91 protein-coding genes (2 of these 91 cut by a window edge) are annotated in these 115,343 nt (G+C 72.1%); 40 read left to right on the top strand and 51 right to left on the bottom strand.

The features are described from left to right. The 5 genes from ACWZEH_RS24460 to eccD form a co-directional block, all read right to left on the bottom strand. Window positions 1-230 carry the 5' portion of a type VII secretion system-associated protein gene (locus ACWZEH_RS24460; protein WP_456193254.1) on the bottom strand. The gene continues 214 nt to the left of window position 1, outside the view, so 230 of the gene's 444 nt are visible here — the first part of the coding sequence; its start codon is at window positions 228-230; its stop codon lies off the left edge, out of view. A gap of 28 nt (window positions 231-258) precedes the next feature. Next, entirely contained in the window at window positions 259-579 is a 321-nt protein-coding gene (locus ACWZEH_RS24455; protein ID WP_456193253.1) for a WXG100 family type VII secretion target, read from the bottom strand. Between the two features lie 223 nt (window positions 580-802). Continuing rightward, on the bottom strand, window positions 803-1,153 hold the full coding sequence (locus tag ACWZEH_RS24450) for a hypothetical protein (RefSeq protein WP_055690799.1): 351 nt from the start codon (window positions 1,151-1,153) through the stop codon (window positions 803-805). A gap of 349 nt (window positions 1,154-1,502) precedes the next feature. Beyond that, window positions 1,503-3,023, bottom strand: coding sequence for a type VII secretion protein EccB (gene eccB / locus ACWZEH_RS24445; protein WP_456193252.1), 1,521 nt, complete (start codon window positions 3,021-3,023; stop codon window positions 1,503-1,505). Between the two features lie 19 nt (window positions 3,024-3,042). Next, window positions 3,043-4,440, bottom strand: coding sequence for a type VII secretion integral membrane protein EccD (gene eccD, locus ACWZEH_RS24440; RefSeq protein ID WP_456193251.1), 1,398 nt, complete (start codon window positions 4,438-4,440; stop codon window positions 3,043-3,045). A gap of 403 nt (window positions 4,441-4,843) precedes the next feature. On the opposite strand from eccD, the gene eccCa reads away from it, so the two are divergent. Next, the gene (gene eccCa, locus ACWZEH_RS24435) at window positions 4,844-8,848 is read left to right on the top strand and encodes a type VII secretion protein EccCa (RefSeq protein WP_456193250.1); all 4,005 of its coding nucleotides are present in this window, start codon (window positions 4,844-4,846) and stop codon (window positions 8,846-8,848) included. A 296-nt stretch (window positions 8,849-9,144) separates the two neighbouring features. On the opposite strand, the gene ACWZEH_RS24430 is transcribed toward eccCa, so the two are convergent. Continuing rightward, a complete protein-coding gene (locus ACWZEH_RS24430; RefSeq protein WP_456193249.1) occupies window positions 9,145-10,416 on the bottom strand; it encodes a S8 family serine peptidase in 1,272 nt (423 codons plus the stop codon). A 119-nt stretch (window positions 10,417-10,535) separates the two neighbouring features. Here ACWZEH_RS24430 and ACWZEH_RS24425 point away from each other — a divergent pair, with 119 nt between their 5' ends. Further along, window positions 10,536-13,868: a right-handed parallel beta-helix repeat-containing protein gene (locus ACWZEH_RS24425; protein WP_456193248.1), complete on the top strand. Its 3,333-nt coding sequence runs from the start codon at window positions 10,536-10,538 to the stop codon at window positions 13,866-13,868. Between the two features lie 91 nt (window positions 13,869-13,959). On the opposite strand, the gene ACWZEH_RS24420 is transcribed toward ACWZEH_RS24425, so the two are convergent. From ACWZEH_RS24420 to glgX, 11 genes are all read right to left on the bottom strand, one after another. Then, the gene (locus ACWZEH_RS24420; protein ID WP_456193247.1) at window positions 13,960-15,297 is read right to left on the bottom strand and encodes a hypothetical protein; all 1,338 of its coding nucleotides are present in this window, start codon (window positions 15,295-15,297) and stop codon (window positions 13,960-13,962) included. A 109-nt stretch (window positions 15,298-15,406) separates the two neighbouring features. Further along, window positions 15,407-18,850: a hypothetical protein gene (locus ACWZEH_RS24415; protein ID WP_456193246.1), complete on the bottom strand. Its 3,444-nt coding sequence runs from the start codon at window positions 18,848-18,850 to the stop codon at window positions 15,407-15,409. Continuing rightward, complete coding sequence (locus ACWZEH_RS24410; RefSeq protein ID WP_456193245.1) at window positions 18,847-19,623, bottom strand: type VII secretion system-associated protein; 777 nt, start codon at window positions 19,621-19,623, stop codon at window positions 18,847-18,849. Before ACWZEH_RS24410 ends, ACWZEH_RS24415 begins: the two co-directional genes overlap by 4 nt. Before the next feature lie 8 nt (window positions 19,624-19,631). Beyond that, window positions 19,632-20,759 carry a sugar-binding transcriptional regulator gene (locus tag ACWZEH_RS24405; protein WP_456193244.1) on the bottom strand — a complete coding sequence of 376 codons (1,128 nt, stop codon included), beginning with the start codon at window positions 20,757-20,759 and terminating at the stop codon, window positions 19,632-19,634. Then, complete coding sequence (locus tag ACWZEH_RS24400) at window positions 20,756-21,310, bottom strand: YkgJ family cysteine cluster protein (protein ID WP_456193243.1); 555 nt, start codon at window positions 21,308-21,310, stop codon at window positions 20,756-20,758. The genes ACWZEH_RS24405 and ACWZEH_RS24400 overlap by 4 nt, the downstream gene beginning before the upstream one ends. Continuing rightward, entirely contained in the window at window positions 21,307-21,969 is a 663-nt protein-coding gene (locus ACWZEH_RS24395) for a hypothetical protein (RefSeq protein WP_456193242.1), read from the bottom strand. Before ACWZEH_RS24395 ends, ACWZEH_RS24400 begins: the two co-directional genes overlap by 4 nt. A gap of 871 nt (window positions 21,970-22,840) precedes the next feature. Then, window positions 22,841-23,344, bottom strand: coding sequence for an ATP-binding protein (locus tag ACWZEH_RS24390; protein WP_456193241.1), 504 nt, complete (start codon window positions 23,342-23,344; stop codon window positions 22,841-22,843). Window positions 23,345-23,616: 272 nt separating this feature from the next. Next, the gene (locus ACWZEH_RS24385; RefSeq protein WP_456193240.1) at window positions 23,617-24,384 is read right to left on the bottom strand and encodes an enoyl-CoA hydratase/isomerase family protein; all 768 of its coding nucleotides are present in this window, start codon (window positions 24,382-24,384) and stop codon (window positions 23,617-23,619) included. A gap of 151 nt (window positions 24,385-24,535) precedes the next feature. After that, complete coding sequence (locus ACWZEH_RS24380) at window positions 24,536-26,407, bottom strand: ABC transporter ATP-binding protein (protein WP_456193239.1); 1,872 nt, start codon at window positions 26,405-26,407, stop codon at window positions 24,536-24,538. Continuing rightward, window positions 26,404-28,221, bottom strand: a complete 1,818-nt coding sequence (locus ACWZEH_RS24375) for an ABC transporter ATP-binding protein (protein WP_456193238.1) — start codon at window positions 28,219-28,221, stop codon at window positions 26,404-26,406. Before ACWZEH_RS24375 ends, ACWZEH_RS24380 begins: the two co-directional genes overlap by 4 nt. 498 nt (window positions 28,222-28,719) lie before the next feature. Next, a complete protein-coding gene (gene glgX / locus ACWZEH_RS24370) occupies window positions 28,720-31,008 on the bottom strand; it encodes a glycogen debranching protein GlgX (RefSeq protein WP_456193237.1) in 2,289 nt (762 codons plus the stop codon). A 369-nt stretch (window positions 31,009-31,377) separates the two neighbouring features. On the opposite strand from glgX, the gene ACWZEH_RS24365 reads away from it, so the two are divergent. From ACWZEH_RS24365 to ACWZEH_RS24345, 5 genes are all read left to right on the top strand, one after another. Next, window positions 31,378-32,598, top strand: coding sequence for a L,D-transpeptidase (locus tag ACWZEH_RS24365; protein WP_456193236.1), 1,221 nt, complete (start codon window positions 31,378-31,380; stop codon window positions 32,596-32,598). A gap of 317 nt (window positions 32,599-32,915) precedes the next feature. Next, on the top strand, window positions 32,916-34,163 hold the full coding sequence (locus ACWZEH_RS24360; RefSeq protein WP_456193235.1) for a L,D-transpeptidase: 1,248 nt from the start codon (window positions 32,916-32,918) through the stop codon (window positions 34,161-34,163). A 191-nt stretch (window positions 34,164-34,354) separates the two neighbouring features. Next, window positions 34,355-35,230: a sulfotransferase family protein gene (locus ACWZEH_RS24355; RefSeq protein WP_456193234.1), complete on the top strand. Its 876-nt coding sequence runs from the start codon at window positions 34,355-34,357 to the stop codon at window positions 35,228-35,230. 359 nt (window positions 35,231-35,589) lie between these two features. After that, the gene (locus ACWZEH_RS24350) at window positions 35,590-37,641 is read left to right on the top strand and encodes a M4 family metallopeptidase (protein WP_456193233.1); all 2,052 of its coding nucleotides are present in this window, start codon (window positions 35,590-35,592) and stop codon (window positions 37,639-37,641) included. Window positions 37,642-37,746: 105 nt separating this feature from the next. Next, window positions 37,747-38,268, top strand: coding sequence for a DUF1990 domain-containing protein (locus ACWZEH_RS24345; protein WP_456193232.1), 522 nt, complete (start codon window positions 37,747-37,749; stop codon window positions 38,266-38,268). A gap of 45 nt (window positions 38,269-38,313) precedes the next feature. On the opposite strand, the gene ACWZEH_RS24340 is transcribed toward ACWZEH_RS24345, so the two are convergent. Continuing rightward, window positions 38,314-40,980, bottom strand: a complete 2,667-nt coding sequence (locus ACWZEH_RS24340) for a glycosyltransferase family 1 protein (protein WP_456193231.1) — start codon at window positions 40,978-40,980, stop codon at window positions 38,314-38,316. 290 nt (window positions 40,981-41,270) lie between these two features. Here ACWZEH_RS24340 and ACWZEH_RS24335 point away from each other — a divergent pair, with 290 nt between their 5' ends. From ACWZEH_RS24335 to glgB, 5 genes are all read left to right on the top strand, one after another. After that, the gene (locus tag ACWZEH_RS24335) at window positions 41,271-41,843 is read left to right on the top strand and encodes a S8 family serine peptidase (protein WP_456193230.1); all 573 of its coding nucleotides are present in this window, start codon (window positions 41,271-41,273) and stop codon (window positions 41,841-41,843) included. A 212-nt stretch (window positions 41,844-42,055) separates the two neighbouring features. Further along, window positions 42,056-44,350, top strand: coding sequence for an alpha-1,4-glucan--maltose-1-phosphate maltosyltransferase (locus ACWZEH_RS24330; RefSeq protein ID WP_456193229.1), 2,295 nt, complete (start codon window positions 42,056-42,058; stop codon window positions 44,348-44,350). Continuing rightward, window positions 44,347-46,047, top strand: coding sequence for a maltose alpha-D-glucosyltransferase (gene treS, locus ACWZEH_RS24325; RefSeq protein ID WP_456193228.1), 1,701 nt, complete (start codon window positions 44,347-44,349; stop codon window positions 46,045-46,047). The genes ACWZEH_RS24330 and treS overlap by 4 nt, the downstream gene beginning before the upstream one ends. A gap of 95 nt (window positions 46,048-46,142) precedes the next feature. Further along, window positions 46,143-47,600 carry a maltokinase N-terminal cap-like domain-containing protein gene (locus ACWZEH_RS24320; protein WP_456193227.1) on the top strand — a complete coding sequence of 486 codons (1,458 nt, stop codon included), beginning with the start codon at window positions 46,143-46,145 and terminating at the stop codon, window positions 47,598-47,600. A 32-nt stretch (window positions 47,601-47,632) separates the two neighbouring features. Next, complete coding sequence (glgB, locus tag ACWZEH_RS24315; protein ID WP_456193226.1) at window positions 47,633-50,110, top strand: 1,4-alpha-glucan branching enzyme; 2,478 nt, start codon at window positions 47,633-47,635, stop codon at window positions 50,108-50,110. 39 nt (window positions 50,111-50,149) lie between these two features. Here the strand turns inward: glgB and ACWZEH_RS24310 are convergent, their stop codons facing one another. From ACWZEH_RS24310 to ACWZEH_RS24295, 4 genes are all read right to left on the bottom strand, one after another. Continuing rightward, on the bottom strand, window positions 50,150-52,444 hold the full coding sequence (locus ACWZEH_RS24310) for a HelD family protein (RefSeq protein ID WP_456199800.1): 2,295 nt from the start codon (window positions 52,442-52,444) through the stop codon (window positions 50,150-50,152). A gap of 124 nt (window positions 52,445-52,568) precedes the next feature. Beyond that, window positions 52,569-52,901, bottom strand: coding sequence for a thioredoxin family protein (locus ACWZEH_RS24305; RefSeq protein ID WP_456193225.1), 333 nt, complete (start codon window positions 52,899-52,901; stop codon window positions 52,569-52,571). Then, window positions 52,898-53,323, bottom strand: coding sequence for a MerR family transcriptional regulator (locus ACWZEH_RS24300; RefSeq protein ID WP_456193224.1), 426 nt, complete (start codon window positions 53,321-53,323; stop codon window positions 52,898-52,900). Before ACWZEH_RS24300 ends, ACWZEH_RS24305 begins: the two co-directional genes overlap by 4 nt. 185 nt (window positions 53,324-53,508) lie before the next feature. Beyond that, on the bottom strand, window positions 53,509-54,918 hold the full coding sequence (locus ACWZEH_RS24295) for a cation:dicarboxylate symporter family transporter (RefSeq protein WP_456193223.1): 1,410 nt from the start codon (window positions 54,916-54,918) through the stop codon (window positions 53,509-53,511). Between the two features lie 172 nt (window positions 54,919-55,090). On the opposite strand from ACWZEH_RS24295, the gene ACWZEH_RS24290 reads away from it, so the two are divergent. Both ACWZEH_RS24290 and ACWZEH_RS24285 read left to right on the top strand, forming a co-directional pair. Beyond that, window positions 55,091-56,743 (top strand): sensor histidine kinase, encoded by a 1,653-nt coding sequence (locus ACWZEH_RS24290; protein WP_456193222.1) that lies wholly within the window; start codon window positions 55,091-55,093, stop codon window positions 56,741-56,743. Then, window positions 56,740-57,429, top strand: a complete 690-nt coding sequence (locus ACWZEH_RS24285; RefSeq protein ID WP_456193221.1) for a response regulator — start codon at window positions 56,740-56,742, stop codon at window positions 57,427-57,429. The genes ACWZEH_RS24290 and ACWZEH_RS24285 overlap by 4 nt, the downstream gene beginning before the upstream one ends. A gap of 244 nt (window positions 57,430-57,673) precedes the next feature. Here ACWZEH_RS24285 and ACWZEH_RS24280 read toward each other — a convergent pair whose 3' ends face one another. Continuing rightward, window positions 57,674-58,699, bottom strand: a complete 1,026-nt coding sequence (locus ACWZEH_RS24280) for an ATP-dependent 6-phosphofructokinase (protein ID WP_456193220.1) — start codon at window positions 58,697-58,699, stop codon at window positions 57,674-57,676. A gap of 750 nt (window positions 58,700-59,449) precedes the next feature. Here ACWZEH_RS24280 and pta point away from each other — a divergent pair. The 3 genes from pta to pyk all read left to right on the top strand — a co-directional run bounded on the left by pta (window position 59,450) and on the right by pyk (window position 64,270). After that, the gene (gene pta, locus ACWZEH_RS24275; RefSeq protein ID WP_456193219.1) at window positions 59,450-61,564 is read left to right on the top strand and encodes a phosphate acetyltransferase; all 2,115 of its coding nucleotides are present in this window, start codon (window positions 59,450-59,452) and stop codon (window positions 61,562-61,564) included. Continuing rightward, window positions 61,561-62,769 (top strand): acetate kinase, encoded by a 1,209-nt coding sequence (locus tag ACWZEH_RS24270; protein ID WP_456193218.1) that lies wholly within the window; start codon window positions 61,561-61,563, stop codon window positions 62,767-62,769. The genes pta and ACWZEH_RS24270 overlap by 4 nt, the downstream gene beginning before the upstream one ends. Window positions 62,770-62,842: 73 nt before the next feature. Further along, window positions 62,843-64,270 (top strand): pyruvate kinase, encoded by a 1,428-nt coding sequence (gene pyk / locus ACWZEH_RS24265; protein WP_456193217.1) that lies wholly within the window; start codon window positions 62,843-62,845, stop codon window positions 64,268-64,270. A gap of 113 nt (window positions 64,271-64,383) precedes the next feature. On the opposite strand, the gene ACWZEH_RS24260 is transcribed toward pyk, so the two are convergent. From ACWZEH_RS24260 to ACWZEH_RS24245, 4 genes are all read right to left on the bottom strand, one after another. Beyond that, a complete protein-coding gene (locus tag ACWZEH_RS24260) occupies window positions 64,384-65,664 on the bottom strand; it encodes a hypothetical protein (protein WP_456193216.1) in 1,281 nt (426 codons plus the stop codon). A 109-nt stretch (window positions 65,665-65,773) separates the two neighbouring features. Continuing rightward, the gene (locus ACWZEH_RS24255) at window positions 65,774-66,376 is read right to left on the bottom strand and encodes a DUF6114 domain-containing protein (RefSeq protein ID WP_456193215.1); all 603 of its coding nucleotides are present in this window, start codon (window positions 66,374-66,376) and stop codon (window positions 65,774-65,776) included. A gap of 191 nt (window positions 66,377-66,567) precedes the next feature. Then, the gene (locus ACWZEH_RS24250; protein ID WP_456193214.1) at window positions 66,568-67,212 is read right to left on the bottom strand and encodes a DUF6230 family protein; all 645 of its coding nucleotides are present in this window, start codon (window positions 67,210-67,212) and stop codon (window positions 66,568-66,570) included. A 646-nt stretch (window positions 67,213-67,858) separates the two neighbouring features. Further along, a complete protein-coding gene (locus ACWZEH_RS24245) occupies window positions 67,859-68,839 on the bottom strand; it encodes a tetratricopeptide repeat protein (protein ID WP_456193213.1) in 981 nt (326 codons plus the stop codon). Window positions 68,840-69,127: 288 nt separating this feature from the next. On the opposite strand from ACWZEH_RS24245, the gene ACWZEH_RS24240 reads away from it, so the two are divergent. After that, the gene (locus tag ACWZEH_RS24240) at window positions 69,128-69,754 is read left to right on the top strand and encodes a TetR/AcrR family transcriptional regulator (protein ID WP_456193212.1); all 627 of its coding nucleotides are present in this window, start codon (window positions 69,128-69,130) and stop codon (window positions 69,752-69,754) included. A 137-nt stretch (window positions 69,755-69,891) separates the two neighbouring features. On the opposite strand, the gene ACWZEH_RS24235 is transcribed toward ACWZEH_RS24240, so the two are convergent. From ACWZEH_RS24235 to ACWZEH_RS24225, 3 genes are all read right to left on the bottom strand, one after another. Further along, window positions 69,892-71,592, bottom strand: coding sequence for a coenzyme B12-dependent isobutyryl-CoA mutase large subunit (locus ACWZEH_RS24235; RefSeq protein WP_456193211.1), 1,701 nt, complete (start codon window positions 71,590-71,592; stop codon window positions 69,892-69,894). A gap of 132 nt (window positions 71,593-71,724) precedes the next feature. After that, entirely contained in the window at window positions 71,725-72,063 is a 339-nt protein-coding gene (locus tag ACWZEH_RS24230; RefSeq protein ID WP_456193210.1) for a DUF3817 domain-containing protein, read from the bottom strand. 59 nt (window positions 72,064-72,122) lie between these two features. After that, the gene (locus ACWZEH_RS24225) at window positions 72,123-72,632 is read right to left on the bottom strand and encodes a MarR family winged helix-turn-helix transcriptional regulator (RefSeq protein WP_456193209.1); all 510 of its coding nucleotides are present in this window, start codon (window positions 72,630-72,632) and stop codon (window positions 72,123-72,125) included. Window positions 72,633-72,794: 162 nt separating this feature from the next. Here ACWZEH_RS24225 and ACWZEH_RS24220 point away from each other — a divergent pair, with 162 nt between their 5' ends. The 3 genes from ACWZEH_RS24220 to ACWZEH_RS24210 are packed head-to-tail and all read left to right on the top strand — an operon-like array spanning window position 72,795 to window position 74,856. Then, entirely contained in the window at window positions 72,795-73,541 is a 747-nt protein-coding gene (locus ACWZEH_RS24220; RefSeq protein ID WP_456193208.1) for a hypothetical protein, read from the top strand. Beyond that, a complete protein-coding gene (locus ACWZEH_RS24215) occupies window positions 73,538-74,218 on the top strand; it encodes a DUF4166 domain-containing protein (RefSeq protein ID WP_456193207.1) in 681 nt (226 codons plus the stop codon). The genes ACWZEH_RS24220 and ACWZEH_RS24215 overlap by 4 nt, the downstream gene beginning before the upstream one ends. Next, the gene (locus tag ACWZEH_RS24210; RefSeq protein WP_456193206.1) at window positions 74,215-74,856 is read left to right on the top strand and encodes a TetR family transcriptional regulator; all 642 of its coding nucleotides are present in this window, start codon (window positions 74,215-74,217) and stop codon (window positions 74,854-74,856) included. Before ACWZEH_RS24215 ends, ACWZEH_RS24210 begins: the two co-directional genes overlap by 4 nt. Window positions 74,857-74,895: 39 nt before the next feature. Here ACWZEH_RS24210 and ACWZEH_RS24205 read toward each other — a convergent pair whose 3' ends face one another. Both ACWZEH_RS24205 and ACWZEH_RS24200 read right to left on the bottom strand, forming a co-directional pair. After that, window positions 74,896-75,207: an MTH1187 family thiamine-binding protein gene (locus ACWZEH_RS24205; protein ID WP_456193205.1), complete on the bottom strand. Its 312-nt coding sequence runs from the start codon at window positions 75,205-75,207 to the stop codon at window positions 74,896-74,898. Next, entirely contained in the window at window positions 75,204-75,557 is a 354-nt protein-coding gene (locus tag ACWZEH_RS24200; protein WP_456193204.1) for a DUF3817 domain-containing protein, read from the bottom strand. The genes ACWZEH_RS24205 and ACWZEH_RS24200 overlap by 4 nt, the downstream gene beginning before the upstream one ends. Window positions 75,558-75,815: 258 nt before the next feature. Here ACWZEH_RS24200 and ACWZEH_RS24195 point away from each other — a divergent pair, with 258 nt between their 5' ends. The 4 genes from ACWZEH_RS24195 (at window position 75,816) to ACWZEH_RS24180 (ending at window position 78,487) form a co-directional block, all read left to right on the top strand. Beyond that, complete coding sequence (locus tag ACWZEH_RS24195) at window positions 75,816-76,448, top strand: AIM24 family protein (protein WP_456193203.1); 633 nt, start codon at window positions 75,816-75,818, stop codon at window positions 76,446-76,448. Between the two features lies 1 nt (window position 76,449). Continuing rightward, a complete protein-coding gene (locus tag ACWZEH_RS24190; protein WP_456193202.1) occupies window positions 76,450-77,100 on the top strand; it encodes an AIM24 family protein in 651 nt (216 codons plus the stop codon). Then, entirely contained in the window at window positions 77,097-77,909 is an 813-nt protein-coding gene (locus ACWZEH_RS24185; protein ID WP_456193201.1) for an AIM24 family protein, read from the top strand. Before ACWZEH_RS24190 ends, ACWZEH_RS24185 begins: the two co-directional genes overlap by 4 nt. Before the next feature lie 101 nt (window positions 77,910-78,010). After that, window positions 78,011-78,487, top strand: coding sequence for a MarR family winged helix-turn-helix transcriptional regulator (locus ACWZEH_RS24180; RefSeq protein WP_456193200.1), 477 nt, complete (start codon window positions 78,011-78,013; stop codon window positions 78,485-78,487). Between the two features lie 91 nt (window positions 78,488-78,578). Here ACWZEH_RS24180 and ACWZEH_RS24175 read toward each other — a convergent pair whose 3' ends face one another. Both ACWZEH_RS24175 and ACWZEH_RS24170 read right to left on the bottom strand, forming a co-directional pair. Beyond that, window positions 78,579-80,126 (bottom strand): sensor histidine kinase, encoded by a 1,548-nt coding sequence (locus ACWZEH_RS24175; RefSeq protein ID WP_456193199.1) that lies wholly within the window; start codon window positions 80,124-80,126, stop codon window positions 78,579-78,581. Beyond that, the gene (locus ACWZEH_RS24170) at window positions 80,123-80,845 is read right to left on the bottom strand and encodes a response regulator transcription factor (protein ID WP_456193198.1); all 723 of its coding nucleotides are present in this window, start codon (window positions 80,843-80,845) and stop codon (window positions 80,123-80,125) included. Before ACWZEH_RS24170 ends, ACWZEH_RS24175 begins: the two co-directional genes overlap by 4 nt. A 116-nt stretch (window positions 80,846-80,961) precedes the next feature. Here ACWZEH_RS24170 and ACWZEH_RS24165 point away from each other — a divergent pair, with 116 nt between their 5' ends. Further along, on the top strand, window positions 80,962-81,687 hold the full coding sequence (locus ACWZEH_RS24165) for a PepSY domain-containing protein (protein ID WP_456193197.1): 726 nt from the start codon (window positions 80,962-80,964) through the stop codon (window positions 81,685-81,687). 115 nt (window positions 81,688-81,802) lie between these two features. Here the strand turns inward: ACWZEH_RS24165 and meaB are convergent, their stop codons facing one another. Both meaB and ACWZEH_RS24155 read right to left on the bottom strand, forming a co-directional pair. Continuing rightward, complete coding sequence (gene meaB / locus ACWZEH_RS24160) at window positions 81,803-82,759, bottom strand: methylmalonyl Co-A mutase-associated GTPase MeaB (protein ID WP_456193196.1); 957 nt, start codon at window positions 82,757-82,759, stop codon at window positions 81,803-81,805. 62 nt (window positions 82,760-82,821) lie between these two features. Further along, window positions 82,822-84,063, bottom strand: a complete 1,242-nt coding sequence (locus tag ACWZEH_RS24155) for an acetyl-CoA C-acetyltransferase (protein ID WP_456193195.1) — start codon at window positions 84,061-84,063, stop codon at window positions 82,822-82,824. Between the two features lie 147 nt (window positions 84,064-84,210). On the opposite strand from ACWZEH_RS24155, the gene mce reads away from it, so the two are divergent. The 7 genes from mce (at window position 84,211) to ACWZEH_RS24120 (ending at window position 94,115) form a co-directional block, all read left to right on the top strand. Beyond that, entirely contained in the window at window positions 84,211-84,651 is a 441-nt protein-coding gene (gene mce, locus ACWZEH_RS24150) for a methylmalonyl-CoA epimerase (RefSeq protein WP_384008828.1), read from the top strand. A gap of 273 nt (window positions 84,652-84,924) precedes the next feature. Beyond that, the gene (scy, locus tag ACWZEH_RS24145; protein ID WP_456193194.1) at window positions 84,925-88,773 is read left to right on the top strand and encodes a polarized growth protein Scy; all 3,849 of its coding nucleotides are present in this window, start codon (window positions 84,925-84,927) and stop codon (window positions 88,771-88,773) included. A gap of 235 nt (window positions 88,774-89,008) precedes the next feature. Then, on the top strand, window positions 89,009-89,944 hold the full coding sequence (locus ACWZEH_RS24140; protein ID WP_456193193.1) for a coiled-coil domain-containing protein: 936 nt from the start codon (window positions 89,009-89,011) through the stop codon (window positions 89,942-89,944). 101 nt (window positions 89,945-90,045) lie between these two features. Then, window positions 90,046-91,014, top strand: a complete 969-nt coding sequence (locus ACWZEH_RS24135) for an ABC transporter ATP-binding protein (RefSeq protein WP_456193192.1) — start codon at window positions 90,046-90,048, stop codon at window positions 91,012-91,014. 2 nt (window positions 91,015-91,016) lie between these two features. Then, a complete protein-coding gene (locus ACWZEH_RS24130; RefSeq protein WP_456193191.1) occupies window positions 91,017-91,787 on the top strand; it encodes an ABC transporter permease in 771 nt (256 codons plus the stop codon). A 157-nt stretch (window positions 91,788-91,944) separates the two neighbouring features. After that, the gene (locus tag ACWZEH_RS24125) at window positions 91,945-93,246 is read left to right on the top strand and encodes an ABC transporter ATP-binding protein (RefSeq protein WP_456193190.1); all 1,302 of its coding nucleotides are present in this window, start codon (window positions 91,945-91,947) and stop codon (window positions 93,244-93,246) included. Continuing rightward, window positions 93,243-94,115, top strand: a complete 873-nt coding sequence (locus tag ACWZEH_RS24120) for an ABC transporter permease (RefSeq protein WP_456193189.1) — start codon at window positions 93,243-93,245, stop codon at window positions 94,113-94,115. The genes ACWZEH_RS24125 and ACWZEH_RS24120 overlap by 4 nt, the downstream gene beginning before the upstream one ends. A 13-nt stretch (window positions 94,116-94,128) precedes the next feature. Here ACWZEH_RS24120 and ACWZEH_RS24115 read toward each other — a convergent pair whose 3' ends face one another. After that, window positions 94,129-94,461, bottom strand: coding sequence for an ATP/GTP-binding protein (locus ACWZEH_RS24115; protein ID WP_456193188.1), 333 nt, complete (start codon window positions 94,459-94,461; stop codon window positions 94,129-94,131). Between the two features lie 249 nt (window positions 94,462-94,710). Here ACWZEH_RS24115 and ACWZEH_RS24110 point away from each other — a divergent pair, with 249 nt between their 5' ends. Further along, entirely contained in the window at window positions 94,711-95,748 is a 1,038-nt protein-coding gene (locus ACWZEH_RS24110; RefSeq protein ID WP_456193187.1) for an LLM class flavin-dependent oxidoreductase, read from the top strand. A gap of 88 nt (window positions 95,749-95,836) precedes the next feature. Here the strand turns inward: ACWZEH_RS24110 and ACWZEH_RS24105 are convergent, their stop codons facing one another. Continuing rightward, window positions 95,837-96,229, bottom strand: a complete 393-nt coding sequence (locus ACWZEH_RS24105; RefSeq protein ID WP_042167610.1) for an SCO5389 family protein — start codon at window positions 96,227-96,229, stop codon at window positions 95,837-95,839. 368 nt (window positions 96,230-96,597) lie between these two features. Here ACWZEH_RS24105 and nucS point away from each other — a divergent pair, with 368 nt between their 5' ends. Further along, window positions 96,598-97,269: an endonuclease NucS gene (gene nucS / locus ACWZEH_RS24100; protein ID WP_456193186.1), complete on the top strand. Its 672-nt coding sequence runs from the start codon at window positions 96,598-96,600 to the stop codon at window positions 97,267-97,269. Between the two features lie 124 nt (window positions 97,270-97,393). On the opposite strand, the gene ACWZEH_RS24095 is transcribed toward nucS, so the two are convergent. The 3 genes from ACWZEH_RS24095 to ACWZEH_RS24085 form a co-directional block, all read right to left on the bottom strand. Further along, the gene (locus tag ACWZEH_RS24095) at window positions 97,394-99,949 is read right to left on the bottom strand and encodes an ATP-binding protein (protein ID WP_456193185.1); all 2,556 of its coding nucleotides are present in this window, start codon (window positions 99,947-99,949) and stop codon (window positions 97,394-97,396) included. Window positions 99,950-100,232: 283 nt separating this feature from the next. Next, window positions 100,233-100,556, bottom strand: coding sequence for an STAS domain-containing protein (locus ACWZEH_RS24090; RefSeq protein WP_266074452.1), 324 nt, complete (start codon window positions 100,554-100,556; stop codon window positions 100,233-100,235). A gap of 154 nt (window positions 100,557-100,710) precedes the next feature. Continuing rightward, entirely contained in the window at window positions 100,711-101,559 is an 849-nt protein-coding gene (locus tag ACWZEH_RS24085; protein WP_456193184.1) for a 3-hydroxyacyl-CoA dehydrogenase family protein, read from the bottom strand. Window positions 101,560-101,894: 335 nt separating this feature from the next. Here ACWZEH_RS24085 and ACWZEH_RS24080 point away from each other — a divergent pair, with 335 nt between their 5' ends. Further along, window positions 101,895-102,629: a D-Ala-D-Ala carboxypeptidase family metallohydrolase gene (locus tag ACWZEH_RS24080; protein WP_456193183.1), complete on the top strand. Its 735-nt coding sequence runs from the start codon at window positions 101,895-101,897 to the stop codon at window positions 102,627-102,629. Between the two features lie 113 nt (window positions 102,630-102,742). Continuing rightward, complete coding sequence (locus ACWZEH_RS24075) at window positions 102,743-103,315, top strand: cob(I)yrinic acid a,c-diamide adenosyltransferase (protein WP_266074456.1); 573 nt, start codon at window positions 102,743-102,745, stop codon at window positions 103,313-103,315. A gap of 180 nt (window positions 103,316-103,495) precedes the next feature. Here ACWZEH_RS24075 and ACWZEH_RS24070 read toward each other — a convergent pair whose 3' ends face one another. Next, window positions 103,496-103,693, bottom strand: coding sequence for a DUF5708 family protein (locus tag ACWZEH_RS24070; protein WP_456193182.1), 198 nt, complete (start codon window positions 103,691-103,693; stop codon window positions 103,496-103,498). Next, window positions 103,690-104,274 carry a hypothetical protein gene (locus ACWZEH_RS24065; protein WP_456193181.1) on the bottom strand — a complete coding sequence of 195 codons (585 nt, stop codon included), beginning with the start codon at window positions 104,272-104,274 and terminating at the stop codon, window positions 103,690-103,692. The genes ACWZEH_RS24070 and ACWZEH_RS24065 overlap by 4 nt, the downstream gene beginning before the upstream one ends. A gap of 162 nt (window positions 104,275-104,436) precedes the next feature. Here ACWZEH_RS24065 and ACWZEH_RS24060 point away from each other — a divergent pair, with 162 nt between their 5' ends. The 3 genes from ACWZEH_RS24060 (at window position 104,437) to ACWZEH_RS24050 (ending at window position 108,274) form a co-directional block, all read left to right on the top strand. Next, window positions 104,437-105,684, top strand: coding sequence for a sensor histidine kinase (locus ACWZEH_RS24060; protein WP_456193180.1), 1,248 nt, complete (start codon window positions 104,437-104,439; stop codon window positions 105,682-105,684). Beyond that, on the top strand, window positions 105,681-106,331 hold the full coding sequence (locus tag ACWZEH_RS24055) for a response regulator (RefSeq protein WP_456193179.1): 651 nt from the start codon (window positions 105,681-105,683) through the stop codon (window positions 106,329-106,331). Before ACWZEH_RS24060 ends, ACWZEH_RS24055 begins: the two co-directional genes overlap by 4 nt. Window positions 106,332-106,450: 119 nt before the next feature. Then, window positions 106,451-108,274 carry a glycosyl hydrolase family 18 protein gene (locus tag ACWZEH_RS24050; protein ID WP_456193178.1) on the top strand — a complete coding sequence of 608 codons (1,824 nt, stop codon included), beginning with the start codon at window positions 106,451-106,453 and terminating at the stop codon, window positions 108,272-108,274. 231 nt (window positions 108,275-108,505) lie between these two features. Here the strand turns inward: ACWZEH_RS24050 and ACWZEH_RS24045 are convergent, their stop codons facing one another. The 8 genes from ACWZEH_RS24045 to atpE form a co-directional block, all read right to left on the bottom strand. Continuing rightward, window positions 108,506-108,952: a DUF2550 domain-containing protein gene (locus tag ACWZEH_RS24045; protein ID WP_055591766.1), complete on the bottom strand. Its 447-nt coding sequence runs from the start codon at window positions 108,950-108,952 to the stop codon at window positions 108,506-108,508. A 170-nt stretch (window positions 108,953-109,122) separates the two neighbouring features. Next, window positions 109,123-109,500: a F0F1 ATP synthase subunit epsilon gene (locus ACWZEH_RS24040; protein ID WP_456193177.1), complete on the bottom strand. Its 378-nt coding sequence runs from the start codon at window positions 109,498-109,500 to the stop codon at window positions 109,123-109,125. Window positions 109,501-109,613: 113 nt separating this feature from the next. After that, window positions 109,614-111,050, bottom strand: coding sequence for a F0F1 ATP synthase subunit beta (atpD, locus tag ACWZEH_RS24035; RefSeq protein ID WP_456193176.1), 1,437 nt, complete (start codon window positions 111,048-111,050; stop codon window positions 109,614-109,616). Then, entirely contained in the window at window positions 111,050-111,967 is a 918-nt protein-coding gene (locus ACWZEH_RS24030; RefSeq protein ID WP_456193175.1) for a F0F1 ATP synthase subunit gamma, read from the bottom strand. The genes atpD and ACWZEH_RS24030 overlap by 1 nt, the downstream gene beginning before the upstream one ends. Before the next feature lie 23 nt (window positions 111,968-111,990). After that, the gene (gene atpA, locus ACWZEH_RS24025; RefSeq protein WP_456193174.1) at window positions 111,991-113,583 is read right to left on the bottom strand and encodes a F0F1 ATP synthase subunit alpha; all 1,593 of its coding nucleotides are present in this window, start codon (window positions 113,581-113,583) and stop codon (window positions 111,991-111,993) included. Between the two features lie 175 nt (window positions 113,584-113,758). Continuing rightward, window positions 113,759-114,574, bottom strand: coding sequence for a F0F1 ATP synthase subunit delta (locus ACWZEH_RS24020; protein WP_456193173.1), 816 nt, complete (start codon window positions 114,572-114,574; stop codon window positions 113,759-113,761). After that, the gene (locus ACWZEH_RS24015) at window positions 114,571-115,116 is read right to left on the bottom strand and encodes a F0F1 ATP synthase subunit B (protein ID WP_456193172.1); all 546 of its coding nucleotides are present in this window, start codon (window positions 115,114-115,116) and stop codon (window positions 114,571-114,573) included. The genes ACWZEH_RS24020 and ACWZEH_RS24015 overlap by 4 nt, the downstream gene beginning before the upstream one ends. A 44-nt stretch (window positions 115,117-115,160) precedes the next feature. Then, window positions 115,161-115,343: the 3' portion of an ATP synthase F0 subunit C gene (gene atpE, locus ACWZEH_RS24010; protein WP_254378125.1), read on the bottom strand. 48 nt of this gene lie beyond the right edge of the window; only the last 183 of its 231 coding nucleotides appear in the window; its start codon lies off the right edge, out of view; the stop codon is at window positions 115,161-115,163.

Below are 115,343 nucleotides of genomic sequence, written 5' to 3'. Positions count from 1 at the left end.
CCGTTCAGGGCACCCCCGCCGACCGAGCTGCTCTCTCCGGCCATGAGCCCGATGACGAGAGGCTTCGCGGCCTCGATCGTGGTGGTCGAGATGGCGTCCGCGATGTACGAGATCGCCGGGCCGGCGTGCGCGTCGTCTTTGAGGATGTTCTCCAGCGTCTTCCTGAAGTCAGTGATCTGGTTGTTGATGAACTGTCTCAGGAATTCGCTGTCAAGGACCGTGACGGCCACGTCATCACCCTTCCGTCACCGGCAGTGGTCAGCGGCCGCCGATGCGGATTTCGCTCCACCGCTGCGACAGGTTCTGCTCCGTGTAGCGGTAGTTGTTGGAGATGTCGGTGAGCAGGTGGGAGTGGTTGGCCAGCAGGTTCTTGATGTTCTCGACAGCGTTGTCCCACTTCGCCTGGACCTCGCTGTACACCTCCCGGTCGTCACCGATCCAGCTGTTCCTGAGCTCGGCCAGCTCCATCTCGAGGTTGGCCAGGATGCTCATGATCGCCTTCGACTGGCTGACCATGTCGTCCGCCGCGCCTTCGGCGTGGTTGTAGTCGACGTAGATGTAACCGTCGGAGAAGTCCATCGGAATTCCTCGATTCGCCGCGGGAACCGCGGGTTATGGAAGATGTGCGCGGCACGGTCTGTGGGCGGGACCGTGGCCGCCGGGCGGTGATCGCCCTGAGCGTGTGCGGGGCGTTGCCGTGGGGCGGCGGCCGGCGTGTGGCGGTGGGCAGGCGCGGGCAGGCGCCGTCGGGTGCACGCGCCGACGCCGGTGGCGGGACGGGTGGCCCTGCCGGCCGGGGACGTCAGTTGCCGGAGGTGTTGGTGCCGTTGAGCTCGTCGAACACGGCGGTGGAGCGCGAGTACTCCTGGTCGATGATCTCGCTCGAGGAGCCCTGCACCAGGCCGTGCTCCGTGAGGGTGGTGTTGAGCTCGTCGACCATCCGGTCGAGGTTGATCAGGATGGTGTCGACGTGGCTGTCCCACTGCTCGAGCAGCGACTTGTACTTGCCGCCGTCCGCGCCGCCGTAATTGGCGGCGAGGGTGTGCGAGGTGGACTGGACGTCCTGCTGGCAGCGCTGGACACCGGTGAAGGCCTGTTCCAGTGCCATGATCCCGTTGCGGGTCGCCTGTTCTTCGGACTGCTGCATGGCCATGAGAGAACTCCCTTTCGGTGAATTTCACCGACCTGTGGATCCCACCTCACCCCGTGGGCAGACAGGGTGTCCCTGCGATCACCAGGTGGTTCGCCGGGTCATGGGGCGGCCAAATGCTATGCGCGCCACAAGTTGTTTGGCAATTTCCTCCGGGGCGCCCAAGACACCCTCATATCCCGGTTTCCGGCGCTCGATTGAGCAGGTATGGAGAATTCGCGGCGCTCACCTGAGCAGCGATGCGACAGGGGCCGGACAGATCGGGCATCACCTTCTTCCCCGCGGCACCGCCGGTCGTCCGGTTTAACACGAGGTGACATCCCCGAATCCAAGATTTTCCCTGTCGGATGACTTACCCCGGGCCGGATTGCTCCCGCTGGTCCCCGCTCGTCCCCCGGTCCCGCGGGCAGCGCAGCGTCACCCGGGCCTCGCCCGAGGAGGCCGCCTCGGGGGTGAGGTCGGGGCCGCTGGGCAGCATGGCCAGCATCGGGGACGGCATGGTCCGCTCCTCGACGCCCTCGTAGCCCAGCGCCTCGACGCCCTCCTGGGACAGCAGCCGGTACTTCACGCCCGTGTCCGTCACCAGGTACGTGGTGTCGCCCATGGCGCTGCCGCTCGCGCTCAACGCCCGTACCAGCGCACCCTTCCCTGCTCGTACCGCGATGGAATCGACCTTCAGGCAGGCCGGTACGACCTCGGCTGCGGGCGGCTGGACGGGCTCGGGCAGCGCGTTCTCTGGCAGCACGGACGTGCCGACCCGGATGCCGCCGTCCGTGGAGTCGACGGCCGCGCAGGCGGCGGAGCCGGAGCCGACCACGACCGCCGTCGGCGGGGTCTCGGGCAGTTTCGCCGCGTTCACCGCGGCGCTCGCGGAGTCCGGGGCGAGATGCTCGGTCAGCGTGTCCGCGCCGAGCGTCGCCACGGTCACGGCGCCGCCGCCGTAGGCCTTCTCACGGGTCTGCGGGTCGCCCAGCAGGAGGGTCGCGCCGGTGGCCGTGAGCGGTACCAGGCCTTCCTCGGCCAGCAGGTGGTAGCGGGGGGCCGAGCCGGGTACGTCGACCCGGAACAGCTGCCCGATCCTGGTGGCGCGGCCTGCCAGTTCGGGCCCCTTCCCGCCCTGGCCCGGCACGTCGGCCGGGGACAGGTCGGGCCCCTGCGGGAAGGAGTCGAGGAAGGCGGCGGAGACAGGACGCGGGGTGACGCTTCCATAGCCGAGGGCCTCGGCCGCGTTCGCCCGCTCGTCCAGGCGGAGCCGGCTGCCCTGCCACAGCAGGTAGGTGGCGTCGCCCGGCCCGGTGACCAGCAGGCCTTCCCGCTCGCCCAGTTGCCGTGCGCCGGGGACGTCGTGCGGTGTGTCGGTGCCCAGGGCGAGGGTCGTGGTGGCCGTGACGACGTCGGTCGACCTCGGGCGGACGCCCGAGCAGACCAGCCACGGCGTACGGTCCAGGTCGCCGGTGCCCGGCAGTGCCTCGGGACCGTCGGGTATGCCGACGGGGGTGCCGTGCGGGGTGCCGGCCAGTGAGGACGTGCCGACCGTGGTGACGCCGAGGTCGCCGCCGGCGATCAGCCGGGCCGAGGCGTAGTTGCGGACCGGGCGCAGCCGCCCGTCGAGGTACAGGTAGCGCGCGCCGGTCTGCTTGTCGACGACCAGGTTCTCGCCGGAGCGCCAGGAGTTGTTTCCGCCGGGCTGGATGAGGCCGAAGACGAAGGCCCCGGCGCACACCAGCACGGCGATGACCACGCCGATCGCGGCGCCGCGGTTGGTCCGGCCCAGAGGACTCTCCGGGTCGTCGGGCTCGGCGCGCAGCATGGCCGAGGCCAGCCTCCCCATGATGAAGAGGTGCGCCTGTACTTGGTCCCGTTTGCTGTGCATGCTCGCCGTTCTCCCGGGTTCAGCCGTTGATGCCGCGGAGCCGGCCGTAGACGCCCATGGACCAGAGCGTCAGCGGCAGGATGCTGATGGCGGCGAGTGAGTGCAGCAGTTCGGCCGCGCGCCCCCAGTACGGGACGAGCCGCCGGCCGGGAACGGTCCACGAGGTGATGGCGAGGGCGGCCGCGAGGCCCATCAGGCCGGCCGTCAGGGTGAGCCGGTCCGTCGGGCCGAGGGAGCGGGCGGAGACGGACAGCAGCAGGACCACGCCCCAGGCGCCGGCGGTGGTCAGCGCGAGACGCTGCCAGACGTTGCCGAGCCCCCTGCTGTGCAGCAGCAGCAGGAGCGAGAGGGCGACCACGGTGAGGATCTCGGCGAGGCCGGGGTCGGCGGCGAGCGCCACCAGGCAGGGCAGGCAGATGAGGCCGATGGCGCCGTAGAAGGCGGTCATCCAGTCGTCGGCCAGCATGGACCGCGCCTCGACGTCGGAGGCGGGGTACGGGTCGATGCCCTGCTGCAGTTGCTGGACGTTGGTGGGCAGTGGCGGCATCCTCATGCCGGAGAGCCGGAACGAGAGCGAGGGAACGAACCCGCCGAACAGGACGACCACGACGGCGACCACCCCGGCGGCCTGGTCCGGCGCCAGGTTCAGGGTGATCAGGGTGGCGCCGAGCGCTCCGGCCGCGGCGACGCAGGCCACGCCGATGAACAGCGCCGGGTACACGCCGACCGCCGCGAGGGCGAGCACCGCTCCCGCGCCGCCGGCCGCCGACGCCGCCAGCAGGCGTGCGCCCAGGACGGCTTCGCCGTCGGTTCCGCCCAGGTCGCCGCCGGGCAGCAGCCAGCCCGCCAGGGCGAAGTAGGGGCCGACCATGAGGCCGAGCGCCGAGCCGGCTCCGGCGTCGCCGACGGCACGGGTCGCGGAGCCGGCGCCGGCGAGCAGCAGCAGTCCGGCCGCGCCGGCGGCGACGGCCCGGATCCAGCCCTCGGTCCCCGGCAGGGCGAGCAGCACCATGCCGAGGGCGAGGGTGACCACGGCCAGGCCGAGCAGGAGCCGCCGGCCGGCCTCGGGGCTCCAGCCGTGCGGGCGTTGCTGCATGGTGCCCGAGATGCCGTCGACCAGGTCGTCGAGGTGCACTTCGGGCAACGCCTCGGCGCGGGGCCGGAGATAAAGCTCCTCGCCGTCCCGCAGACCGAGGGAGTCCAAGGTACTCTCTGGGTCGAGCGGTGGGCCGCCGAGACGTTGCAGTACCCAACCACCGTGCTCCAGGCCTGCTTCCTCCAGGTCGTCCCCTCCGTAACCGATCACTGTGGGCAGCAGATCGGCGACGGGGACGTCGGAGGGCACGGCCAGGTCGACGGTCCTGGCCGGAGCACGTACGGTGACGCGGCACAGGCTTGCCGCCTGGATGTCAGTCATGGGCAGTGTCCGTCATGGGTTCGGGTTCACGCTTTCTGGCGGGCCACGGATTGCGCGGTGGCTGGAAGGTGTCAGCGGGCACACCGGTCGGTCGCTCGATCGCGACAGGACGTCGGACGGGGCACGCGCCGACGAGTTTGACGGCAGGCCGGGCCTTTTCGCAACACCGGTCAAGAATTCAGCGTCCGGGAACCCTGCGGAAATTTTCCCGCAGCCACGGCGCGGGACTGTGACGCATTGTGCTCCGAAGTCTCATCCCCACCGCACCTCGCCGGACTTCGGAGCGGCCCCGGGAAGAGACTTCACCGGGGCGTATTTCCCTGTCGGCGGGTGCGCAGGCGACACCGGACAATCCCGTGCCGTTACCGCGGAATTGTTCCGAGATCATTGAGGAGGCCATTCGTTGAGCGTGATCCTGTTCCGCAGGCCGGCACGCCGCAGAGGACCGGAATTGCCGTCGGGGGAGCTGAGTCTTCAGGAACCGCCGACCCTTCCGGAAGTCGTGCCGGACAGTTCCGCGGTATGGACATACTTGCCGATGGCGCTGATGTCGGTCTCCATGATGCTGATGTTCATGCGGCCCGGCATGAGCCGGTCCAGTGGCGGGTTCATCTACATCGCGCTCGGCGTGATGGTGATCGCGTCCGCCGGCATGATGCTCGGTCAGGTCATGCGCCGCAACGGCGAGCGCAAGCAGCGGATGAAGGGCGAGCGCCGCGACTACCTGCGCTACCTGCGCCAGACCCGGCGCAAGGTGCGGACGTCCATCGTCGACCAGCAGCGTGCCCTGGCCTGGCGCCACCCCGAGCCCGACGCGCTGTCGTCGCTGGTGCGCAGCACCCGGCTGTGGGAACGGCGGGCGTCCGACGAGGACTTCGCGGAGGTCCGGATGGGCGTCGGCGACCAGCGCCTGGCGATGAAGCTGACGCCGCTGTCGACGAAGCCCGTGGAGGACCTGGAGCCGCTGTCCGCGCACGCGCTGCGCAGCTTCACCCGCGCCTACTCGACGGTGCGGGACCAGCCCATCGCGATCTACCTGCGGGCCTGGTCGAAGGTGCTGCTGCGGGGCGAGGAGGAGCACGTACGGGCCCTGACGCGTTCCCTGCTCGCGCAGCTGGCGGTGTTCCACTCCCCCGACGACCTGTGGATCGCGCTGTGCGTCTCGGACGAACGGCGCTTTGAGTGGGAGTGGGCGAAGTGGCTCCCGCACAGTCTGCACCGGCACGAGGAGGACGGCGCCGGGCCGACCCGCATGATCGCCTCGGCGTTCAACGAGCTGGAGGGCCTGCTCGGCGCCGAGTTCCACGAGCGGCCCGGCGCCGACCCGGACGCGGTGCCGGGGCGCGAGGAGCCGTACACGGTGATCGTGATCGACGGGTGCACGGTGCCCGCGGGCCACCGGTTCGACGGGCACGGGTTCCGCAACGCGGTGGTGCTCGACCTGTCCGGGGCCCTGGCCTGGAAGCCCGGGCGGACCACGCTGCGGCTCGAGGTGGAGGAGAACGGCGTCGCGCTGGTACGCACCGACCGGGACCGCAAGGAGCAGTCGACGGTGCTCGGCAGGCCCGACCGGCTGGGGCCGGTCGGGGCGCGGGCGCTGGCCCGGCTGCTCGCGCCGTACCGGATGAGCATGGGCGGCGACGACTCGAAGCCGTTCTCCGACAACGTCGAGCTGACCTCACTGCTGAACATCCCCGATCTGCACCGGCACGAGCCGGCCACGCTGTGGGAGCGGTACACGGGCAGTGCCCGGCTGCGGGTGCCGATCGCGGTCAGCGGCGAGGGCCGGCCGGTGGAGCTGGACATCAAGGAGTCCGCGCAGGGCGGTACGGGTCCGCACGGCATGCTCATCGGCGCCACCGGTTCCGGCAAGAGCGAGCTGCTGCGCACCCTCGTGCTGTCGCTGGCGCTGACGAACTCGTCCGAGACGCTGAACTTCGTCCTCGTCGACTTCAAGGGCGGCGCCACCTTCCTCGGTCTGGACGAGCTTCCGCACACCTCCGCGGTCATCACCAACCTCGCGGACGAGGTGTCGCTGGTCGCCCGGATGCAGGACGCCCTGCACGGTGAGCTGATCCGCCGCCAGGAGCTGCTGCGGGCGGCCGGCAACTACACCTCCGCCCTGGAGTACGAGAAGGCGCGCCAGTCCGGGGTGCCGTTGCAGCCGCTGCCGAGCCTGTTCGTGGTGGTCGACGAGTTCAGCGAACTGCTGTCCGCGCATCGTGACTTCATGGAACTGTTCGTGATGATCGGCCGTCTCGGGCGCAGCCTCGGGGTGCACCTGCTGCTGGCCTCGCAGCGGCTGGACGAGGGCCGTATGCACCAGCTGGAGAGCCATCTGTCGTACCGGATCGGTCTGCGGACCTTCTCCGCGATGGAGAGCCGGGGTGTGCTGGGGGTGCCGGACGCGTACGAGCTGCCCGCGCAGCCGGGCGCCGGTTTCCTCAAGAGCGGTGTCGACGCGCTGACCCGGTTCCGTGCCGCGTACGTCTCCGGTCCGTACCGGCGGCGGCGTGCCCTCGTGCAGGCTCAGGTGGCCCGTCAGGTGGTGCCGTGGACGGCTCAGTGGGTGGTGCCGCGTGCGCCCGCCGACCCTGATCTCGCGGGTGGGCCCGGCGAGGAGGAAGAGGCGGAGGGTCCCGAGGGGGAGGGCGGTGACGCGGAGAGCGGCGAGACGCTGCTGTCGGTGGCGCTGGACCGGCTGCGCGGTTCGGGGCCGCCCGCCCATCAGGTGTGGCTGCCGCCGCTGGACGCTCCGGCCACCCTCGACCAGATCCTGCCTCCGCTGGCGCCGGACGCGCGCTACGGCCTGACGACGGCCGACTGGCCGCTGCGGGGCCGGCTCACCGTGCCGGTGGGCGTGGTGGACCGGCCGTTCGACCAGCTGCGCGATCTGCTGACGGTGGACCTGTCGGCGGCCGGCGGTCATGTGGCCATCGCCGGTGGCCCGCAGAGCGGCAAGAGCACCCTGCTGCGGACGCTCATCACCGGTCTCGCACTCACCCACACCCCGCGCGAAGTGCAGTTCTACTGCCTGGACTTCGGCGGCGGCACGCTCGCGGCGCTGGACGGGCTGCCGCACATGAGCGGGGTGGCCGCGCGCGTGGACGCCGAGCGGGTGGGCCGGACGATCTCCGAGGTGAGCACGCTGCTCAGCAGGCGGGAGCGGTTCTTCCTGGAGCACGGCATCGACTCCATGCCCACGTACCGCAAGCGGCGGGCGGCGGGCGAGTTCCCGGACGAGCCGCACGGGGACGTCTTCCTGGTCATCGACGGCTGGTCGACCGTGCGCCAGGACTTCGACCGGCACATTCCCACCTTCAACGCGCTGGCCGCCCGCGGGCTCAACTACGGCGTCCATCTGCTGATCACCACCGCCCGCTGGGTGGAGCTGTCGTCCTCGGTGCGCGACCAGACCGGTACACGGCTGGAGCTGCGGATGGGCGACCCGATGGACTCGCAGATCGACTCCCGCAAGGCGGGGACGATTCCGCGCAGCCCGGGGCGGGGCCTGACCTCCGACAAGCTGCACTATCTGTCGGCGCTGCCGCGCGTCGACGGGGTCGAGGACGCCGACGACCTCGCCGACGGGGTCGCGGGGCTGGTCTCGGCGATCAGCGAGAACTGGCCGGGACCGGCCGCCCCCCGGGTACGGATGCTGCCGGCCACGCTGCCCGTCGAGGAGCTGCCCGAGCCACAGGGCGATCAGGGTCTGCGCATCGCCATCGGCCTGGACGAGAACGAACTCGCACCGGTGTGGCACGACTTCACCGAGAACCCGCACATGATCGTGGTGGGCGACAGCGAGTCCGGCAAGACGAACCTGCTGCGGGTGATCGCCCGGGGCATCACCGAGCGGTACACCCCCTCCGAGGCCCGCATCATGACGGTGGACTACCGGCGGGAGCTGGTGGAGAGCGTCCCGGAGCGCTACCGGCTCGGCCACGCGGTCTCCACGGACATGCTGAAGGACCTCGTGGACGGGGCGGCCAGGGCGGTACGGCAGCGGGTGCCCGGCGAGGACATCGCGCCGTCGCGGATGCGGCTGTGCGACTGGTGGCAGGGGCCGCGGCTGTTCATCCTGGTCGACGACTACGACATGGTCGGCAGCGGTCCCATGTCGCAGCCGTTCGCCCCGCTGCTGGACCATCTCGCGCTCGGCCACGAGGTCGGCCTGCACCTGATCGTGGCGCGCTCCTCCGCGGGCGCCGGGCGCGGCCTCAACGAGTCGCTGCTGCGCCGGCTGCAGGAGGTCAACACGCCCGGCCTGCTGATGTCCTGCCCGCCCAGCGAGGGCTACCTCTTCGGCAGCGTGAAGGGCCGCGAACTGATCCCCGGCCGCGCGGTGCGCATAGCCCGCCGCAAGACCGTCCAGATCCAGACCGCCCTGGTGGAGAACCCCAGCTGATGCCCCCTCCCCGCCCCGTACACCGTCCCGCCCGTGCCCGCCCGGGTTCCCGGCTCCGGCCGGCGGCCGGGGCTGTGGCGTGGGCGGGGGGCGGGACGGGGGACACCGGGGCGCCGGCGGCGAGCGACCACGTCACCGGCCGTACCGTCCCCGGGGCGCCGTCGTGCCCGGGGGCGGGTTCGCGGCTCCGGGTGTGCTTCGGCGTCCGCCGTCCGGCCCCCGCCCCGGGCACGGTACGACCGGGCCTTTGGTCCCGGCCCGGTGTCGAGGACACCGGAGCCGGGAACCGGGGCGGGCTACCGGCCCGCGGGGGTGTCGCGGGTGCGGGGGCCCGGCGGGGCCCAGCCGCGGGCCCGGCCCCGGGGGACGACCGCGGCGGCGGCCGCGAGGAGGAGGACGAGCGCCAGGCCCGCCGCGGCGACGGTGAGGGAGCGCCGGTGGGGGGCCGGGTCGGCCGGGGCCGGCATGTGGGCCGGGACCGGTGCGGCCGGGGACGCCGTGTTCCGGTCCGGGACGACGGTCAGGGCGGCGTACGGATCGAGCCGGGGGGTGTCCGACGGGTAGGCGGCGGCGAGGATCTGCCGGGAGACCTCGTGTGCGGTCAGTTCGGGCCGGTAGGCGCGGACGAGGGCGGCGGCGCCCGCGGTGCCCGCCGCGGCCAGCGAGGCGCCGGAGCCGATGTAGTGGCCCGTGCCTTCGGGACCGACGCTGACCATGCCGCTGCCGGGTGCGGCCAGGTCGGGTTCGTGGGCGGGCGGGGCGTTCTTCTGCCGTACGCCGCCCGACCCGAAGTCCACGACGGCCAGCACGTCCGGCACGGCGGCCGGCCAGTACGGCCCCTCGGGCATCTCCCCGTCGGGGCCGCGTTCCTCGCGGGTCACGGCGTCCGGGGCGGCGGGGGCGACGACCAGCGCGTCGCGCCGGGTGGCGTGGGCGACGGCCTCGGTCAGCTCGGCCCGCCCGGTGCGCAGCGCCTGGCCGACGTAGATGACCTTCGCGCCGCGGTCCGCGGCTTCGCGGATGCCGAGCGCGACGCGTTCCGCCGAGGGCACGCCGCGGTCGTCGGTGCCCTGCAGGGCGAGGATCCGGGCCTCGGGGGCGACGCCGGTGATGCCGCTGCCCGTCCGGGGCGCGGCGGCGATGAGGCCGGCGGCGAAGGTGCCGTGGCCCACGCAGTCCTTGCCGGCGCCGCCGACGGCCGTCACCCGCCCGGACAGGCCGGGGACGCCGGGGGCGACACCGGTGTCGACCACCGCGACGGTCACCCCGCCGCCGCGGGTGATCCGCTGGGCCCGCGACAGCCCGAGTGTGGTCTGCGACCACGCCGCCCTGGTGGCCGTCTCGTCCGACTCCCCGGTGCAGGGGTTGCCCTCGCCGAGCCGGACGGGCAGCGGGGGCAGCAGGGTGGTCCCCGGGTCGTCGCCGGAGGTCGCCGACGGGGCGCCGGACGCGTGGGGCGCGGCCGGTGCGGCGAGGGCGGTCCCACAGGTGACCGGCAGGACGCCGGCGATGGCGACGGCGATCGCCGGCGCGAGACGAGCACACCGGTATTTCATGACATTCCGCATGAAGTGCATGATATGCACATGACACGCTTGGGCGCACGCCGCGCCCACGGCCTGATCCGCCGGACAGGCCCCGGGCGCGGCGAGTCGAAGTCGCGGCAACACAAGGAGGTTCGAGGCGCGTGGCACGGCAAATACTCACGGTCGACCCGGAACGGTCGGACGGCTACCGGACGATCGGTGAGGCACTGGCCCAGGCGCGCACCGGGGCGGTGATCCGGGTCCGTCCCGGCCGCTATGCCGAGAACCTGGTCATCCGCAACCGGGTGACGATCGTCGGCGAGGGCGAGCCGGGCACGGTGGAACTCTGCCCGCGGAGCGGCACCGCCGTCAGCCTCATGGCCGACGCCGTGATGCTCAGCGGTCTCACCATCCGGGGCCGCGACAAGGAGGCGGCGGTCGTCGACGTACCGGCCGGCCAGGCCGCCCTCGACGGCTGCACGGTGACCGGCGCGGGCTGGACGGCACTGCTGGTGCGCGGCAAGGGCTCGCTGGCCGCCCGCGGCTGCCGGATCGGCAATCCGGGCGGCGCGGGGCTCGTCGACTCCTCGGAGAGCGAAAGCATCGTCGAGGACTGTGTCTTCGAGAACTTCGGCACGTCCGCGGTGGTCATCGGCGAGACGGCCTCGCCGCTGGTGCGCGACTGCCGTATCCGGGGCGCGCGGGCCAACGGCGTCCTCGCCAGTGGTGAGGCCAGGGGCACCGTGGAGGGCTGCGACATCTCCGGCACCGACAAACCGGCCATCGCCCTGGAGGGCCACAGCTCGACCCGGGTGCTGCGGTGCACCGTCCACCACACCTCGGTGGGTCTGCTGGTGTCGAGCATGTCCCGGCCGGAGATCGAGGAGACGACCTTCGAGTCCATCGCGCAGAGCGCCGTCGTCGTCTCCGGCGGGGCCGACCCGCTGCTGGCCCGGTGCGTCACCCGGCGCACCAAGAACAGCGGACTGCTCGTCCTGGACCGCTCGCGCGGCACCCTGGAGGGCTGCGCGTTCCACAGTTCCACGGAGGCCGCGATCCGTGTGGTCGAGGGCAGTTCGCCGCTGCTGCGGGACACCGTGGTGAGCGACTGCGCCGACACCGGCGGGGCGGTGCTCCTCGCGGACGACTCCACGGCCGAGTTCGACCGCCTGGAGGTGCTGGACGCGGCGGGCGTCGGCATCGCGGTGCGTTCCGCCGCCAACCCCCTGCTGCGCCGGGCCCGGGTGGTCGGGGCGGGCGGCCACGGCATCGAGATCACCGACGACGGCCGCGGGCGGCTGGAGCACTGCGAGGTCGAGTCCGCGGGCGGCTGCGGCCTGAGCATCGACGACGACTCCGACCCCGAGGTCAGCGACACCGTGCTGAACTCCGCCGCCCGCTCGGGTGTCGTCGTCGGCGAACGCGGCCGGGGCGTCCTGCGGGACTGCGAGGTCAACGACAGCGCCGACGCGGGCATCACCGTACGGGACGGCGCGGAGATCACCCTGGAGCGGGTCCGGGTGAGCGGTGCGAAGGCCCACGGCATCCAGGTGGCGCGCGGCGGCCGGGCCGCGCTCACCGGCTGCGAGGTCGTCGGCAGCACGGGCGACGGCGTACGGATCGACAGCGCCGAGCCGGTGGACGTCACCCGGTGCGTGGTGCGCGACAACCGCGGCGCGGGTCTGCGCCAGAGCCGTGCGAGCGAGCGGCTCTCGGTCGACCAGCTGACCAGCGCGGACAACGGTCTGGCGGACAGCTGGGGCGAGAGCGCCGACCTGCACGGCGAGGACGGCGGCGCGGGCGGCTCCGGCAAGGAGTCGGGGCCGCAGAGTCCGCTGGCCGAACTGGAGGCGCTCATCGGCCTGGACAACGTCAAGCACCAGGTGAACACGCTGGTCAACCTGAACCAGCTCGCTGAGCGCCGCCGCCGGCTCGGCATGCCGGTGCCGTCGATGAGCCGGCATCTGATCTTCGCCGGGCCGCCCGGCACCGGCAAGACCACCGTCGCCCGCCTCTACGGCAGCATCCTGGCGGACCTCGGCGTACTGCGCAGCGGTCACCTGGTGGAGGTCGCCCGCGCCGATCTCGTCGCCCAGATCATCGGCGGTACGGCCATCAAGACCACCGAGGCGTTCACCAGCGCGCTGGGCGGCGTGCTGTTCATCGACGAGGCCTACACCCTCACCCCGGAGGGCTCCTCCAACGACTTCGGCCGCGAAGCCGTCGACACCCTGCTGAAACTGATGGAGGACCACCGCGACGACGTGGTCGTGGTGGCGGCCGGATACTCCGAGCAGATGGAGTCGTTCCTGTCCGCCAACCCGGGTCTCGCCTCCCGCTTCACCCGCACCATCGAATTCGACAACTACGCGGTGGACGAGCTGGTGACCATCACCGAGTCCATGTGCGCCCAGCACCAGTTCGAGCTCGGGCCGCTGACCCGTCAGGCCCTGGCCGTACGCTTCGAGGCGATGACGCGCGACGCTTCCTTCGGCAACGGCCGTGCGGCCCGAGGGGTGTTCGAGGACATGGTGGACCGGCAGGCGTTCCGCCTCGCGGCGATGACGGACCCGGCCGAGAACGACCTGACGCTGCTGCTGCCGCAGGACGTCGGGGACGAGGAGGCCGCGGCCGTCGGAGGCGACGGCGGCACGGGACAGGCCGGGGACGACGTGGTCGACCCGATGGCCGAACTCGACGCCATGGTGGGCCTCGGCGCCGTGAAGCGGGAGGTCACCGATCTGGTGAGCCTGCTGTCCAACGCCCGGCAGAGGATCGCGGCGGGGCTGCCCGCCCCCCGGATCAGCAACCACCTGGTCTTCAGCGGGCCGCCCGGCACCGGCAAGACCACCGTCGCCCGGCTCTACGCCAGGCTCCTGCACTCGCTGGGGGTGCTCCCCCGCGCCTCCCTGGTGGAGGTGGCGCGGGCGGACCTGGTCGGCCAGTACGTCGGCCACACCGCGGCCCGCACCAAGGAGGTCTTCACGGGCGCGCTGGGCGGCGTGCTGTTCATCGACGAGGCCTACACCCTCACCCCGGAGGGCTCCTCCAACGACTTCGGCCGCGAAGCCGTCGACACCCTGCTGAAACTGATGGAGGACCACCGCGACGAGATCGTGGTCGTGGTCGCCGGGTACACCGAGGAGATGGAGCGCTTCCTCGCCTCCAACCCCGGTCTGACCTCGCGGTTCTCCAAGTATGTGCAGTTCGAGGACTACAGCACGGACGAACTGGTCACCATCGTGTCCCGGCACGCGGCCTCCTCCGGGTACGAGTGCGCCGACGACACCCTCGCGGCACTGCGCGCCCATGTGGACGCCATACCGCGCGACCGGTCCTTCGGCAACGCCCGGCTCGCCCGGCAGCTGCTGGAGTCCATGATGACCAGCCAGGCCCGCCGGCTGGGCGGACTCCAGTCGCCCAGCCTCGCCGACCTCACCACGCTGCTGCCCGAGGACCTGCCGCCCACGCGGCGGCAGCGGGCCGCCCTGTGAGGCCGCGCCAGGCCGCGCGGTGAGGGCGAACGCCCGCCGGAGGAACATACCGGCGGGCGTTCGTCTGCCTGTCGGACCCCTCACCCCCCGCTCACACGGTGAAGCGGACGGATTCCAGCCAGAGGTGCGGCTCCGTCGATCCGCCGAAGACCCACGGGTCGACCGTGTCGCACGCCAGGCCTCCCCAGTCGTGCCCGCCGACGCGGTGGTTCTGGCAGACGTGGCCCCCGCCGACGTCGATGGCGAAGCCGCTGAGGTTCGGCGCGCTCTGCCTGGAGCTTCCCAGGACCAGGCCGATACCGTTGGCCGCGCTCTCCCACTTGGTCGTCCATCCGTCCTTCTGGATGAACTCGTTGGCGGACATGCCCTTGGTCCCCGACACCGCGATGTTCAGGGCCTTGATGCCCTTGCCCGTGCCGCCCGCGACGGCTCCGTCGCACCGCGGGCTCTGCCAGCCGGTGTCCTTGACATAGGCGCGGTAGCAGATGTGCCGGCCCGGGTTCGACGCGGCGAGACGCTGGACGGCGGCCCCGGCGGTGTTCGCCGGGAGCTTGGGCGGCGGGTTCTCCTCGACCTTCTCGGCCTCCGCCGTCTTGGCCGTCTCCGCCTTCTTCTCCGTCTGCTTCTTCTCCGTCTCCTTCTTCTCGACCGGCTCACGGGGCGGCGCCGACGTCAGCACCGGCACGGGGGCCTTGACGACGGGGGTCGGCTTGGCCGTGGACTTCTCGGCCGACGGCTCCGGCGAGGGCTCGGCCGGGGCGTACGCGCCCTTCGGCACGTCCAGAGGCTCCTCGTCGAGCAGGGTGTCGGAGCCTGCGGCCACCTCCACACTGTCCTTCTTCGTCTTGCCGTCGTCCGTGGCCCAGATCAGCAGCGGCACGGCGAGCAGGACGGCGCCGGCGATACCGGCGGCGGCGAGCAGCGGCTTCTTCGGTTTGCCGGACGGCGGTTCACCCGCCCCGCCCGCGGCAGCCGCACCGGCGGCGCCCGCCGCGCCACCGGCTGCCGCCATGCCGCGCGCCGAACCCTCGGCCTCCGGGGCCGCCTGCGCGCGTGCCTGCGCCTGCGGCTGCGCGCCGAGCGCGGCGGCCGGGCCGGCGGTGGCCGCCGTGACCGCGGTCGTCGCGGTGGTGGAGGAGGAGGGGGCGGCCGTCGTGGCCGGTTCTGCGGCCGTGGCGCCCGTGGCGCTCGTGGCGCCCACCGCGGCGGACTGCGCGGGTGGCGCCTCGCTCTTGTCGCTTTCGTTTCTCTCATTGGCGCCCGTACCGCTCGCCGGGGCGGCGGACGGCCGTGCGGCGGGCACCAGCATCGCGCCCGGGTCGGCCGCGGCCGGGCCCAGGGACACCGCCCGGCGGACGGAAGAACCGCCCGTGGCCTGGGGTTCTCGCTCCGGCCCGTCCGGGGACGACCGGTTCTGGCTGCTTGTCATCATTCTCCTTGGACTGTGTACGTGATCGGTGGTGCTCTCTGTCCTTGGGCTGCCCGGGCCGCGGGCTGACCGGGCGGAGCGCTTCCCCCCGCGTCACCCTCGCCCGTCGCTACCCGTCCTGGCCCACGGGCCCGGTGCAGCGCTCCGGCCAGCCCCGGCCCCCGCCGACGCGGTTCTCCTTGGAGAGCGCCTCCTCGAGGTGCGCGAGCGCCTTCAGGTCCAGTCCGCTCAGTTCCTCCGACCCGTCCATGTAGGCGGTCGCGTTCCCGGGGAGCTCACGGAGGAGCACCACCGAGGGGCCTGCGGGCACGGTCCGTACCCCCAGCACCCGGAAGCCGGTCCCCGGCACGAAGACGATCTCTTCGTTCGTCTGCGCGGACCCGGTGGGCCGGTCGATCAGTTGCCGTACCTTGCGGCCGGTGACGGACCAGATCGCGTACCGTACGGCGGCCCCGGCGGGGAGAGCCGGGGTTCCGGCCAGCGCGCTGACCGGGCCGGGGTCCTGCAGCAGCGTGCCGACCCCGGGCTCGGGCCCGGCGGGGTCCCCGCCGCGCAGTGCCACTCCGCGATAGGAGGGCAGCCGCCGCAGGGCGGACGCCAGGCAGCCGGCGTAGGGCAGCAGGCGCCCCTCGCCGGAGTGCAGGTCCCGGATCAGCTCGCGAGGGTGCAACGGCCCCTCCTCGGTGGTGAGGTAGGCGTGCGCCGCGACGAGATCGATCCGCGCGGCCTCCAGTTCGTGGCCGCGCAGCGCGGGCATCCGGGTGAGCAGCCGGGAGACCGCGGCGGCGTGCGCTTCCCAGGCCCCCGCCGCGAACTCCCGGAACGCGGCCCGCTCGGCGGCCCCGCTGACATGCCCGGGGACGAAGGGGAGGTGCGCGGAACGCGCTTGGCGGGGCGAGGGCCTCGGGGTGGCGGGGGCAGACGCGGTACCCGGCATCGGGGCGGCCTGCGGGGCCGGGGTGCCGGGGATCCCGGTCCCGGTCGCCGGCCGCGCCTCGGCTCGCGGCGCCCTGCGACCGGTTCGGGCGCCGTGCGATGCCTCGCCGGTGTCCGCACCCGTGCCGGTGTCCGTGCCCGTGCCGGTGTCCGTGCCCGTGTCCGTGTCCGTGCCCTCGGCGTCGAGCCCTGGGGGTACGGTCCGGCTGCCGTCACCGGCCTCGGGTTCCGACGCCGTACGGGCCCCCGCACCGGTCGGTGAACCACCGGACGGGACTGCCGTCTTGGCGTCGTCCCCCGGCCCTTCCCTCCCGGCACCGCTGCCGGAACCGGCGTCCGCCGCCGCACCGGCCCGGGACGCCGTACGGGCCTTTGGCCCAGCCGCAGGTCCAGGTCCAGGCACGCCCCCGGGGCTTGAACCAACGGACGGGACAGTTGGCTTGGCCTCCGGCGCCGGCTCTCCGGTCAGGGCCCCAGTACTCCCGCCGGTCCCGGTGTCCGACGCCGCGCCGGCCACGGACGCCCCGCGGTCACCCGGACCCGCCACCGATCCGGACCCGCCACCACCGCGGACCCCACCGTCACCGGCCTCCGAACCACCGGACGGGACAGCCGGCTCGACCTCCGACACCCGCCCCCCGGACAGAACCCCGACATCCCCGCCGGTCCCGGTGTCCGGCGCCGCGCCGGCCACGGACGCCCCGCGGTCACCCGGACCCGCCACCGATCCGGACCCGCCACCACCGCGGACCCCACCGTCACCGGCCTCCGAACCACCGGACGGGACGACCGACTTGCTGTCAGCTTCTGCCGTTCCGGTCCCGGTGTCGCCGTTCGGGCCGGTTTCCGGCGTCGTACGTCCAGGAGTGCCACCGGAACGACCCGTGCCCCCGCCCACCCGTGGGCCCTCGGGCGCGCGCGACGACTTGGCGGCGGGGCGGCCGGGCGGCCTGCCGCTCGCCGGAGCCACGGTCGAAGCGGCGGCCGCTGCGGCTGTTGCCACTTGGCCGCTCTCCGTCCCGGTCCCGGGCCGGCGTCCGGCCGGCGGCGGTGCCGGCAGGGAGGTGAGCCGGAGGTCCGGCGGGGGTGCCGCCGCCGCGACAGAGGCACGTTCCCCGGGCGCCCCGGCGGGCGCACCGGCCTCGGCCGTACCGGGGCGGCGGGCCGCGGTACCGGCACCCGTGCGGCGTGCGGCGGTGACGTAGCGGATGCCCGGCACGCCGTGTTCGGCGGCCAGCCGGCGCAGTTCGCCGTCACCGCCCACGAGCCGGCCGCGCACCAGCAGGGTGGTCCGCGCCCGGGTGTCGGCGCCGAGACCGCGCAACAGCCGGGACAGTGCGGGCAGCAGGGAGCCGTCCAACGGCTGCCCCGGCATGCCCAGTTCGATGGCGCACACCTCCGGGTCCACGGCCGGGCCCACCGGCCCGGGACGCGGGCCGTCCTGTGCCCACAGGGCGAGTCCGGCCCGGGTGACGGTGGCCTGCCAGCGGTCCGTCAGCCGTACGGTCCCCGGTTCGGTGCCGCCGAGGATCCAGTCGGGCATGTGGGTGGCCACCGGCCGGGGAGCGGGCGTACGGCCCTCGGCGTCGGTGGGCCCGCAGACCACCGCGGACACGAACGGCTGCCAGCTCGGCCTGCCGTCCCGTCCTACCAGGGTCGGCCGGGGGTCCGCTCCGGGCGGTGCGTGGTCGGCGATCAGCGGCAGGCCGGTGAGCACCTCGATCTCGGCTCCCAGCAGGTCGGCGACGGACTGGCCGAGCCGCAGCAGGTCGCGCCGGCCGCCCGGCGCGAGCCGGACACGGGAGCGCTGGGCCACGGGCAGGGTCGCGAGGACGGCAGCCACCTCGTCGGCCGCGACGTCCTCCGCCTGCGGGGCGCCGACCAGGACCGTGGGACGTTCGAAGTCGACGGGCACCGCGAAGCACAGGTCGTCGGGGGCCGGGCCGGGGGCCTCCGCCGGGCGGATCACCACGCCCGCCGGTATCCGGTCCACCACGCAGCCGCCGGTGGTGCGCACGGGCACCCGGCCCAGCGCCTCCTGCCAGGCGGGCGCGGGGGCGCGCGGGCCCAGCCTGCGGGGTGCCACACCGGGCGCGAACCGCCACCATCCGGGTCCGGGGCGGGCGGTGCCGTGGACGAAGAGCACGCCGCCGGGGGTGACCAGTACGGTCCCGTCCGGGGCGATGACCTCCAGTTCCCAGGCGTCGGCGATCCGGCGGGCGACGCTGGGCCGCTCGGGCCGGTCGTCCCCGGCGCCGGGCATGACGAGCCGGACCCGGTCGGTGCCCTGCGAGCGAAGGGTGTCCAGCAGGGCGCCGAGCCGCGCCCAGTGCTCGGCACCGGCGGGTCCGCCTCCGGCGGCGGAGCCGACGATCACCGTGACGACGTCCTCCTCCGTGCCGACGGCGCCCGCCACTTCGAGCAGGGTGTCCAGCGGGAAGGAGTCGTCGTCGACCGAGCGGACCAGCAGGACGCCGTCGACGTCCTCGACGGGCGGGGCACCGACGGCCCCCTGGTCTTTGGCGCCGCCGTGCGGCTCGGCGGCGGGACGCCGGGTTCCGCGCCCCGTACCGGACCTGCCGCCGCGGCGCGGGACGACGGACGACCAGCGGCTCACGCGTCCGTCCCCCGTACCGGGTGAACGGCCTCGGTCAGCACCCGCGCGGTCCGCTGCCGCACACCGTTCTGCCGCTCTCCGGACGACTCGCGTACGTCCGCTCCGTCCTCCGTGCCCGATCGGACCGCGTCGCGTACGGCGTCGACGTCCAGCAGCATGCCCACCGCGGCCGAGGGGTTCAGATAGAGCGCGTGCCCCTCGGGAATCCGCGACACGAGGTCGGCGACGCCGACGAGTTCGAAGGCCAGGCGCCCCGCGGTGTGCAGGAACGCGGGCGAGGTGAACACCGGTACGACGGGGGTTTTCTCCGGGGTCGCGGCGCTCAGCGGACCGCCGTCCGGTCCGGTCAGCACGGCGACCTCACGGCCCACGAGCGCGGCCGTCACCGCCTCGCCGGGCCCGTAGCCGGTCGAGGCGAGCTGGACGGCGTGGTCCACCTCGTCCTCCGGTTCGGGCCAGCCGAGCGCGAGGGGGGACGGCCGGTAGTCGGGGTTCTCCTCCCACTCGACGATCTCGCCGTCGGGGTCGGACCGCCAGCGGCCGGGCATCGCCCACTGTGGCGGCCGCTCCCGACCGGACCACATCGGGTCGACGACCCCCAGCCAGTGGTCCGGGGCGAGCCGGCCGGCCTCACGGATGTCGTCGGGCACGGGCGGAAGCTCCGCGCCCGTGCCCGTGCCCGTGCCCCCGTCCGGGCCCCCGCCCGTGCCCGTGCCCTCCGACGCCGTCGGCCCGCTCACGGCGACGGCACTCCCGGTGCCCTGCTGGGTCATTGCTGTCCTCATTCGGTGGTTCGGGACGACGAGACCGTCCGCGCCGTGTCGTCCGTGCCGTCGTGCCCCAGCAGACGGCGGGCGGTCGTCGTGTCGGTGACGACCGAGGTGAGCAGGCCGGCCTTCAGGACGGCGCGGATCGCCTCGGCGCTCCGCGCACCGCCCGAGACGCCGATCAGCTCGGGCACGGCACGGAGTTCGGCGGCACTCGCGCAGATCATGCGGGCGCCCAGCTCCGTGTGGATCACCTCGCCGGACGCGTCGAGGACGTGGCCGGCCACATCCGCGCACGCGCCGGACGCCCGGTACGTCTCGCGTTCCGCGTCGCCCAGGGCGTCGTACATCGTCGACAGGCCGGGACCCCACGCGCCGATGCCGAAGACGGCCCGGGTGATCCGGCCGAAGCGGTGCACCGTTCCGGCGATGGCCGGCTGGCTCCTGAGGACCGCCGCGGTCGCGGCGTCCGGCAGGGCGAAGGGGGTGTAGAGGGGGAAGGCGGGGCCGCCACCGGCCGCGGCGGTGCGGCGGACCGCCGCGACCGCGGGATCGCGGGCGAGGTCCGGTCCGTGCACTCCGGTCAGCTGGACGACGTCGCACGTCGGCAGCCGGTTGACCGCCTCGCTGAGCGCGTCCACCTCGGGGCTGCCGTCCAGCCCGATGACGTCGCCCTCCTCGGCGGTCTCCGAGAGCAGTTGGGCCGCCGCCGTGCCGAGCCAGCGGCTGACCCGGTGCCGGCCCGCCGGGCGCGCCCCGCCACCCTCCTCGTCCTCGCCGTCCGTCAGGTCGACGACGACGGCGTGCCGGAGTCCGAACCGCTCCGCCAGTGCCTGCCCGAGCTGGGCGTCGATCTCGGCCGGGACGGTGATGTCGATCCGCACGATGTCGTGGGCCACCGCCGCGTCCAGGAGGCGGGCCACCTTGAAGCGGCTGATGTCGAACTCCTTGGCGATCTCCACCTTCGACTGGTTGCCGAGGTAGAACCGCCGGGCGACGGAGGCGGCGAGGAGCCGGTCGAGCGGTGCGGAGGGGGCCTCCGGCCCGCCGGGCCCGGCCAGGTCGTCGCGCCGGACACCGCGAGGTTCGCTCAGCCGTTCGTCCAGCCGCTCGTCCAGCCGCTCGTTTCTCTGCGGTCTCATCGGCCGGTCCGGTCGGGGCCGAGCAGGAAGTCGTAGAGCTCCCGGGCGGTGCGCTCCCGCTTGCCCCGCTCCACGGCGGCGTTCCACTTCCGGGTCAGGCGCCGGTGCTCCGCCCATGCCTCCCGGTTGCGTTCGAGGTCACGCCGGTACGTGGTCAGTTCCATGGCGGCGAGATTCCACGAGTCCGGTCCGCAGACGGTGTCCTGTCGGATGCCGACCGCGCCCCGTTCGAGGGTGGTCGGGAAGTTGCTGCACACCAGGGGGCGGTGGGCGTAGACACCGCAGCGGGCCTTGCCCGAGTCGATCTCCATCAGGAACACGCAGCCGCCGGTCTCCGGCCTGCGCACGAGATAGAGGTCGAGGGTCGGCCCCTCGGGAACCAGCTTGAATCCCGTGTCGTCCTTGAGCAGGGTGATGAACTCCTCGGGGTGCAGCGCGGTTCCGGCGGCGACCCTGCGCATGTCGGCGGCGGTGACGCCCACCTTGTACCTCCGGCAGCAGTCGCCCGTGCAGGTGGCGCATCCGGCGACATTGACTCCGCTTCCGTTCACGACGTCGCCTCCCCGGGCCAGGCCGTGCCCGCCTCGCGGGCGGCGTACGCCTCCAGGAGGTAGCGCTGGAAGTCGCGGATGCCTGGTTCGTCGTCGGCCGGCTTGGCGCCTTCGTACTCGGCGGCCAGGGCGTTCCACCGCTTGACGACCTCGAACCAGTGGTCGCGGTCCGCCGTCCAGTCGTTCCTGACCTCCGCCAGCAGCTTCTGGTCGAGGTCTTTCTCGGTCCACCGCCGGGGCCCGCCGGGCGGCGTGGCACCGGACGTCGTGGCACCGGTCTGCTCGGCATCCGCCGCCGGGGCCGGGGCGGTGCCGTCCCCCAGGTGGGCGGGGTACGCCCGGCACGAGACGGGAGCGAGGTCACCGAGTCCGCAGTGGCCGAGGCCACCGGAGGTGCGCAGCAGGAAGACGCAGCCGTGCGAGCCGTTCGCGAGGCGGAGGTTCACCCGGCGCCGGCCGCCGTCCGTGACGATCCCGGTCGGATCGTCGGCGGTCGCGGGCGCGGTCTGCGTGACATGCCAGGGCTCCAGGGCGAGGGCCCGGGAGATGCGGGCGATGTCCGGGCCGGTGACGAAGCGCGCCCCGCGGGTGCAGAGGTTCTCCGTCCGGGAAGCATGCCATTCGGCGCGCGTACGCAGCGCACCGCCAGTCGTCAACACGTGGCTCCTTTCATCAGGGCCTCGTCCCCCGCGCGTGGCACGTAAGCCACCCGTGGTCAACGGCGTCGGACGTGGCCACACCTTGTCGCCGGACTGCCGGGCCGGGCGGGCCGACAGGCAGCCGAATGGGGAGAACGGGCCGGCCGGCTTCCAGGAGCAACCGCGGCAGAAGCAGGCAGCGCCGCGGAGGACCGACGTCGACGGGACCGTCGGTGTCCCTCACCTCCAGCGGCCCCTGCACACGAAGGAGCAGTGCGTTCGCGGCCCCATGGCTCACTGAGACTCCCACCGGACCAAACCCCCAACGGGTTCTGCGCAGCGCCCGGAGCGACCGCGCCCCGGGTCGTCGACGCGCCAACGCACGTCGCCTGCGGGTAGTTCACTCGTACCAGATGATCAATACATGGCGAGGAGAAGACATCTGAGGGACTCCAAGAGGACGTTGTGGCGTGTGAGATCGCACCAGTCGCAAACCTTCGACGGTCAGAAGTTGACATTTCCACGCATCAAGGCGCCATGGCGCTTTCACCAGTACACCGACGACCCCGTGGACACCGATGTCGCCGGTTTCCCCGACCGCGCCGTCCTGGAGGAGTGGGCAGCGCCTGAGGGGTCCTTGCACCATGCCCGCCCGGGTCGCGCGGCCCGGCACCGCGCCTCGCCGCGTTGCCACAGAGCCCTGGTGGCTCCGCCACCAGGGCTCTGTGGCGCCTCGCGATGCTCCCCCACTGCCTGAAAGGCGTGGGCGGTACCCCCGGCACCGGACCACGCGACCTCATCGGGCGCTCACAGTGCAAGGACCCCTGAGAGCCCGGCGGCCGACGCTCCCGCTCCCCTGCCGGAACTCCCGCTCCGCTGCCGGTGCTTCGGCTCAGCCGTCGGTGATGCGCATGTCGAACCAGGTCGTCTTGCCCCGGGGCAGGAGGTCGACGCCCCAGCGGTCGGCAAGGGCGTCGACGAGGAAGAGGCCACGGCCGCTGACGTCGAGTTCCTGGACCGGCATGAGGCAGGGCAGGCCGCGGGACGGGTCGCGGACCTCGACTCGGATCCAGCGGGGGCGACGGCGCAGCCGGAGGCCGAAGACGCGGGCGCCGGTGTGGCGCACCGCGTTGCCGACGAGCTCGGAGACGAGGAGGACTGCGTCCTCGGTGATCGCCGCCCCGAGGCCCCAGTGGCGCAGGACCACGACCTGGGTGAGCCGGCGGGCGGTGGCCGCGGACTCCGGACGGGACGGCAGCGGGACCTCCGCCTGTGACGGATCGCCGAACAACTCCAGTACTTTCTGGGCGTGTTCGTCCTCGACCGTCGGCGACCAGCGCGACGCGGTCGCACGTCCGTCTCCCCGCGGCTGTTCCCTGCCATCCAGCCCCGCCATGCCCCCATCATGGACGTCCGACGGGGCGTCCGGGGCCGTTCCGGCGGAATGCGCCCCCCGTACGCCCCACCGCGGGACAGCCCGGCGGCATATGCCCCTGACACTTAGAAGGTGCCGACGGTCCGCTCGGCCTGCGGAGACGGCTCGCTGTGCGGCAATCGACAGGATCCCTCGACACGACAGGCTTAAGGGTGCGTCAAGGCACCCATAAACCACCCCATCGAGGGACTCGGATCAGACATCGCGTCAACCGCAAGACCCCGTAGGAGGGTTCACAGGAACCTCGCCTTGCCGGGGCCGTCCTCCACGAAGCTGCGCATCCCCCGCTCGCGGTCCTCGGTGGCGAACAGGGCCGCGAACCAGGTGCGTTCGACGGTGAGGCCGGTGTCGATGTCGGTCTCCAGACCGGCGTCGACCGCCTCCTTGGCCGCGCGCAGGGCGATCGCGGGACCCTTCGCGAGTTTCGCGGCCCACGCGTGCGCCTGCTCGTAGACCTCGGCGGCGGGCACCACCCGGTCCACCAGACCCAGCGCCAGCGCCTCGTCGGCCCTCACCTGACGGCCCGTGAAGATGAGGTCCTTGGCCCTGGACGGGCCGATGAGGCGGGCCAGACGCTGGGTGCCGCCGGCCCCCGGAATCAGTCCGAGCAGGATCTCGGGCTGGCCCAGCTTGGCGTTCTCCCCGGCGATGCGGAAGTCCGCGCAGAGCGCGAGTTCGCAGCCCCCGCCGAGCGCGTAGCCGGTCACCGCGGCCACCACCGGCTTGGGGATGCGGGCCACGGCGGTGAAGGAGTCCTGCAGGGCGCGGGCGCGCAGGACCATCGCGGTGTGGTCCATCGCCTGCATCTCCTTGATGTCCGCGCCCGCCGCGAACACCTTCTCCCCGCCGTGGATCACCACGGCACGCACGTCGTCGCGGCGTGCGATCTCCTCGGCGAGTTCCTTCAGCCGGTCCTGCGTGGCGACGTCCAGCGCGTTCATGGGCGGGCGGTCCAGGCGCAGCGTGCCGACGCCCTCGGCGACTTCGAGATGTACGGTCATGGCAGCAGGTTAACGGCGACTAACGGCAACCGGCCCGGTGCGGTCCATCACACCCGGCCGAGGGCCCGGGGCCGCCCCCTCCGGCAGACACGGCACGGCGACCGACGACAACGGCCCCGGTGCCGTACCTCGCACCGGAACCGCTCGCGCGTTACGCCAGGCTGTCCCGCCACGCCCGGTGCAGGTCCGCGAAGCGGCCTGTGCCCGCGACGAGTTCGGCCGGGGGGCCGTCCTCCACGATGCGGCCGTGTTCCATCACCAGGACGCGGTCCGCGATCTCCACGGTGGACAGGCGGTGGGCGATGACGACCGCCGTACGGCCCTTCAGCACCGTCGCCATCGCGCGCTGCACCGCGCGCTCGCCGGGGATGTCCAGTGAGCTGGTCGCCTCGTCCAGGATCAGTACGGCGGGATCGGCCAGCAACGCCCTTGCGAAAGCTACGAGTTGGCGCTGGCCGGCCGAGATGCGGCCGCCGCGTTTGCGTACGTCGGTGTCGTAGCCGTCCGGGAGGGAGGTGATGAAGTCGTGCGCGCCGATCTCCTTCGCCGCCTGCTCGATCTCCGCGCGGCCGGCCTCCGGGCGGCCGAGGGCGATGTTGTCGGCCACCGTGCCGGAGAACAGGAACGCCTCCTGCGTCACCATGACCACACCGCGCCGCAGCTCGGGCCCCGGCAGGTCGCGCAGGTCGACGTCGTCGAGCAGGACCCGGCCTTCGGTGGGGTCGTAGAAACGGGCGAGCAGCTTGGCCAGTGTCGACTTGCCGGCACCGGTCGAGCCGACCACGGCGACGGTCTGCCCGGCGGGGAGGGTGAGGTCGAAGCGGGGCAGCACCTCGCCGCCGGTGCGGTACGCGAAGCGGACGCCGTCGAAGACGACCTCGCGGCCGGGGTGCTCCGACCGCGGCTCCGGCAGCTCGCGGGGCGCCGCGGGCTCCGGCACGGACGGGACCTGCGCCAGCAGACCGGCGATCTTCTCCAGTGAGGCCGCCGCCGACTGGTACGCGTTCAGGAACATGCCCAGCCGGTCGATCGGGTCGTACAGCCGCCGCAGATACAGCACCGCCGCCGCCAGCACACCGAGCGCGAGCGTCCCCTCCGCCACCCGGTGGGCGCCCCACAGGACGGCCAGCGCGACCGTGGTGTTGGCGGTCACCCGGGAGCCGACCACATAGCGGGCCATCTCGAGGAGCGCGTCGCCGTTGGCCCGCTCGTGCCGCCGGTTCAGCTCCCGGAACGCGTCGTCGTTGGCGGACTCGCGGCGGAAGGCGCGCACCGGACGGATGCCGTTCATCGTCTCGACGAACTTCACGATCACCGCGGCGATCGCCGTGGACCGCTGCCGGTACACCTCGAAGACCCGCCGCCGGTAGGACCGTACGAGTGCGTACAGCGGGACGAAGGACGCCACCGCCACCGCGCCGAGCCCGAGGTCCAGCCAGAGCAGCAGCACCGCGATGTAGACGCAGGACACGAGGACCGTCACCAGCTCCTGCAGGCCCTCCTCCAGCAGTTCCCGCAGCGACTCGACGTCCGTGGTGGAGCGGGAGATGAGCCGGCCCGAGGTGTAGCGCTCGTGGAAGTCGACGCTGAGCGCCTGCGCGTGCCGGAAGATGCGGCCGCGCAGATCCAGCAGCACGTCCTGGCTGACCCGGGCGGCGGCGGCGATGAACGCGTACTGCAGCACGCCGCCCGAGGCCGCGCACAGCAGATAGCCCACCGCCACCGCGATCAGCGGCCCGTGGTCGGCGGACCGGAACGCGGGTACGCCCCGGTCGATCGCGTACGCCACCAGCAGCGGGCCCGCCTGCACCGCCGCCTGCTGGAGCAGCAGCAGAAGCGCCGTCAGGGCGACCCGGCCGGGCATCGGTGCCAGCAGGGAGCGCAGCAGGACACCGCTGGCTCCCGGCGGGGTGGGCAGGACGTCCCGGTCGAAGGGGTCGCCGGCCGCCGGAACCGACGGTTCGCCGTCCTTGTCGTTCTTGTCGTCCCCGTCGCGGACGGGCGTGGTGGGGGCCGCCGTCATCGCTGCTCCTCCTTCTGTCCCACCGGGTCGCCGGCCATCAGGCGGGCGTACTCGGCGTTGGTGCGCAGCAGTTCGTGGTGGGTGCCGACCGCCGTGATCCGGCCGCCGGAGAGCAGGGCGACGCGGTCGGCCAGCAGGACCGTGGACGGGCGGTGCGCCACGATCAGGGCCGTGGTGTCCGCGAGCACCCGGCGCAGGGCCGCCTCGACCGCGGCCTCCGTGTGCACGTCGAGCGCGGACAGCGGGTCGTCCAGCACCAGGAAGTCGGGCCGGCCGACCACCGCGCGGGCCAGCGCGAGACGCTGTCGCTGCCCGCCGGACAGGCTCAGCCCCTGCTCGCCGACCTGGGTGTCGGTGCCCTGCGGCAGCGCGTGCACGAAGTCGGCCTGCGCCACGCCCAGCGCCCGCTCCAGCTCGTCCTTCCCCGCGGCGGCCCCGGCACCCATCAGCACGTTCTCCGCCACCGCGGCCGAGAACAGGGTCGGTTCCTCGAACGCGACGGAGACCCTGCACCGCAGCTCCTCGCGGGACAGCGCGGTGATGTCCGTGCCGTCGAGGGTGATCCGCCCCGAGGTCGCCTCGTGCAGCCGGGGGACCAGGGCGGTGAGCGTGGTCTTGCCGCTGCCGGTCGCGCCGACCAGGGCCATCGACTCGCCCGGACGGATGTGCAGGTCGACCCGGTCCAGGACGGGCGGGGACCCAAAAGGGGCGTCGGGGTAGCGGAAGGTGACCTCGTGGAAGCGCAGCCCGTCGTCGCCCGCGGGGGCGGCCGGCGTCCGTGCGCCGTGGGGGCCCGGCTCCTCCTCCTCGGTGTCCATCACCTCGAAGTACCGCTCGGTCGCGGTCGCCGCCTCCTGGCTCATCGCCAGCAGGAAGCCGATCGAGTCCACGGGCCAGCGCAGCGCCAGGGCCGTCGACAGGAACGCCACCAGGGTGCCCGCGGACAGGTCCCCGTCGGCCACCCGCATGGTCCCCAGCACCAGGGTCGTGCCGATGGCCAGTTCCGGGAACGTCACGATGACGCTCATGATGGCGCCGAGCAGCCGGGCCTTGCGCAGTTCCGTCCCGCGCAGATCCTCGGACAGCTTCCGGAACACCCGGGCCTGGCTGCGGTGCCGTCCGAACCCCTTGATGACGCGGATGCCGAGCACGCTCTCCTCGACGACCGTCGTCAGATCGCCGACCTGGTCCTGCCCGAGCCGCGACGCCCTGGAGTACCGCTTCTCGAAGATCAGGCAGGTGACCACCACCGGCACGACGGGAATCAGGACGACCAGTCCCAGAGCCCAGTCCTGGACCAGCATGATGATCACGCCGACGAGGATCGTCACCCCGTTGACCAGGAGAAACGTCAGCGGGAAGGCCAGGAACATGCGCACCAGCATCAGATCCGTGGTCCCCCGGGACAGCAACTGCCCCGACGGCCACCGGTCGTGGAACGCCACCGGCAGCCGCTGCAGACGCCGGTACAGGCCCGCCCGCATCCCCGCCTCGACGCCCGCCAGCGGACGCGCCACCAGCCACCGCCGGAGCCCGAACAGCAGCGCCTCCGCGAGCCCGAGCAGCAGCAGGTACAGCGCGCCGAGCCACACACCCGCCGGATCCCGGTCGGCGATCGGGCCGTCCACCATCCACTTCAGGACCAGCGGGATGACCAGGCCGATGCACGAGGCGAGGATCGCGATGACGGCGGCGGTCAGCAACCGCGCCCGCACGGGCCTCACATACGGCCACAGACGCAACAACGTACGGACCGTGGAGGACGCTTCGCGCGTTTCGAGGGGCGGGGGCGGGGGCGGGAGTGTGGTGGCCATCGGCAGCGAGCCTACGGATCGCCACCGACCCTGCCCACCGAGTTTTGGCCGTACCGCGCTCGGCCTTCGGACCTACGACCTGCGGCTCGGGCCGGCCGGACGCGCAGGACGCGGGAGCCGTATCACTCCATCGGCCGATCGGCCGGCGCGTCCCGAGCGGGACGGCCGAGGTGCGGGCCCCCGCCCGCCGGGAGGCCTGATGCCGTGCCCGTCGTCGACGTCCCCGGTCCGCGGTGCGCGCGCCCGCCGCCGAACCCCCGGTCCGCGCCCCTGCCCGCGCGGGAGCGCGAGGTCCTTGCCCCGGCCGCCGGGGGCATCTCCCGCCGCGAGACCGCCCGCGAACCCCTCACCGGCGGGGCGACCGTGAAGACCCGCCTCACCCACCTTGACGCCGAACCCGGCGTCAAGGACCGTGCCGAGGCCCACCCGGGCACGGCACGGGCACGGGCACGGGCACGGGCTGCGCAGCGGACCGGTGTCCGGCCGGGGTGCGGCACGTCACCCGGCCACGCGCAGCAGCAGCACCGTCCGTCCCGCGACTGTGATCGTCGTGTCCGCTGGGTGGGGCGTGGCCGGTGGGGACTCCTGGTCCTCCCGGCCGGTGTCGACGAGGACCTCGTAGCGCTCGGCCCACGGCGGGCCCGGGAGGCGGACGTCCGCCGGCTCGTCGCCGGCGTGGAGGACGGCGAGGAAGCTGTCGTCGAGGACGCGCTCCCCGTGCTCGTCCCGGTCGGGGATGTCCCGGCCGGAGAGGTACATGCCGAGGGTGGCGGTGGGCGCGTACCAGTCCTCCTCGGTCATCTCCGTGCCCCGCGCGGTGAACCAGGCCAGGTCCCGCAGGCCGTCGGCACTGTGCGCGTGTCCGGAGTAGAAGGTGCGGCGGCGCAGCACCGGATGGCGGCGGCGCAGGGCGGTCAGCCGGGACGTGAGGTCGAACAGGGCCTGCCAGTCCGGCCGGTCCAGCAGTTCCCAGTCCACCCAGCCGGTCTCGTTGTCCTGGCAGTAGGCGTTGTTGTTGCCGCGCTGGGTGCGCCCCATCTCGTCACCCGCGACCAGCATCGGCACACCCGTCGAGAGCAGCAGGGTGGTCAGCAGGTTGCGCAGTTGTCGCCGGCGCAGGGCCAGGATGCCAGGGTCGTCGGTCTCGCCCTCGGCGCCGCAGTTCCAGGAGCGGTTGTCGTCGGTGCCGTCCCGGTTGCCCTCGCCGTTGGCCTCGTTGTGCTTGCGTTCGTACGACACGAGGTCGCGCAGGGTGAACCCGTCGTGCGCGGTGACGAAGTTGACCGAGGCGTACGGGCGCCGCCCGCCCCGGTCGTACAGGTCGCTCGAACCGGAGAGCCGGTAGCCGATCTCCCGCAGGCCCGCGGCGCCGGGCCGCCAGAAGTCCCGTACGGCGTCGCGGTACCGGTCGTTCCACTCCGACCACAGCGGCGGGAACTCCCCCACCCGGTAGCCGCCGGGACCCACGTCCCACGGCTCGGCGATCAGTTTCACCCCGCGCAGCACCGGATCCTGGGCGATCACCGAGAGGAACGGGACGCGCATGTCGACGTCGTCCCCGTCCGCGGTGCGGGCCAGCGCCGCCGCCAGGTCGAAGCGGAAGCCGTCGACGCCCATCTCGGTCACCCAGTAGCGCAGCGAGTCCGTGACCAGGCGCAGTACGTGCGGCTGGACGACGTCCAGGGTGTTGCCGCAGCCGGTGTAGTCGGCGTACCGGCGGGCATCGGCCCGGAGCCGGTAGTGACCGCGGTTGTCGATGCCCTTCAGGGACAGGGTGGGGCCCAGTTCGTTCGCCTCGGCGGTGTGGTTGTAGACCACGTCGAGGACGACCTCGATGCCCGCCGCGTGCAGCGCGCGCACCATCCGCTTGAACTCGCCGACCTGCTGTCCGCCCGTCCCGAAGGCCGCGTAACCGGCGTGCGGGGCGAACCAGCCGACGGAGTTGTAGCCCCAGTGGTTGCGCAGCCCCCGCCGCAGCAGATGGTCCTCGTGCGCGAACTGGTGCACCGGCAGCAGTTCCACGGCCGTCACCCCGAGCCGCACCAGATGGTCGATCGCGGCGGGATGGGCCAGCCCCGCGTACGTGCCGCGCAGTTCCCCGGGGATGTCCGGGTGCCGCTGCGTGAACCCCTTGACGTGCAGCTCGTACAGGACCGTGTCCGCCCACGGCGTCCCGGGCCGGCGGTCGTCGGACCAGTCGTCGTCGTCGTGGACGACGACCCCCTTCGGCACGTACGGGGCGGAGTCCCGGTCGTCGCGCACGGTGTCCGCGACCTGTTGCTCCGGCCAGTCCCGGACATGCCCGTACACCTGGGGCGGCAGGCCGGACGTGCCGTAGTCGCCGTCCACCGCGCGGGCGTACGGGTCGAGCAGCAGCTTCGCCGGGTTCCAGCGGGCACCGGTCCACGGGTCCCAGCGGCCGTGCACCCGGTAGCCGTAGCGCGTGCCGGGCAGGACGCCCGGCACGAAGCCGTGCCAGACCCCGTCCGTCAGCTCGGTGAGCCGGGCACGGCTCTCCCCGCCCCGCTCGTCGAACAGGCACAGCTCGACGCCCTCGGCGCCCTGTGCCCACAGCGCGAAGCCGGTCCCCGCCGCCCCGTCCGGACCGGGCCGGAAGCGGGCGCCCAACGGGGCCGGCGGGCCGGGCCGCACGGGCACCGTCACCGGCGGCGGCGCGGTCGCCCGTACGCCGTTCACGGCGGTGGCCGGGCGCCCGTCGCCGGTGCCCCGGTCCCCGGTCACCGCCTCCCGCCCGGCCACCGCCTCCTGCTCGGCTGCGCTGGACACCTGTCAGCCTCCCGCGGCTCATCGTGGGACGACGGCGGGCAGGGGAGTGCGGCCGCCCAGTCCCCTGGGCGTTCCTCGGCTCCGGCCGCGGCTCCCCGGCGCGTCGTCCTCCCCTCAGTTCTGCCCAGAGCGTGCCGTGCACTCACGTTTCCCCGGGGAACGTGAGGGCGCACCCCGACGTTTCCCGGGGCGTACCCTCGCGTGGCCCCCGGAGCGGGGGCGCACACGCGTATCCCCGCGGGGCGCCGGGGCCCGTTCCTGTGGAGCCCGGGGTCCGGGGTGCGGGGTGCGGGGCCGGGCGAGGGCGGGTCCTCCCCCGAGGGGAGGCATGGTCGTTTCCCCACGGCGCACACCGTCGTTGGGCAGCGCGTGAGCCACGTACAAGGGCGCGCACGGCGCGCGAGGGCCGCACTGGCCGCCGCAGTGACATGGGCAGGATTGCTGGCCGGGGCCGTCGGCTGTACCTCGGACGGCCCCGTCGCGGGGGCGTTCGGCCCCCCGGGACCCGAGGAGGTGATCCGGGTCGTGCCCGCCGACGCCAGCAAGGAGGTGCGCCCCGGCCAGGTGCTGCGGGTGCGGGCGTCCGAGGGCCGGCTGGAGTCGGTCAGGGTCGTCCGGTCCCAGGACGCGCGGGAGTCCCCGGTCCCCGGCCGGATCTCCGCCGACGGGCAGAGCTGGGAGCCCGACGACGAACGGCTGGCGCTGGCCGCGAAGTACACGGTCGACGCCGTCGCCCTGGACGACGACGGGCGCCGCTCGGCCCGTCACACCACCTTCACCACGTACGTCCCCGAGCAGCGCTTCATCGGCTACGTCGCCCCGGACGACCGTTCCGTCGTCGGCACGGGGATGATCGTCTCCCTGGCGTTCAACCGCGAGATCGCCGACCGCGCGGCGGTCGAACGCGCCGTCCGCGTCACCTCCCGCCCGGCCGTCGACATCCGCCCGCACTGGTTCGGCAGGGAACGCCTCGACTTCCGCCCCGAGAAGTACTGGAAGCCCGGCACCGAGGTCACCGTCGAACTGGACCTGCGGGACGTCGAGGGCGCGCCCGGCGTCTACGGGCTCCAGCACCGCACGTTCTCGTTCACCGTCGGCCGCGGCCAGGTCTCGGTGGTCGACGCGTCCCGGCACACGATGGAGGTGCGCCGGGACGGCGAGGTGCTCGCCACGGTGCCGGTCACCGCCGGGGCGCCCAAGACCCCCACGTACAACGGGAAGATGGTGATCACCGAGATGCTCGAGGTCACCCGGATGGACAGCCGCACGGTCGGCTTCGGCGGCGAGTACGACATCCCCGACGTCCCGCACGCCATCCGCCTGACCGACTCCGGCACCTTCCTGCACGGCAACTACTGGGCCGAGAACGACGTCTTCGGCGACACCAACGTCAGCCACGGGTGCGTCGGTCTGCGGGATGTGAAGGGCGGCGGCGCGAGCACTCCCGCGGGCTGGTTCTTCGACCGCAGCCTCGTCGGCGACGTCGTCGAGGTGGTCAACAGCAAGGACCGGACGGTCGCCCCGGACAACGGCCTCGGCGGCTGGAACATGAGTTGGGAGAAGTGGACGAAGGGCAGTGCCGTGAGGTGAACCCCGGCGTGCCCCGGCACGGCTTGCACGGCCCTCGACGCAACCCCTGCATGACTCCTGCATGACTCCTGCATGGCCCCGGCATGACCTTGGTACGACCCCGGCACGGCCCCTGAGTGACGCCCTGGGGCCGCCTCCCTGCGCGCGGACGGCCGAAAGGACGCTCCGGTTGTGCGCCCCCGGAGGGTGAAAGTTGGAACGGAACGGTGACACACCAGCCGCGTCCAACCCTCCTGGCCTGTGGTTACTATGCGCCGAAGCGCGCGAGGGGCGTGCGGGGGCGCGGGCCGGGCCAGGCCCGCCGAGGGGAGAAACAAGTGAACGTGGGGCCGATATCGGGGGCGTCGGTTGACGCGCGCAGGCGCGGCGGCAGGAAGCTCGCCGCGCTGGCACTCGGGGTGATGCTGGCGGTCACCGCGTGCGGCGGCGGGGGGACCGGCCCGGGCGCCGGATCCGGCTCGCAGGACGACAGGCCCAAGGACTCCACCGCGGCGGTGAGCAAGCAGTCCGAAGCGGTCATCGGCATAGCGCCCGAGGACGGCGCCGAGTCGGTGAGGACCAGCGGAGCACTCAAGGTCGACGCGGCCGAGGGCAAACTGACCGAGGTGGTCGTCAAGGACCCGGACGGCGGGAGGATCGACGGGAAGATATCCGGCGACGGCGCCCGCTGGACGCCGTCGACCCACCTGGCCGCCTCCACCAGGTACACCGTGCACGCGGTCGCCGAGGACTCCGCCGGCCGCACCGCCGCCGAGGACTCCAGTTTCACCACGCTGACCCCCGAGAACACCTTCGTCGGCACCTTCACCCCCGAGGACGGCTCCGAGGTCGGCGTCGGAATGCCGTTCTCGCTCCGCTTCACCCGGGGCATCACCAACCCCGAGGACGTCGAGAAGGCCATCAGTATCAAGACCGAGCCGGCCGTCGAGGTCGAGGGCCACTGGTTCGGCAACGACCGCCTCGACTTCCGGCCCGAGGAGTACTGGAAGGCCGGGACCGAGGTCACCGTCGGCCTCAACCTCGACGGCGTCGAGGGCCGCCCCGGCGTCTACGGCGAGCAGGCCAAGACCGTCTCCTTCACCGTCGGCCGCAGCCAGGTCTCCGTCGTCGACGCCAAAAAACTCACCATGAAGGTCGAACGGGACGGCAAGGTCGTCAAGACGATCCCGGTCACCACCGGTGCCCCCGGCACCGACACGTGGAACGGTCAAATGGTCATCACCGAGCGGCTCGAGGTCACCCGGATGAACGGCGAGACGGTCGGGTTCGGCGGTGAGTACGACATCAAGGACGTCCCGCACGCCATGCGCCTGAGCACGTCCGGCACCTTCATCCACGGCAACTACTGGGGCGGCGACGCCTTCGGCAACTACAACGCCAGCCACGGCTGCATCGGCCTGCGCGACACCCGCGGCGGCTGGGACAAGAAGGCCCCGGGTTCCTGGTTCTTCGAGAACTCCATGATCGGTGACGTGGTCGTCGTGAAGAACTCCAACGACGCCACCATCGCCCCGGACAACGGTCTCAACGGCTGGAACATGTCCTGGGAGAAGTGGAAGGCGTGACCACGGGACGCCCCGGCCGTGCCGTGCCCTCCGGCCGAAGTCTTCCCATGAAGAATTAAGGAAGGGCCCAAACGCCTGGTGGCGGCCGGTGTGTGCGGACCGGCCGCCCCGGTGCGTCGCCTCCCGGACACCTCACGTTCGTCTGCCGCCCCTGGACTGCGGCCAGCACACGGCGAGAAAGAGGTGGCACGGTGAAGGACCCACGGATCTCCGCGATCGGCAAGGGACTGAGGCGTCGGGGGAAGCTGATGGCGCAGGCCGTCAGCCCGCCGCGCCGCCGCCTCGACGCGGTGCCGGCTCCCCGGCCCGCGGCGGCCCCGTACGTGGCCCCGCCCGCGCCACGTCTGGTGGAGTCCCCGGTGTTCGTGCTGTCCTCGGTACGCTCCGGATCGACGCTGCTGCGTGTGCTGCTGAACAGCCACAGCCGGATCCGCGCCCCGCACGAGATGCACCTGCGCACCCTGCACGTCCGGTTGTCCCGCTCCTTCAGCGTGGACGCCATGCGGGCCCTGCAACTGGACCGGGAAGAACTCGAACACCTCCTGTGGGACCGGGTGCTGCACCTGGAACTGACCCGCAGCGGCAAGGACGTCATCGTCGACAAGACCCCGCCCAACACCCTCGTCTGGCCCCGGCTGCACCGATGCTGGCCCGACGCCCGCCGCATCGTCCTGCTGCGCCACCCGGGAGCCGTCGTCGCCTCCCTGACCGCCCGCCGCACCGACCCGGACCACGCGGCCATCCGCGCCGAGGTCCTCGGCTACGCCGAGAAGCTGGAGGAGGCGCGGCACGACCCCGACGCCCACGTGATCACCTACGAGGACCTCACCACCGCGCCGGAGCGGGTGACCCGGGGCGTGTGCGACCACCTCGGCGTGCCCTGGGAGCCCGGCATGCTCGACTACGGCAGCAAGGACCACGGCGCCTTCCGCCCCCAGCTGGGCGACTGGTCCGACACCATCAGGTCCGGCCGCATCCACGCCGCCCGCCCGGCCGCCCCGGACACCGAACTCCCGCCCCGCCTGCGCGAACTGGCCCGCGCCTGGGGCTACACCGAGGGCGCCTAGAGGGTCCTGAGCCGGTGACGCGCCGTCGGCACGAGGCCGGCGATTCGAGGATCCGAGCGCCCCGTCCCGCCTCCGGCCACACGTGGGAAACGCTCCGTTAATCGAACCCGAACTCCCGGACAACGGACGGTTTCCGGCCAAGTTTCTGACGCGCCCCTGACAGAAACCGCGGTCACCTGCCACTCTTCCCACGGCCCCTGCACGACAACCCCACAGCGCCACCGCACCGTCGTGCCCCGGCCGTCGCTCCCGCACAACAGCACGTGGTACCGCGTACCGCCCTGTTCTGCCCGGCCTGCTCACCAGCCGGCCGGTCTCCCCTGGCCGCACAACCCGTGGCCGTGCAGAAGGAGTCAGTGTTGAGAAGCAGGTCCTCCCACAGACGCACCCCCCACGCCAGCCTCCGCCCCACGCACCGCCGCACCGCGGCGGTCGCCCTCGCCGGGGTCGCCGCCCTGGTGGCCACGGCCGTGCAGGCCGGCAGTGCCACCGCGGCCCCGGAGGCCGCACCTGCGGCCCGGCCGAAGCCCGCCGCGGAGTCGGTCCCGCTCACCCCCGCCCAGCGCGCCGAACTGATCCGCGAGGCGAACGCCACCAAGGCGGACACCGCCGAGGACCTCGGTCTGGGCGCGAAGGAGAAGCTCGTCGTCCGTGACGTCCTCGAGGACCGCGACGGCACCGTCCACGTCCGCTACGAGCGCACCTACGACGGCCTGCCCGTCCTCGGCGGCGACCTGGTCGTGCGGGGCGAGAGGCCCGGCGCGGCCGAATCCGTCGTCAAGGCCACCCGTGCCGCGGTGAAGCCCGCCACGACCACGGCCACGGTGTCCACCGCCGAGGCGAAGCAGCAGGCGCTGTCCGCCGCGAAGGCCGAGGACGCCAAGAGCCCCGAGGTGGACCGCGCCCCGCGCAAGGTGGTCTGGGCGGCGAGCGGCACCCCCACGGTGGCGTACGAGACGGTCGTCGGCGGACTCCAGCACGACGGCACCCCGCAGGAACTGCACGTCGTCACCGACGCCACCACGGGCGAGAAGCTCTACGAGTGGCAGGCCGTCCGGAACGCCACCGGTCACACCGTCTACAGCGGCACCGTCGACCTGACCTCCACCCGGTCCGGGTCGACGTACAACCTCACCGACGGCGCGCGCGGCGGACACAGGACGTACAACCTCAACCGCGGCACCTCCGGCACCGGCACCCTGTTCTCCGGCTCCGACGACGTGTGGGGCAACGGCAGCCCGTCGAACCCGGAGTCGGCGGCCGCCGACGCCCACTACGGGGCCGCACTGACCTGGGACTACTACAAGAACGTGCACGGCCGCAGCGGCATCCGCGGGGACGGCGTGGGCGCCTACTCCCGGGTCCACTACGGCAACAACTACGTCAACGCCTTCTGGTCGGACAGCTGCTTCTGCATGACCTACGGCGACGGATCGGGCAACGCCAACCCGCTGACCTCGATCGACGTCGCCGCGCACGAGATGACCCACGGTCTCACCTCGAACACGGCGGGCCTGGTATACAGCGGCGAGTCCGGCGGCCTCAACGAGGCGACCAGCGACATCTTCGGCGCGACCGTCGAGTTCTACGCGGCCAACTCCTCCGACGTCGGTGACTACCTCATCGGCGAGGAGATCGACATCAACGGCGACGGCACCCCGTTGCGCTACATGGACAGGCCGAGCCGGGACGGCGCGTCCAAGGACGCCTGGTACTCCGGGATCGGCTCGATCGACGTGCACTACTCCTCGGGCCCCGCGAACCACTTCTTCTACCTGCTGAGCGAGGGCAGCGGCACCAGGACCGTCAACGGCGTCAGCTACGACTCGCCCACCTCGGACGGCCTGCCGGTCACCGGCATCGGCCGCGCCAAGGCGGAGAAGATCTGGTTCCGCGCGCTGACCACCAAGTTCACCTCGACCACCAACTACGCGGGCGCCCGCACCGGCACCCTCGCGGCCACCGGTGAGCTGTACGGCACGGACAGCGCCGAGTACAGGGCGGTGCAGGACGCCTGGGCCGGCGTCAACGTCGGCGCGCGCTCCGGTGGCGGCGGGGGCGGCACCACCTTCGAGAACACCACCGACGTGTCCATCCCGGACAACGGCGCGGCGGTCACCTCGTCGGTCACCGTGACCGGCCGGGCGGGCAACGCTCCGTCCAACCTCCGGGTCCCGGTCGACATCGTGCACACCTGGCGTGGTGACCTCGTCGTCGACCTGCTGGCCCCGGACGGGACGGCGTACCGCCTCAAGAGCCGCAGCTCCGGCGACTCCGCGGACAACGTCAACGAGACCTACACGGTCGACGCCTCCTCCGAGACCGCCAACGGCACCTGGCGGCTGAGGGTGCAGGACCAGGCCGCCCGGGACACCGGCCACATCAACAGCTGGGGACTCACCTTCCCGTAGGCCGCCGCGGGCAGCCCGCGGAACGGGGCGCCGCCCCGGAGGCCGGGCCTCCGGGGCGGCGCCCCGCCGTCGACGGCTCCGGGCTCCGCCCTACTCTTGGGTCCCATGTCTTCGGCGGACTTCACCCACGACCACGTCGGCGCGACCCGTGAACCGGGTTTCTGCCCTCCCGGATTCCATCCCCTGCACGTCCGCACCCGCCTCGGCGAGGGCGAGACGGTCTTCCGCCAGGGCGCGGAGGCGGTCCTGTCCTGGGAGCTGCACCGGGCCCTGGGGGTCGGGTTCGACACCACCGCCGACCGCGCGGCGCCCGGTGTCGACGTCACCGTCACGCTCGCCGGAGTGGTCCGGGCGCCCTGCCGGGTGGTCTGGACGGTGGAGGAGCACCGCAGAGCCGGCTGGGCGTACGGCACGCTGCCCGGTCATCCGGAGTGCGGCGAGGAGGCCTTCGTCGTGGACCGCACCGGTGACGGGACGGTGTGGCTGACCGTCTCGGCGTTCAGCAGGCCGGCCAGGTGGTACGCGCGGGCGGCCGGCCCGGCCGGCCGCGGCCTGCAGCAGGCCTGGGCCCGCCGCTGCGGCACGGTGCTGCGCCGCCTCGCGACGAAGGGTCTCGAGGAGTTCTGAGAACTCCTCGAGACCCTTCGTCCTCACCTGCTCACTCGCTCCGCCTCACCTCATCAGCAGCCCCGCCGCCCCCAGGACCCCCTCCGGGGGGACCGCGACCAGGCCCAGTTCCGTGCCCTGCGCCAGCAACCGGTGGCTGGGCAGGATACGGACCGTGTAGCCGAACGGTCCGGTGCGGTCCAGGCAGAGCGGGCCCTCGTACACCCAGCGGCCCTCCAGGTCGGCGGCGCCCACCGGCTTCAGCGGCACGGGGGTCGCGTCGGCGATGCGGTCCTCCTCGTCCACCCGCCCGGAGACGGCCTGGACCTCGACGTCGTCCGGGCCGAGGTCGCCGAGGCCCACGCGCACCCGCAGCCCGAGCGTGGTGCCGAGTTCCGCGGTGCCCGGCGTCTCCGACGCCTCGACGTGGTCGACGCTCACCTCGTGCCAGGCGGCGCGCACCCGGGCCTTCCACCGGGCGAGGTCCCGCGCGGCGTCCGGATCCATCGCGCGGTGGCTGCCGGCGGCGGGCGCGTACAGGCGCTCGACGTACTCGCGGACCATGCGGCCGGCCAGCACCTTCGGGCCGAGCAGGCTCAGGGTGCGCCGGACCATCTCCAGCCACCGGTCCGGCAGTCCGCTCTCGCCCCGCTCGTAGAAGCGCGGGGTGATCCGCTGCTCCAGCAGGTCGTAGAGCGCGGCGGCCTCCATGGCGTCGCGCCGGTCCGGGTCGTCCCCCACCGCCGAAAGCGTGGAGGTGCCCCCATCCACCCCGTCCGCGGTGGGGATGGCCCAGCCGAAGTCGGGCTGGAACCACTCGTCCCACCAGCCGTCCAGCACCGAGAGGTTGAGACAGCCGTTGAGCGCGGCCTTCATGCCGCTGGTGCCGCACGCCTCCAGCGGACGCAGCGGGTTGTTCAGCCAGATGTCGCAGCCCGGGTAGAGCTTCTGCGCCATCGCCATGCCGTAGTCGGGCAGGAACACGATCCGGTGCCGGACGCGCGGGTCGTCGGCGAACCGGACCAGTTCCTGGATGAGCCGCTTGCCGCCCTCGTCCGCCGGGTGCGCCTTGCCCGCGACCACGATCTGCACCGGCCGCTCGGGGTGCAGCAGCAGGTTCGTCAGCCGGCCCTGGTCCTGCAGCATCAGCGTCAGCCGCTTGTACGAGGGGACCCGCCGGGCGAACCCGATGGTCAGCACGTCCGGGTCGAGCACCCGGTCGATCCAGCCCAGCTCCGCCGTCCCCGCGCCGCGCTGCCGCCAGGAGGCGCGCAGCCGCTCCCGCACCTCCATCACCAGCAGGGCGCGCAGGGACCGGCGCAGCTCCCAGATGTCCTCGTCCGGGATGTCGGCGACCGAGTCCCAGCGGTCCGAGCCGCCGACGGCCAGCGCCTCCTCGGCCCGCTCCGCGCCGATCTGCCGGGCGCCGAGCCGGAACACCTCGGGGGCGACCCAGGTGGGCGCGTGCACCCCGTTGGTGACGGAGGTGATGGGCACCTCCTCGGGGTCGAACCCGGGCCACAGCCCGGCGAACATCCCGCGGCTGACGCTGCCGTGCAGCAGGGACACGCCGTTGGCGCGCTGCGCGAGGCGCAGGCCCATCACGGCCATGTTGAACAGGCCGGGCTCGCCGCCGGGGTACGTCTCCGTGCCGAGCCCGAGGACACGGTCGACGTCGATGCCCGGCAGTTCGGTGTCGGGGCCGAAGTGGCGGGCGACCAGAGCGCGGTCGAAGCGGTCGATGCCGGCCGGTACGGGGGTGTGCGTGGTGAACACGGTCCCGGCCCGGACGACCTCCAGGGCGGCGTCGAACTCCAGCCCTTCGGCGCCCAGTTCGGCGATGCGCTCCAGACCGAGGAAGCCGGCGTGGCCCTCGTTGGTGTGGAACACCTCCGGCGGTGCGTGCCCGGTGAGCCCGCAGTACGCGCGCACCGCCCGAACACCCCCTATGCCGAGCAGCATCTCCTGGAGCAGCCGGTGCTCGCTGCCGCCGCCGTAGAGCCGGTCGGTGACGCCGCGGGCGCCCGGGTCGTTCTCCTCGACGTCGGAGTCGAGCAGGAGCAGCGGGATCCTGCCCACCTGGGCCAGCCAGATCCGGGCGCGCAGCGACCGGCCCCCGGGCAGCGCGAGGCTCACCAGGGTGTGCCTGCCGTCGGGTTCCTCGAGCTGGACGAGGGGCAGTTCGTTGGGGTCGAGGACGGGGTAGTGCTCCTGCTGCCAGCCGTCCCGGGACAGGGTCTGGCGGAAGTAGCCGTGCCGGTAGAGCAGGCCGACGCCGATCAGCGGGACGCCGAGGTCGCTGGCGGCCTTGAGGTGGTCGCCGGCGAGGATGCCGAGCCCGCCGGAGTACTGCGGCAGGGCGGCCGTGATGCCGAACTCCGGGGAGAAGTAGGCGATGGCGTCGGGCAGTTGGTCGCTCCGCGACCGAGTGCCGGACTGGGTCTGGTACCAGCGGTCGCCGGTCATGTACGTGTGCAGGTCGTCCGCGGCCGCGTCGAGGCGGTCCAGGAACGCGCGGTCGCCGGCCAGCTCGGCGAGCCGCTCGGGTCCCACGCCGCCCAGCAGCCGTACGGGGTCGCGGCCGCAGGCGGCCCAGCGTTCGGGGTCGACGGACTGGAAGAGGTCGCCGGTCGGCGTGTGCCAGGACCAGCGCAGGTTGCGGGCCAGGTCGCTGAGGGGCCGGAGGGGGTCGGGGAGAACGGGTCGGACGGTGAATCGACGGATCGCCTTCAAATTCCACCTCGGCGCGAGTCGCGGTGCAAAGGGACAGCAGTGTGCGTCCGGTCGTCCCGTACGACACTACCGGCGGAAACGGTATCCACGGGGGAAGTCGGACAACCCGGCACCGGCGCACCCCCACCCGAACGATTCGCCGCGCGGCGGATATGGCCGGTTCCCTGCCCGCAGGCGTCCTTGTGGTGCTTCGTTCCGCACGAGACGCTGCCACGGTGGCGTGCCGGCCCGCGCCGGGTGCACCCCGGCCCGCGGCGCCGCACGCCGAGTCGAGGAGGGGAACTCCGACCATGGCGCTGAACGCCGCCGTCCGCGCCTCCATCGCGTCCGGCGTCAGCTACACGGTCGCCGCGGGCAACGGGGGCGGGCCGGCCGCGCTGTACTCGCCGGCGGGGGTCGAACAGGCGATCACGGTGGGCGCGACCGGCCGGCAGGACAAGGAACCGGCCTTTTCGAACCACGGCTCGGCCGTGGGTCTGTTCGCCCCCGGGGCCGCCGTCACGTCGGCGTCCGCCGCGCGCGACACCGGGCGGGTCACCGCCTCGGGTACGTCGATGGCGTCCCCGCACGCGGCGGGCGCGGCGGCGCTGTATCTCGCCGGGCACCGGCGGGCGGCTCCGGCGCAGGTGACGAAAGCCCTGGTCGAGGGGGCGACGGCCGGAAAGTTCGGCGGCCGCGGACTCGGGTCGCCGAACCGGCTGTTGCGGACACCGGCGCCCTGGTGCGGCGTTTCCCGGCCCCGCGCCCCGACCGCCGACGGCGTCGGCGGGGGAACGGGCGACGGCGTGGGAGCGGGTCCGTCGAGGACCGGTTGCGCCCTGCACGGCGAGGCCGGTCTTGTGTGTCGACATACGCGCGAGTAGTTAACAAAGCGCCGGATTGCCCACCCGAACAGGGTGGGAAGGCTTCTGCGGTACACCCCTCAGGAGCACCGCCGTGCACCACGGGACACGACGGGGCATCACGGTACGTCACGCAGGATCGCGCAGGACCACGCAAGGACCACGCAGGACCACGCAGGACCCACCTCCCCACAGTCATCCGCCCACCCACGTTGACGCGGACAGGAGCGGTCATGCCCGCCAAGCACCCTTCGTCATCCCCTCCTCCACAGCCCGACGCCGTAAGGACACCCGCGGCGCCCGGTTCCGGGACACCGGCGCGGCCGGGCCCCGGAACGGCCCCGAAACCCGGCCCGCCACGGCCGTCCGCGAAGCGCGGTTCCGGGACCTCCCCGGTACGGCCGGGCAACGGGGGCACAACTCTGCCGCCCTCACCGACGCCGGCGCCCGAGCCCTCCTCCCTCGGCCCCGCCACCCCCGCCACCTCCGTGGGCCGTATCCCCGTCCTCGACGTCCGGCCGAAGGTCCGCGAGGGGCTCCGGCCGGCGAAGGCGGTCGTCGGGGAGTCGTTCGAGGTGTCGGCGACCGTGTTCCGTGAGGGGCACGACGCGGTGGCCGCCAATGTCGTCCTGACCGACCCCGAGGGCCTGCCGGGCCCGTTCACGCCGATGCGGGAGCTGGCGCCCGGCACCGACCGGTGGGGGGCGACCGTCACCGCAGGGGGGACGGGGCACTGGACGTACACCGTGGAGGCGTGGAGCGATCCGGTCACCACCTGGCGGCGCCACGCGCGGATCAAGATCCCGGCGGGCATGGACACCGACCTGGTGCTGGAGGAGGGCGCCCGGCTGTACGAGAAGGCGGCGGCCGGGGTCCCGGAACCGGACCGCCGGGCCGTGCTCCTCGCCGCCGCGGACGCGCTGCGCGACGAGCGGCGTCCGGCGTCGTCCCGGCTGGCGGCGGGGCTGACGCCGGGGGTGGACGCGGTGCTGGCCCGGTATCCGCTGCGGGAGCTGGTCACCGGCAGTGAGCCACTGCCGCTGCTGGTGGAGCGCGAGCGCGCCCTGTTCGGCTCCTGGTACGAGTTCTTCCCCCGCTCCGAGGGCACCGCGGACGAACCGCACGGCACCTTCCGCACCGCCGCCCGCCGGCTGCCCGCGATCGCCGCGATGGGCTTCGACGTCGTCTACCTCCCCCCGATCCACCCCATCGGCACCACCTTCCGCAAGGGCCCCGACAACACCCTCCACGCCGGCCCCCACGACGTCGGCGTCCCCTGGGCCATCGGCTCCCCCGAGGGCGGCCACGACGCCGTCCACCCCCGACTGGGCACCCTGGAGGACTTCACCTGGTTCGTCGGGCAGGCCGCCCGCCACGACCTGGAGATCGCCCTGGACTTCGCCCTCCAGTGCTCCCCCGACCACCCCTGGGTCCACAAACACCCCCAGTGGTTCCACCACCGCCCCGACAACACCATCGCCCACGCGGAGAACCCGCCGAAGAAGTACCAGGACATCTACCCGCTCGCCTTCGACGCGGACATGGACGGCCTGGTCACCGAGACCTGCCGCGTCCTGCGCCACTGGATGGCAGCGGGGGTGCGGATCTTCCGCGTCGACAACCCGCACACCAAACCGGTGGTGTTCTGGGAACGCGTCATCGCCGACGTCAACCGCACCGACCCCGACGTCATCTTCCTGGCCGAGGCCTTCACCCGCCCCGCGATGATGCGCACCCTCGCCGCCGTCGGCTTCCAGCAGTCCTACACCTACTTCACCTGGCGCACCACCAAACAGGAACTGACCGACCACCTCACCGAACTCTCGCAGGACACCGCCTCCTACATGCGGCCCAACCTCTTCGCCAACACCCCCGACATCCTGCACGCCTACCTCCAGCACGGCGGCCGGCCCGCCTTCGAGGCCCGCGCCGTCCTCGCCGCCACCCTCTCCCCCACCTGGGGCATCTACAGCGGCTACGAACTCTGCGAGAACACCCCCCTGCACGACGGCAGCGAGGAGTACCTCCACTCCGAGAAGTACCAGCTCACCCCCCGCGACTGGGACACCGCCGAACAGACGGGCCGCACCATCACCCCCCTCATCACCCGCCTCAACACCATCCGGCGACAGAACGCGGCCCTTCGCCGGCTGCGCGGTCTCCACTTCCACCAGGCGGACCAGGACCCGGTCATCGCGTACTCGAAGCGGCAGGGTGCGAACACGGTTCTCGTGGTCGTCAATCTCGACCCCCACCACACCCAGGAGGCCACGGTCTCGTTGGACATGCCGCAACTCGGCCTGGACTGGCACGAGTCGGTGCCGGTGCGCGACGAGCTCACCGGCGAGACCTACCACTGGGGCAGGGCCAACTATGTGCGTCTCGGGCCGGGCGGAGCACATGTGTTCGTCGTCGGCCCGCAATCCTCGGGCCGCGCGGCGACGGCCGCCGACGCCGCGTCCCCCGATGAGCACGGCACGGTTCTGCGACCGTCCACCCCGCAGATCGGAGGGTCACCCGCATCATGATCGTCAACGAGCCCGTACCGGACACCTTCGAGGACACACCGGCACAGGACCGCGACCCGGACTGGTTCAAACGAGCCGTCTTCTACGAGGTCCTGGTCCGCTCCTTCCAGGACAGCGACGGCGACGGCATCGGCGACCTGAAGGGACTGACCGCCAGGCTCGACTACCTGCAGTGGCTCGGCGTCGACTGCCTCTGGCTGCCTCCCTTCTTCAAGTCGCCGCTGCGTGACGGCGGTTACGACGTCGCCGACTACACCGCCGTCCTGCCCGACTTCGGCGACCTCGCCGACTTCGTGGAGTTCGCGGACGCCGCCCACCAGCGGGGCATGCGTGTGATCATCGACTTCGTCATGAACCACACCAGCGACCAGCACCCGTGGTTCCAGGAGTCCCGCCGGAACCCGGACGGCCCCTACGGCGACTACTACGTCTGGGCGGACGACGACAAGCAGTACCAGGACGCGCGGATCATCTTCGTCGACACCGAGGCCTCCAACTGGACGTACGACACGGTCCGCGGGCAGTACTACTGGCACCGCTTCTTCTCGCACCAGCCGGATCTGAACTACGAGAACCCGGCCGTGCAGGAGGAGATGATCTCCGCGCTGAAGTTCTGGCTGGACCTGGGCATCGACGGTTTCCGGCTGGACGCGGTGCCGTACCTCTACCAGGAGGAGGGCACCAACTGCGAGAACCTGCCCGCCACGCACGCCTTCCTCAGGCGGGTGCGCAAGGAGATCGACGCGCAGTATCCGGACACCGTGGTCCTCGCCGAGGCGAACCAGTGGCCGGAGGACGTGGTCGACTACTTCGGCGACTACGCCGTCGGCGGCGACGAATGCCACATGGCCTTCCACTTCCCGGTCATGCCCCGCATCTTCATGGCCGTACGCCGCGAGTCCCGCCACCCCGTCTCCGAGATCCTCGCCAAGACCCCCGCCATCCCCTCGGGCTGCCAGTGGGGCATCTTCCTGCGCAACCACGACGAGCTGACCCTGGAGATGGTCACCGACGAGGAACGCGACTACATGTGGGCCGAGTACGCCAAGGACCCCCGCATGCGCGCCAACATCGGCATCCGCCGCCGCCTCGCCCCGCTCCTGGACAACGACCGCAACCAGATCGAACTCTTCAACGCCCTGCTGCTGTCCCTGCCCGGCTCGCCGATCCTCTACTACGGCGACGAGATCGCCATGGGCGACAACATCTGGCTCGGCGACCGCGACGCCGTCCGCACCCCCATGCAGTGGACCCCCGACCGCAACGCCGGCTTCTCCTCCTCCGACCCCGGACGGCTGTTCCTGCCCACGATCATGGACCCGGTATACGGCTACCAGGTCACCAACGTCGAGGCGTCCATGGCCTCGCCGTCCTCGCTGCTGCACTGGACCCGCCGGATGATCGAGATCCGCAAGCAGAACCCCGCCTTCGGTCTCGGCACCTACACCGAACTCCCCTCCTCCAACCCCGCCGTCCTCGCCTTCCTCCGGGAGCACGAGGACGACCTGGTGCTCTGCGTCAACAACTTCTCCCGCTTCGCCCAGCCCACCGAACTCGACCTGAGCGCCTTCGAGGGCCGCCACCCGGTCGAACTGTTCGGCGGGGTGCGCTTCCCCGCGGTGGGAGCACTGCCGTACCTGCTGACCCTCGGAGGCCACGGCTTCTACTGGTTCCGCCTGCGCGGGGCCGCCGCGTAGCACACGGGGAACCCGGGGTGGGGCGGTTTCTCCCGCCCCGCCCGGGGCACGCATCAGTAACACCCCGACGATCCCGGGGAAAGGACGCGACTGAAATGTCGGAAGCCGTCATACGTACGGTCGCACCCCCGCCAGGCCTCCTTGTGTCACTGGATCCACTGCTCAGGGAATGGCTGCCGCGACAGCGCTGGTTCGCGGGCAAGGGGCGGCCGGTCACCGGGTTCACCCTGGTCGCGGCCACCGAGCTGCTGCCGCCCACCGCCCGGCTGGGCCTGTACCACCTGCTCGTCCGCGCCCACCAGCCCGACCCGTCCGTCCCGCCCGGTTCGCCCGTCCCCGACGGCGGCACCGCCCACCCCGGTGACTGCTACCAGCTGCTGATCGGTGTGCGCGAGGCGCTGCCGCCCCGGCTGGCGGGCGCGCTGATCGGGCACGTGAGCCAAGGCCCGCTCGCCGGACGGACGGTCTACGAGGCCCTGCACGACACCCGGCCCGCCGAACTGCTCCTGGAGGCCCTGCGCACCCGGGCCCGGATCGGCGTCCTGCGCTGCGAGCGGGACCCGGGGCAGGAGATCCGGCCCGGTCTGGTGCCGCGCCTGATGACGGTCGAGCAGTCGAACTCGTCCGTCGTCTACGGAGACACGTTCATCCTGAAGCTGCTGCGCCGGATCGTGCCCGGGACCAACCCCGATCTGGAGCTGCCGCTGGCGCTGGCCCGCGAGGGCTGCCCGCGGGTGCCTCCGCCCACGGCGTGGCTGGTCGCGGACCCCGACCCGGCCGACTCCGGCGAACCGCATGTGCTGGGTGTGCTCCAGCCGTTCGTCCAGGGCGCGACGGACGGCTGGGAGCTGGCGCTGCGGGAGCTCGCCAAGGGCGAGGACTTCGTCGCCGAGGCGCGCGCGCTGGGGCGGGCCACCGCCGAGGTGCACACCGCGCTGGCCCGCGCGCTGCCCACGGTCACCCTGGGCCGCAGCCGGCTGCGGATCATGGTCGCCGGCATGGCCGAGCGGCTGGCGGCGGCCGTCCGGGCGGTGCCCGCGCTGCGGCCGTACGCGGCCGGTCTCGGCTCGGCGTACACCGCGCTGGACGGCCTGGCCGCCGAGGGGCAGACCTGGACCGCCCAGCGGGTGCACGGCGATCTGCATCTCGGCCAGTGCCTGCGGTCCCCCGCCGGGGGCCCCTCGCACGCTTCCGGCAGTGGGGGGGAGTGGTCGCTGATCGACTTCGAGGGCGAACCGGCCCGCCCGCTCGCCGAGCGGCGGATGCCGCAGCCCGTGGTCCGGGACGTGGCCGGCATGCTGCGCTCCTTCGACTACGCGGCCCGCTTCGCGGACCCGCCGCAGCCGGACTGGGCCGAGCACTGCCGGGCGGCCTACTGCTCCGGCTACGCGGAAGCGGCGGGCAGGGACCCGCGCGCCGATCCCGTGATGCTGCGCGCGTACGAGACGGACAAGGCCGTCTACGAGGTGCTGTACGAGGCCAGGCACCGCCCTCAGTGGCTCCCGGTCCCGATGGCGGCGGTGCGCAGGCTCGCCGGCGCCGACCAGACCTGACCCACCCGTCCTTCCCTCAGGAGGCCCCGCCCGTGACCCCCCGCCCCGAGTCCAGCGGTTCGCATCCGGAGCAGCCGGCCGAACAGCGGCCCACCGAGCCGCCGGCGTCCGCGCGGAAGAAGAAGCCCCCGGCAGCCAAGGCGATGTCCCAGAAGGGCGGTTCGAAGAAGGGTGCCGGGAAGAAGAGCGCGGCGAGCGAGGCCACGACGACGAAGGGCGCTGCGAAGCAGGGCAGGGTGAAGAAGGCCGGGGCCGTGCGGGTGGCGGCCTCCGGCACGGACCCGGCGGACGGCCGGCTCGCCCCGCCGGATGCGGAGCTCGCGGTCTCCCCCGCTCTGGGCACCGACGACCGGGAGCGGCTGCTGGACGGCACGCACCACGACCCGCACGCGGTGCTGGGCGGGCATCCGGTGCCGGGCGGGGTCGTCTTCCGGGTGTTCAAGCCGTACGCCCTGGCCGTGACCGTGGTCTTTGGGGACCTCACCGTCGAGCTGCACGACGACGGGAGCGGGTTCTTCTCGGCACTGCTGCCGCTGCGGGAGGTCCCGGCGTACCGGCTGCTCGTGGCGTACGAGGGGACGGTGCGGGAGGCCGAGGACGCGTACCGGCTGCTGCCCTCGCTCGGCGAACTCGATCTGCACCTGATCGGCGAGGGGCGGCACGAGGAGCTGTGGACGGTGCTCGGCGCACATCCCATGACCCACCAGGGTGTGCGGGGCACCCGGTTCGCGGTGTGGGCGCCGAACGCGCGCGGGGTGCGGGTGGCGGGCGGCTTCAACTTCTGGGACGGTACCGGGCACCCCATGCGGTCGCTGGGCTCGTCCGGGGTGTGGGAACTGTTCGTGCCGGGGGTCGCCGAGGGTGAGCTGTACAAGTTCGACATCACCCGGCCCGACGGTTCGAGGACCCTGCGCGCCGACCCGATGGCACGGCGTACGGAGGTCCCGCCGGCCACCTCGTCGATCGTCACGTCGTCGCGGTACGCGTGGGGTGACGCCGAGTGGCTGGAGCGCCGCGCCCACGTGCCCGCGCACGAGGCGCCGCTCTCGGTGTACGAGGTCCATCTGCCCTCCTGGCGACCTGGCCTGACGTACCGCCGACTCGCGGATCAGCTCCCCGCGTACGTGAAGGACCTGGGGTTCACGCACGTCGAGTTGATGCCGGTCGCCGAGCATCCCTTCGGCGGCTCCTGGGGCTATCAGGTCACCGGTTTCTACGCGCCCACGGCCCGCCTCGGCACCCCGGACGACTTCAAGTACCTGGTCGACGCCCTGCACCGGGCGGGGATCGGGGTGCTGATGGACTGGGTTCCGGCGCACTTCCCGCGTGACGAGTGGGCGCTGGCCGAGTTCGACGGCCGGCCGTTGTACGAGCACGCGGACCCGCTGCGGGCGGCCCATCCCGACTGGGGGACCCTGGAGTTCGACTTCGGGCGGCGCGAGGTGCGCAACTTCCTGGTGGCCAACGCCCTTTACTGGTGCGAGGAGTTCCACATCGACGGGCTGCGCGTGGACGCCGTCGCCTCGATGCTGTACCTCGACTACTCGCGCGAGCCCGGCCAGTGGCAGCCGAACGAGCGCGGCGGCCGGGAGAACCTGGACGCGGTGGCCTTCCTCCAGGAGATGAACGCGACCGTGTACCGCAGGGTGCCCGGTGTGGTGACGGTCGCGGAGGAGTCCACGGCCTGGGACGGCGTCACCCGGGCCACCCACCACGAGGGCCCGAGCGGTTTCGGCGGACTCGGCTTCGGGCTGAAGTGGAACATGGGCTGGATGCACGACTCGCTGGAGTACATGAGCCACGAGCCGGTGCACCGCAGGTACCACCACCACGGGATGACGTTCTCGATGGTGTACGCCTACAGCGAGAACTACGTGCTGCCGATCTCGCACGACGAGGTCGTGCACGGCAAGCGGTCACTGGTCTCGAAGATGCCCGGCGACTGGTGGCAGCAGCGCGCCGGCCTGCGCGCCTACCTCGGCTTCATGTGGGCCCACCCCGGCAAGCAACTGCTTTTCATGGGGCAGGAGTTCGCACAGGGCGCCGAGTGGTCCGAGCAGCACGGCCCGGACTGGTGGCTGCTGGACCCGGCGTACGGCGCCGAGGCCGACCACCGCGGGGTGCGCGACCTGGTGCGCGACCTGAACACCGTGTACGGGCACACCCCGGCGCTGTGGCAGCGGGACACCGAGCCCGCCGGGTTCCGGTGGGTGGCCGGGGACGCGGCCGAGGACAACGTGCTCGCGTTCCTGCGGTACGACCGGGACGGCACCCCGCTGCTCGCGGTGTCCCACTTCGCCCCCGTGGTCCGGCACGACTACCTCATCGGCGTCCCGGACGACGTGCCCGCCTGGCACGAGGTCCTGAACACCGACGCGGGCCGCTACGGTGGCGGCGACGTCGCCAACCCGGGCCCGGTCAAGCCGGAGCCGCAGGGCCGGCACGGCTTCCCGGCGAGCGTCCGGCTGATCCTGCCGCCCCTGGCCACGGTCTGGCTGCGCCCGGCCTGACCGGCCCGGCCGTCGCCGGGCCCTCCTGCCGGGCCTGTGTCATGCCAGCGTGTCCGCCAGCGGTTTCGGCAGCGGCCCGGTGTGCAGGACACCGAGCCGCTGGGTGGCGCGGGTCAGCGCCACGTACAGGTCGCTGGTGCCGTAGCGCCCCGGTTCGACCACGAGGACGGAGTCGAACTCCAGGCCCTTGGCCTGCCGCGGGTCGAGCAGCACGACCTCCTGCGTCAGGTCGGGCTCGGCGCCCGCCGTCACCCCGTCGAGACGGGCGGCCAGGGCACGGTGCAGGTCGCGCGGGGCGATGACGGCGAGTCGGCCGCCCCGGGGCCCGCCGAGCTCCGCGACGGCCTCGGCGACGGCTCCGGCGACGGCTCCGGGCAGGTCGTCGGTGGCGCGGGCCCAGGGGCGCACGCCGGTGGAGCGGACCGAGCCGGGCGGCTCGAAGCCGGGGTGCTCGGCACGGACCACGGCCGCCGCGACGTCCATGATCTCGGCCGGGGTGCGGTAGTTGACGCCGAGCCGGGTGTGCTCCCAGCGGTCCTCCACGTACGGGGCGAGGATGTCCGCCCAGGAGCCGACCCCGGCCGCCTCCGCGGTCTGCGCCGGGTCGCCGACCAGGGTCATAGAGCGGGTCGGGCTGCGCCGCATGAGCAGCCGCCAGGCCATCGGCGACAGTTCCTGCGCCTCGTCGACGATGATGTGCCCGAACGCCCAGGTGCGGTCGGCGGCGGCCCGTTCGGCGGCGCTGCGGTGGTCCTCCTCCTCGTGCCGCTCGGCGAAGCGTTCGGCGTCGATGATGTCGTGCGCGGACAGCACCTCGGAGGATTCGGGGTCGCCGTCCTCCTTGTCGTCGAACTCGAAGGTCCGCGAGGCGTACGACACGTCCAGGACGCCCTGGGCGTACGCGATCTGCGTCCGCCGCTCCCGGTCGGCCCGCTCGCGCACCAACCGGTCGTCCTCGCCGAGAAGTTCGGCGGCCTCGTCGAGCAGCGGCACGTCGGCGACGGTCCAGTGCCGGGTCACCGGGCGGCGTATCGAGGCGGCGTCCTGGGCGGGGAGGAAGCCCTCGGGTGCGGCGAGGAAGTCGGCGATCAGCCGCTGCGGGGTGATCCGGGGCCACAACTGGTCGACGGCGGACCACACGTCGGGGTTCTCGGCGAGTTCGTCGCGGATCTGGGTGATGTCGCTGGGGTCGAGCAGGTTGGTGCCGTCGTACGGGTCGGTGCCGATGCGTTCGGCGACCATGTCGGTGAGCGCGTTGAGGATGTGGCCCTCGAAGTACTCGCGGGAAGCGTTGTGCGGCAGCTTGGCGGCGCGGGTGCGTTCGCGGGCGACCCGCACCAGGCCGTCGTCCAGCATCAGGATCTCGCGGTCGTGCTCGATGGTGATCACCGGGTCGGGCAGCGCCTGCCGGCTGCGGACGACCTCCGCGAGGACGTCCGCCATGGCGGCCCGGCCCTTCACGGCGGCGGCCTCGGGGGTGTCCGCCCGGGTGGTCTTCACGCCGGGGAACAGCTCACCGACGGTCGCGAGGAGCACGCCGGTCTCACCCAGGCTGGGCAGCACCTCTCCGATGTAGCCGAGGAACGCCGGGTTGGGGCCGACGATCAGCACGGCGCGGCGGGCCAGCAGCTCGCGGTGCTCGTAGAGGAGGTAGGCCGCGCGGTGCAGGGCGACGGCGGTCTTGCCGGTACCCGGGCCGCCCTCGACCACCAGGACACCGCGGTGCGGGGCACGGATGATGCGGTCCTGGTCCGCCTGGATGGTGCGGACGATGTCGCCCATGCGGCCCGTGCGCGCGGAGTCGAGCGCGGCGAGCAGCACGGCGTCGCCGGTCGGGTCCTCGTGGCCGGTACGGGTCTCGTCGCCGAGGTCGAGGATCTCGTCGTGCAGGGCGGTGACCGTGCGCCCCTCGGAGGTGATGTGCCGCCGGCGCCTCAGCCCCATCGGGGTGTGACCGGTGGCCAGGTAGAAGGGGCGGGCGACGTCGGCGCGCCAGTCGACGAGGACGGGAGTGCGCTCGGCATCGTCGGCGCGCAGGCCGATCCGGCCGATGTGGTGGGTGTCGCCCGAGGAGAGGTCGATCCGGCCGAAGCACAGCGAACCGTCCACCGCGTTCAGCGCCGCGAGCAGCCCGGACCGCTCGGCGACGAGGATGTCCCGCTCCAGCCTGGCCTGCATGGGCGTGTCGCCCTGCCCGAGCGCGTCCGTGAGGGACACCTCGGTGTCACCGCGCAGGGCGTCCACGCGTGCGTACAGTCCGTCGATGAATTCCTGTTCCTGCCGGAATTCATGGTCCGGATATTCGCTGTTTGACAATTCCACTCCCGCCCGGATATACTATGCTCACTGAACTTCTTTGCGACTCAATTCCATTGAAGTCGCGAGTCAACGAATATACGCAGAAGAAACCCCCGGGCGCAATTACCCGGGGGTTTCTTCTTACGGCGCCGGTGCCGGCTCAGATCACCTCGCCCAGTTCCTCGAGCAGCCGCCGCTTGGGCCTGGCGCCCACCATCGACCGCAGCGGCTCACCGCCCCGGAACACCATGAACGTCGGCATCGACAGCACCCCGTACGCGTTGGTGGTGTCCGGGTTGGCGTCCACGTTCAGCTGGACGACCTTCAGCCGCTCGCTCTCCTCGACGGCCAGCGCGCTCAGTACCGGTGCCATCTGCCGGCACGGCGGACACCAGTCGGCGGTGAACTCCACCAGCACCGGCAGCGACGATTCGATCACCTCCGCCGCGAAGTCCGCGTCGGTCACTTCCCTCACGCCTTTCGCCCTGCTCACCTGTGCCCTCCCAGTTCGCACACCGGTTTCGGACCTCCCGGAACCGCGGCTTCGGCCGCCAGTCCGTCGCGCGCCCTCTCCGCCCGCGCCAGCTGTTCCCCGACGCTCGCCCGTACGGCCCGCAGCTCGCCGATGAGCGCGTCGAGTTCGTCCAGCTTGCGCCGGTAGACCGCGAGCGAGGCGGGGCACGCGTCGCCCTTCGGGTGCCCGGCCCGCAGACACTCCACGAAGGGCCGGGTCTCCTCCAGCTCGAACCCGAAGTCCTGCAGCGTCCGGATCTGCCGCAGCAGCTTCAGGTCGCTCTCGTCGTACGTCCGGTGGTTGTTGCCCGTACGCCGCGCGGGCAGCAGCCCCCGTGATTCGTAGTACCGCAGCGTCCGCGTGGTGGTCCCGGCGCGTGCGGCCAGCTCGCCGATTCGCATACCGGTGAACGTAAGCCTTGACGTCGGCGTCAGGGCAAGACGGGACGGGACGAATCAGGGTTTTGGCCGGGACCCGGAACGCAAAAGGGCCGAGCGGCCGGGCTCACGGGGGAGGGAGTCCGGCCGCTCGGCGGCGGGGGAGCACTGGGGCGCCGGCCCCGGTGCGGCAGGCGGAAGCCTGTGTGTCAGGCCTTGGCGAGTTCCTTCTCGCCGCCCGGTGCGGGGGCCCCGGCGTGGTCGGCGGGGCCGGCGGGGCCGGCGGGGCCGTCGTTGTCATGCTCGTCGAGCAGGGTGGCCTCGTCGAAGGGGAGGTTGCCGGAGAGGACCTGCCCGACCCGCTCCTTGTCGATCTCCTTGGTCCAGGTGCCGATCAGCACCGTGGCGACCGCGTTGCCCGCGAAGTTGGTCAGGGCGCGGGCCTCGCTCATCAGGCGGTCGATGCCGACGATGAGGCCGATGCCGTCCACCAGGGCCGGCTTGTGCGACTGCAGACCACCGGCCAGCGTCGCGAGGCCGGCACCGGAGACACCGGCGGCACCCTTGGAGGCGACCAGCAGGAAGAGCAGCAGCGGGATCTGCTCGCCGACCGACATCGGCGTGCCCAGGGCGTCGGCGATGAACAGCGAGGCCATGGTCATGTAGATCATGGTGCCGTCGAGGTTGAAGGAGTAGCCGGTGGGGACGGTGATACCGACGACCGGCTTGCTGACGCCCAGGTGCTCCATCTTGGCGATGAGCCGGGGCAGCGCCGACTCGGACGAGGAGGTGGACAGGATCAGCAGGAACTCACGGCCCAGGTACTTGAACAGCGACCAGACGTTCAGCCCCGCGACGATCCGCACCATCGCGCCGAGCACCACGAAGATGAACAGCACGCAGGTGATGTAGAAGCCGAGCATCAGCACCGCGAGGCTCTTCAGCGCGTCCACGCCCGAGGCTCCGGTGACCGCGGCCATGGCGCCGAAGGCACCGACCGGGGCGGCCCACATGATCATGGCGAGGACCCGGAAGACCAGCCGCTGGATGTGCTCGATGCCACGCAGGACCGGCTGGCCGGCCTTGCCCATGGCCTGCAGCGCGAAGCCGCACAGCAGGGCGACCAGCAGGGTCTGCAGGACCTCGCCCTGGGTGAAGGCGGACACGATCGTGGTCGGGATGATGCCGAGCAGGAAGTCGGTGGTGGACTTGGCCTCCGCGTCGACCTGGGCCTGGCCCGTCTCCTTGACCGCGTCGGTGACCGCGAGACCCGTCCCCGGGTCCAGGATGTTGCCGACGACCAGGCCGATGCCGAGCGCGACCAGGGACATCACCAGGAAGTAGCCCATGGCGATGCCGCCGACGGCACCGACCTTGGCGGCCTTCCGCACGGAGCCGATGCCCAGCACGATCGTGCAGAAGATGATCGGCGAGATCATCATCTTGATCAGGTTCACGAACCCGGTGCCGATCGGCTTCAGCTCGACCGCGAAGCCGGGTGCCAGCAGGCCGACGGTGATACCGAGGGCGACCGCGATGATCACCGCGATGTAGAGATAGTGCGTGCGGTCCCGCTTCACTGGGGGAGCGGCAGGTGCCGTATCGGCTGTGCTGGTCACGGCGGCCTCCTTGACGACGTCGTCGGCATCACCGGCGTGCGGCTCACGTCCGGGGGATGGGGTGGGGATGGGGTCGGGGGGTGGGGACTGCCGTGACTATGTCCTGCCTTGTGAGCGCGGTCACCCTTACGTTCATTGAGTTCGCGCCCGCACGGGGATGCACACTGACGGGATGCGCATCGCCCTTCCGAAACCCCGCAGCCTCGCGGCCCAGCTCTTCGCCATGCAGGCGGTGCTGATAGCGGTACTCGTGGTGGGATACGCGTTGTTCAGCTACGTCGGAGACCGCAGCCAGGCGGAGGATGCGGCGGGCCGCCAGGCCACGGCGGTGGCCCTGTCCGTCGCGGACTCGCCCTCGGTGCGGGAGTCGATCCGTACGGCCGACCCCTCGGCGACGCTCCAGCCGTACGCGCTGGCGGTGGTGCGCGACACCGACATCGACTTCGTCACGATCATGAACCCGCGGGGCATCCGCTGGACCCATCCCGACCCGGACCAGATCGGCCTGCCGTTCCGCGGCCACACCGCCGCCGCCCTCGAGGGTCACACCTTCACCGAGACGTACACCGGCACCCTCGGCCCGTCCGTCCGCGCGGTCACCCCGGTCCTGGCCGGGGACCGGATCGTCGGCCTGGTCAGCGCGGGGATCCGGGTCGAGGAGATCAGCCAGCGCGCGCAGGGCCAGCTGACCGCCCTGCTCGCGGCCGCGGCCGCCGCCCTGGGGCTCGGCGCGGTCGGCACGTACGTGATCAACGCCCGGCTGCGCCGGCACACCCACGGGATGAACGCGTCCGAGCTCAGCCGCATGCACGACTACCATCAGGCCGCGCTGCACGCCGTGCGCGAGGGGCTTCTGATGCTGGACGGGCAGTACAGGGTGGCGTTGATCAACGACGGCGGCCGGGAGCTGCTGGGCGTGGGACCGAAGGAGGACGTGGTGGGCAGACCGGTCGCGGACCTCGGCCTTCCGGCACCGTTGACGGGCGCGCTGCTCGCCTCTGCTCCGCGGGTCGACGAGGTGCATCTGACGGCGGACCGGGTGCTGGTGGTGAACACCTCGCCGGTGTCCGGCGGTGAGCAGCGCGGAACCGTGGTGACCCTGCGCGATGTGACCGAGCTCCAGTCGCTGATGGGCGAGCTGGACTCGGAGCGCGGCTTCACACAGGCGCTGCGCTCGCAGGCGCACGAGGCGGCGAACCGGCTGCACACCGTCGTCTCGCTGATCGAGCTGGGCCGGGCCGAGGAGGCGGTGGACTTCGCGACCGCCGAGCTGGAACTGGCCCAGGCGCTCACCGACCAGGTGGTGGCGGCGGTGGGCGAACCGGTCCTCGCGGCGCTGCTGCTGGGCAAGACCGCCCAGGCCAACGAGCGGGGTGTGGAGCTGGTGGTCACCCCGGACAGCCGGCTGGACGACGGGCTGCTGCCGGACACCCTGCCGGCCCGGGACCTGGTCACCATCCTGGGCAACCTGATCGACAACGCGGTGGACGCCGCGCTGGGCGGCATGAATCCCCGGGTGACGGTCACCGCCCTCACCGACGCCGGCGCGGAGCTGATCCTGCGGGTGTCCGACACCGGTCCGGGCGTGGACCCGGACCACACCGAGGCCGTCTTCCAGCGGGGCTTCACGACCAAGCCGTCCGGGCCGGGCGGCCGGGGGCTGGGCCTGGCGCTGGTACGGCAGGCGGTGAGCCGCCACGGCGGCACGCTGACGGTGACGTCGGCAAAGGACGGCGGCGCCCGCTTCGAGGCACGCCTCCCGCTGCGGGCTCCGACGGCGGGCGCCGGTGCCGGCGCCGGCCGTGCCTCCAAAGGCACGGCATGAGCGGCGCGCGGCCCATCCGTGTCCTGGTGGTGGAGGACGACCCCGTCGCCGCCGACGCCCACGTGATGTACGTCGGCCGGGTGCCGGGGTTCGTCGCCGTCGGCAAGGCGGCGACGGGTGCCGAGGCACGCCGGGTGCTGGAGCGCACCCCCGTCGACCTGCTCCTCCTCGACCTGCACCTGCCCGACGTGCACGGACTCCAGCTGGCCCGTTCCCTCCGGGCCGCCGGGCACCACGCGGACGTCGTCGCGGTGACCTCGGCGCGGGACCTGGCGGTGGTGCGCGAGGGCGTGTCCCTCGGCGTCGTCCAGTACGTGCTGAAACCGTTCACCTTCGCGACACTGCGGGACCGTCTGGTGCGGTACGCCGAGTTCCGGGCGTCGGTGGGCGAGGCCAGCGGCCAGGACGAGGTGGACCGCGCGCTGGCCGCCCTGCGCGCTCCCGGGCCGGCCGCCCTGCCCAAGGGCCTGAGCGCGCCCACCCTGGAACGCGTGACCCTGGTCCTGCGCGACGCCGGCGAGGGCCTGACGGCCAGCGGCGTCGCGGAGGCCGTCGGCATCTCCCGCATCACGGCCCGCCGCTACCTGGAACACCTGGTCGACGCGGGCCGCGCGGCCCGTCGCCCCCAGTACGGCACCGTGGGCCGGCCGGAACTGCAGTACCGGTGGCTGGCGTCCCCCTCCTGAGCCGGGGGCAGGAGGGAACCGGAATGTACGGCCCGCGCGCCCGCGCGGTCCGGTGTCCTCGGCGGCGGTGCCGAGCGCAACCGGGCGCCCCGCCCTCGGTTCCGGTTCCGGCTCCGGCTCCGGCGAGAAACCGATCCACACCCTCCGGATCAACGCCGGGTGACGCATCCCGTCACCGCCGGGCGACACGGACGGGAGACGGCGCGGGCGGGTCCGCGCCGGAGCCCCGGCGGCCCGGGTCCCCTCAGTAGACCGACTCGGCCTCGTCCATCCGGTCCTTCGAGACCGTCTTCAGCTCGGTGACGGCCTCCGCCAGCGGCACCATCACGATGTCCGTGCCGCGCAGCGCCGTCATCCGGCCGAACCGCTCCTGGTGCGCGGCCTCCACCGCGTGCCATCCGAAGCGCGTGGCGAGCACCCTGTCGTACGCGGTCGGGGTCCCGCCGCGCTGGATGTGGCCGAGGATGACCGGCCTGGCCTCCTTGCCGAGGCGCTGCTCCAGCTCGTGGGCCAGTGCCGTGCCGATGCCCTGGAAGCGCTCGTGGCCGAACTTGTCGATCTTGCCCTTGCCGTAGTCCATGGCGCCGTCGGCGGGGTGGGCGCCCTCGGCGACGCAGATCACCGCGAACTTCTTGCCGCGGGCGAAACGTTCCTCGACCATCTTCACCAGCCGGGCCGGGTCGAAGGCCCGTTCGGGCAGGCAGATGCCGTGGGCGCCGGCCGCCATGCCGGACTCCAGGGCGATCCAGCCCGCGTGCCGGCCCATGACCTCGACGACCATGACCCGCTGGTGGGACTCGGCGGTGGTCTTCAGCCGGTCCATCGCCTCGGTGGCGACGCCGACGGCGGTGTCGAAACCGAAGGTGCGGTCGGTGGAGGAGATGTCGTTGTCGATCGTCTTCGGGACGCCGACCACCGGCAGGCCCGCCTCCGACAGCATGTGCGCCGCGGTGAGCGTGCCCTCGCCGCCGATCGGGATGAGCGCGTCGATGCCGAAGTCGCGGATCATGTCCGAGGCGTTCTCGCAGGCCTCGCGGAGCCGGTCGCGCTCCAGGCGTGAGGAGCCGAGTATGGTGCCGCCGCGGGCCAGGATGCCGCTGACCGCGTCGAGGTCGAGGGTGCGGTAGCGGCCGTCGAGCAGGCCCGCGTAGCCGTCCTCGAAGCCGATCACCTCGTCGCCGTAGTTGTCGACCGCTCGGTGCACGACCGACCGGATCACTGCGTTCAGGCCGGGGCAGTCGCCGCCTGCGGTGAGAACTCCGATACGCATCGTGCAGTCGTCTCCTGGTCGCTGGGATACCGCTGAGCCGTCTCCGATTCTTCCATGCCGCCCGGCGCACTGCGGCCCCGTCCGTCCCCGGGTGCCGATTCCCCGCCGATTCCCCGCCGATTCCCGGTGCCGGTCACCCTGCCGCCCCCGCCCCGTCTCATGCCCCCGGCCCGGGCCGGCTCCCGATGCTGTTGTCGGTCGATTCGGCCCGGCGCCCGGGCCCCGCGAGCCGTTACCGGCGGTGCCGGGCACTCCGGCCGCAACCGTGACACGTTCCCGGAAAGTGTCACGGCCGACGGACTCGTGCCCCCGGCCCGCCGGATCGGCCGACGGCGTCCGCCTCCCTTCCGGGCCCCGCCGAAGCCGCCCGGCCCGGCCGCGTGTCCCGTCCGGGGGTCTTTCGTCCGGGGCAGCGGACCGGGCGGCCCAAGCAGCGAGGCCCGGGCCTCGGACCCCGCGTGACCCGGACGGGGGCCGTGCCGCACCGGACCCGCTCACCCGCTCCGGGGGCGCCGCAGTCCGCTGCCGTCGGCCCGGCCCGCCGGGCGGGCTCCGTCCCCTTCCGGCTCCCCGGGACGCGCCCAGGCCGCCCCCGCCGCACCCCCCACCCCTCGGGCGGGCGCCCCGACCAGCGGCGGAGGTACTGTCGAGGAGGATCCGCGCGCCCCGGCGGGCGGGTGTCGGCCGGCGCCGAAGGCCCCGGTCCGCAGGGCCCGAAGCACCGCGAGACCCCGACGAAACGGAGCACGCGTGACCCGCAGTGTGTACGTCACCGGAATCGACCGTGGCGACGGCCGCCAGGTCGTCGAACTGGGAGTGATGGAACTCCTGACCCGGCAGGTCGACCGGGTGGGCGTCTTCCGTCCTCTGGTGCACGAGGGCCCGGACCGCCTCTTCGAACTGCTGCGCGCCCGCTACCGGCTCACCCAGGACCCGGCGACCGTCTACGGCATGGACTACCAGAAGGCGTCCGCCCTCCAGGCCGAACGCGGCACCGACGAACTGGTGTCGACGCTGGTCGACCGGTTCCTCCTGGTCGCCCGCGAGTACGACGTCGTCCTCGTCCTCGGCACCGACTACGCCGACACCCAGTTCCCCGACGAGCTGTCCCTGAACGCCCGCCTGGCCAACGAGTTCGGCGCCTCGGTGATCCCGGTCGTGGGCGGCCGGAGGCAGACCTCCGAGTCGGTGCGCGACGAGACCCGCAACGCCTACCGCGCCTACCGGACCCTGGGTTGCGACGTGCTCGCCATGGTGGTCAACCGGGTCGCCCGCGAGGACCGCGACGAGCTCGCCGGGCGGCTCGCCTCCCGGCTGCCCGTGCCCTGCTACGTCGTGCCCGACGAACCCGCGCTCGCCGCCCCCACGGTGGCCCAGGTCGCCCACACCCTCGGCGCGAAGGTGGTGCTCGGCGACGACTCCGGACTGGCCCGCGACGCCCTGGACTTCGTCTTCGGCGGCGCCATGCTGCCCAACCTCCTCGCGGCCCTGACCCCCGGCTGCCTGGTCATCACCCCGGGCGACCGCGCCGATCTGGTCGTCGGCACGCTGGCCGCGCACAGCGCCGGCACCCCGCCGATAGCCGGCGTGCTGCTCACCCTGGACGAGGTGCCCGGCGACCGCATCCTCACCCTCGCCGCCCGGCTCGCCCCCGGCACCCCGGTGCTGTCGGTGCCCGGCAACAGCTTCCCCACCGCCGAGCAGCTGTTCTCCCTGGAGGGGAAGCTGAACGCGGCCACCCCGCGCAAGGCGGAGACCGCGCTCGGCCTCTTCGAGCGGTACGCCGACACCGTCGAACTCACCCGGCGGGTCTCCGCGCCCAGCAGCGACCGGGTGACGCCGATGATGTTCGAGCACAAGCTGCTCGAACAGGCCCGCTCCGACCTCAGGCGGGTCGTCCTGCCCGAGGGCGACGAGGAGCGGGTGCTGCGCGCGGCCGAGGTGCTGATGCGCCGGGGCGTGTGCGACCTCACCCTGCTCGGGCCGGTCGACCGCATCCGCAAGCACGCCGCCGACCTCGGCATCGCCCTCGGCGACACCCGGCTGATCGATCCGGCCGCGTCCGAACTGCGCGACGCCTTCGCCGAGAAGTACGCCGCCCTGCGCGCCCACCGGGGCGTCAGCCTCGAACTGGCCTACGACGTCGTCTCGGACGTGAACTACTTCGGCACGCTGATGGTGCAGGAGGGGCTCGCCGACGGCATGGTGTCCGGCTCGGTGCACTCCACGGCCGCGACCATCCGCCCGGCCTTCGAGATCATCAAGACCAGGGAGGACGCCTCCATCGTCTCCTCCGTGTTCTTCATGTGCCTGGCCGACCGGGTCCTGGTCTACGGCGACTGCGCGGTCAACCCCGACCCGGACGCCGAGCAGCTCGCCGACATCGCCGTGCAGTCGGCGGTCACGGCAGCGCGGTTCGGGGTGGAGCCGCGGATCGCGATGCTGTCGTACTCGACGGGTACCTCCGGCTCCGGCGCCGACGTCGACAAGGTGCGCGAGGCGACCGAGCTGGTGCGCGCACGCCGCCCCGACCTGCGGGTCGAGGGGCCGATCCAGTACGACGCGGCCGTGGAGCCGTCGGTCGCGGCGACCAAGCTGCCGGACTCCGAGGTGGCCGGGCAGGCGACCGTGCTGATCTTCCCCGACCTGAACACCGGCAACAACACCTACAAGGCCGTGCAGCGCTCGGCCGGCGCGGTGGCGGTCGGACCGGTGCTCCAGGGCCTGCGCAAGCCGGTCAACGACCTGTCCCGGGGCGCCCTCGTCCAGGACATCGTGAACACCGTCGCCATCACGGCCATCCAGGCCCAGTCCCCCGCCGGGCCCTTTGCCCCGGCCCCGAGCGAGAAGGCAGCCGCCCAGTGAGTACCCGTGTCCTCGTCCTCAACTCCGGTTCCTCGTCGGTGAAGTACCAGCTGCTGGACATGAGGGACCACGGCCGGCTCGCGTCCGGCCTGGTCGAGCGGATCGGCGAGCGGACCTCGATGGTCCGGCACACGCCGTCGGCGTCGGGCGGGGAGCCCAGGGAGCGGACCGGCCCGGTCGCGGACCACGAGGCCGCCCTGAAGGCGATGGCAGAGGAGCTGGCCGCCGACGGGCTGGGTCTCGACTCCCCCGAACTGGCCGCGATCGGACACCGGGTGGTGCACGGCGGGATGCACTTCACAAAGCCGACGGTCGTCGACGACGCGGTGCTCGCCGAGATCGAGCGGCTCATCCCGGTCGCCCCGCTGCACAACCCGGCCAACCTGACCGGCATCCGCACCGCGGCGGCGCTGCGCCCGGACCTGCCGCAGGTCGCCGTCTTCGACACCGCCTTCCACACCACGATGCCGGAGTCGGCCGCCCGCTACGCGATCGACGTGGCGACCGCCGACGAGCACCGGATCCGCCGCTACGGCTTCCACGGCACCTCGCACGCGTACGTGTCCCGCCGGACGGCCCGGCTGCTCGGCAAGGCGCCCGAGGACGTGAACGTCATCGTGCTGCACCTGGGCAACGGCGCGTCCGCCTCGGCGGTGCGGGGCGGGAAGTGCGTGGACACCTCGATGGGGCTGACGCCCTTGGAGGGGCTGGTGATGGGTACCCGGTCGGGAGACGTGGACCCGGCCGTCATCTTCCATTTGACGCGCGTTGGCGACATGTCCGTCGACGAGATCGACACTCTTCTCAACAAGAAGAGCGGTCTGGTCGGCCTGTGCGGCGACAACGACATGCGGGAGATCCGCCGCCGGGTCGACGCGGGCGACGAACAGGCGAAGCTCGCGTTCGACATCTACATTCACCGTCTGAAGAAGTACATCGGCGCCTATTACGCCGTTCTCGGCCGGGTGGACGCGGTGGTCTTCACCGCCGGGGTCGGCGAGAACGCCGCCGAGGTGCGGGAAGCGGCCGTGGCGGGCCTGGCCGGGCTGGGCCTGGAGATCGACGCCGGGCGCAACGGCGCGCGCGGCGACGGGCCGCGGCTGGTCTCGCCCGAGGGCGCGCGGGTCGCGGTCGCCGTGGTACCGACGGACGAGGAAATGGAGATCGCCACCCAGACCTACGCGCTGGCCGGAAAGGACAACTGAGCGGCAACCGTCTCATGTGTACCTTCCGCCAGACGGAATATTCCGGAGCGAAACAAACCGTTAGGATCGCCCCATGCGCCGTTCCAAAATCGTCTGTACTCTCGGCCCCGCGGTCGACTCCCACGAGCAGCTCGTCGCCCTGATCGAAGCCGGCATGAACGTGGCCCGCTTCAACTTCAGCCACGGCTCGCACGCCGAGCACCAGGGCAGGTACGAGAGGGTCCGTGCCGCCGCCAAGGAGACGGGCAGGGCCATCGGCGTCCTCGCCGACCTCCAGGGCCCGAAGATCCGCCTGGAGACCTTCGCCGAGGGGCCCGTCGAGCTGGTGCGCGGTGACGAGTTCACCATCACCACCGAGGACGTCCCGGGCGACCGGACGATCTGCGGGACGACCTACAAGGGCCTGCCCGGTGACGTGTCCCGCGGCGACCAGGTGCTGATCAACGACGGCAACGTCGAGCTGAAGGTGCTGGACGTCGAGGGCAGCCGGGTCAGGACGATCGTCATCGAGGGCGGTGTCATCTCCGACCACAAGGGCATCAACCTGCCCGGCACGGCCGTGAACGTGCCCGCGCTGTCCGAGAAGGACATCGAGGACCTGCGGTTCGCGCTGCGCATGGGCTGCGACCTGGTCGCCCTGTCCTTCGTCCGGGACGCGAAGGACGTCGGCGACGTCCACCGCGTGATGGACGAGGAGGGCCGCCGGGTGCCCGTCATCGCCAAGGTGGAGAAGCCGCAGGCGGTGGAGAACATGGAGGACGTCGTGATGGCGTTCGACGGCGTGATGGTCGCCCGCGGCGACCTCGCCGTCGAGTACCCGCTCGAGCGGGTCCCCATGGTGCAGAAGCGCCTGATCGAGCTGTGCCGGCGCAACGCGAAGCCGGTGATCGTGGCGACCCAGATGATGGAGTCGATGATCACCAACTCCCGTCCGACCCGCGCCGAGGCCTCCGACGTGGCCAACGCGATCCTGGACGGCGCGGACGCGGTCATGCTGTCGGCCGAGTCGAGCGTGGGCGCGTACCCGATCGAGACCGTGCGGACGATGTCGAAGATCGTCCAGGCGGCCGAGCAGGAGCTGCTGTCCAAGGGCCTGCAGCCGCTGGTGCCCGGCAAGAAGCCGCGCACCCAGGGCGGCTCGGTGGCCCGTGCCGCCGCCGAGATCGCCGACTTCCTCGGCGGCAGGGGCCTGGTGGCCTTCACCCAGTCCGGCGACACCGCGCGCCGGTTGTCCCGCTACCGCGCGAGCCAGCCGATCCTGGCGTTCACCACGGACGAGTCCACCCGCAACCAGCTCGCACTCAGCTGGGGCGTGGAGTCGCACGTCGTGCCGTTCGTGAACAGCACCGACGAGATGATCGACCTGGTCCAGCAGGAGCTGGTCCGGCTGAACCGCTTCGACGAGGGCGACATCGTCGTGATCACCGCCGGCTCGCCTCCCGGCGTCCCCGGCACCACCAACATGGTCCGCGTCCACCACATGGGCGGCGCCACCAGCTGACCCGGCCGGCGCGCAGCGCGTGCAGGGCACCGAGGGCGCCCCCTGTGGCAGGGGGCGCCCTCGGTGTTTCCCCGCGGCTCCCAAAGTGGTCCGTCGGGTGCTCGGGCGGGGGTTCAGTCGGCGTACTGACGCAACCCGGGGATGTGCAGGGTCCCGCCGAACTGGCCGGCCTGCTGCACCGTCACATCCGTGAAGTAGATCAGCGGGATGTTGAGCGGCGGCGGGTTCTTTGGGTCGAAGGTGACCGGGATCAGCCCGAGCAGCTTGCCGGAGATGGACTCCGTGTACATCACGGTGTCGCCGTCGCGGATGGTGGACATCGACCCCTTGGCCGCCCGCACGTGGTGGGTCCTGCCGGACTGCTTGTCCTCGACGGTCTGGTGCAGGTCCCCGATGTCGGTGCCGTCGGAGACGACGTACTTCAGGACCTTCTTGATCTTGCCGCTCGCGGTGCGCACCTCGACGATGCCCTGGTAGTCGGCGCCCTTCAGCAGCAGCGAGCTGGCGTTCAGGAACCACGGGTCCTCGGGCAGCAGGATCCTGTTGTCGACCCCGCCCTCGGCGTCGGTGGCGACCGGGCAGTCCTCGGCGTCGGTCGTGGCGCTCTCGGAGGGGCTGGGACTGGGGCTCGGCGAGGCGGTGGCCCCGGGGGTCGCGGTGGCCTCCCCGGCCTCGGCGGCGACGTCCTCCCCCGTCGAGGCCGCCTCGTCCGCCGGGTCGGCCGCTTCCCCTGCGGCGTCCTCCGCGGCGTCGGTGGCCTTCCCGGCCGCCTCCCCGGCGGACTCCTCCGCCGTGTCCGTCCCGCCCTCGGCGGACGCGGAGGCCGAGGGGGCGGGGCTCACGGTCTCCTCGTCGGTCTTCCTGTCCTTCGGGGTCAGGAGGTCGGTGAGGGAGTCGCCGAGCTTCTCCAGAGCGTTGCGCTCGGTCTCCGAGGGGGACGGCCCGGGCTCCTCGGCCCGGTCGCCGGAGGGCCCGGAGCCGGCGGGCGCCGTCCCGTCCTTGTCGTCGGAACCTGAATCCGGCGAAGAGGACGGGTCGTCGTCCGTGCCCTTGTCCGCGTCACCCTTGTCCGCGTCACCCTTGCCCGCGTCCGGGTCCGCGCCGGGATCCTCGGCCGCGTCCCCCTCGGCGGAGGCCGAGGGGCTCGGCTCCGTGGCGGGCTCCACGTCGTCCGGGGAGGCCGTGTCACTCGCCGACGCCGACGGGCCGGGCGAGGAGGACGCGCCGTCCTCGGCGTCCTCCAGGGCCGCCACGCAGGCCTTGTACTCGTCGGCGGTCAGGCTGTTCGAGAGCGGCTGCTGCTCGTCGGCCTGGGCCAGCGTCGGTGTGAACCCCATGCCCATGAGGACCGCGGTCGGCATCGCCGCGAGGGCTATCGCCTTCCCGGCGGGCATGTGGAACCTGGTGAACAGCGGCTTCCTGGGGGCCGCGTGGCGCGGCCCCCTTCTCTCCGGAGCCGGAGCCGGAGCCGGAGCCGCGGCAGCGCTCCGGTCCAGGGTCTCGTCAGCCGACACGGTGCCCCCTGTCGTGGTCCTCGATCCGGGCGCCGTCCGCCTCCCCGGGCCCGCCGGTCCCGCCGCCGGTCCCGTACGGAGGATGCGGCTGCTCCGTCCCGGTGCCCTCGGGAGCGCCCTCGGGGGTGTCCTTCCGTGCGCCGTTCCCAAAGGGCCCGCCGGGGAACCTCCAGCGCCCGCCCGCCTCGGCCTGCGGCTTGTCCGGCACCCAGGAGAGAGCCAGCGCACCGCCGACCAGCGCGAGCAGGAAGCCGACGACGAAGCCGCCTATGTTGGAGACCACCAGGGACACCAGGGCCAGAAGGATCGACGCCACACCGGCGAAGATGCGGGTGGCCTGCTGGAACCACATGGTCAGCCCCAGCGTGATCAGCAGGACACCGATGATCAGGGAGCCCGCGCCGGCGGTCGTCGCCATGGCGAGCGACATGTGGCCCAGCTTCAGCGTGGCGTAGGGGAAGTAGGCGATGGGCACCCCGCCGAGCAGGGTGAACAGGCCCGCCCAGAACGGCCGGTGGCCCCGCCAGTCACGGAATCGCAGACGCAGCCGGGTGAAGGTCCCGGCGCTCTGGACCGGAGTCTCGGCACTCATGGAAAACAGCTCCCTGGTCCGGTGAAGGTACATACCGGCTCGGCCTGGGGGTGGAGAAGCCGGAAAGTCTGAGTCTGTGCAAACACCCGGACACGAGGTACCGGGCTGGGTGTGCGGGGCGGAGAAGCGAGCGCTTCCCCGCCCCCACTCGGCCGCTCAGCCGGCCGAGGACGGCTCCGGAGCGGAGACCGTCAGTAGCACTCCATCTTGGGGTCCGCGCCCAGACGCATCTTCAGACCGCTGAGCTTGAACGTCCCTGCCGTGGTCGCCCACGCCGTCTGCTTGACGCCGTAGAGGTCGGCCTTCTCCGCCTGCTGGGCGAAACCGCCCGGCAGGACGTTCTCGCCTTCCTTCACCGCGGGGCCACGACTCTTGTCGTTGATCGCGACACCGATGTCGATGTTGGTGAAGGTCGCGTCGGCGTCGAGCTGAGCGATGTCGATGTAGAGGTTCTTGGCCTCGACCTTGTTCTTCTCGTTCGGACCCGCCTCCAGACGGAGGTAGACCGTCTTCCCTATGACGGGAATCTCCGTCTTGACGGACTGGCACATCTTGGTGATCTCGGCCGTGTCGAACGACGAGATCGCCACCGGGACCTGCGTCTGCTTGTCACCCTTGGTCGACGTGTAGACGGTGTCGATACCGCCGTACTGGGCGAAACCCCATCCCTCAAGATGCTGAGCCGTCACCTTGAACTGCTGACCGGAGACGCTGAACGACGCCGCGAGGGCACCCTGCGCCAGGCCGACACCCACCGCGGCCGTGGCGACCACGCTGGGCACCATGACCACGGCGAACCGCTTCCATCTGGTCCCGCCACGCACCTGGGACTCCATATTTCCTCCTTCTCGGACGTACATCTCCTGCTCCGACGCACCGCCAGTGGGCGGACGGCCGGGCAGGGATGGGAGAAGTGCTACGTCCTCGGGAAGGGGAGCGCCGCGCTCGGCAGCGCACTAGGCGTCCGAATCACCGGCGATCACCCCCGAGCGACAACCACTGGTCGCGCCTGACACGCATCACGCACAACCTGCTGGACAGGCTTCGCCGAGCGGGCGAAGACCCCCCTGTCCGAGAACCGGCTCCACTGCCACCGGTTCTGCCCGGTGGGGACCCAGGGCGCCCGCGTCCCGACCGGGTGTCGGGATACGGGCAATGGACCGAGCGTCGCCGATCGTGGTGCATTCTCGCCGCCCGCACAAGGGGGTTCATTACTTGCCAGTAACGGCCGGATGGCCGAGGGGCGACACGCCGACACCGGGCGGCGACCCTCGGTGCCCCGGGGAGGGACCGCAAAGCGGTTGATCGACGGATGGAACGCGACAGATCCACGGAGGCGACTTACTCGCAGTAACAGCGGCCGCGATTACCAAGTTTCGGTAAAACGCGGCCGCATCGACCCTCGTCGGCCATTCCTTCACTCGAGCATCACTTCTCCGGAAACCGCCTTCGGGCGGCCGGAAACCAGGTGCACGCCCCGCTCTAGAACAGGGCGCGTGCCAGCGCCCGACGCGCCGCGACGACCCGCGGGTCCTCGGCGCCGACCACCTCGAACAGCTCCAGCAGTCGTACGCGTACGGCATTGCGGTCGTCGCCCGCGGTACGCCCCACCGTGTCGATGAGCCGGCCGAAGGCGTCCTCCACATGGCCGCCCACCAGGTCCAGGTCCGCGGCGGTGATCTGCGCCTCGACGTCCTTGGGCCTGCCTGCGGCGTCCGCGCGCACCTGCTGCGGGTCCAGGCCCTGCACCCGCTGGAGCAGTTCGGCCTGGGCGAGGCCCAACTGGGCCTCCGGGTTGCCCGGGTCGTCGCCGAGCACGTTCTTGTACGCCTGGATCGCGCCGCCCAGGTCACCGGCGTCCAGCGCCCGCACCGCGGCCTCCAGCTGGGCGTCGTACGGACCGACGGGCTCCTCGGCGTCCGAGGCCGCGGGGCTGCCCCCGGGCACGGCGTCGGGGTCGACGGTGAGCCCGGTCAGACCGAACCGCTCCTCGGAGACCTGCACCAGCTGGTCCAGGGTCTGACGGATCTGCGCCTCGTCGGCGGCCCCCTGGAAGAGCGGCAGCGCCTGTCCGGCGACCACCGCGAAGACCGCCGGGATGCCCTGGATCCCGAACTGCTGCATCAGCATCTGGTTGGCGTCGACGTCGATCTTGGCGAGCAGGAAGCGCCCGTTGTACTCGACGGCGAGGCGCTCCAGGACGGGACTCAGCTGCTTGCAGGGCTCGCACCACTCGGCCCAGAAGTCGATGACGACCGGGACCTCGGCCGACCGCTGCAGGATCTCGCTCTCGAAGCCGGCCTCGTCGACGTCGATGACGAGGTCGGCAGGGGAGACGGCGCCCCCGCCACCCTGCCGGACCGCTTCCGCGCGGGTCTGCTCCGCCTTCGTCTTGGCCTCTTGGGCCGCCTTCACCGCGGCGAGGTCGACGACCCCGCTCATGGACATGTTCCGTGGCTGCATGCGCCTATCCTCCCCCGTACCCCGCGTGTCTGTGAAAAGCGCCCGGAAGCCGGTACGTCCGGGCGCCGGCGCCCGGACGTACCGTCGGGCTCCGTACTGTCGGGCGCCGGGTCCCCACCCCACGCCGGTGGTCGTCGCTCGAGCGTGTGGGCCCGACCGGGCGACCACGCTTTCGCTACGGGTCGTAGCGTAATACGACGCGGAGTGCACGGAACAGCACACCCCGGTGATCTCCCTCACGGCCGTACCCGCACGGATCCGCACGGAAACCGCGGTTATGGTCGTGCGATGCACACCCGCACGCCCACCGGCCGCACCGGCCGCCCGCGCAGCGCCGCCGCCGACTCCGCGATCCTGGCCGCCACGCGGGAGGCCCTGGTCGAGCTGGGGTGGTCCGGGCTCACCCTGGGGGATGTGGCGAGCCGCGCGGGGGTCGCCAAGACGACCCTCTACCGGCGCTGGGCGGGCAAGCACGAACTGGTCGTGGACGCGGTCGCCGAACTCTTCGACGAACTCGAGCTCCCCGACCGCGGCAGCCTCGCCGCGGACATCGAGGGCGTGGTGCTCCAGTTCGCGGCCCTGCTGTCCCGCCCGGAGGCCGGAGGCGGACTGATGGCGGTGGTCGCGGAGTCCACCCTCGACGAGGCCCTGCGCGAACGCATCCGCGTCTCGATCGTCGAACGGCAGAAGCGCCTGGTCCACACCGGCCGGGCCCGCGCCCAGGACCGGGGCGAGCTGCCGCCGGAGCCGGACCCGCGGGAGGCGGCCCGCACGGTGGGCCTGATCTTCGACATGGTGGCCGGCACGGTGGTCCACCGCACGCTGGTCAGCGGCCGGCCGGTGGACGAGGAGTGGATCCGCGACTTCACCCGGGTCCTGCTGTCGGGCCTCGTCACTGCCGCCACCGGCCCGTAGCGGGAGGGCCCCGCTGCGGAACGCCCCACGGCCGGACCGGGCCCGTGCGTCATCCCGCCGTACGGCTGGCCCGGCCACCCGCTGCCCTGCCGTCCGGCCGTCCCTGCCGCCGGTCCGGCCGGACGGCCGGGGGCCGGTCAGAAGCCCGCGGGCTCGGTGTACACCCCCCACTCCTCACGCAGCACGTCGCAGATCTCGCCGAGGGTGGCTTCCGCGCGTACGGCGTCCAGCATCGGTTCGATCATGTTGGCGCCGGAGCGGGCCGCGTCGAGCATGCCGGCCAGGGCGCCGCGTACCGCCGCGTCGTCGCGGGCGGCCCTGCGCCCGGTCAGGGTGCGGACCTGTTCGCGTTCCACCTCGTGGCTGACCCGCAGGATCTCCAGGTCGCCGGTGACCGAGCCGGTGTGGACGTTGACGCCGACGACGTTCTTGTCCCCCTTCTCCAAGGACTGCTGGTAGCGGAACGCCGACTCGGCGATCTCGCCGGTGAACCAGCCGTCCTCGATGCCGCGCAGGATGCCGGAGGTGATGGGGCCGATCGGGTGCTGCCCGTCGGGGTGGGCGCGCAGGCCGCGCTCCCTGATCTGCTCGAAGATCTTCTCCGCGTCGGCCTCGATCCGGTCCGTCAGCTGTTCGACGAACCAGGAACCGCCGAGCGGGTCGGCCACGCCTGCGACGCCGGTCTCCTCCATGAGCACCTGCTGGGTGCGCAGGGCGATCTCGGCCGCCTGTTCGCTGGGCAGCGCGAGCGTCTCGTCCAGGGCGTTGGTGTGCAGGGAGTTGGTCCCGCCGAGCACGGCGGCCAGCGCCTCGACGGCGGTGCGCACGACGTTGTTGTACGGCTGCTGGGCGGTCAGCGAGACGCCCGCGGTCTGGGTGTGGAACCGCAGCCACTGCGCCTTCTCGCTCTTCGCGCCGTACACGTCCCGCATCCAGCGGGCCCAGATGCGGCGTGCGGCGCGGAACTTGGCGATCTCCTCGAAGAAGTCGAGGTGCGCGTCGAAGAAGAAGGACAGGCCGGGGGCGAACACGTCCACGTCGAGCCCGCGGCTGAGCCCCAGCTCCACGTACCCGAAGCCGTCCGCCAGCGTGTACGCCAGCTCCTGGGCGGCCGTGGAACCGGCCTCGCGGATGTGGTAGCCGGAGACGGAGAGCGGCTTGTAGGCGGGGATGCCGGCCGCGCAGTACTCCATCAGGTCGCCGATGAGGCGCAGATGCGGCTCGGGCGTGAAGAGCCACTCCTTCTGGGCGATGTACTCCTTGAAGATGTCCGTCTGCAGCGTGCCGTTGAGCACGGCGGGATCCACGCCCTGGCGCTCGGCGGCGACGAGGTACATGCAGAAGACGGGCACGGCCGGCCCGCTGATCGTCATCGAGGTCGTCACGTCCCCGAGTGGGATGTCCTTGAACAGGACCTCCATGTCGGCGGCCGAGTCGATGGCCACCCCGCAGTGCCCGACCTCGCCCAGGGAGCGCGGGTCGTCGGAGTCGCGGCCCATGAGCGTGGGCATGTCGAAGGCGACGGACAGCCCGCCGCCGCCGTTGCTCAGGATCATCCGGTAGCGCTCGTTGGTCTGCTCGGCGTTCCCGAACCCGGCGAACTGCCGGATCGTCCAGGTACGCCCCCGGTAGCCGGTCGGGTACAGGCCGCGGGTGAAGGGGTACTCACCGGGCCAGCCGATCCGCTCGAACCCCTCGTAGGCGTCCCCGGGCCGGGGCCCGTACACCGGCTCCACGGGGTCGCCGGAGAGCGTGGTGAAGTCCGCGTCGCGCTTGCGTGCGGCGTCGTACCGGGCCTGCCAGCGACGGCGGCCCTCCTCGATGGCGTCAGCATCCATACCCTCGAATTTACTAGGACGTCCTAGTAAATGTCGATGGCTGACCGCCGCACGCTGCTCCGTGCGGCGGCATGACCCGGTGAGGACGCGGGGCCGGGAGCCTTCGCGACGCCCGGTCGTGACGCCCGGTGACTACGCCTCGGCGGGCGCGGGCGCGTCGGCGGCGGACGCCGGCTCCAGCTCGCGGGAGATCCGGCGCTCGACGAAGAACGCGGCGGTCGGGACGGTTCCGGCCAGCAGCACCCAGATCTGCTTCTTGACCGGCCACTTCAGCTTGGAGCCGAGGTCGAAGGCGAAGACCAGGTACAGGATGTACAGCCAGCCGTGGGCGATGCTGACGACCTGCGTGAAGTCGGCCGCGCCGTCCATGTCGAGCGCGTACTTGCCGATCATGCCGAAGGTCAGCAGAACAAGCAGAACACCGGTGACATAGGCCATGACCCGGTAGCGGGTCAGCACGCTTCGCTTCATGGCGTCGAGCGTAACGGCCCGTTCCGGCGGATCCCGGACCGGGTCCGGGGTGCCGTCGCTCACTTCTCCTCGAAGTCCCCGGCGGCGAGGCGCAGCGGACGGAGCATCGCGAACAGTTCCGTGCACTCCGCGGCGTCGTAGGCACCGAGGCCGAAGTCCATCGCCATCAGGTCGGCGGTGGCCGCCTCGACGACCTCACGGCCCTTGCCGGTGATGCTCGCGAGGGTGCCGCGGCCGTCGTTGGGGTTGGGGCGCTTGGCGACCAGACCCGACCGCACCAGCCGGTCCACGGTGTTCGTCACGGACGTGGGGTGCACCATGAGCCGCTCGCCGATCTTGGACATCGGCAGCTCGCCGGACTTCGAGAAGGTCAGCAGCACCAGCGCCTCGTACCGCGCGAAGGTGAGCCCGTACGGCTTGACGACCGCGTCGACCTCGGCCAGCAGGATCTGGTGGGCGCGCATGACCGAGGTGATCGCGGCCATGGCCGGCACACTTCCCCAGCGCTGCTTCCAGAGTTCGTCGGCACGGGCGATGGGATCGAACGAGAGACTGAGCGGCTTCGGCACGCAGCAGACCCTACCGGCCGGTCACATGCCGGTCAGCCCCGTCTCGCCCTTCGATCGGGACCTGCGCGACACCTCATCGTTGAGCGTTCGCTCAAAACGACGTACGCTGCCCATCGCAGCTTTTGAGCATTCGCTCAAACATGCTGCTGACAGGGGGTCGGCATGAGGCTGTACATGGAGACGCGCGTCCGCGCGGATTTCGACGAGCTGTGGGCGCGCACCCAGGACCCGGCCGAGCACCAGCGCTGGGACCTGCGCTTCACCGAGATCCGTCGCCTCCCGCACGCCGGGGGCGGCTCCTCGCACTTCCGCTACGCCACGCGCGTGCTGCCCTTCCTCACCATCGCCGGCACCGGCGTCTCGGCCGGTGAGAAGGAACGCCCCGACGGCACCCGCACCTCCGCGCTCCGCTTCTCGTGCCCGCACCCGCTCTCCCCGCTCGCGGACGGCAGCGGCTACTGGCGTTACGTCCCGGACGGGACCGGCGCCGGCGTGCGCTTCCTCACCGGGTACGACTACCGGCCCCGCTGGGGTGCCGCGGGCGCGCTCGCGGACCGGCTGGTGCTGCGGCCCCTGATGGGCTGGGCGACGGCCTGGTCCTTCGACCGGCTCCGGATCTGGCTGGAGCACGGGGTCGCCCCCGAGCGCGCCCGCCGCAACTGGCTGACGGAACTGACGCTCCGGGCGGCGGTGACCACCGTCGCCGGCACCGTCCTCGCCCTGGAGCCGGTCGCCCTGCCCGGCTCCGCGGGAGCCCTCCTGTCCCCGCTGCTCCCCATGGCGGCGATCGCCGCCGCGTTCCTCGTCCCGCCGTCGGCCCGCACCCCGGCCGCCCGCCGCTGTCTGCGCACCCCGCCGGCCCCGGTCCGCCCGCCCCGGCTGCTGCGCACGCTGGAGACCCCGCGATGACCTCGATCTTCCGCACCGTGATGGGCGCCGACTTCGACCGCCTCCACCCCGAGCTGCGACGCCGCTTCTCCGTCGGCCTGGCGAGCGGCGAGGCCTGTACGGGTCACGGGGTGATGGACCGCGTCTGGCACGGCGGCGCCTTCGTGAAGCCGTTCCTGGCGCTCGGCGCGGCCCGGAACATCCTGGTCCCCCGCCAGGGCCGGCACGTCCCCTTCACCATCGAGAACGTGCCGTACACCGACGGTTTCGGCCGTGAGACGGTGAGCTTCGTGCGCACCTTCCAGCTGTCCGGCCGCCCCCGCCGTTTCGACGCCCAGATGGTGCTGGGCCCCCGGGGCGACCGCATCGTCGACTACCTCGGCACCCACCAGCATCTCGCCACCGACCTCCGCTTTCGCGCGGAACCCGATGGTTCCCTGCTGATCCGCTCGGGCGACCACCGCTTCCGGGAAGGGCCGGTGGACGTGCGCGTGCCCGAGCTCGTCGGCGCGACCGCCCAGGTGCGCGAGTCCTACGACGAACGCGCCGGCCGCTTCCGCATCCGGGTCGACGTCACCAACCGCCGCTTCGGACCGCTCTTCGGCTACGCGGGTTCCTTCACCGCCCTCTACCGCGACATCCGGGCGTGCGGGGTGCGCCCCGGCCTGCGGCCGGTCCGTGAGGAGCCGCGCGCGTGAGCCCCGCCGGGAGCACCAGGACGAAGCTGCTGGAGGGCGCCCTGCGCACGCTCGCCGAACAGGGCATCGCCAAGGCCTCGGCCCGGGCGATCGCGGCGACGGCCGGGGTCAACCAGGCGCTGGTCTTCTACCATTTCGGCTCGGTGGACGAACTGCTCTCCGCCGCCTGCCGGCACGGGGCCGAGCAGCGGGTGGCCCGCTACCGCGCCCGCCTCGCGGAGGTCGGCTCCCTCACGGAACTCCTCGCCTTCGGCCGAAAGATGCACGACGAGGAGCGCGCCGCGGGCCAGGTGACCCTGCTCGGGCAGCTGCTGGCCGGTGCACAGACCCACGACAGCCTGAAGGCGGCGACGTCGGCGGGGCTCGACCTGTGGATCGTGGAGATCGAGAAGGTCCTCGAACGGGTGCTGCCCAGGACCCCGTTCGGCGAGTTCACCGACTCGGGCGGGCTCGCCCGCGCGGTGGCGGCGGCCTTCGTGGGCCTCGAGCTGTACGAGGGGGTGGACCCGGCGGGGGCGGGCGCGGCCCTGGACGCCCTGGAGCAGCTCGGGGCCCTCGTCGCCGCCCTGGACGGCCTCGGCCCGGTCGCCCACCGCGCGGTACGCCATCACCTGCGCCGCACGGCGGGGCGCGCGTGAGGTGCGGGGCCCCGTTGACGCCCCGCACCCCTCGCCGTACTACGCGCTCCCGGCCGCGTCCCGGCCCAGGTGCCGCTCGACGGTGTCGACCTTGGAGGTCAGGCCGTCCTCGACCCCGGGGCGGATGTCCGCCTTGAGGACCAGGGAGACCCGCGGGGCGCGTGCCTCGACGGCGGCCACGGCGCGCTTCACGACGTCCATCACCTGGTCCCAGTCGCCCTCGACCGAGGTGAACATGGCGTCGGTGCGGTTCGGCAGTCCGGACTCGCGGACCACCCGCACGGCGTCGGCGACGTACTCCCCCACGTCCTCGCCCACGCCGAGGGGTGTCACGGAGAAGGCGACGATCACGCGCTCACGACCCCTTCCGTGCCTTCCGTACGGGCGCGGGAGGCGATCACCGCGTCCTCGGCCTCGCGCTTGAGCCGGCGCTCGGCGAAGAAGCCGCCGGTGGGCAGGACCGACATCAGGAAGTAGAAGGCGGCGGTCTTCAGCGTCCACTTGGCGCGGTTCCAGGCATCGGCCCAGAAGAGCACGTACACGACGAAGAGGAATCCGTGGATCGCGCCCAGCGCCGGAACGGCGTTGAACTCCGTGGTCCGCTTCAGGACCGAGGCCACGAGCAGCAGCAGGAACGAGATCGCCTCGGGGCCCGATACCAGGCGGAGGCGGCGGAGGGCACTGGCGGTCTTGAGGTCCACGGATCACCTTCGGTGGGAGAGACAGCGGTGTCTACGGGTCGTACCGGGCCCGGCGGCCCGGTGTCCTGTGCCTGACGGTTTGTGAACGCATGCACAAGCGCCCGCCCATTGTGGCAAACACCGTCCGCGATCGATGGAGGGGGGCCGGGTTCGACGCAGGGCGGTCCCTGGGGCCCCCTGGGGGAATCTTCAGGGTGCATGTCCCCCGACAGGACCTGTTCCGGGGGCGGGGCTGCGGTTACCGTCACACACGTGGCGATGTTCCGACTTCAGAGCAGCAAGGTGCTCGCCGTCGAGATGACCGGGGACGCCGTGAAGGCGAAGAACGGCTCGATGGTCGCGTACGACGGCGACATGGCGTTCAGGAAGCTCAGCGGCGGCGGGGACGGCATCCGGGGGATGGTGACCCGGCGGCTGACCGGCGAGCAGATGACGGTGATGGAGGTGAAGGGGCGCGGGGTCTGCTGGTTCGCGGACCGGGCCGCCGAGATCAACCTGGTCGGCCTTCGGGGGGACACGCTCTACGTGGAGTCGAGCAACCTGCTGGCGACCGACGGCGGCCTGCGCACGGGGACGGGTTTCACCGGCCTGCGCGGTGCCTCGCAGGGCAACGGGCTGTTCACGACCACCGTGGAGGGCCACGGGCAGGCGGCGATCATGTCGGACGGCCCCGCGGTGGTGCTCCGGGTCGCCCCGCAGTACCCGCTGACCGTCGACCCCGGCGCGTACGTGGCCCACCAGGGGAGTCTTCGCCAGTCCCTCCAGTCCGGGGTGACGTTCCGCACGCTGCTCGGGGAGGGCGGCGGCGAGGCGTTCCAGATGCGGTTCGAGGGCGACGGACTGGTGTACGTCCAGCCCAGCGAGCGGAACACGATCGCGGGGGACGTCTGACATGCCCTTCCGGGAGATCAACTCGAAGGTCGTCGAGGCGACCGTGGTGCCCGGCCGGCGGCTGTTCAGCCAGCGGGGCGCGATGCTCGCCTACCGGGGCGAGGTCGGCTTCACCCCCAGCACGACGGGCGGCCAGGGCGGGCTCCGCTCGATGATCGGCCGGCGGGTGGCGGGCGAGGACACGCCCCTGATGACCGTCGAGGGCGACGGCACGGTCCTGTTCGGGCACGGCGGCCACCACATCCAGGTGATCGACCTCTCCGGGGACACCCTGTACGTCGAGGCGGACCGCCTGCTGGCGTTCGAGGGCACGCTGGAGCAGGGCACGATGTTCCTGGGGTCGCAGGGCGGGGTGATGGGCATGGTCCGGGGCCAGGTCTCCGGTCAGGGCCTGTTCACCACCACGCTCAAGGGACACGGCTCCGTGGCGGTCATGGCGCACGGGGGCGTGATCGAGATCCCGATCACGCCGCAGCGCCCGATCCACGTCGACCCGCAGGCCTACGTCGCCCATCACGGCGACGTCCGCAACAAGCTGTCCACCGCGCTCGGCTGGCGGGACATGGTGGGGCGGGGTTCCGGCGAGGCATTCCAACTGGAGCTCAGCGGCAGCGGCTCGGTGTTCGTCCAGGCCTCGGAGGAGAAGCTTTGAGTACGTACGGAGCCCCGGGCGCGGGCCCGCAGCCGGGCGTGACGGTCTTCGACCCGACGACGCTGCCGGCCGACGACAACGTCGATCACTACACCTTCTGCGTGGAGCTCGCGGGGAGCCAGTGGTTCCTGCAGAAGGGGAAGATGATCGCCTACTACGGCACGATCGAGTTCAACGGCATCGGGCACGGCCGGCTCGACCGGATTGTCCGTACGTCGTTCCATTCGCCTCTGCACGCGAGTGACTGGGTCGTGGCGGAGGGCTCGGGCAGGATGCTCCTCGCCGACCGGGCGTTCGACGTGAATTCGTACGACCTCGAGGACGGCAACCTGACCATTCGCTCGGGCAATCTGCTCGCTTTTCAGCCAAGTCTGTCGCTGAAGCAGTCGATCGTGCCGGGTTTCCTGACGCTCATCGGAACCGGAAAGTTCGTGGCCGCGTCCAACGGCCCGGTGGTGTTCATGGAACCCCCGCTCCGGGTGGATCCGCAGGCGCTGGTCGGGTGGGCGGACTGCCCCTCCCCGTGCCACCACTACGACCACGGGTACATGACCGGCGTCATGGGTGGTCTACGTGCACTGACGGGCCTCGGCGGGGCCTCCGGCGAGGAGCACCAGTTCGAGTTCGCGGGGGCCGGCACCGTACTGCTGCAGTCGTCCGAGTCGCTGATGCCGGAGCAGGCCACGGGGGTCACCCCGCAGCAGCCGGGAGTGCCCGGCGGCGGGGCGCCCGGAACGCACGGGCAGGGCGCGGGGGCACCGCGCCTTCCCGGACAGCTGGGAGACCTCCAGCGTCGCTTCGGGCTGTGAGCGGTAGTCTGCGGAGTGTGACATCGAACGCGTGCACGCCGTCACCGTCACAGAAAAACCCTCATTAGTTCGCCTTTCAACTTTTTAGGTAGACTTCATTCATGGAGACCGAGACGGCCACGCGCTGGCTGACCAATGCGGAGCAGTGCGCCTGGCGCACCCACCTGGAGGTCAACAGGCTGTTGACGTACCAGCTCGAAAAGGATCTGCAGCCCTTCGGCCTGACAATGAACGACTACGAGATCCTGGTGAACCTCTCCGAGTCGGAGGACCGCCGGATGCGGATGAGCGACCTCGCCGCCGCCACCCTCCAGTCCAAGAGCCGCCTCTCGCACCAGGTCACCCGTATGGAGAACGCGGACCTGGTCCGGCGGGAGAACTGCGAGTCCGACCGGCGCGGTCTCTTCGCCGTCCTCACCGACCTCGGCATGGAGACCATGCAGAAGGTCGCGCCGCATCACGTGGCGTCGGTCCGCCGGCACTTCATCGACCTGCTCTCCCCCGAGACCCTCGGCGAGCTGGACAAAGCCCTGAAACCCATTGCCGAGCACCTGCGCGGAGAGCGCGGGCGTTTCTGACCCGGCCGGCCCGGTGATCCGGTGATCCGGTGACCCGGTGATCCGGCCGGGTGATGTCCCACCCGGCCGGGCCCGGCCCGCTCCGGTCCTGTCAGACGAGCGGCAGACGGAGTTCGAACAGGGCTCCGCCCGAGGGCGCCGCGCCCGCCGTGAGCGTCCCGCCGTGCCGTACGGCGACGTCCCGCGCGATGGCGAGGCCCAGACCGGCCCCGCCGTCGTCGCGGCTGCGGGCGGCGTCCAGCCGGACGAACCGCTCGAAGATCCGCTCCCGGTCGGCCTCGGCCACCCCGTCGCCGTCGTCGGCGACCCCGAGCACCGCCCGGTCGCCCTCCCGCCGCACGGTCACCGAGACCCTCTCGCGGGCGTGCCTGCGTCCGTTGTCGAGCAGGTTGCCGAGCACCCGGGCCAGCTGTCCCCGCGACCCGGCCACCTCCGCCGGCTCCCCCGGCTCCACGTCCACGGTCACCCCCGTGCGTCCCGCCGCCTCCTCCCGGGCCAGCGCGGCCAGGTCGACCCGCGCGTCGACGGGCCGCTCCCCCGCGTCAAGGCGGGCGAGCAGCAGCAGGTCGGCGGCGAGGTGCTGGAGCCGCACGGTGTCCTCGACGGCGCCGTCCAGGTCGAGGAGTTCGGGGTGCGCCGCGGCGACCTCCAGCTGGGTGCGCAGGGAGGCGATCGGGCTGCGCAGCTCGTGCGAGGCGTCGGCGACGAACCGCCGCTGACGCTCCACGGACGTCTCCAGGGCCGTGAGCGTCTCGTTGGTGGTGCGGGCGAGCCGGGCGATCTCGTCGTGGGTCGCCGGTTCCGGGACCCGGCGCGTGAGGTCCTCGGACGCGGTGATCGCGGCCATTTCCTCGCGGATACCGGCGACCGGACGCAGGGCACGCCCGGTGACCGTCCAGGTCATCCCGGCGACCAGTGCCGCCAGCAGCGGGAAGCCGATCAGCATGACGGTCAGCGCGGTGCGTACGGCGCTGTGTTCGGCGGCCAGCGGGGCGCCCGCGTAGACGGTGAGCAGGCCCCGCTCGTGGGTCCGCACGTCCACGGCCGCGAAGCGGTAGTCCGCGGTGTCCCCGTCCATGGTCGCGGCGCCGCTGCTGAAGGTGGTCTGCCGGCCGGTCTCGCCGGGGGCGAGGGAGGGTCCGGACTCTCCGGAGTCCTCCGAGGCGACAGGGCTCCGCGGGGCCTCGGTGTCGTCGCCGTCGCCGTCGGAATCGTCGTCGTCGGAATCGTCGTCGTCATCGTCGTCGTCATCGTCGTCGCGGGCCGGAGCCGACGGCGAGGGGGGCGCCGACGCGGAGGGCGAAGGGGAGGACGACGGGCGGGGCTCGACCTGGTCGGTGGTCGTGCCGGTGATCCTCCGCAGGTCCTCGGTGGCCGCGACGAGGTTCCCGTCCTCGTCGACGACCTGTACGGGCCCGGTCTCGCTGTCCAGCCCGGACAGCTGGTCGTACGGGGTCCGCGCGGCGAGTTCGGCGGCGACCGCCCGCGCCGTGCGCTCCGCCTGGGTGCCCGCCTCGGCGGTCAGGTTGGAGCGCAGCGCCTGCAGGACCGCGGCACCGGTGACGACGAGGGCCACCAGGACCACGAGGGTGGCTCCGAGCGTCGCCCGGGAGCGGACCGAGCCGAACAGGCGGGTCACGGCGCGGTCTCCAGCCGGTACCCGGCACCGCGCACGGTCCGGATCAGCCCGGCGCGCAGCTTGCGGCGCAGGGCGCTGACGTAGACCTCGACGATGTTCGGGTCGCCCTCGTAGGCGAAGTCCCAGACGTGCTCCAGGATCTCCGGCTTGGACACGACCTCGCCGGCCCGCAGCACCAGCTGCTCGAGCACGGAGAACTCCTTGGCGGTGAGCGTCACCTCGTCCTCGGCCAGGAAGACCCGGCGGGCGGCGGTGTCCACCTTCAGGTCTCCGAGCACGTGCAGCGACGAGGTCCCGGCGCCCTGTCCCCGGCGGCGCAGCAGCGCCTTCACCCGGGCGACGAGGACCACGTAGGAGAACGGCTTGGTGAGGTAGTCGTCGGCGCCGGTGTCCAGGCCCTCGGCCTCGTCGTACTCGCCGTCCTTGGCGGTGAGCATCAGGATCGGCACCTCGTGTCCGGCGGCGCGCAGGGCGGCGCAGACGCGGTAGCCGTTGAGACCGGGCAGCATGATGTCGAGGATCACCAGGTCGTACGCGCCCTCCGTGACCCGGTGCAGGCCCTCCCGTCCGTCGTGGACGACGTCCACGGCGTATCCCTCGGCGGCCAGACCCTTCGCGAGGGACAGGGCCAGCCGCTTCTCGTCCTCCACGATCAACAATCGGGAGGTGCGGCGCGAAGCGCCTCCGGCGGGGTGGTGGTGGGCGACGGGTGGGCGCATGCGCACAAGGGTCGCAGAGCGAACCTGAAGATCACTTCAGGCGGTTTCAGGTTCCTCTCAGCATCGATCGGCGAGATTGAGAACGTCGAAAACGCAGCGACTGGGGAGGAACCCACATGAAGCGCAACATCGTGATCGCCGTCGTCACCGCCGCGGCACTGGTCGGCGGAGGCACCGCGACGGCCATCGCGGTCTCGGGTGACGACGAGCCGACGACCACGAACCAGGCAAAGACGCGGGGATCGGACGACGACGGCCGGGCCGACGACCGGAGCGACGGCGACGCTGACGAAGACCGTGACGACCGTGACGACCGCGACGCCCCTGACGACCTGGACGACGACTCCCGGGCGCTCTCCGCCGACGTGACCGCGGCCGAGGCCGTCGCCGCCGCGCTGAAGCACCGGTCGGGCACCGCGGTCTCCGTCGAGATGGACGACGACGATGACGACGACCACCGCGGCAAGGCGGCCTGGGAGGTCGACATCCTCGGCGGCGGCGACACCTGGCACAGCGTGTGGATCGACCCGGGCAGCGGCAAGGTCCTGGGCTCGGAGCGGGACGACGACGGTGACGATGACGACGACACCGCCGAGGCGCGCGCCGCGCTGAAGGGCACGTCGGTGACGGCCGAGGAGGCCGCGAGGGCGGCTGCCGCCGAGGGTGCCGTGACCTCGGTGGACCTGGACGACGACACCAAGGGCTGGGAGGCCGGGACGGTCACCGCCGGCGGGGACGACCGGGAGTGGCTGGTCGACCCGAACAGCGGCAAGGTCACCGCGGACGACGACAACTCGGACGACAACGACGACCGTGGCGACGACGACCGCGACGACCACTGAGCGGAGTTCCGGGCGGGTCTGTGAACCTGCCACGTGAACAGGGCGGTGCGGGCGAATGCGCCCGCACCGCCCTGCCCGTGCGTTCCTGCCGGCCCTGCCCCGCCTCAGCCCCGCGTCAGCCCCGCGTCAGCCCCGCCACCAGTTCGTCCGCCGCGCGGTACGGATCCAGCTCGCCGCCGAGGATCCGTTCCGCCAGCGCGCCCAGGCGGCGGTCGCCGTGCAGGTCGCCGATGCGCTCCCGCAGGGTCGTGACGGCGATCGTCTCGACCTCGCGGGCCGCGCGGGCCAGCCGGCGCTCCGCCAGGACCCCGTGCTCCTCCATCCACGCGCGGTGCTTCTCCAGGGCCTCGACGACCTCGTCGACGCCCTCCCCGCGCGAGGCGACGGTCTTGACGATCGGGGGCCGCCAGTCACCGGGGGCGCGGGCCTCGCCGAGGCCCAGCATGTGGTTCAGCTCGCGGGCGGTGGCGTCGGCGCCGTCGCGGTCGGCCTTGTTGACGACGTAGACGTCGCCGATCTCCAGGATTCCGGCCTTGGCCGCCTGGATCCCGTCGCCCATGCCGGGGGCGAGGAGTACCACCGACGTGTCGGCCTGGGAGGCGATCTCCACCTCCGACTGGCCTACGCCGACCGTCTCCACCAGGACCACGTCGCAGCCGGCCGCGTCCAGGACGCGGATGGCCTGCGGCGCGGACCAGGCGAGGCCGCCCAGGTGACCGCGGGTCGCCATGGAACGGATGTAGACGCCGGGATCGGAGGCGTGCTCCGACATCCGGACCCGGTCGCCGAGCAGCGCGCCGCCGGAGAACGGCGAGGACGGGTCGACGGCCAGGACGCCGACCCGCTTGCCCTGTCTGCGGTACGCGCTCACCAGCGCCGAGGTGGACGTCGACTTGCCGACGCCCGGCGAACCGGTCAGACCGACCACGTACGCGTTGCCGGTCAGCGGCGCCAGGGCCGCCATGACCTCCCTCAGCTGCGGGGACGCCCCCTCCACCAGGGAGATCAGCCGGGCCACGGCGCGCGGCGCGCCCTCCCTGGCCCGTGCCACCAGAGTGGAGACGTCCTGCATCACTGCTCCGTTCACAAGTAAGACCCGTCAAGACCTACGGACGAAAGAGACGATCGGTTCGCTCAGGCCTTGGGTACCCGCACGATCAGCGCGTCACCCTGCCCGCCGCCGCCGCACAGCGCCGCCGCGCCGACGCCGCCGCCGCGCCGCTTCAGTTCCAGCGCCAGGTGCAGCACCAGACGGGCACCGGACATCCCGATCGGGTGCCCCAGGGCGATGGCGCCGCCGTTGACGTTCACCTTTTCCGTGGACACGCCGAGGTCCTTCATTGACTGCACGGCCACCGCCGCGAAAGCCTCGTTGATCTCGACGAGGTCCAGGTCGGACACCTCGAGGCCCTCCTTCCCGAGGGCGTGGGCGATCGCGTTGGACGGCTGCGACTGCAGGGAGTTGTCGGGTCCCGCCACGTTGCCGTGGGCACCGATCTCGGCGATCCACTCGAGGCCGAGCTCCTGCGCCCTGGCCTTGCTCATCACGACCACGGCCGCCGCACCGTCCGAGATCTGGGAGGAGGAACCGGCGGTGATCGTGCCGTCCTTGGCGAAGGCGGGGCGCAGCTTGCCCAGCGACTCGGCGGTGGTGTCGGCGCGGATGCCCTCGTCCTGGCTGAAGAGGACCGGGTCGCCCTTGCGCTGCGGGATCTCGACGGGAGTGATCTCCGCCTCGAAGATGCCGTTCTTCTGTGCTGCGGCGGCCCGCTGGTGGGACAGGGCGGCGATCTCGTCCTGCTCCGGGCGGCCGATGCCGAGGCGGGTGTTGTGCTTCTCGGTGGACTCGCCCATGGCGACGTTCTCGAAGGAGTCGGTCAGACCGTCGTACGCCATGGCGTCGATCATCTGGACCGCGCCGTACTTGAAGCCCTCCCGGGACTTCGGCAGCAGGTGCGGGGCGTTGGTCATGGACTCCTGGCCGCCGGCGACGACCACGTCGAACTCGCCGGCCCGGATCAGCTGGTCGGCCAGCGCGATCGCGTCGAGGCCGGACAGGCACACCTTGTTGACGGTGAGCGCCGGGACGTTCATCGGGATGCCGGCCTTGGCGGCGGCCTGGCGTGCCGGGATCTGCCCTGCCCCGGCCTGGAGCACCTGCCCCATGATCACGTACTGGACCTGGTCGCCGCCGATCCCCGCACGGTCGAGGGCGGCCTTGATCGCGAAGCCGCCGAGGTCGGCTCCCGAGAAGGACTTGAGCGAGCCGAGCAACCGGCCCATCGGGGTCCGGGCGCCCGCGACGATGACGGACGTCGTGCCGTTCGCCGCGGACGAGGCGGATGGTGCGGAAGTTTCGGAAGATGCAGAAGCCATGAGCTGCGATCCCCTTCCGGCTGCACAGCCGAGGAGTGAACGAGGGTTTACTTCGAATGTACTGATCCGCGGTCGGCCCCGTCATCGGGCCGTCGGTGTGATCGCGCGCACGTTGCGTAACCGCCTGGGGACCGTTCCACTGAATCCATGCTGACGCGAATCGACCACATCGGAATCGCCTGCCACGACCTCGACGCGACCGTGGAGTTCTACCGGGCCACCTACGGCTTCGAGGTGTTCCACTCCGAGGTCAACGAGGAGCAGGGGGTGCGCGAGGCCATGCTGAAGATCAACGAGACCTCGGACGGAGGCGCGTCCTACCTCCAGCTGCTGGAGCCGACCCGGGAGGACTCCACCGTCGCGAAGTGGCTCGCGAAGAACGGCGAGGGAGTCCACCACATCGCCTTCGGCACGGCGGACGTCGACGCCGAGGCCACCGCGATCAAGGACAAGGGGGTACGTGTGCTGTACGAAGAGCCCCGACGCGGCTCCATGGGGTCACGAATCACCTTCCTGCACCCCAAGGACTGTCATGGCGTACTGACAGAACTGGTCACTTCGGCGCCAGTTGAGTCACCTGAGCACTGACCCACGTACATAAGGGCCGGTAGGGTTGGGTGCGGTCGCCGCTCGATCCAGGGCGATCGGGTCCTGCCGTCAGCAAGGCGACGACTGCCTCCGTTCGGGTGAGCGTCGCCGGTCCTGACAGCAGGACGTACCGGGGTCCGGGTTTCGGGGGGCGAGCGCGGGGGCAGCAGCGCATGTTCCTCCGTTGATCTGACACCATTCCCCGGGAGTCCCGTTCGTCGGACGGACGGGACTCGGCCAGAGTTGCGACCAGGGGACGGATGGGACCGCGCAGTGCGGGGCTACGAGAGCCAGGAGCGAGATCCGGCGGCTGACGTCGACCACCTCTCTCGGTTCGAAGCCGAGATGAAGCGGCTGAAGACCGAGCGGGAAAAGGCGATCCAGCACGCCGACGACCTCGGCTACCAGGTCGAGGTGCTGCGTGCCAAGCTGCACGAGGCGCGGCGCACCATCATGTCCCGGCCCGCCTACGAGGGCGGTGACATCGGCTACCAGGCCGAGCAGATGCTGCGCAACGCGCAGGTGCAGGCCGACCAGCTCCGCGCGGACGCCGAACGCGAGCTGAGCCAGGTCCGTGCGCAGACCCAGCGGATCCTCCAGGAGCACGCCGAGCAGGCGGCCCGGCTCCAGTCCGAGCTGCACCAGGAGGCCGTGACCCGGCGCCAGCAGCTCGACCAGGAGCTGGCGGAGCGCAGGCAGACCGTCGAGTCGCACGTCAACGAGAACGTGGCGTGGGCCGAGCAGGTCCGGGCCCGTTCCGAGCAGCAGGCCCGCCGGCTCCTCGACGAGTCCCGCGCGGAGGCCGAGCAGGCCCTGGCCGCAGCCCGCGCGGAGGCCGAACGGGTGACCGCCGAGGCCCGTCACCGGCTGCGCAGCGAGGCCGAGGCCGCCCGCACGGAGGCCGACCAGACGCTGCGCCGGGCCCGCGCGGAGGCCGAGCGGCTGCTGAGCGCCGCCTCCACGCAGGCGCAGGAGGCCACCGACCACGCCGAGCAGCTGCGGACGTCGACGGCCAGCGAGTCGGAGTCCGCCCGCCGCGAGGCCCAGGAACTCGCCAGGGCCGCCGAGCAGCGCATGGCGGACGCCGAGGAGGCTCTGCGCACGGCCCGCGCCGAGGCGGACAAGGTGCTCGCCGAGGCGAAGGAGGCCGCGTCGAAGGCGCTGGCCTCCGCCGAGTCCGCCAACGAGACCCGTACGCGTACGGCCAAGGAGCAGGTCGCCCGGCTGGTCACCGAGGCCACCAAGGAGGCCGAGACCACCAAGGCGGACGCCGAGCAGATCGTCGCGGACGCCCGCGCGGAGGCGGAGAAGATCGTCGCGGAGGCCTCCGAGAGGGCCCGTACGCTCACCGCCGAGGAGAGCGCCACCCAGTTGTCGAAGGCGGCCCGGACCGCCGAGGACGTGCTCAACAAGGCGTCGGAGGAAGCCAAGCGGACCACCAGGGAGGCGGCCGAGGAGGCCGCGCGGATCCGTGGTGAGGCCGAGGCGGAGGCGGACCGGCTGCGCGCCGAGGCACACGACATCGCCACGCAGCTCAAGGGTGCGGCGAAGGACGACACCAAGGAGTACCGGGCCAAGACGGTCGAGCTCCAGGAGGAGGCCCGCCGGCTGCGCGGCGAGGCCGAGCACCTGCGCGCCGACGCGGTCGCCGAGGGCGAGAAGATCCGCGCGGAGGCCCGTAAGCAGGCCGTGTCGCAGATCGAGGAGGCCGCCCGGTCCGCCGAGGAGCTGCTGGCCAAGGCGAAGGCGGACGCCGACGAGCTGCGTTCCACCGCGCAGACGGACAGCGAGAAGGTCCGTACCGAGGCCATAGAGCGCGCCACGGCGCTGCGCCGGCAGGCCGAGGAGACCCTGGACCGCACCCGCATGGAGGCGGAGCGGCACCGCGCGGACGCCGTCGAGCAGGCCGACGCGCTCAAGGAGGACGCCGAGCGGGTCGCGCGCGAGGTCCACGAGGAGGCCGAGCGGGCCGTCACCGCGCGCCGCGCGGAGGCCGCCGAGGAGCTGACCCGGCTGCACACGGAGGCCGAGGAGCGGCTCGCCTCGGCCGAGCAGGCGCTGAGCGACGCCCGCGAGGAGGCGGCCCGTATCCGCCGGGAGGCGGCGGACGAGGCCGAGCGGCTGCGCGCCGAGGCGGCGGAGCGGGGCCGTGCGCTGCGCCGGCAGGCGGAGGCGGAGGCGGAGCGGCTGCGCGACGAGGCGGCCGCGGACGCGTCGGCCTCCCGCGCGGAGGGCGAGTCCGTGGCCGTGCGGCTGCGGTCGGAAGCCGCGGCGGAGGCGGAGCGGCTGAAGTCCGAGGCGCAGGACAGCGCAGACCGGATGCGGGCCGAGGCCCTGGCCGCCGCCGAGCGGCTCGGCGCGGAGGCGCAGGAGACGCTGGCCGGCGCGCAGGAGGAGGCCGCCCGGCGCCGGCGCGAGGCGGAGGAGCTGCTGGGCGCGGCCCGCACGGAGGCCGACCAGGAGCGCGAGCGGGCCCGGGAGCAGAGCGAGGAGCTGCTGGCGTCGGCCCGCAAGCGGGTGGAGGAGGCGCAGGCCGAGGCCGTACGGCTGGTCGAGGAGGCCGACCGGCGCGCCACCGAGATGGTGTCGGCGGCCGAGCAGCACGCCCAGCAGGTACGGGACTCGGTCGCGGGGCTGCACGAGCAGGCGCAGGACGAGATCACCGGGCTGCGCCAGGCCGCCGAGCACGCGGCGGACCGCGCGCGACGCGAGGCGCAGGAGGAGTCTGAGCGGGTCCGGGCCGACGCCTACGCGGAGCGGGAGCGGGCCGGCGAGGACGCGGCCCGGCTGCGGCGCGAGGCGCAGGAGGAGACGGAGGCCGCCAAGGCGCTCGCCGAGCGCACGGTCTCCGATGCGATCACCGAGGCGGACCGGGTCCGTTCGGAGGTCTCCGAGCAGACCCGGCGGATGCGTACGGAGGCGTCGGACGCGGTCGCCGAGGCCGAGCAGACCGCCGCGCGCACCCGCGCCGAGGCCCGCAAGGACGCCAACCGGATCCGTTCGGACGCGGCGGCCCAGGTGGACACCCTGATCACGGAGGCGCGCGGCGAGGCGGAGCGGCTCACCGCGGAGACGATCGCGGAGACCGACCGGCTGCGCACGGAGTCGGTGGCCAAGGCCGAGAAGCTGATCGCGGACGCGTCCGGCGACGCGGAGCGGCTGCGGGCCGAGGCGTCCCAGACGGCCGGTTCGGCGCAGCAGCACGCGGAGCGGGTCCGCGGCGAGTCCGCGCGGCTCAAGGCCGACGCGGAGCGGGAGGCGGACCTGTTGGTGACGTCCGCGCGCGAGGAGGCCGAGCGCACCCTCGACGAGGCCCGCAAGGACGCCAACAAGCGGCGTTCGGAGGCGGCCGAGCAGGTCGACACCCTCATCACGGAGACCGCCGCCGAGGCGGACAAGCTGCTCGCCGAGGCGCAGCAGCAGGCGCAGAAGACCACGGCGGACGCGGAGGCCCAGGCCGACTCGATGGTCGGCGCCGCCCGCGCCGAGGCCGGCCGGCTCGTCTCCGAGGCGACGATCGAGGGCAACACCCGGGTGGAGAAGTCCCGTACGGACGCGGACGAGCTGCTGATCGGGGCCCGCCGGGACGCGACCCGGATCAGGGAGCGGGCCGAGGAGCTGCGGGACCGGATCACCAGGGAGATCGAGGAGTTGCACGAGCGGGCCCGCCGTGAGGCGTCCGAGACGATGAAGTCCACCGGCGACCGCTGCGACGCGCTGATCAAGGCGTCCGAGGAGCAGCTGGCCAAGGCGCAGGCGAAGGCCAAGGAGCTCGTGTCCGAGGCCAACTCCGAGGCGGGCAAGGTGCGTATCGCCGCGGTGAAGAAGGCCGAGGGTCTCCTGAAGGAGGCCGAGCAGAAGAAGGCCGCGCTGGTCAGGGAGGCCGAGGAGCTGAAGGCCGAGGCGGTCCGCGAGGCGCGGGCCACGGTCGAGGAGGGCAGGCGCGAGCTGGAGGTCCTGGTGCGGCGGCGCGAGGACATCAACGTCGAGATCTCGCGCGTGCAGGACGTCCTGGAGGCGCTGGAGTCGTTCGAGGCGCCCGGCGGCGGCAAGGACAACGGGGTCAAGGCGGCCGCGGCGGCCGGTACGCCCGGCCAGCGGAGCAAGTCTTCGGACGGTTAGGACTTCCCGCCACCAACCGGGCAAAATCCTTCGAGGGTGAGTGAAATCCCTTACTGCCAGGTCAAATCCCCTGCCAGTAAGGGGGTTTGAGCATGAACTTGGCAAGCGCTCCGGGGGTCAGCCACTCAAAAGGGGTGTCATTCTCCGTATCAAACGTGCATCCGCTCGATGACACAGCGCTTCGGCCCCTAGGATTCCCCCTATCACCTCACCGGTCTCATTCGACAGGAACCCCATGAGCGACACTTCCCCCTACGGCTTCGAGCTTGTGCGGCGTGGATACGACCGCGCTCAGGTGGACGAACGAATCTCCAAGCTCGTCTCCGACCGTGACAGCGCTCTCGCCCGCATCACCGCTCTGGAAAAGCGCATCGAAGAGCTCCACCTCGAGACGCAGAACGCCCAGGCCCAGGTCACCGACGCCGAGCCGTCGTACGCGGGGCTCGGCGCGCGGGTGGAGAAGATCCTGCGCCTGGCCGAGGAGGAGGCGAAGGACCTCCGCGAGGAGGCTCGGCGCGCGTCCGAGCAGCACCGCGAGCTCGCCGAGTCCGCCGCCCAGCAGGTGCGCAACGACGCGGAGTCGTACTCCGCCGAGCGCAAGGCCAAGGCCGAGGACGACGGCACCCGGATCATCGAGAAGGCGCAGAGCGAGGCCGCGCAGCTGCGGTCGGACGCCCAGAAGGACGCCCAGTCCAAGCGCGAGGAGGCGGACGCCCTCTTCGAGGAGACCCGCGCGAAGGCCGCGCAGGCCGCCGCCGACTTCGAGACGAACCTCGCCAAGCGCCGCGAGCAGTCCGAGCGCGACCTGGCGTCGCGTCAGGCCAAGGCCGAGAAGCGTCTGGCCGAGATCGAGCACCGGGCGGAGCAGCTGCGCCTGGAGGCCGAGAAGCTGCGTACGGACGCCGAGCGCCGGGCCCGCCAGACGGTGGAGACCGCCCAGCGCCAGGCCGAGGACATCGTGGCCGACGCCAACGCCAAGGCCGACCGGATCCGTTCGGAATCCGAGCGGGAGCTCGCGGCGCTGACCAACCGCCGCGACTCCATCAACGCCCAGCTGACCAACGTCCGCGAGATGCTGGCGACGCTCACGGGCGCCGCGGTGGCCGCGGCCGGTTCGCCGGCCGAGGAGGAGCCCGCCTCCCGCGGGGTCCCGGCCCAGCAGACGCGGTAACCAGCGGTTCCGGTCACCGACCGGAACACCGTGGCTGAACATCGGCGAAGCCCTCTGCCACTGAGGTGGCAGAGGGCTTCGTCCCGTTCTAGCGTTGCCGCATGATCGAACTCGTGGGGCTGACCAAGCGGTACGGCGAGAAGGTCGCGGTCAACAACCTGACGTTCACCGTCGGACCGGGCATCGTCACGGGCTTCCTCGGTCCCAACGGCGCGGGCAAGTCCACCACCATGCGGATGATGCTGGGCCTGGACCGGCCCACCGCCGGTGACGTCCGGATCGACGGCAGGCACTACGACGGGCTCAGGGATCCGTTGAAGTACATCGGCGCCCTGCTCGACGCCAAGGCCGTGCACGGCGGCCGCAGCGCCTTCGACCACCTGCTGTGCCTCGCCCAGAGCAACGGCATCCCCCGGCAGCGGGTGCACGAGGTGCTGGACACGGTGGGGCTGTCGTCGGTGGCGGGGAAGAAGGCCAAGGGGTTCTCGCTCGGCATGGGCCAGCGGCTCGGCATCGCCGGCGCGCTGCTCGGCGATCCGCGCATCCTGATGTTCGACGAACCGGTCAACGGGCTCGACCCCGAGGGCATCCACTGGATCCGCACCCTGATGAAGACGCTCGCCGCGCAGGGCCGTACGGTCTTCGTCTCCTCCCACCTGATGAGCGAGATGGCACTGACCGCCGACCACCTCGTCGTCATCGGGCAGGGCCGGCTGCTCGCCGACACCTCCATGGCCGATTTCATCGCGCGCAACTCCCGCGCGTACGTCCGGATCCGCTCCCCGCAGCGGGAGCGGCTGCTGGACGTGCTGCACGAGGCCGGCCTCACGGCCGTGGAGAGCGGCGGGGCGCTGGAGGTGGACGGCGCCGGGGCGGAGCGGATCGGGGAGCTGGCGGCCCGGCACCAGCTGGTGCTGCACGAGCTGAGCCCGCAGCGGGCCTCCCTGGAGGAGGCGTTCATGCGGTTGACCGCGGAGTCGGTGGAGTACCACGCGCACTCCGACGCGCCCGCCTCCCCGCGGCAGTGGGGCGACGGACAGCAGTGGGGCGACGGCTGGAAGAGGGGCTGAGCATGGCGGCGGCGCAGGTCATCCGGTCCGAGTGGACCAAGATCCGGTCGGTGGCGTCCACCGTGTGGACGCTCTCCCTGGCGGTGGTCGTCACCATCGCGCTCGGCGTGCTGATCTCGGCCCTGTCGGCGAACGGGTTCGACACCATGAACGCCCGGGACCGGCTCTCCTTCGACCCGACGCTCACCAGCTTCGCGGGGATGAGTCTCGGTCAGCTCGCGATGATCGTGTTCGGGGTGCTGGTGGTGTCGAACGAGTACAGCACCGGCATGATCCGCACCTCGCTGGCGGCCGTGCCGCAGCGGGGGAGCTTCCTGGCCGGCAAGCTCGGCGTGGCGACCGCGCTCGCGCTCGTCGTGAGCATGGCCACCAGCTTCGCCGCCTTCTTCCTCGGGCAGGCGATGCTCGGCGAGCACAAGGCGTCCCTGGGCGACGAGGGCGTGCTGCGGGCCGTGATCGGCGGCGGCCTGTACATGACGCTGATCGCGATGTTCTCGATGGGCGTCGCCACGATGCTGCGCTCCCCGATGCTGTCACTGGGCATCCTGATGCCGTTCTTCTTCCTGATCTCCAACATCCTGGGCAACGTCCCCGCGACGGAGAAGGTCGGCCGGTTCCTGCCGGACCAGGCCGGCAGCAGGATCATGCAGGTGGTCACACCGCTCGGCGACGACACCCCGTACGGGCCCTGGGGCGGGCTCGGCATCATGGTGCTGTGGGTGGTCGCGGCGCTCGCCGGCGGCTATCTGCTGCTGAGGAGGCGTGACGCGTAGAGGACGCGGAGGGGACGCGGAGGAAAGGCGCAGAGGACGCGAAGGGGCGGGCCTGTTTTTACCTCGCCTTGAGCGGAACCGTCAGCCTCTCGATATCCTCCTAACCCTTACGGGGGTGTGCGCCCTCGTTGTCCTGAACCTCTCGATGGGGCGGAGCATGATCGAGGCAGTCGGCCTGACCAAGCGGTACGGCGACAAAACCGCTGTGTACAACCTTTCCTTCCAGGTGCGGCCCGGCGCCGTCACCGGCTTCCTCGGACCCAACGGCTCGGGCAAGTCGACGACGATGCGGATGATCCTCGGTCTCGACAACCCCACCGCGGGCCATGTCACGATCGGCGGCTATCCCTACCGCAGGCTGCCCAACGCCGCCCGGCAGGTCGGCGCCCTGCTGGACGCCAAGGCGGTGCACGGCGGCCGGTCCGCCCGCAGCCACCTGCTGAGCCTGGCCCAGCTGTCCGGCATCCCGGCCCGCCGCGTCGACGAGGTACTGGGCGTGGTCGGGCTGCACGAGGTGGCGCGACGGCGTTCCAAGGGCTTCTCCCTGGGCATGGGCCAGCGGCTGGGCATCGCCGCCGCGCTGCTCGGCGACCCCCAGGTGCTGCTCTTCGACGAGCCGGTCAACGGCCTCGACCCCGAGGGCATCCTCTGGGTGCGCACCCTGATGAAGACGCTCGCCGCGGAGGGCCGTACGGTCTTCGTCTCCTCCCACCTGATGAGCGAGATGGCGGTGACCGCCGACCACCTCATCGTGATCGGTCGGGGGCAGTTGCTGTCCGACATGAGCGTGGGGGACTTCATCTCCGCGAACTCCGCCGACTTCGCCCGGGTGCGCACCCCGGACACCGAGCCGCAGCAGCGCGAGAAGCTGTCCGCCGCGCTCACCGAGGCGGGCGGCCACGTACTGCCCGAGCAGGACGGCGCGCTGCGGGTGACGGGACTGCCGCTGCCCCGCCTGAGCGACATCGCCCACGAGGCCGGCGTACGGCTGTGGGAGCTGTCCCCGCACCAGGCCTCGCTGGAGGAGGCGTACATGCGGATGACGCAGGGCGCGGTCGACTACCGCTCGACCACCGACCAGAAGGAGGGGCTCCAGGAGCCCCTCCCGCCGGGCGCGCAGCCGCCACTGCCGGTGCCGGGTCAGGGCCAGCCCGGCTGGTACGCCCCGCCGCCGCCCCAGCAGGGCGGTCAGCGGTTCGCGGCGGCGCCGGGCGCACCGCAGACCCCCGCGGGCCCGTACGGCACTCCGGCCGGCCCCGCGGCGGCCCCGGCCGCACCGGTGGCCAACCCGTACGCCCGGCCCGTCCCGCAGCCCGGCAGGGGCGCCGCTCCGGTGACCGCCCCGCCCGCTCCCCCGTCGGCCGCGCCGGCCGCCGCTCCGGCCGCGTCGCAGGCCGCCCCCGCTGCCCCGGCCGGCCCGGCCGGCTCCGACGTGACCAAGCCCGAGGACGCCCGATGAGCACGCCCCAGCCCCCGACGCAGCAGGCCGCGCCCGCATGGCAGACGGCTGCGCCCGGATCCCCGTACCCCGGCTACACCTCGCCGATCCCGGTGGTGCGCACCCACTTCGGACATGCGCTCGCCTCCGAGTGGACGAAGATCAAGTCGGTGCGCTCCACGATGTGGACGCTGGGCGTGTTCGTGCTCCTCGTCGTCGGCATCGGCCTGCTGACCGGTGTGGTGGTGGCGAGCACCGAGCCGGACCTCGGTGGTCAGAACGCGCTCTCCATGGGCTTCTTCGGCCTGCTCCTGGGCATCATGTGCATCATCACGCTGGGCGTGCTGACCACCGCCTCGGAGTACGGCACCGGCATGATCCGCACCACCATGGTGGCCTGTCCCTCGCGCGGCCGGGTGCTCGCGGCGAAGGCCCTGGTGTTCTTCCTGATCGCCTTCGTGGTCACGCTGGTGTCCGCGACGATCGTCGCGTTCCTGCACGTGGCCATGCTGGAGGGCAACAACGCGGACCAGCCCACCGGGGGCGAGTGGCTGAAGGCCACCGTCGGCATCTCGTTCTACATCGCGCTGCTCGGCACGCTCTCGCTGGCCGTCGGCTCGATCGTCCGGCACTCGGCTGGCGCCATCACCCTCATGATCGGCGCCGTGCTCGCCCCGCTGGTGATCGCGATGTTCATGTTCGCCTCGTCGCTGGAGGGCGTGCGCACCGCGCTGTTCGAGTACTCCATCCCGAACCAGCTGAGCATCTTCTACGCCAACTCCCTCAGCGCGTCCGGCCCGTCCGGCTGGGACCCGCTGTGGATCATGCTCGGGCTCACGGCCGTGACGTTCGGCGCCGCCCTCGCCCTCCTCGGAAGGCGGGACGTCTAGGGGTTCGGAGGCCTCAGAACCTCGGCGCGTTACGGGACCGCTGCACCCGCGTGGTGCGGCGGTCCCTGGCGTTCCAGCAGGACTTGTGCCAGTGCCGGCGTTCGTCGACCCCCGAGTGGTCCGGCCAGGCCACCACGTGCGGCACCCCGTCCGGGATCAACTGGTCGCAGCCGGGGCAGCGGTACGCCTTGCCCTGGGCGCTGGACCCCGCCACATGCCGTACGTTCCACTCCTCGCCCCGCCAGCTCTCGGCGGACTGCCAGCCGCCGTAGCGCCCGGACCGGTCGGCCTCGGCGCTCCTGCCGGACGAACCGGCTCCCTTGGCTCGGTTGCGACGCGGGGACACGGGACACCTCACGGGGGGGGGGCTGTACAGGATGCAGGGACCGCATCAAGCCTACGCGGGGCGGAGCCGGGTACGCGTACGGAACCAATCATCACAAGCCTCACTTCCCGGTGGCGCAACACCGGCTCCCGGACCGCCCATTCTGTAGACAATCCGTAGATTCCCCCTCCCGGCCGTGTCCTCGGCACGTGTCGGACGGTTATGCCCTGCGGGGGAGCTCCGCGTCGGAGCCAAGGAAGCAGGAAAGCGATGCGCGTTGGAAGTTTCGTGTTGGGCGCCCAGTTCCCCGGGCAGGGCGAAGGGGAGGCGCTGCACCGAGCGGTCCGTTCCGCCGAACTGGCGGAGGAGGCGGGGCTGGACGCGGTCTGGCTGGGCGAGCACCACTTCGTGCCGTACGGCACCTGTCCGTCGGCGATCACCCTGGCGGCGTTACTGCTCGGCCGCACCCGCCGCATCCGTGTCGGTACGGCGGTGAGCGTGCTGCCCACCGTCCACCCGGTGGCGCTCGGCGAGCAGGCCGCGCTGCTGCACGTCGCCAGCGGCGGCCGGTTCTCCCTGGGCGTCGGGCGCGGCGGGCCGTGGGTCGACCTGGAGGTGTTCGGCGCCGGCCTGAGGGCGTACGAACAGGGGTTCCCGGAATCACTCGACCTGCTGATGCGCTGGCTGCGCGAACCGTCCGTCGCGGCCGACGGCGAGCGCTACCGCTTCCGTGAAGTACCCGTCGTGCCACGCCCGTCGGAAGCCCTCACCGAGGCCGCAGGCCCCGAGGTCGTGGTCGCCTGCACCTCCCCGGCGAGCGTGCGGCTCGCCGCCGAGCGCGGGCTGCCGATGCTGCTCGGCATGCACGTCGGGGACGAGGAGAAGGCCGAGATGGTCGCCCTGTGGACACGGCACGCGCGCACGTGCGGACGGCCTGCGCCGGAGATCCGCCGGGCGTCCCACGTGTCGGCCGGTGTCTGCCAGATCGCCGACCGGCGCACCGACGCGACGGAGGCGCTGCTGAAGGCGATGCCGGGCTGGCTGCGGCAGGGGCTCGGGGCCCATGTCACGGTGGACGGCCGCCGGCGGCGGATGCGTGACCCGCTGGCCTACACCGAACTGCTCTGCGGGCTGCACCCGGTGGGCACCCCGCGGCTGTGCGCGGACCGGCTCGCCGCGACCGGGGAGCGGACCGGCATCTCCCGGTTCGCGCTGCTCGTCGAGGGGTCCGGCGACCTCGCGGCGACCGAGGAGACCGTGCGGCGGCTCGGCCGCGAGGTGATCCCCCAACTCGCCGACAGGCCCTGAACGAGCCGGGGGGTCCGATGGTGACTTGCCGCTCCGGTACAGAAACCGCGCCTCCGCGTACGGAGCGGCAAGCGACCGACGTGGTGCGTCAGCAGTCGCGCAGTTCCGGTGACTGGTTCAGCAGTTGTCCGCGGACCGAGGTGAACTTGGCCAGCCTCTCGTCGACCGAGGAGTCCAGCGGGAACACGGCCACCCGGTGGCAGTTCTGGAAGGCCAGCCGGACACCGAAGTGCCGCTGCAGCGCGCCGCGTATCGCGTCACTCGCGAGCGCACGCAACAGCTGGCCGCGCGCCTGCTCGTCCGGCGGGGGCGTCTGGTTGTCGGCGAACTCTCCGCCGTCGACCTTCAGCTGGGCCACCAGGGAACTGATCATCTCCCATGCGTAGGGCAGGGAGGTCCGGACGCAGTCGACGAAGTCAGCTTCGTCGACCTCGCCTCGCTCGGCCTGTTCGAGTAGGGCCGGTGAGACGTCGAGCGACATGGGTTCTCCTCTCGCACCCCCGCAGGGCGGGGGTTGCCTGACAGATAAGGGAGCTCGCAAATTTCGACACGCTGTGTACATACTTCGCGACCTCCCGTTCAATACCGTAAGCAACGGACCGTGACCGCACCAGGCGAATCCCCGGATGCGGGACTTCCTGTGGGCCGGTAATCGGCCATCGGCGAACACGCGTTTTCCAGGAGATACAGGACGGGCCGTGTGGGCCCGGAGGGGCTCCTGGAAGTCGGTGGCACGTGCTGTGCGAGGGCTGTGCGGGGCCTGCCGCGGTGCTGTGCGCGGGTGCGCCGGCGGGGTGCCCGTGAGGGCGAATCGCCTCGACCCCGGCCCGTCGAGTAGCGTTGCCGACCATGCGTCTCGTCATTGCCCGCTGCTCCGTGGACTACGCCGGGCGGCTCACCGCGCACCTGCCCTCGGCACCCCGTCTGATCCTGGTCAAGGCGGACGGCAGCGTGTCCATCCACGCCGACGACCGGGCCTACAAGCCCTTGAACTGGATGTCGCCGCCCTGTGCCCTCAAGGAGGGCACCGGCGACGAGGAGGGGGTCTGGACCGTCGTCAACAAGGCGGGCGAGAAACTCATCATCACGATGGAGGAGGTCCTGCACGACTCCTCGCACGAACTGGGTGTCGATCCCGGCCTGATCAAGGACGGTGTGGAAGCGCACCTCCAGGAGTTGCTGGCGGACCGCATCGAAACGCTCGGCGAGGGCTACACCCTCATCCGCCGCGAGTACATGACCGCCATCGGCCCGGTCGACATCCTCTGCCGCGACGCCGGGGGACAGACGGTCGCGGTGGAGATCAAGCGACGCGGTGAGATCGACGGCGTGGAGCAACTCACGCGCTATCTGGAGCTGTTGAACCGCGATCCGCATCTCGCCCCGGTGCGCGGTGTGTTCGCCGCCCAGGAGATCAAGCCGCAGGCCCGGGTGCTCGCCACCGACCGGGGCATCGGCTGCCAGGTCCTCGACTACGACGCGATGCGGGGCATCGAGGACGACAAGCTGCGTCTGTTCTGACCGTCGCCGCGGTGTCCGGCGCCGCGGCGACCCCGTCACGTCACCACGGCATATGCAAAGGGCCGGATTCCTCCCCTCGGGTTCCAGGAGAGGGGTCCGGCCCTTCGTCGCGTGGTGACGTCCGTCAGATCACCGTCGTCCCGGAGCTGCTGGGCGTGCCCGCGTCGCCGCTCTGCGGGGCGCTCGCCGAGCTGCTCGCCTCCGACTCCGTCCCGGCCGGGGTGGAGGGTGCCGGGCCGCTCGCCGAGTTGGACGTCTCGGGCGGCGGGGGCTCCTCCGTCGGATCGTCGTCGGTCGGTTCTTCGGTCGGTTCTTCGGGCTCCTCCTCGGACGGATCCGGGGACGGGTCCCCGGTGGGATCCGGCGGGTCCTCGGAGTCCGACGGCTCGCCGGACGGCCCCGACGGCCCGGGGGACTTCGACGGACTCGTGCCGGTGGTCGGATCGTCCGGTTCCTCCGTGCCGCTCGGGTCGTCCGAGGGCTCACCCGACCCGGTGGCCGTCGGCGTCGGGTCGTCCGAGGTGCCGAGGGTGCCGTCCGGGCCGGGATCGGTCGGCCGGCTGGTGGCGTCACCGGTGTCGCCGTTCTCGTCGGCACGCGGGTCGGCGCCCAGGCTGCCGTCGTCGACGCCCTGGCTCGCGGACGGGTTGACGCCGACGTTCTCCGACGGAGTGCCCGCGTCGTTCTCCGAGGTGGCTCCGAGGGTGACCACCGTGCCCAGCACGGCCACGAGCAGCGCGCCCGCGCCGGCCGCCACCAGGTTGCGCCTGGCCATGCCCTTCAGGCCGCCTGCCGTCTTGTAGGCGGGCGCGGGCCCGGGCACGGGCGCGGCGCGGTGGACGATCAGCCCGGTGTCGGCAGGCGGCTGGAGCTCCGGAAAGGCCGTCGGCACCCCGCGGGGCGGCGACACCGACTCCTCGTAGTGGGCGTCGGGCACCTCCTCCCCCGCGGTCGGCGTCATCGGGATGCCGGAGCGGTCGGCGACCAGGGCCAGCGCGCGGCGTCCGGCGACGGTGCCGCGCTTGTCGGCGAGGGCGCCGCGCAGGCCGATGGAGGTTTCCAGCTCGGCGCGGGCACGGTCGAGATCATCGGTGCACAGGGCGTGGATGCCGAGCTCGTGGTGGAAGTAGGCCTCCTCCGCCACGTTCCCGGCGAGCCGGGCGGCCTCCGCCCCGGCCCGCAGCGCCCGCTCCCAGGCGCTCCAGTGCAGGCCCGCGGCGAACGCGGGTGCGGCGGAGCGGGCGAGCTGCACGGCGGTGCTGGGCTCGCCCTCGCCACCGGACGAGCCGAGCGGCGACAGCAGGCCGAGCGCGGCGAGCACGGCGTCGGCCTCGGCGCAGACCCGCTCGGGGGTGACCGAGGGGTGCCCGGTCCACCAGGCGTAGTGCTGGGCGGCGGTACGGGCCTGCGCCTCGGACTCGTCGGTGTACCCGGCGGCCTCCAGCTGGGCCGGTACACCGGCGGCGAGCCGGTAGTGGGAGCCGACGGCGGAGACCAGTCCGCACGCGGCCAGTTCACCGAGCGCGGCGTCGGCGTGGGTGTCGCCGACCAGCGCGGGCAGGTGTGCCCGGTGCGGGAGTTCACCGCCGAGCGCGACGGCGAACCTCAGGGTGGCGCGGGCGGAGGTGCTGAGCCGGGAGGCCAGCAGCGGGGCGGGGGCGGCGGCCTCGCCGAGCGAGGGCAGCGGGATCTCCTCGCCCTCGACGGCCCCCTCGGGCAGGTCCTCGGGCGGGGTGTCCTCGAAGACACCGAACTCGTCGACGGCGCTGGTCCCGGCGCGCAGCCGGTCGCGCTGCCGCAGCAGGGCGCCGGCCTGGACGAAGCGCAGCGGCAGACCCTCGGACTCGAACCAGAGGTCACCGGCCCAGTTCGACTCGTCCTCGGTGAGGCGCCGGCCGACGGCGTGCTCCAGCAGTTCCAGCCCGGCCGCGCGGTCGAGGCCCTCGAGGGCGATCTCCTCGACACCGGAGTCGGCGGACGGGGCGGGCACGTCCGGTGTGGCGCCGAGCAGGAAGGCGCACTCGGGGGTGGCGTCCAGCAGTTCGTCCAGGGCCGCCCCGCCGAACCCGAGGTCGTCGAGGACGACGACCGCGCCGACCTCCCGCAGGCAGTCGGCCAGCTCGTCCCGGCCGGGGCGGTGCAGGGGCGCGCCGTGGACGGCGTAGAAGAGGTCGTACAGCAGGTCGTCGGCGCTGCGGCGGTGGCCGTTGATGCGGATGACGCCGTCGGGGGCGAGGTCCGCGCAGTCCTCGGCGACGGTGTCGAGCAGCCGGGTGCGGCCGGAGCCCGCGGGCCCGGTGAGGAGCACGGAGCGGCCGCGGGCGAGCAGCCGGACCAGCTTCTCGCGCTCGTCCCGGCGGGCCAGCAGCGGCAGCTCGGCCTGGGCGGGCCCCGGCGGGACGGGCGGCTTCGCGGCACGGGCGGTCCCGGCACGCTCGGCCTCCGTCAGCTTCACCGGACGGGCGGGCCGCTCGGCGGGCGGGCAGGGCTCTATCTCGCTGCCGTCGACGGGATTGACGGTGAGCAGGTAGTCGCCGGAGACGAGCTGCACCGTGCGCGCGAGTGCGGGCGCGTGCTGTCCGATTTCGGATGCGAGGGGATCCCTGGGCGGGCGCTGGCGGGGCGCGTGCCCGTCGCCGTCGCGACCGTACTCCTCGGGTCCCGGATTGTTCGGGTCCATAGGTCCTAGCCCCCCAAAAGCGTTGTGTGCCTGGGTCCTGTCGTCGGACTCCCGGTGTCGCTGCACACCGCGCTGTCGCTTCTGGTCCGGTCCCGCTCGAGGGTTGCAAGGCGGCGGGTAGCCGAACCCTAAACCTTCGCTCAGTATCCACGACAGCCCGGGGTGCCGGGCGGTCCGAGACGTCACGGTCTCGTGAGGATTGTGCGTGCGTCACACCGTTGGCCGAGGTCGGCCCGGGTCCGCCCGTCCCTCCGGTCCGGTCCGGCCGGTCCTGTCCCGCACCTCATACACGGGGCAGCGTGTCCACCCCGATGCCTCCTTCGATCGCCAGGATCCGGTGCAGCCGGGTGGCCACCAACAGGCGCTGCATCTGCGGCGGTACGTCGCGCAGCACCAGGCGTCGGCCGCAGCGGCCGGCCCGCCGGTGGGCTCCCATGATCACGCCGAGTCCGGTGGCGTCCCAGGAGTCCAGTTCGGACAGGTCCAGCAGCAGGTCGCCGACTCCGTCGTCGACGGCCGCGTGCAGGGCCGTACGGGCGTCCGCCGCGCTGCGGACGTCGAGGCGGCCCCCGACGACCAGCTCGGCGTGGTCGCCCCTGATGTGCATATGCGCTCCCCGGTGCGTGCGTCTCGTGTCTCCGCAGTTCGGTCATGACGGTGATGCAACCTCTGACTGCGTGGAGCCTGCAGAGGTTGCCCCGCGTAAGCGAACCGATACCGAATTCACCCCGGCGTGTGACCGGGCCGGGGGTTCGGGTCGATCAGTACGTGTAGAAGCCCTGCCCGCTCTTCCGGCCGATGTCACCGGCGTCAACCATCCGGCGCATCAGTTCGGGAGCGGCGAACTTCTCGTCCTGGGACTCGGTGTAGATGTTGCCGGTGGCGTGCAGCAGGATGTCCACGCCGGTCAGGTCGGCGGTGGCCAGCGGTCCCATGGCGTGGCCGAAGCCCAGTTTGCAGGCCAGGTCGATGTCCTCGGCGCTCGCCACACCCGACTCGTACAGCTTCGCGGCCTCGACGACGAGGGCGGAGATGAGGCGGGTGGTCACGAAGCCGGCCACATCGCGGTTGACGACGATGCAGGTCTTGCCGACGGACTCGGCGAACTCCCGCGCGGTGGCGAGGGCTTCGTCGCTGGTCTTGTAGCCGCGGACCAGTTCGCACAGCTGCATCATCGGCACCGGCGAGAAGAAGTGGACGCCGACGACCCGCTCCGGGCGCCGCGTCGCCGCCGCGATCTTGGTGATCGGGATGGCGGAGGTGTTGGAGGCGAGGACGGTGTCGTCGCGCACGATCCCGTCCAGGGCACTGAAGATCTCGTGCTTGACCTCGAGCTTCTCGAAGACCGCCTCGACCACGACGTCCGCGTCGGCGCAGGCGTCCAGGTCGGTGGTCGCGGTGATCCGGGCGAGGGCCGCGTCGGCGTCGTGGGCCTCGAGTCTGCCCTTGCTCACGAACCTGTCGTACGACGACTTGATCCCGTCGGTGCCTCGCGCGAGCGCCTCGTCGGTGACGTCGCGCAGCACGACGTCCCAGCCCGCCTGGGCGGAGACCTGGGCGATTCCGGACCCCATGAGGCCGGCCCCGATGACGGCGAGCTTCCGTGCCACTGTGCGACTCCCCTTCGAAACGCTCACGCACTGTTCATGTCTGTCACTCGCGGACATTAGCGTCCGCGAGCGGATGTGTGAGGGGTTAGTAATGCGTGTCACGTCTCACGCCGTGAGACGCCGATCACGCCCGAGGACCGTACCGTCCCCGACTCCGGCGGGGCTCTTGGCCGGTGACGGACGGCAAGGATCGCTCACCGGATCACCCCGAGGCCAACTCCGTTCATTCACCGGCACGTTGTTGACGCGCGTAGCGGTGTGGCGCACGCTGGCCGACGGTCGCCGTCCGGCCGACGGCACCGCCCCATCCAGCGACCGACGGTCGGGAGGCCACCATGCTCGGACGCGCGGCACGAACCCTCTTCTCTCTTGTCATGGTCATGTCTGGCACGGTCCTCGGTGTGAGTGCCACCGCGGGCACGGCGCACGCCGACGACTGCTACACCTGGAACCGCACGCTGTCCCAGGGCTCCTCCGGCAACGATGTGACCCAGCTGCAGATCCGGGTCGCGGGCTGGGTGACCTCGGGCGAACAGCTCTCCTACGACGGCCGGTACGGCGCCCGCACCGCCGCCGCCGTCAAGAAGTTCCAGGCGGCCTACGGGCTGGCCGCGGACGGCGTGGCCGGACCGGCGACCTTCAGCAGGATCTACGCGCTCCAGGACTCCGACTGCACGCCGGTCCACTTCACCTACGCCGAACTCAACAGGTGCAACTCCACCTGGTCGGGCGGCGCGGTCCCGGCGGCCACCGCCAGGGCGAACGCCCTGAAGACCATGTGGAAGCTGGAGGCCATGCGGCGCCGGCTCGGTGACGTGCCGATCAACATCTCCAGCGGCTTCCGGTCCTACGCCTGCAACAACGCGGTCGGCGGCTCCTCGACCAGCCGTCACCTCTACGGAGACGCGGCCGACCTGGTCGGCTCCCCGGGCTTCTGCACCCTCGCCAGGCAGAGCAGGACCCACGGCTTCTCGGAGATCCTCGGCCCCGGCTACGCCGGCCACAACGACCACGTCCACGTGGCCCACGACCCGTCGCCGTACTGGTCGGCCCCCACCTGCGGCATCTGACGGACCGGTCCGGCGCCCCGGCACCCGACGCCCCGGCGCCGCGCGGCGGGCGGTCCCCGGTGCGGACCCGCCCGCCGTGCCCGCCGCGCCCGGGCGCAACTAGGCTTGGCCGCATGGTCAATCTGACGCGCATCTACACCAGGACCGGTGACAGGGGCACCACGAACCTGGGCGACATGAGCCGGGTCCCCAAGACCGATCTGCGGATCTCCGCCTACGCCGACGCCAACGAGGCGAACGCGGTGATCGGTGCGGCGATCGCCCTGGGCGGCCTGGAGGCGGAGGTCGTCGCGGTCCTCACCCGCGTCCAGAACGACCTGTTCGACGTGGGCGCCGACCTGTCGACGCCGGTCGTGGAGAACCCGGAGTACCCGCCGCTGCGGGTCGAACAGTTCTACGTGGACCGGCTGGAGGCGGACTGCGACCGCTTCAACGAGCAGCTGGAGAAGCTCCGCTCCTTCATCCTGCCGGGCGGGACGGCGGGCGCCGCCCTGCTCCACCAGGCGTGCACGGTGGTCCGCCGCGCGGAGCGCTCCACGTGGGCCGCGCTGGAGGCGCACGGCGACACGATGAACGCCCTCACCGCCACCTATCTCAACCGCCTCTCCGACCTCCTGTTCATCCTGGCGCGCATCGCCAACAAGGAGACCGGCGACGTGCTGTGGGTGCCGGGCGGGGAGCGCTGAGCCCCAGGGCGTGTTCCGGGAGTCCCGTCCGGCCCGCGGCGTCCGGCACGGCACCTCGCCGTGTTGTGGGGGCCGTCCGCGTACACCCGGTACGCGGACGGCCCTCCGCCCTGCGATGCACCGCACCGGACGCCGCGGGCCCCGCCCTCCGGGCGGACGACGCCGCTCCCGCAGCACGCCCTACCGGGGCCCGGCCGCGGTCCGCGCGGCCCGGTACAGGCCCAGCAGGACCTCCGCCCCGCCGACGCACATCATCACCACCCCCACCTTGGCGGGGGTGACCAGCGGCAGGTCCGCTCCCCCGGCGAACAGCCGCAGTCCCAGGCCCGCCACCAGCACGGCGGCCCCCACGAGGAGATTCCTGGACGCCCGGGTCACCGGCCCACACGCTCCTTGTCGAGGTCCGTCCCGGCCCGGGGCCCGCCCGCCGGGTCCTTCTTCGGCCAGACCCAGTAGGCCAGGGCCACCAGGCCGTGGATCGCGGTGATGCGCAGGGCGGCGACGCGCCAGTCCTCCAGCGTGCCGGTACGGCCCGCGTCGCCGACGTACCAGACGGCGAGCTGGAGCAGCGCGAGCGCCACGGCGGCGCCCGCCACCGTGCCCAGCCACAGCTTCGTCTCGTACCGGGCGCGGGCCGTGCCGTGGCGCGGTGGTCCGGCCGGCTTCGGGGCGCCGCCGAAGCGGTGGGCGGCGTGACCGTCCAGCCACTTCACGGTGCGGTGGCCGTGCCCCACGGTGTAGCCGATGTACAGCGCGGCCAGGCCGTGCGCCCAGCCCGGCTCGGCGCCGTTCCTGAGGTCGACCGCGGTGGCGACCAGCAGGACGACCTCCAGCAGCGGCTCGCACAGCAGCAGCGCCAGTCCGGTGCGCGGCATTCTCAGCAGGTAGCGGAAGGCCAGCCCGGCGGCCAGCAGCACCCAGAAACCGATCTCACAGGCGGCGATCAGGGCGACGATCACGGTTGGCTCCTCTCGGTCGCCCTTTCAGGCTCCCGTGCGCACCGGCCGCCGGCGTCGTCGCCGCTGACGAACCGCCTGTACATCGAAAGATGCAGTCCAGCGGCCCCGAGGAACGTTCTCGGGCATCAGGCGACGGCCGTGCGCAGCGTGTTGGATGGAGTCATGGCCCCACGACTCCCCCGGCCCCACCGCTTCGACGTGTGGGCGTCGCTCGCCGGACTGCTCGGCGGGCTGCTGCTGTGGGGCATAGGGCTGGGCATGCGGTCCGCCGACGAGGCCTACGTGGTCTTCGACGGCCGGTGGCCGCTCCTGGTCCCGCTCGTCGTGATCGCCGGCTGCGAGCTGCTGCGCCGCAGCGCCCCGCGCACCGCGCTGCTCACCGGCACGGCCGCGCTGCTCGCCGACGGTCTCACCCGGGGCAGCCTGGCCACGATCATCATGTACACCGACCTGATGTACGCCGCCGTCCTGTACGGCACCCCCGCCACCGCCCGCCTTCTCCCGCGGATCACCGCGCTGCTCACGGTCGCGGGGGCGCTGGTGCCGTACGCGCTGTGGCGGGTGCCCGAGGCACTGCTGGTCGGCGTGGCCGTCGGCGTCGTCGCGTTCACGCCCGCGTCGACCGGGCTGATCGTGCGCAACCACCGCGAGGCCGCCGAGGCCGCCCGGCTGCGCGCCGAGCAGACCGCGCTGCTGGCCGAGATGGACCGCACCCAGGCGGTGACCGCGGAACGCTCCCGGATGGCACGGGAGTTGCACGACATGGTCGCCAACCACCTGTCCGCGATCGCCATTCACTCCACGGCCGCGCTCTCCCTGGACGACGAGGCCGCCTCCCGGGAGGCGCTCACCGTGATCCGGGAGAACAGTGTCCAGGGACTGGCCGAGATGCGCCGTCTCATCGGCATCCTGCGCCACCACGACGACCGGGAGCCGGCCGCCACCCCGACCCTCGACGGTCTCGGCGCCCTGGTGGAGGGGGCCCGCACCAACGGCCTGGACGTCACCCTCGATCCCCTGCCCGACGCCGCGCACGGTGACGTCCCGCCGCCGGTGGAGCTCGCCGCGTACAGGATCGTGCAGGAGTCGCTGACCAACGCGCTGAAGCACGCCGACCAGGGGCCGGTCACCGTGCGGCTGTGCCACGAGGCCGGCGCCCTGGACATCCGCGTGGTCAGCCCGTACGGCGGCCGGGACGCCCCGCGCGCCCCGGGCTCCGGGGCCGGTCTGGTGGGGATGCGGGAGCGGATCGCCCTGCTGCACGGCACCTTCGAGGCCGGCCCGGAGAACGCCGGCGGCTCCGCGCACCCCGGGATCTGGGTCGTGCACGCCTCCCTGCCCCTCACCGGCACCCCCGCCGGTGCCACGGCCACCACCCCCGCGCCCAACCCACGAGGAGGGACCGAATGATCCGCGTCCTGGTCGCCGAGGACCAGTCGGCCGTCCGCGCCGGACTGGTGCTGATCCTGCGCAGCGCGCCCGGCATCGAGGTGGCGGGGGAGGCGGCGGACGGCGAGCAGGCGGTGGCCCTCGCCCGTGAACTGCGGCCGGACGTGGTGCTGATGGACGTCCAGATGCCGCGCCTGGACGGGGTGTCGGCCACCCGGCAGGTGGTCGCGGAGGAGCTCGCCGACGTGCTGGTGCTGACCACCTTCGATCTCGACGAGTACGTCTTCGGGGCGCTGCGGGCCGGGGCCTCGGGATTCCTGCTGAAGAACACGGAGGCGAAGGACCTCATCGCGGCCGTGCGCACGGTGGCGCGCGGGGAGGGGATCGTCGCTCCGGCCGTCACCCGGCGGCTGATCGCCGAGTTCGCGGCGAAGCCCGCCCGCGCGGCCACGGCCGATCCGGCGGTGCTGGACTCCCTCACCCGGCGTGAGCGGGAGGTGCTGGCCTGTCTCGGCGAGGGCCTGTCCAACGCCGATGTCGCCGGGTGTCTCGACATGGCGGAGGCCACGGTGAAGACGCACGTCAGCCGCCTGCTGGGGAAGCTGGGCCTGCGCAGCCGGGTGCAGGCGGCGGTGCTCGCACAGGAGTTGGGCGTCCACCGGACATGACGGTCTAGTGGTCCAGACCTATTGACCCGTGGTCCAGACCTTTCTATCCTCACGGCACCGCGGGTGTGATGGCTCAGTCATGCCCACGACGACATCCGGCCTCACAAAGGAGGCGCAGCATGCGCTTCGGACACAGAGCCGTGGCAGGGTTCGCGACCCTGCTCCTCCCCTTCTCCGCCCTCGTCGCCCTCGCGAGTCCCGCCCAGGCAGCGACGTCCGCCACCGCCACCTACGCCAAGACCCAGGACTGGGGCTCCGGCTTCGAGGGCAAGTGGACGGTGAAGAACACCGGCACCACCGCCCTCAGCTCCTGGACCGTCGAGTGGGACTTCCCCTCCGGCACCTCCGTCACCTCCGCCTGGGACGCCGACGTGACGTCCTCGGGCAACCACTGGAGCGCCAAGAACAAGTCCTGGAACGGCACCCTCGCCCCCGGCGCCTCCATCAGCTTCGGCTTCAACGGCTCCGGCACCGGCTCCCCCGCCGGCTGCAAGCTCAACGGCGGCAGCTGTGACGGCACCTCCGTCCCCGGCGACGCGGCGCCCTCCGCGCCCGGCACCCCCTCGGCCTCCGGCGTCACCGACACCTCGGTGAAGCTGTCCTGGTCCGCGGCCACCGACGACAAGGGCGTCAAGAACTACGACGTCCTGCGCGGCGGTGCCAAGGTCGCCACCGTGACCGGCACCTCGTACACGGACAGCGGCCTCAGCAAGGGCACCGACTACTCGTACAGCGTGCAGGCCCGTGACACCGCCGACCAGACCGGCCCGGTCAGCGGCTCGGTGAAGGTCCGCACCACCGGCGGGACCACCGAGCCGCCGCCCCCCGGCGACAAGGTCAAGCTCGGCTACTTCACCGAGTGGGGCGTCTACGGCCGCAACTACCACGTCAAGAACCTGGTGACGTCCGGTTCGGCCGAGAAGATCACGCACATCAACTACGCGTTCGGCAACGTCGTGGGCGGCCAGTGCAAGCTCGACGACGCCTACGCCGCCACCGACAAGGCCTACACCGCGGACCAGTCCGTCAGCGGCACCGCCGACACCTGGGACCAGCCGCTGCGCGGCAACTTCAACCAGCTGCGCCAGCTGAAGGCGAAGTACCCGCACATCAAGGTGCTGTACTCCTTCGGCGGCTGGACCTACTCCGGCGGCTTCGGCCAGGCCGCACAGAACCCGGCCGCGTTCGCCGCCTCCTGCAAGCAGGTCGTGGAGGACCCGCGCTGGGCCGATGTCTTCGACGGCATCGACATCGACTGGGAGTACCCGAACGCCTGCGGTCTCACCTGCGACACCAGCGGTCCGGCGGCGTTCACGAACCTCTCCCGGGCCCTGCGCGCCGAGTTCGGCCGGGACTACCTGGTCACCGCCGCGATCACCGCGGACGGCTCCTCGGGCGGCAAGATCGACGCGGCCGACTACGGCGGCGCAGCCCAGTACCTCGACTGGTACAACGTGATGACGTACGACTACTTCGGCGCCTTCGACAAGGACGGCCCCACGGCCCCCCACTCGCCGCTGACCTCGTACAACGGCATCCCGCAGGACGGTTTCAACTCCGCGGCCGCGATCTCCAAACTGAAGGCGAAGGGCGTCCCGGCGAGCAAGCTGCTGCTCGGCATCGGCTTCTACGGCCGCGGCTGGACCGGCGTCACGCAGGCCGCCCCCGGCGGCGCGGCCACCGGCCCGGCGCCCGGCACCTACGAGGCCGGCATCGAGGACTACAAGATCCTCAAGAACAGCTGTCCGGCCACCGGCACCATCGCCGGCACGGCCTACGCCCACTGCGGCGGCAACTGGTGGTCCTACGACACCCCCGCCACCATCGACGGCAAGATGGACTGGGCCAAGGACCAGGGCCTGGGCGGTGCGTTCTTCTGGGAGTTCAGCGGTGACACCGCCAATGGCGAGCTGGCGACCGCCATCGACAGCGGCCTGAAGTAGACCGCGGGTCCGCAGATCCCCGCACGACAAAGGTGCTCCCCCGGACCTCGTCCGGGGGAGCACCTGCGTGTGAGCGCCCGGCTACGCGACGTTCACCCTCCCCCAACAGCTCCGCTGCCGGGGGGACCCCCACCCAGCGGGGCCCTGAACGTCGCTCTACGCGACGTTCACCCTCCCCCAACAGCTCCGCTGCCGGGGGGACCCCCACCCAGCGGGGCCCTGAACGTCGCTCTACGCGACGTTCACCCGCTGGCCGGGCGGGGCCGCCTCCAGCCAGGCGAGGAAGCCGGTCAACGCGTCGTCGCTCATCGCGAGCTCCAGCCGCCTGCCCCGGTGCAGGCAGGCGAGGATCACCGCGTCCGAGAGCAGGGCCAGTTCCTCCTCGCCCTCGGGCACCCGGCGGCCGGCCACCTCGATCGCCGAGCGCTCCAGGACACGGCGCGGGCGCGGGGCGTAGGAGAAGACCCGGAACCACTCCACCCGGTCCCCGTTGTAGCGGGCCACCCCGTACGCCCAGCCCTTGCCGCCGGAGTCACCCGGTTCGGGGGCGTCCCAGCGCAGGCTGCAGTCGAAGGTTCCGCCGGAACGCTGGATGAGGCGGCGGCGCAGACCGAAGACGAAGAGGCCCACCACCACGAGCGCCACGACACTTCCGCACACAGTCAGAGCGAGGACCATCGACACCGACCTCCTCGTCTCCTAGGTAACGGAACGGAAAAATCATCCAGATCTGCCTCAGCCGCGACCGGGTCCGGATCACTCCGGTCCCAGCCGCGGCTGAGTGACGTCATCGTACGGCTCCCTCAGAGCCTAAACGGCCCGGAAGGCGCCTCGGGCACCCCGGTCGTTCAGCGGTCCGTCGTAGCGGCCCGCAGCCGAACGTCCGCGCGACGCTCCGCAGCGGCGTCGGCCTCCGACTTCGCACGGCCGAGCGCCCGCTCGGCACGCTGGACGTCGATCTCGTGCGACAGCTCCGCGATCTCCGCCAGCACCGACAGCTTGTCGTCGGCGAACGAGAGGAAACCTCCGTGCACCGCGGCGACGACCGTCCCGCCGTCGTTCGTACGGATGGTCACCGGGCCCGACTCCAGCACACCCAGCAGCGGCTGGTGACCGGGCATGACGCCGATGTCGCCGGACGTGGTGCGCGCGACGACCAGGGTGGCCTCGCCGGACCAGACCTCTCGGTCGGCCGCGACCAGCGCGACGTGCAGCTCAGCAGCCAAGATGGCTCCTCGGGTCACCACCCGGCAGGTCCGCCGGGTGTTGGTTACAAGTCTAGTGGGCGTGGATCGGGGGGCGGGACGGCGCCCGCCCCCCTCTCAGTCGAGCGCTCGGCTCAGGAGACGCCCAGCTCCTTCGCGTTGTTCTTCAGGTCCTCGATGCCGCCGCACATGAAGAACGCCTGCTCCGGGAAGTGGTCGTACTCGCCGTCGCAGATCGCGTTGAACGCGGCGATCGACTCGTCCAGCGGCACGTCCGAACCGTCCACGCCGGTGAACTGCTTGGCGACGTGGGTGTTCTGGGACAGGAAGCGCTCCACACGACGGGCACGGTGGACGGCGAGCTTGTCCTCCTCGCCGAGCTCGTCGATACCGAGGATCGCGATGATGTCCTGCAGGTCCTTGTACTTCTGCAGGATGTTCTTCACCCGCATGGCCGCGTCGTAGTGGTCCTGCGCGATGTAGCGCGGGTCCAGGATGCGGGACGTGGAGTCCAGCGGGTCCACGGCCGGGTAGATGCCCTTCTCGGAGATCGGACGGGAGAGAACCGTCGTCGCGTCGAGGTGGGCGAAGGTGGTGGCCGGGGCCGGGTCGGTCAGGTCGTCCGCGGGGACGTAGATCGCCTGCATCGAGGTGATCGAGTGACCGCGGGTCGAGGTGATGCGCTCCTGGAGGAGACCCATCTCGTCGGCCAGGTTCGGCTGGTAGCCCACCGCGGAGGGCATGCGGCCGAGCAGGGTCGACACCTCGGAACCGGCCTGCGTGAAGCGGAAGATGTTGTCGATGAAGAACAGCACGTCCTGCTTCTGGACGTCACGGAAGTACTCGGCCATGGTGAGGCCGGCCAGCGCGACGCGCAGACGGGTGCCCGGCGGCTCGTCCATCTGACCGAAGACCAGCGCGGTCTTGTCGATGACGCCCGACTCGCTCATCTCGTCGATGAGGTCGTTGCCCTCACGGGTGCGCTCACCGACACCGGCGAACACCGAGACACCGTCGTGGTTGTTGGCGACGCGGTAGATCATCTCCTGGATGAGCACCGTCTTGCCGACGCCGGCACCGCCGAACAGACCGATCTTGCCGCCCTTGACGTACGGGGTGAGCAGGTCGATGACCTTGACGCCGGTCTCGAACATCTCGGTCTTCGACTCGAGCTCGTCGAAGTTCGGCGCCTTGCGGTGGATCGGCCAGCGCTCGCCCGTGTAGGACTCGTCGCTGTTCAGCACCTCACCGAGGGTGTTGAACACCTTGCCCTTGGTGAAGTCGCCGACGGGGACGGAGATCGCCGAACCCGTGTCGGTCACCACGGCCTGACGGACCAGGCCGTCGGTGGGCTGCATCGAGATGGTGCGGACCAGGCCGCCGCCCAGGTGCTGGGCGACCTCGAGGGTCAGCGTCTTCAGCTCGCCCGCGTTCGCCGGGTCGGCGACCTCGACGTGCAGGGCGTTGTAGATCTCCGGCATCGCGTCGACGGGGAACTCCACGTCGACGACCGGGCCGATGACCCGGGCGACTCGGCCCGTGGCCGTCGCGGTCTCAACAGTGGTGGTCATTAATTGTCACTCCCCGCGTTTGCGTCGGCCAGAGCGCCTGCGCCACCGACGATCTCGCTGATTTCCTGGGTGATTTCGGCCTGGCGGGCCGCGTTGGCAAGACGGGAGAGCGTGTTGATCAGCTCGCCCGCGTTGTCGGTGGCCGACTTCATCGCGCGCCGCGTGGCGGCGTGCTTCGAAGCGGCCGACTGGAGCAGCGCGTTGTAGATACGGCTCTCCACGTAGCGCGGCAGCAGGGCGTCGAGGACGTCCTCCGCCGACGGCTCGAAGTCGTAGAGCGGAAGGATCTCGTCCTTGGTGGACGACGCCTCGACGACCTCTTCGAGGCGCAGCGGAAGCAGCCGGGAGCCGAGCGCGGTCTGCGTCATCATCGAGACGAACTCGGTGTAGACGATGTGGAGTTCGTCCACGCCGCCGTCCGCCGTGTCCTTCTCGATGGCCTCGATGAGCGGCGCCGCGACCTTCTTGGCGTCCGCGTACGAGGGCTCGTCGGTGAAGCCCGTGAACGACTCCGCGACCGTGCGCTCGCGGAAGTTGTAGTGCGCGAGCCCGCGGCGGCCGACGATGTACGTGTCGACCTCCTGGCCCTCGCGCTCGAGGCGCTCGGTCAGCTGCTCCGCCGCCTTGATGGCGTTGGAGTTGAAGGCGCCGGCCAGACCGCGGTCGCTCGTGAGGAGCAGGACCGCGGCACGGGTCGGGTTCTCCGCCTCCGTCGTCAGCGGGTGCTTGGCGTCCGAACCGGTGCCGACCGCCGTGACCGCACGGGTCAGTTCCTGGGCGTACGGCGAGGAGGACCGCACCTTGCGCTGCGCCTTGACGACGCGCGAGGCGGCGATCATCTCCATCGCCTTGGTGATCTTCTTGGTCGCGGTGACGGATCGGATGCGACGCTTGTAGACCCGGAGCTGGGCTCCCATGAGTCAGGTCCCTTCCTTGGACGTCACTTGGCGGCAGCGGCCGGAGCGTCCTCGCCGAGCAACTTGCCGTCGCTCGTCTCGAACTGCTTCTTGAAGGCCGCGACCGCGTCGCCCACGGCCTGGAGGGTGTCGTCCGACATCTTGCCGCCCTCGCGGATGGAGGTCATGAGGCCCTGCTCACTGCGGTGCAGGTACTCCAGCAGCTCCTTCTCGAAGCGGCGGATGTCGGCGACCGGCACCTCGTCCATCCTGCCGGTGGTGCCGGCCCAGACGGAGACGACCTGGTCCTCGGTGGACATCGGCTGGTACTGGTCCTGCTTCAGCAGCTCGACCATGCGCTGACCGCGCTCCAGCTGCGCCTTCGACGCGGCGTCCAGGTCGGAACCGAAGGCGGCGAACGCCTCCAGCTCACGGAACTGGGCGAGGTCCACGCGCAGCCGGCCGGAGACCTGCTTCATCGCCTTGTGCTGGGCGGAGCCACCGACGCGGGAGACCGAGATACCGACGTTCAGGGCCGGGCGCTGACCGGCGTTGAACAGGTCGGACTCCAGGAAGCACTGGCCGTCGGTGATGGAGATGACGTTGGTCGGGATGAACGCCGACACGTCGTTGGCCTTGGTCTCGACGATCGGCAGACCGGTCATCGAGCCGGCGCCCATCTCGTCGGAGAGCTTGGCGCAGCGCTCCAGCAGACGGGAGTGCAGGTAGAAGACGTCGCCCGGGTAGGCCTCGCGGCCCGGCGGGCGGCGCAGCAGCAGGGAGACGGCGCGGTAGGCGTCGGCCTGCTTCGACAGGTCGTCGAAGATGATGAGGACGTGCTTGCCCTCGTACATCCACTGCTGGCCGATGGCCGAACCGGTGTACGGCGCCAGGTACTTGAAGCCGGCCGGGTCGGACGCCGGGGCGGCGACGATGGTCGTGTACTCCAGGGCGCCGTTCTCCTCCAGCGCGCGGCGGACCGACGCGATGGTGGAGCCCTTCTGGCCGATGGCGACGTAGATGCAGCGAACCTGCTTGTTCGCGTCGCCCGTGCGCCAGTTGTCACGCTGGTTGATGATCGTGTCCACGGCCAGCGCGGTCTTGCCCGTGCCGCGGTCGCCGATGATCAGCTGACGCTGGCCGCGGCCGACCGGGGTCATGGCGTCGACGGCCTTGTAGCCCGTCTCCATCGGCTCGTGCACCGACTTGCGCTGCATGACCGTGGGGGCCTGCAGTTCGAGGGCGCGGCGGCCCTCGGTCTCGATCTCGCCGAGGCCGTCGATCGGGTTGCCGAGCGGGTCGACCACGCGGCCGAGGTAGCCCTCGCCCACGGCGACGGACAGGACCTCGCCGGTACGGGTGACCGGCTGGCCCTCTTCGATGCCGCTGAACTCACCGAGGACGACGGCACCGATCTCGCGCTCCTCGAGGTTGAGGGCGAGGCCGAGGGAGCCGTCCTCGAACTTCAGCAGCTCGTTGGCCATGGCCGAGGGAAGACCCTCGATCTTGGCGATACCGTCGCCGGCGACGGTGACCGTGCCGACTTCCTCGCGCGAGGCCGCGTCCGGCTTGTACGACTGGACGAAGTTCTCCAGTGCGTCCCGGATCTCCTCCGGCCGGATCGTGAGCTCCGCCATCTGAGTTCCCTGCTCTCCTTGTTGGGCCCGAAGTTTCACTTTGGGGGTATTCCACGAGTCGGGGACTCCCCCCGGAAAGAGGTGAATCCTCTGCACGGCCCAACCAGGGCCGTAGGTACGTACTACGTGTTCAGTTGCCGCGTCCGCCGCGTGGTGCGCGGGGGCCGCGTCGGCGCTAGCCCGCCAGCCGGCGGCTCGCGTCCTCCAGCCGGTCCGCGAGGGAGCCGTTGATGATCTCGTCGCCGACCTGTACCCGCATCCCGCCGACGACCGCGGGGTCGACGTCGAGGTTCAGGTGCATGGTGCGGCCGTAGAGCTTCGCGAGGGCGGCGCCGAGGCGCTGCTTCTGCGGGTCGCTCAGCGGCACCGCCGAGGTGACGACGGCCACCATGCGGTTGCGACGGTCGGCGGCGAGCTTGGACAGGGACTGGAGTCCCGCTTCCAGGCTACGTCCACGCGGCGCGGAGACCAGACGCGTCACCAGACGTGCGGTGGCCGCGTTCGCCCTGCGTCCGAGCAGGCTGCTCAGCAGCTCGCTCTTGGCCGGGGCGGTGGCCTTGCGGTCGGTCAGCGCGGCGCGCAGGTCGTTGTTCGCGGAGAGGATCCGGCCGAACCGGAACAGCTCGTCCTCGACGTCGTCGAGCGTGCCGGCCTGCTGCGCGGCGGTGAGGTCGGCGAGGTCGGCCAGCTCCTCCAGCGCGTCCACCAGGTCGCGGGGCTGCGACCAGCGGGAGCGCACCATGCCGGAGACCAGGTCGGCGGCAGTGCCGCTGACCTGGGATCCGAGCAGGCGCCGGACCAGGTCCGCCTTGGTCTCGCCGTCCTGCGCCGGGTCGGTGAGGACCCGGCGCAGCGACACCTCGCGGTGGAGGAGCGCGGTGACGGCGGCCAGCTCTTCGGCGAGCGAGCCGGCGTCCACGGACGTGGAGTCCGTCAGCGCGTCGAGACGCTCACGTGCGGCTGCCAGGGCCTCGCGGCTCGCTCCGTTCATCGTGCGGCCTCGGCCTTCTGGTCGAGGTCGTCGAGGAACCGGTCGATCACACGGCTCTGCCGGGCGTGGTCCTCGAGGGACTCGCCGACGAGCTTGCCGGCCAGGTCGGTGGCGAGCTTGCCCACGTCCTGGCGCAGCACGGACGCGGCGGCCTTGCGGTCGGCCGCGATCTGCGAGTGACCGGCGGCGATGATCTCCTCGCGCTGCCGCTGGCCTTCCGCGCGCATCTCGGCGATGAGCGTGGCGCCCTGCTCCTGCGCCTCCTGGCGCAGGCGCGCGGCCTCGTGCCGGGCTTCGGCGAGCTGAGCCTTGTACTGCTCAAGGACGCTCTGGGCCTCGGTCTGAGCGGCCTCGGCCTTCTCGATACCGCCCTCGATGGACTCGCGGCGCTCCTCCAGAACCTTGTTGATGTTCGGGAGGAGCATCTTGGCGAGGAAACCGAAGACGATGACGAAGGCGAGCAGGCCGATGACGAGCTCGGGAATCGGCGGAACGAGGGGGTTCTGCGCCTCCTCGGCCGCGATATGAAGCAGTTGGCTCATATCAGAGTGCCTTTCGTCTGGTGAAACGGTCGCGGATCAGCTGATCACGTGCCGTAGACGAACGGCATGACCAGGCCGATGAGGGCGAGCGCCTCACAGAAGGCGAAGCCGAGGATCTGGTTGGAGCGGATGAGACCGGCGGCCTCGGGCTGACGGGCGAGGGCCTCGGTGCCCTTGCCGAAGATGATGCCGACGCCGATGCCGGGACCGAAGGCGGCGATGCCGTA

Source organism: Streptomyces yamdrokensis (assembly GCF_053890455.1).
This window is presented reverse-complemented; position numbering and strand designations above follow the sequence as displayed.

Bases quoted from the DNA above. Each gene is read 5' to 3' on its own strand.
- ACWZEH_RS24030 (WP_456193175.1), bottom strand. From the start codon at position 111,967: ATGGGAGCCCAGCTCCGGGTCTACAAGCGTCGCATCCGATCCGTCACC.
- ACWZEH_RS24240 (WP_456193212.1), top strand. From the start codon at position 69,128: ATGCACACCCGCACGCCCACCGGCCGCACCGGCCGCCCGCGCAGCGCC.
- ACWZEH_RS24260 (WP_456193216.1), bottom strand. From the start codon at position 65,664: ATGCCCGCCGGGAAGGCGATAGCCCTCGCGGCGATGCCGACCGCGGTC.
- ACWZEH_RS24190 (WP_456193202.1), top strand. From the start codon at position 76,450: ATGCCCTTCCGGGAGATCAACTCGAAGGTCGTCGAGGCGACCGTGGTG.
- ACWZEH_RS24050 (WP_456193178.1), top strand. From the start codon at position 106,451: ATGCGCTTCGGACACAGAGCCGTGGCAGGGTTCGCGACCCTGCTCCTC.
- ACWZEH_RS24180 (WP_456193200.1), top strand. From the start codon at position 78,011: ATGGAGACCGAGACGGCCACGCGCTGGCTGACCAATGCGGAGCAGTGC.
- ACWZEH_RS24075 (WP_266074456.1), top strand. From the start codon at position 102,743: ATGGTCAATCTGACGCGCATCTACACCAGGACCGGTGACAGGGGCACC.
- ACWZEH_RS24140 (WP_456193193.1), top strand. From the start codon at position 89,009: ATGAGCGACACTTCCCCCTACGGCTTCGAGCTTGTGCGGCGTGGATAC.
- meaB (WP_456193196.1), bottom strand. From the start codon at position 82,759: ATGCAGGACGTCTCCACTCTGGTGGCACGGGCCAGGGAGGGCGCGCCG.
- ACWZEH_RS24015 (WP_456193172.1), bottom strand. From the start codon at position 115,116: ATGAGCCAACTGCTTCATATCGCGGCCGAGGAGGCGCAGAACCCCCTC.
- ACWZEH_RS24020 (WP_456193173.1), bottom strand. From the start codon at position 114,574: ATGAACGGAGCGAGCCGCGAGGCCCTGGCAGCCGCACGTGAGCGTCTC.
- ACWZEH_RS24110 (WP_456193187.1), top strand. From the start codon at position 94,711: ATGCGCGTTGGAAGTTTCGTGTTGGGCGCCCAGTTCCCCGGGCAGGGC.
- ACWZEH_RS24230 (WP_456193210.1), bottom strand. From the start codon at position 72,063: ATGAAGCGAAGCGTGCTGACCCGCTACCGGGTCATGGCCTATGTCACC.
- ACWZEH_RS24090 (WP_266074452.1), bottom strand. From the start codon at position 100,556: ATGCACATCAGGGGCGACCACGCCGAGCTGGTCGTCGGGGGCCGCCTC.
- ACWZEH_RS24220 (WP_456193208.1), top strand. From the start codon at position 72,795: ATGAGGCTGTACATGGAGACGCGCGTCCGCGCGGATTTCGACGAGCTG.
- ACWZEH_RS24390 (WP_456193241.1), bottom strand. From the start codon at position 23,344: ATGGCGGGGCTGGATGGCAGGGAACAGCCGCGGGGAGACGGACGTGCG.
- atpA (WP_456193174.1), bottom strand. From the start codon at position 113,583: ATGGCGGAGCTCACGATCCGGCCGGAGGAGATCCGGGACGCACTGGAG.
- ACWZEH_RS24080 (WP_456193183.1), top strand. From the start codon at position 101,895: ATGCTCGGACGCGCGGCACGAACCCTCTTCTCTCTTGTCATGGTCATG.
- ACWZEH_RS24375 (WP_456193238.1), bottom strand. From the start codon at position 28,221: ATGGCCACCACACTCCCGCCCCCGCCCCCGCCCCTCGAAACGCGCGAA.
- ACWZEH_RS24095 (WP_456193185.1), bottom strand. From the start codon at position 99,949: ATGGACCCGAACAATCCGGGACCCGAGGAGTACGGTCGCGACGGCGAC.
- ACWZEH_RS24245 (WP_456193213.1), bottom strand. From the start codon at position 68,839: ATGCAGCCACGGAACATGTCCATGAGCGGGGTCGTCGACCTCGCCGCG.
- nucS (WP_456193186.1), top strand. From the start codon at position 96,598: ATGCGTCTCGTCATTGCCCGCTGCTCCGTGGACTACGCCGGGCGGCTC.
- mce (WP_384008828.1), top strand. From the start codon at position 84,211: ATGCTGACGCGAATCGACCACATCGGAATCGCCTGCCACGACCTCGAC.
- ACWZEH_RS24290 (WP_456193222.1), top strand. From the start codon at position 55,091: ATGCGCATCGCCCTTCCGAAACCCCGCAGCCTCGCGGCCCAGCTCTTC.
- ACWZEH_RS24405 (WP_456193244.1), bottom strand. From the start codon at position 20,759: ATGAGACCGCAGAGAAACGAGCGGCTGGACGAGCGGCTGGACGAACGG.
- ACWZEH_RS24385 (WP_456193240.1), bottom strand. From the start codon at position 24,384: ATGACCGTACATCTCGAAGTCGCCGAGGGCGTCGGCACGCTGCGCCTG.
- ACWZEH_RS24455 (WP_456193253.1), bottom strand. From the start codon at position 579: ATGGACTTCTCCGACGGTTACATCTACGTCGACTACAACCACGCCGAA.
- ACWZEH_RS24280 (WP_456193220.1), bottom strand. From the start codon at position 58,699: ATGCGTATCGGAGTTCTCACCGCAGGCGGCGACTGCCCCGGCCTGAAC.
- ACWZEH_RS24130 (WP_456193191.1), top strand. From the start codon at position 91,017: ATGGCGGCGGCGCAGGTCATCCGGTCCGAGTGGACCAAGATCCGGTCG.
- eccB (WP_456193252.1), bottom strand. From the start codon at position 3,023: ATGCACAGCAAACGGGACCAAGTACAGGCGCACCTCTTCATCATGGGG.
- ACWZEH_RS24430 (WP_456193249.1), bottom strand. From the start codon at position 10,416: ATGCGGAATGTCATGAAATACCGGTGTGCTCGTCTCGCGCCGGCGATC.
- ACWZEH_RS24045 (WP_055591766.1), bottom strand. From the start codon at position 108,952: ATGGTCCTCGCTCTGACTGTGTGCGGAAGTGTCGTGGCGCTCGTGGTG.
- ACWZEH_RS24330 (WP_456193229.1), top strand. From the start codon at position 42,056: ATGCCCGCCAAGCACCCTTCGTCATCCCCTCCTCCACAGCCCGACGCC.
- atpD (WP_456193176.1), bottom strand. From the start codon at position 111,050: ATGACCACCACTGTTGAGACCGCGACGGCCACGGGCCGAGTCGCCCGG.
- ACWZEH_RS24335 (WP_456193230.1), top strand. From the start codon at position 41,271: ATGGCGCTGAACGCCGCCGTCCGCGCCTCCATCGCGTCCGGCGTCAGC.
- ACWZEH_RS24410 (WP_456193245.1), bottom strand. From the start codon at position 19,623: ATGACCCAGCAGGGCACCGGGAGTGCCGTCGCCGTGAGCGGGCCGACG.
- ACWZEH_RS24055 (WP_456193179.1), top strand. From the start codon at position 105,681: ATGATCCGCGTCCTGGTCGCCGAGGACCAGTCGGCCGTCCGCGCCGGA.
- ACWZEH_RS24235 (WP_456193211.1), bottom strand. From the start codon at position 71,592: ATGGATGCTGACGCCATCGAGGAGGGCCGCCGTCGCTGGCAGGCCCGG.
- treS (WP_456193228.1), top strand. From the start codon at position 44,347: ATGATCGTCAACGAGCCCGTACCGGACACCTTCGAGGACACACCGGCA.
- ACWZEH_RS24450 (WP_055690799.1), bottom strand. From the start codon at position 1,153: ATGGCCATGCAGCAGTCCGAAGAACAGGCGACCCGCAACGGGATCATG.
- ACWZEH_RS24165 (WP_456193197.1), top strand. From the start codon at position 80,962: ATGAAGCGCAACATCGTGATCGCCGTCGTCACCGCCGCGGCACTGGTC.
- ACWZEH_RS24380 (WP_456193239.1), bottom strand. From the start codon at position 26,407: ATGACGGCGGCCCCCACCACGCCCGTCCGCGACGGGGACGACAAGAAC.
- ACWZEH_RS24420 (WP_456193247.1), bottom strand. From the start codon at position 15,297: ATGACAAGCAGCCAGAACCGGTCGTCCCCGGACGGGCCGGAGCGAGAA.
- ACWZEH_RS24320 (WP_456193227.1), top strand. From the start codon at position 46,143: ATGTCGGAAGCCGTCATACGTACGGTCGCACCCCCGCCAGGCCTCCTT.
- pyk (WP_456193217.1), top strand. From the start codon at position 62,843: ATGCGCCGTTCCAAAATCGTCTGTACTCTCGGCCCCGCGGTCGACTCC.
- eccD (WP_456193251.1), bottom strand. From the start codon at position 4,440: ATGACTGACATCCAGGCGGCAAGCCTGTGCCGCGTCACCGTACGTGCT.
- ACWZEH_RS24135 (WP_456193192.1), top strand. From the start codon at position 90,046: ATGATCGAACTCGTGGGGCTGACCAAGCGGTACGGCGAGAAGGTCGCG.
- ACWZEH_RS24215 (WP_456193207.1), top strand. From the start codon at position 73,538: ATGACCTCGATCTTCCGCACCGTGATGGGCGCCGACTTCGACCGCCTC.
- ACWZEH_RS24125 (WP_456193190.1), top strand. From the start codon at position 91,945: ATGATCGAGGCAGTCGGCCTGACCAAGCGGTACGGCGACAAAACCGCT.
- ACWZEH_RS24345 (WP_456193232.1), top strand. From the start codon at position 37,747: ATGTCTTCGGCGGACTTCACCCACGACCACGTCGGCGCGACCCGTGAA.
- ACWZEH_RS24120 (WP_456193189.1), top strand. From the start codon at position 93,243: ATGAGCACGCCCCAGCCCCCGACGCAGCAGGCCGCGCCCGCATGGCAG.
- ACWZEH_RS24105 (WP_042167610.1), bottom strand. From the start codon at position 96,229: ATGTCGCTCGACGTCTCACCGGCCCTACTCGAACAGGCCGAGCGAGGC.
- ACWZEH_RS24250 (WP_456193214.1), bottom strand. From the start codon at position 67,212: ATGGAGTCCCAGGTGCGTGGCGGGACCAGATGGAAGCGGTTCGCCGTG.
- ACWZEH_RS24155 (WP_456193195.1), bottom strand. From the start codon at position 84,063: ATGGCTTCTGCATCTTCCGAAACTTCCGCACCATCCGCCTCGTCCGCG.
- ACWZEH_RS24060 (WP_456193180.1), top strand. From the start codon at position 104,437: ATGGCCCCACGACTCCCCCGGCCCCACCGCTTCGACGTGTGGGCGTCG.
- ACWZEH_RS24255 (WP_456193215.1), bottom strand. From the start codon at position 66,376: ATGAGTGCCGAGACTCCGGTCCAGAGCGCCGGGACCTTCACCCGGCTG.
- ACWZEH_RS24300 (WP_456193224.1), bottom strand. From the start codon at position 53,323: ATGCGAATCGGCGAGCTGGCCGCACGCGCCGGGACCACCACGCGGACG.
- ACWZEH_RS24195 (WP_456193203.1), top strand. From the start codon at position 75,816: ATGTTCCGACTTCAGAGCAGCAAGGTGCTCGCCGTCGAGATGACCGGG.
- ACWZEH_RS24170 (WP_456193198.1), bottom strand. From the start codon at position 80,845: ATGCGCCCACCCGTCGCCCACCACCACCCCGCCGGAGGCGCTTCGCGC.
- ACWZEH_RS24285 (WP_456193221.1), top strand. From the start codon at position 56,740: ATGAGCGGCGCGCGGCCCATCCGTGTCCTGGTGGTGGAGGACGACCCC.